The organism is Flavobacterium sp. UBA4854 (assembly GCF_002399805.1).
In the GTDB taxonomy this organism is placed as follows: Bacteria; Bacteroidota; Bacteroidia; order Flavobacteriales; family Flavobacteriaceae; genus Flavobacterium; species Flavobacterium ginsengisoli.
Genome location: NZ_DHEI01000133.1, coordinates 1 through 99,158, shown reverse-complemented (window position 1 = coordinate 99,158; position 99,158 = coordinate 1). Strand labels below are relative to the sequence as shown.

The 99,158-nt window shown below is 35.1% G+C and carries 81 protein-coding genes, 1 tRNA gene and 1 pseudogene; 34 read left to right on the top strand and 49 right to left on the bottom strand.

Annotated elements, in window-relative coordinates; genetic code table 11:
• From B3J44_RS19575 to B3J44_RS19565, 3 genes are all read left to right on the top strand, one after another.
• Window positions 1–864, top strand: an 864-nt coding sequence (locus tag B3J44_RS19575; RefSeq protein ID WP_286970895.1) for an acetyl-CoA C-acetyltransferase, incomplete at its 5' end; no start/stop codon positions are given.
• A gap of 203 nt (window positions 865–1,067) precedes the next feature.
• On the top strand, window positions 1,068–2,309 hold the full coding sequence (fabF, locus tag B3J44_RS19570) for a beta-ketoacyl-ACP synthase II (protein WP_131424576.1): 1,242 nt from the start codon (window positions 1,068–1,070) through the stop codon (window positions 2,307–2,309).
• A 210-nt stretch (window positions 2,310–2,519) separates the two neighbouring features.
• Window positions 2,520–4,802 (top strand): cation:proton antiporter, encoded by a 2,283-nt coding sequence (locus B3J44_RS19565; RefSeq protein WP_286970884.1) that lies wholly within the window; start codon window positions 2,520–2,522, stop codon window positions 4,800–4,802.
• A 205-nt stretch (window positions 4,803–5,007) separates the two neighbouring features.
• Here B3J44_RS19565 and B3J44_RS19560 read toward each other — a convergent pair whose 3' ends face one another.
• Window positions 5,008–5,586 (bottom strand): PhnA domain-containing protein, encoded by a 579-nt coding sequence (locus tag B3J44_RS19560; protein ID WP_286970898.1) that lies wholly within the window; start codon window positions 5,584–5,586, stop codon window positions 5,008–5,010.
• 1,172 nt (window positions 5,587–6,758) lie between these two features.
• Here B3J44_RS19560 and B3J44_RS19555 point away from each other — a divergent pair.
• Window positions 6,759–7,277 carry a DinB family protein gene (locus B3J44_RS19555; RefSeq protein ID WP_286970878.1) on the top strand — a complete coding sequence of 173 codons (519 nt, stop codon included), beginning with the start codon at window positions 6,759–6,761 and terminating at the stop codon, window positions 7,275–7,277.
• A gap of 171 nt (window positions 7,278–7,448) precedes the next feature.
• Here the strand turns inward: B3J44_RS19555 and B3J44_RS19550 are convergent, their stop codons facing one another.
• The 11 genes from B3J44_RS19550 to B3J44_RS19500 form a co-directional block, all read right to left on the bottom strand.
• Window positions 7,449–7,697, bottom strand: coding sequence for a hypothetical protein (locus tag B3J44_RS19550; protein WP_286970876.1), 249 nt, complete (start codon window positions 7,695–7,697; stop codon window positions 7,449–7,451).
• Window positions 7,698–8,293: 596 nt separating this feature from the next.
• On the bottom strand, window positions 8,294–8,983 hold the full coding sequence (locus tag B3J44_RS19545; protein WP_286970870.1) for a PP2C family protein-serine/threonine phosphatase: 690 nt from the start codon (window positions 8,981–8,983) through the stop codon (window positions 8,294–8,296).
• Window positions 8,983–14,364, bottom strand: coding sequence for a methylation-associated defense system ATP-binding protein MAD8 (gene mads8 / locus B3J44_RS19540; RefSeq protein WP_286970869.1), 5,382 nt, complete (start codon window positions 14,362–14,364; stop codon window positions 8,983–8,985). Before mads8 ends, B3J44_RS19545 begins: the two co-directional genes overlap by 1 nt.
• Before the next feature lie 10 nt (window positions 14,365–14,374).
• Window positions 14,375–15,931, bottom strand: a complete 1,557-nt coding sequence (gene mads7, locus B3J44_RS19535; RefSeq protein WP_286970868.1) for a methylation-associated defense system protein MAD7 — start codon at window positions 15,929–15,931, stop codon at window positions 14,375–14,377.
• Between the two features lie 2 nt (window positions 15,932–15,933).
• A complete protein-coding gene (gene mads6 / locus B3J44_RS19530; protein WP_286970865.1) occupies window positions 15,934–20,073 on the bottom strand; it encodes a methylation-associated defense system protein kinase MAD6 in 4,140 nt (1,379 codons plus the stop codon).
• Entirely contained in the window at window positions 20,058–21,425 is a 1,368-nt protein-coding gene (gene mads5, locus B3J44_RS19525; protein ID WP_286970862.1) for a methylation-associated defense system restriction endonuclease subunit S MAD5, read from the bottom strand. Before mads5 ends, mads6 begins: the two co-directional genes overlap by 16 nt.
• Before the next feature lie 5 nt (window positions 21,426–21,430).
• Window positions 21,431–23,443 carry a methylation-associated defense system DNA methyltransferase MAD2 gene (gene mads2, locus B3J44_RS19520; RefSeq protein ID WP_286970861.1) on the bottom strand — a complete coding sequence of 671 codons (2,013 nt, stop codon included), beginning with the start codon at window positions 23,441–23,443 and terminating at the stop codon, window positions 21,431–21,433.
• Window positions 23,443–24,285, bottom strand: coding sequence for a nucleotidyl transferase AbiEii/AbiGii toxin family protein (locus B3J44_RS19515; protein WP_286970860.1), 843 nt, complete (start codon window positions 24,283–24,285; stop codon window positions 23,443–23,445). Before B3J44_RS19515 ends, mads2 begins: the two co-directional genes overlap by 1 nt.
• Window positions 24,275–25,258 (bottom strand): type IV toxin-antitoxin system AbiEi family antitoxin, encoded by a 984-nt coding sequence (locus tag B3J44_RS19510; protein ID WP_286970857.1) that lies wholly within the window; start codon window positions 25,256–25,258, stop codon window positions 24,275–24,277. The genes B3J44_RS19515 and B3J44_RS19510 overlap by 11 nt, the downstream gene beginning before the upstream one ends.
• Window positions 25,259–25,584: 326 nt before the next feature.
• Window positions 25,585–29,349: a YecA family protein gene (locus tag B3J44_RS19505; protein ID WP_286970847.1), complete on the bottom strand. Its 3,765-nt coding sequence runs from the start codon at window positions 29,347–29,349 to the stop codon at window positions 25,585–25,587.
• Between the two features lie 281 nt (window positions 29,350–29,630).
• Window positions 29,631–30,413 (bottom strand): hypothetical protein, encoded by a 783-nt coding sequence (locus B3J44_RS19500; protein WP_286970844.1) that lies wholly within the window; start codon window positions 30,411–30,413, stop codon window positions 29,631–29,633.
• A gap of 858 nt (window positions 30,414–31,271) precedes the next feature.
• Here B3J44_RS19500 and B3J44_RS19495 point away from each other — a divergent pair.
• The 9 genes from B3J44_RS19495 to B3J44_RS19455 are packed head-to-tail and all read left to right on the top strand — an operon-like array spanning window position 31,272 to window position 36,802.
• On the top strand, window positions 31,272–31,649 hold the full coding sequence (locus B3J44_RS19495; RefSeq protein ID WP_286970897.1) for a single-stranded DNA-binding protein: 378 nt from the start codon (window positions 31,272–31,274) through the stop codon (window positions 31,647–31,649).
• Between the two features lie 44 nt (window positions 31,650–31,693).
• A complete protein-coding gene (locus B3J44_RS19490; RefSeq protein WP_286970843.1) occupies window positions 31,694–32,767 on the top strand; it encodes a DUF932 domain-containing protein in 1,074 nt (357 codons plus the stop codon).
• A gap of 54 nt (window positions 32,768–32,821) precedes the next feature.
• A complete protein-coding gene (locus tag B3J44_RS19485; RefSeq protein ID WP_286970842.1) occupies window positions 32,822–33,019 on the top strand; it encodes a DNA-binding protein in 198 nt (65 codons plus the stop codon).
• A 9-nt stretch (window positions 33,020–33,028) separates the two neighbouring features.
• On the top strand, window positions 33,029–33,226 hold the full coding sequence (locus B3J44_RS19480) for a hypothetical protein (RefSeq protein ID WP_286970841.1): 198 nt from the start codon (window positions 33,029–33,031) through the stop codon (window positions 33,224–33,226).
• A 12-nt stretch (window positions 33,227–33,238) separates the two neighbouring features.
• Window positions 33,239–33,838 carry a PRTRC system protein E gene (locus tag B3J44_RS19475; RefSeq protein ID WP_286970840.1) on the top strand — a complete coding sequence of 200 codons (600 nt, stop codon included), beginning with the start codon at window positions 33,239–33,241 and terminating at the stop codon, window positions 33,836–33,838.
• 25 nt (window positions 33,839–33,863) lie between these two features.
• Window positions 33,864–34,082: a PRTRC system protein C gene (locus B3J44_RS19470; protein WP_286970836.1), complete on the top strand. Its 219-nt coding sequence runs from the start codon at window positions 33,864–33,866 to the stop codon at window positions 34,080–34,082.
• A 16-nt stretch (window positions 34,083–34,098) separates the two neighbouring features.
• On the top strand, window positions 34,099–35,274 hold the full coding sequence (locus B3J44_RS19465) for a hypothetical protein (protein WP_286970834.1): 1,176 nt from the start codon (window positions 34,099–34,101) through the stop codon (window positions 35,272–35,274).
• On the top strand, window positions 35,271–35,996 hold the full coding sequence (locus tag B3J44_RS19460; RefSeq protein WP_286970833.1) for a PRTRC system protein B: 726 nt from the start codon (window positions 35,271–35,273) through the stop codon (window positions 35,994–35,996). Before B3J44_RS19465 ends, B3J44_RS19460 begins: the two co-directional genes overlap by 4 nt.
• Complete coding sequence (locus B3J44_RS19455) at window positions 35,996–36,802, top strand: PRTRC system ThiF family protein (RefSeq protein ID WP_286970829.1); 807 nt, start codon at window positions 35,996–35,998, stop codon at window positions 36,800–36,802. The genes B3J44_RS19460 and B3J44_RS19455 overlap by 1 nt, the downstream gene beginning before the upstream one ends.
• Window positions 36,803–37,051: 249 nt before the next feature.
• On the opposite strand, the gene B3J44_RS19450 is transcribed toward B3J44_RS19455, so the two are convergent.
• The 12 genes and pseudogenes from B3J44_RS19450 to B3J44_RS19395 form a co-directional block, all read right to left on the bottom strand.
• Window positions 37,052–37,558 (bottom strand): sigma factor-like helix-turn-helix DNA-binding protein, encoded by a 507-nt coding sequence (locus tag B3J44_RS19450; RefSeq protein WP_286970828.1) that lies wholly within the window; start codon window positions 37,556–37,558, stop codon window positions 37,052–37,054.
• A gap of 125 nt (window positions 37,559–37,683) precedes the next feature.
• A complete protein-coding gene (locus B3J44_RS19445) occupies window positions 37,684–38,136 on the bottom strand; it encodes a response regulator (protein WP_286970821.1) in 453 nt (150 codons plus the stop codon).
• Between the two features lie 526 nt (window positions 38,137–38,662).
• Window positions 38,663–39,103 carry a DUF3872 domain-containing protein gene (locus tag B3J44_RS19440; protein WP_286970817.1) on the bottom strand — a complete coding sequence of 147 codons (441 nt, stop codon included), beginning with the start codon at window positions 39,101–39,103 and terminating at the stop codon, window positions 38,663–38,665.
• A gap of 11 nt (window positions 39,104–39,114) precedes the next feature.
• The gene (locus B3J44_RS19435) at window positions 39,115–39,675 is read right to left on the bottom strand and encodes a conjugal transfer protein TraO (protein WP_286970815.1); all 561 of its coding nucleotides are present in this window, start codon (window positions 39,673–39,675) and stop codon (window positions 39,115–39,117) included.
• Between the two features lie 21 nt (window positions 39,676–39,696).
• Window positions 39,697–40,590 (bottom strand): conjugative transposon protein TraN, encoded by an 894-nt coding sequence (gene traN / locus B3J44_RS19430; protein ID WP_286970813.1) that lies wholly within the window; start codon window positions 40,588–40,590, stop codon window positions 39,697–39,699.
• Between the two features lie 23 nt (window positions 40,591–40,613).
• Window positions 40,614–41,936 (bottom strand): conjugative transposon protein TraM, encoded by a 1,323-nt coding sequence (traM, locus tag B3J44_RS19425; protein WP_286970809.1) that lies wholly within the window; start codon window positions 41,934–41,936, stop codon window positions 40,614–40,616.
• Window positions 41,923–42,207: a nitrogen regulatory IIA protein gene (locus B3J44_RS19420; protein ID WP_286970808.1), complete on the bottom strand. Its 285-nt coding sequence runs from the start codon at window positions 42,205–42,207 to the stop codon at window positions 41,923–41,925. Before B3J44_RS19420 ends, traM begins: the two co-directional genes overlap by 14 nt.
• A 20-nt stretch (window positions 42,208–42,227) precedes the next feature.
• Window positions 42,228–42,665 carry a hypothetical protein gene (locus B3J44_RS19415; protein ID WP_286970806.1) on the bottom strand — a complete coding sequence of 146 codons (438 nt, stop codon included), beginning with the start codon at window positions 42,663–42,665 and terminating at the stop codon, window positions 42,228–42,230.
• Between the two features lie 12 nt (window positions 42,666–42,677).
• Window positions 42,678–43,301 carry a conjugative transposon protein TraK gene (gene traK / locus B3J44_RS19410; RefSeq protein ID WP_286970803.1) on the bottom strand — a complete coding sequence of 208 codons (624 nt, stop codon included), beginning with the start codon at window positions 43,299–43,301 and terminating at the stop codon, window positions 42,678–42,680.
• Between the two features lie 11 nt (window positions 43,302–43,312).
• Window positions 43,313–44,317, bottom strand: a complete 1,005-nt coding sequence (gene traJ / locus B3J44_RS19405) for a conjugative transposon protein TraJ (RefSeq protein WP_035649973.1) — start codon at window positions 44,315–44,317, stop codon at window positions 43,313–43,315.
• Window positions 44,318–44,319: 2 nt separating this feature from the next.
• Entirely contained in the window at window positions 44,320–44,952 is a 633-nt protein-coding gene (locus B3J44_RS19400) for a DUF4141 domain-containing protein (RefSeq protein WP_286970800.1), read from the bottom strand.
• 30 nt (window positions 44,953–44,982) lie between these two features.
• A pseudogene (locus B3J44_RS19395) lies at window positions 44,983–45,441 on the bottom strand (TraG family conjugative transposon ATPase); the annotation flags it as partial.
• 2 nt (window positions 45,442–45,443) lie between these two features.
• Between B3J44_RS19395 and dinB the strand changes: the two are divergent.
• Together dinB and B3J44_RS19385 are read left to right on the top strand one after the other, a co-directional pair.
• Complete coding sequence (gene dinB, locus B3J44_RS19390) at window positions 45,444–46,604, top strand: DNA polymerase IV (protein ID WP_286970797.1); 1,161 nt, start codon at window positions 45,444–45,446, stop codon at window positions 46,602–46,604.
• A 3-nt stretch (window positions 46,605–46,607) separates the two neighbouring features.
• Window positions 46,608–49,667 carry a DNA polymerase III subunit alpha gene (locus B3J44_RS19385; RefSeq protein WP_286970795.1) on the top strand — a complete coding sequence of 1,020 codons (3,060 nt, stop codon included), beginning with the start codon at window positions 46,608–46,610 and terminating at the stop codon, window positions 49,665–49,667.
• A gap of 111 nt (window positions 49,668–49,778) precedes the next feature.
• Here B3J44_RS19385 and B3J44_RS19380 read toward each other — a convergent pair whose 3' ends face one another.
• A complete protein-coding gene (locus tag B3J44_RS19380; RefSeq protein WP_286970792.1) occupies window positions 49,779–50,000 on the bottom strand; it encodes a helix-turn-helix domain-containing protein in 222 nt (73 codons plus the stop codon).
• Window positions 50,001–50,062: 62 nt separating this feature from the next.
• On the opposite strand from B3J44_RS19380, the gene B3J44_RS19375 reads away from it, so the two are divergent.
• The 4 genes from B3J44_RS19375 (at window position 50,063) to B3J44_RS19360 (ending at window position 53,984) form a co-directional block, all read left to right on the top strand.
• Complete coding sequence (locus B3J44_RS19375) at window positions 50,063–51,439, top strand: hypothetical protein (RefSeq protein ID WP_286970791.1); 1,377 nt, start codon at window positions 50,063–50,065, stop codon at window positions 51,437–51,439.
• On the top strand, window positions 51,439–52,479 hold the full coding sequence (locus tag B3J44_RS19370; RefSeq protein ID WP_286970789.1) for a hypothetical protein: 1,041 nt from the start codon (window positions 51,439–51,441) through the stop codon (window positions 52,477–52,479). The genes B3J44_RS19375 and B3J44_RS19370 overlap by 1 nt, the downstream gene beginning before the upstream one ends.
• Before the next feature lie 189 nt (window positions 52,480–52,668).
• Window positions 52,669–53,559, top strand: coding sequence for a type IV secretion protein Rhs (locus B3J44_RS19365; RefSeq protein ID WP_286970785.1), 891 nt, complete (start codon window positions 52,669–52,671; stop codon window positions 53,557–53,559).
• Between the two features lie 11 nt (window positions 53,560–53,570).
• Window positions 53,571–53,984 carry a hypothetical protein gene (locus B3J44_RS19360; RefSeq protein ID WP_286970783.1) on the top strand — a complete coding sequence of 138 codons (414 nt, stop codon included), beginning with the start codon at window positions 53,571–53,573 and terminating at the stop codon, window positions 53,982–53,984.
• A 30-nt stretch (window positions 53,985–54,014) separates the two neighbouring features.
• Here the strand turns inward: B3J44_RS19360 and B3J44_RS19355 are convergent, their stop codons facing one another.
• The 3 genes from B3J44_RS19355 to B3J44_RS19345 all read right to left on the bottom strand — a co-directional run bounded on the left by B3J44_RS19355 (window position 54,015) and on the right by B3J44_RS19345 (window position 56,105).
• Complete coding sequence (locus B3J44_RS19355; RefSeq protein WP_286970780.1) at window positions 54,015–54,284, bottom strand: helix-turn-helix domain-containing protein; 270 nt, start codon at window positions 54,282–54,284, stop codon at window positions 54,015–54,017.
• Between the two features lie 213 nt (window positions 54,285–54,497).
• Window positions 54,498–55,733 (bottom strand): site-specific integrase, encoded by a 1,236-nt coding sequence (locus B3J44_RS19350; RefSeq protein WP_286970779.1) that lies wholly within the window; start codon window positions 55,731–55,733, stop codon window positions 54,498–54,500.
• Window positions 55,734–56,030: 297 nt separating this feature from the next.
• Window positions 56,031–56,105: transfer RNA gene (locus tag B3J44_RS19345), tRNA-Pro, on the bottom strand.
• A gap of 177 nt (window positions 56,106–56,282) precedes the next feature.
• Here B3J44_RS19345 and trxB point away from each other — a divergent pair.
• On the top strand, window positions 56,283–57,230 hold the full coding sequence (trxB, locus tag B3J44_RS19340; RefSeq protein ID WP_198858372.1) for a thioredoxin-disulfide reductase: 948 nt from the start codon (window positions 56,283–56,285) through the stop codon (window positions 57,228–57,230).
• Between the two features lie 150 nt (window positions 57,231–57,380).
• On the opposite strand, the gene B3J44_RS19335 is transcribed toward trxB, so the two are convergent.
• The 5 genes from B3J44_RS19335 to B3J44_RS19315 all read right to left on the bottom strand — a co-directional run bounded on the left by B3J44_RS19335 (window position 57,381) and on the right by B3J44_RS19315 (window position 61,711).
• Window positions 57,381–58,214 (bottom strand): GIN domain-containing protein, encoded by an 834-nt coding sequence (locus B3J44_RS19335; RefSeq protein ID WP_286970772.1) that lies wholly within the window; start codon window positions 58,212–58,214, stop codon window positions 57,381–57,383.
• An 83-nt stretch (window positions 58,215–58,297) separates the two neighbouring features.
• Window positions 58,298–59,032 carry a head GIN domain-containing protein gene (locus B3J44_RS19330; RefSeq protein ID WP_286970770.1) on the bottom strand — a complete coding sequence of 245 codons (735 nt, stop codon included), beginning with the start codon at window positions 59,030–59,032 and terminating at the stop codon, window positions 58,298–58,300.
• A gap of 3 nt (window positions 59,033–59,035) precedes the next feature.
• A complete protein-coding gene (locus tag B3J44_RS19325) occupies window positions 59,036–60,793 on the bottom strand; it encodes a PspC domain-containing protein (RefSeq protein ID WP_286970769.1) in 1,758 nt (585 codons plus the stop codon).
• 3 nt (window positions 60,794–60,796) lie between these two features.
• Window positions 60,797–61,129: a PadR family transcriptional regulator gene (locus tag B3J44_RS19320; RefSeq protein WP_008464689.1), complete on the bottom strand. Its 333-nt coding sequence runs from the start codon at window positions 61,127–61,129 to the stop codon at window positions 60,797–60,799.
• Between the two features lie 126 nt (window positions 61,130–61,255).
• Window positions 61,256–61,711, bottom strand: coding sequence for a DUF4870 domain-containing protein (locus B3J44_RS19315; protein ID WP_198858431.1), 456 nt, complete (start codon window positions 61,709–61,711; stop codon window positions 61,256–61,258).
• Between the two features lie 255 nt (window positions 61,712–61,966).
• Here B3J44_RS19315 and B3J44_RS19310 point away from each other — a divergent pair, with 255 nt between their 5' ends.
• Both B3J44_RS19310 and B3J44_RS19305 read left to right on the top strand, forming a co-directional pair.
• Window positions 61,967–62,419, top strand: coding sequence for a DUF4442 domain-containing protein (locus tag B3J44_RS19310; protein ID WP_286970763.1), 453 nt, complete (start codon window positions 61,967–61,969; stop codon window positions 62,417–62,419).
• Between the two features lie 294 nt (window positions 62,420–62,713).
• On the top strand, window positions 62,714–66,106 hold the full coding sequence (locus tag B3J44_RS19305) for a polysaccharide deacetylase family protein (protein WP_286970762.1): 3,393 nt from the start codon (window positions 62,714–62,716) through the stop codon (window positions 66,104–66,106).
• A gap of 147 nt (window positions 66,107–66,253) precedes the next feature.
• Here B3J44_RS19305 and B3J44_RS19300 read toward each other — a convergent pair whose 3' ends face one another.
• From B3J44_RS19300 to B3J44_RS19270, 7 genes are all read right to left on the bottom strand, one after another.
• Window positions 66,254–66,412, bottom strand: coding sequence for a hypothetical protein (locus B3J44_RS19300; RefSeq protein ID WP_286970761.1), 159 nt, complete (start codon window positions 66,410–66,412; stop codon window positions 66,254–66,256).
• A gap of 98 nt (window positions 66,413–66,510) precedes the next feature.
• Window positions 66,511–68,754, bottom strand: coding sequence for a multicopper oxidase family protein (locus tag B3J44_RS19295; RefSeq protein ID WP_286970759.1), 2,244 nt, complete (start codon window positions 68,752–68,754; stop codon window positions 66,511–66,513).
• A gap of 4 nt (window positions 68,755–68,758) precedes the next feature.
• Entirely contained in the window at window positions 68,759–71,293 is a 2,535-nt protein-coding gene (locus B3J44_RS19290; protein WP_286970756.1) for a heavy metal translocating P-type ATPase, read from the bottom strand.
• Window positions 71,294–71,619: 326 nt separating this feature from the next.
• Window positions 71,620–72,180, bottom strand: coding sequence for a helix-turn-helix domain-containing protein (locus B3J44_RS19285; protein WP_286970750.1), 561 nt, complete (start codon window positions 72,178–72,180; stop codon window positions 71,620–71,622).
• Between the two features lie 2 nt (window positions 72,181–72,182).
• Window positions 72,183–72,713: a DUF3347 domain-containing protein gene (locus tag B3J44_RS19280; protein ID WP_286970749.1), complete on the bottom strand. Its 531-nt coding sequence runs from the start codon at window positions 72,711–72,713 to the stop codon at window positions 72,183–72,185.
• Between the two features lie 97 nt (window positions 72,714–72,810).
• Entirely contained in the window at window positions 72,811–73,170 is a 360-nt protein-coding gene (locus B3J44_RS19275; RefSeq protein ID WP_286970745.1) for a hypothetical protein, read from the bottom strand.
• 69 nt (window positions 73,171–73,239) lie between these two features.
• The gene (locus B3J44_RS19270; protein ID WP_198858252.1) at window positions 73,240–74,073 is read right to left on the bottom strand and encodes an AraC family transcriptional regulator; all 834 of its coding nucleotides are present in this window, start codon (window positions 74,071–74,073) and stop codon (window positions 73,240–73,242) included.
• A gap of 103 nt (window positions 74,074–74,176) precedes the next feature.
• On the opposite strand from B3J44_RS19270, the gene B3J44_RS19265 reads away from it, so the two are divergent.
• The 4 genes from B3J44_RS19265 (at window position 74,177) to B3J44_RS19250 (ending at window position 82,627) form a co-directional block, all read left to right on the top strand.
• Window positions 74,177–75,343 carry an MFS transporter gene (locus B3J44_RS19265; RefSeq protein ID WP_286970744.1) on the top strand — a complete coding sequence of 389 codons (1,167 nt, stop codon included), beginning with the start codon at window positions 74,177–74,179 and terminating at the stop codon, window positions 75,341–75,343.
• 629 nt (window positions 75,344–75,972) lie between these two features.
• Window positions 75,973–79,200 (top strand): SusC/RagA family TonB-linked outer membrane protein, encoded by a 3,228-nt coding sequence (locus B3J44_RS19260; RefSeq protein WP_286970742.1) that lies wholly within the window; start codon window positions 75,973–75,975, stop codon window positions 79,198–79,200.
• A gap of 20 nt (window positions 79,201–79,220) precedes the next feature.
• Window positions 79,221–81,011 carry a RagB/SusD family nutrient uptake outer membrane protein gene (locus B3J44_RS19255; protein ID WP_286970740.1) on the top strand — a complete coding sequence of 597 codons (1,791 nt, stop codon included), beginning with the start codon at window positions 79,221–79,223 and terminating at the stop codon, window positions 81,009–81,011.
• 47 nt (window positions 81,012–81,058) lie between these two features.
• Complete coding sequence (locus B3J44_RS19250; RefSeq protein WP_286970733.1) at window positions 81,059–82,627, top strand: DUF4957 domain-containing protein; 1,569 nt, start codon at window positions 81,059–81,061, stop codon at window positions 82,625–82,627.
• A 100-nt stretch (window positions 82,628–82,727) separates the two neighbouring features.
• Here the strand turns inward: B3J44_RS19250 and B3J44_RS19245 are convergent, their stop codons facing one another.
• From B3J44_RS19245 to B3J44_RS19230, 4 genes are all read right to left on the bottom strand, one after another.
• On the bottom strand, window positions 82,728–83,300 hold the full coding sequence (locus B3J44_RS19245) for a pentapeptide repeat-containing protein (RefSeq protein ID WP_286970728.1): 573 nt from the start codon (window positions 83,298–83,300) through the stop codon (window positions 82,728–82,730).
• Between the two features lie 27 nt (window positions 83,301–83,327).
• On the bottom strand, window positions 83,328–83,528 hold the full coding sequence (locus B3J44_RS19240) for a hypothetical protein (protein WP_198858246.1): 201 nt from the start codon (window positions 83,526–83,528) through the stop codon (window positions 83,328–83,330).
• A 69-nt stretch (window positions 83,529–83,597) separates the two neighbouring features.
• Window positions 83,598–84,518, bottom strand: coding sequence for a helix-turn-helix domain-containing protein (locus B3J44_RS19235; protein ID WP_286970723.1), 921 nt, complete (start codon window positions 84,516–84,518; stop codon window positions 83,598–83,600).
• 3 nt (window positions 84,519–84,521) lie between these two features.
• Window positions 84,522–85,085 (bottom strand): DUF6642 family protein, encoded by a 564-nt coding sequence (locus tag B3J44_RS19230; protein ID WP_286970722.1) that lies wholly within the window; start codon window positions 85,083–85,085, stop codon window positions 84,522–84,524.
• Window positions 85,086–85,256: 171 nt separating this feature from the next.
• Here B3J44_RS19230 and B3J44_RS19225 point away from each other — a divergent pair, with 171 nt between their 5' ends.
• The 5 genes from B3J44_RS19225 to B3J44_RS19205 all read left to right on the top strand — a co-directional run bounded on the left by B3J44_RS19225 (window position 85,257) and on the right by B3J44_RS19205 (window position 90,138).
• Complete coding sequence (locus tag B3J44_RS19225; RefSeq protein ID WP_286970721.1) at window positions 85,257–85,856, top strand: nucleosidase; 600 nt, start codon at window positions 85,257–85,259, stop codon at window positions 85,854–85,856.
• Between the two features lie 21 nt (window positions 85,857–85,877).
• Window positions 85,878–86,618 (top strand): HNH endonuclease, encoded by a 741-nt coding sequence (locus B3J44_RS19220; protein WP_286970719.1) that lies wholly within the window; start codon window positions 85,878–85,880, stop codon window positions 86,616–86,618.
• A 408-nt stretch (window positions 86,619–87,026) separates the two neighbouring features.
• On the top strand, window positions 87,027–88,829 hold the full coding sequence (locus tag B3J44_RS19215; RefSeq protein WP_286970717.1) for a glycoside hydrolase family 2 protein: 1,803 nt from the start codon (window positions 87,027–87,029) through the stop codon (window positions 88,827–88,829).
• Between the two features lie 154 nt (window positions 88,830–88,983).
• Window positions 88,984–89,403, top strand: coding sequence for a helix-turn-helix domain-containing protein (locus B3J44_RS19210; RefSeq protein ID WP_286970716.1), 420 nt, complete (start codon window positions 88,984–88,986; stop codon window positions 89,401–89,403).
• 105 nt (window positions 89,404–89,508) lie between these two features.
• Complete coding sequence (locus B3J44_RS19205) at window positions 89,509–90,138, top strand: MgtC/SapB family protein (RefSeq protein ID WP_286970715.1); 630 nt, start codon at window positions 89,509–89,511, stop codon at window positions 90,136–90,138.
• A gap of 2 nt (window positions 90,139–90,140) precedes the next feature.
• Here the strand turns inward: B3J44_RS19205 and B3J44_RS19200 are convergent, their stop codons facing one another.
• Window positions 90,141–91,616 (bottom strand): PLP-dependent aminotransferase family protein, encoded by a 1,476-nt coding sequence (locus tag B3J44_RS19200; RefSeq protein ID WP_286970713.1) that lies wholly within the window; start codon window positions 91,614–91,616, stop codon window positions 90,141–90,143.
• A 70-nt stretch (window positions 91,617–91,686) separates the two neighbouring features.
• Between B3J44_RS19200 and B3J44_RS19195 the strand changes: the two genes are divergently transcribed.
• Together B3J44_RS19195 and B3J44_RS19190 are read left to right on the top strand one after the other, a co-directional pair.
• Window positions 91,687–92,151 carry a GNAT family N-acetyltransferase gene (locus tag B3J44_RS19195; protein ID WP_286970705.1) on the top strand — a complete coding sequence of 155 codons (465 nt, stop codon included), beginning with the start codon at window positions 91,687–91,689 and terminating at the stop codon, window positions 92,149–92,151.
• 35 nt (window positions 92,152–92,186) lie between these two features.
• Window positions 92,187–92,717 (top strand): GNAT family N-acetyltransferase, encoded by a 531-nt coding sequence (locus B3J44_RS19190; RefSeq protein WP_286970703.1) that lies wholly within the window; start codon window positions 92,187–92,189, stop codon window positions 92,715–92,717.
• A 4-nt stretch (window positions 92,718–92,721) separates the two neighbouring features.
• On the opposite strand, the gene B3J44_RS19185 is transcribed toward B3J44_RS19190, so the two are convergent.
• Window positions 92,722–93,522 carry an AraC family transcriptional regulator gene (locus B3J44_RS19185; RefSeq protein WP_286970701.1) on the bottom strand — a complete coding sequence of 267 codons (801 nt, stop codon included), beginning with the start codon at window positions 93,520–93,522 and terminating at the stop codon, window positions 92,722–92,724.
• 67 nt (window positions 93,523–93,589) lie between these two features.
• On the opposite strand from B3J44_RS19185, the gene B3J44_RS19180 reads away from it, so the two are divergent.
• Entirely contained in the window at window positions 93,590–94,729 is a 1,140-nt protein-coding gene (locus tag B3J44_RS19180) for an Atu1372/SO_1960 family protein (RefSeq protein ID WP_286970700.1), read from the top strand.
• A 57-nt stretch (window positions 94,730–94,786) separates the two neighbouring features.
• Here the strand turns inward: B3J44_RS19180 and B3J44_RS19175 are convergent, their stop codons facing one another.
• The 3 genes from B3J44_RS19175 to B3J44_RS19165 form a co-directional block, all read right to left on the bottom strand.
• On the bottom strand, window positions 94,787–95,626 hold the full coding sequence (locus B3J44_RS19175) for a DUF4249 domain-containing protein (protein ID WP_286970696.1): 840 nt from the start codon (window positions 95,624–95,626) through the stop codon (window positions 94,787–94,789).
• Window positions 95,627–95,630: 4 nt separating this feature from the next.
• Window positions 95,631–98,252: a TonB-dependent receptor gene (locus B3J44_RS19170; RefSeq protein ID WP_286970688.1), complete on the bottom strand. Its 2,622-nt coding sequence runs from the start codon at window positions 98,250–98,252 to the stop codon at window positions 95,631–95,633.
• A gap of 99 nt (window positions 98,253–98,351) precedes the next feature.
• A partial coding sequence (locus tag B3J44_RS19165; protein ID WP_286970684.1) for a FecR family protein occupies window positions 98,352–99,158 on the bottom strand: 807 nt, incomplete at its 5' end.

Sequence of the window (99,158 nt, the reverse complement as noted above, 5' to 3'; positions counted from 1 at the left end):
AATGTATCCCCTTCCTCTTTGAAGAGAAATAAAAATAAGTCAGAACACACTAATCTTACTGACAAGCTGCTCAATGACCAGCATATTAATACCTGCAATGATCCCGATATGGGACAGCTGACTGAATTATATACCAGGAAATATAATTTAACCTTAGAGGATCAGAACAAATTTGTACACTCTTGTTACGCAAAAGCAAGGGCTGCTTCTCAGGCTGGCAAATTCAATAAAGAAATTATTCCAATTAAAATTAAACAAAAAACAGGATTTGTTACCATTTCAGATGATGAAAATAGTAATCAAATAATTCCTGAAAAAATAGATAGATTTCAATCTGTTTTTGAGCAAAATAATATCGTCAGGGCTCCTGATATAAGTAATTTAAATGATGGGGCGGCCGCTTTAATTTTAGTATCAAAGAAAGCTTTAGAGCTGCATAATTTAGTCCCAATTGCAAAGATACTTAGTTATGCTGATACCTCGAAGGCTTCAGAATGGCTCACCACTACCCCCGATATTGTTATTCATAAAGTACTGCAGCAGGCAGGTCTCACTTTGGGGAAAATTGATTATTTTGAAATCAATGAACCCTATGCAGCGGGAGTACTTGCCAGACAAAAAAGATTAGGATTAAATCCTGAAAAAATTAACGCTTATGGAGGAAGTATCGCTGCTGGTCATTCTATTTGTACTTCAGGAGCAGGAATCATTACAACATTAATTTCTGTTTTGACACAAGAAGACGGCAAATATGGAGTAGCTGCAATCTGCAGCGCAGATGGTGATGCTTCAGTAATTGTTATAGAAAATCTAAAACGCAGATGGTGGAGCCTCTGCAATTATTTTAAAAAATCTAATTACTAAAGATAATCCAAAACAATTATACTTGAGAGTATTTAGCTTCCCAAGGCGTGATTATAAATAGAAAAACCAGCTATTCAAGAAAACAATCATGTTAGCTGAGCAAAACATATTTATGATAAGAAATACTGTTTTCTTGGCTAATTTAACTACTGTATGACTTTAAGAGAAATAACCTTTTAAATAAATTATTAAAAATTGCAAATATGAAAAGAGTAGCCATAACTGGCATGGGGGTTATCAGTCCTCTAGGAAATACAGTGGCAGAATTCTGGAGGAAAATAGTTCAGGGAGAAAGCGGCAGCGCGCCAATTACTAAATTTGATGCATCAAAATTTAAGACAAACTTCGCTTGTGAGGTAAAAGATTTCAATCCTGAGCTTTACATGGATAAAAAAGAAATTAAAAAGTTTGATTTGTTTACCCAATATGCCATCGCTGCCAGCGAGCAGGCTATAACGGATGCAAACTTGAATTTTTCAGTCATGGATGAAGAAACCCGCTCAGAAATTGGTGTTATCTGGGCATCGGGATATGGTGGAATAACTACTTTTGAAAAAGAATTAACGGAGTTTAATTCCGGGGATGGAACACCACACTTTAATCCTTATTTTATTCCTAAAATCATAGTAAACATTGCTGCTGGCGTTATATCCATAAAACATAAGCTTCATGGGCCAAATTATGCAACAGTTTCAGCATGTGCTTCATCAAGCACTGCAATAATCTGTGCTTTTGACACTATTCGTCTGGGGAAAGCAAAAATCATTATCACAGGAGGTTCCGAAGCCGCAATATCACCTTCTTCTATTGGCGGGTTCAACGCTTCTCATGCCCTTTCAAAAAATAATGCTAATCCAGAACAGGCTTCAAGACCATTTGATAAGGACAGAGATGGTTTTGTAGCAGCAGAAGGAGCCGGAGCCCTAATTTTAGAGGACTACGATCATGCTGTGAATCGCGGCGCAAAAATATACGGTGAAATGGTTGCAGGCGGAATGGCAGCTGATGCATACCATCTTACCGGTACTCACCCTGATGGCTATGGAGCATCAATAGGAATTAACAATGCACTGACAGAAGCCAATATTGACACATCGGATATCGACTATATTAATGCCCATGCTACTTCTACACCTCAGGGAGATCTTAGTGAACTTAAGGCCATACACACTATTTTTGGCGATTTACCGGTATCGATAAGTGCCACAAAATCAATGACAGGACATTTACTGGGTGCCGCAGGTGCAATCGAAAGTATCATTACTATTTTAGCTGTTAAAAATGATATTGTTCCCGGCACCATAAATGTTCAAAATCTGGATCCTTTAATCTCTGATGACTTAAATATTGTCATAGGAAAATCAATCAGTAAAAAAATTAAATATGGGCTCAATAATACATTTGGATTTGGGGGGCATATTGCAGCAATCATATTTAAAAAATAAAGAACTTTAAGTTATATAAAATCAATTAAAAATTGCTCTAAATTAGTAGAAAGGCCAATCATTTTTAAAGCCTGCCAACTCTAAAAGTATTGATTAATTTAAAAAAAATACGCTAAGTTTTGCAAAGTGTAATGCAATTATCTAATTTAATTTTATGAATCAGATTAAAAATTAAAGCTTAGCCAAATGACGATTAGACAAAAAAGTTAAATGAAAAAATTTAGAAACAGTATCTTTTACATTGGCATTATTGGTGTATTTTCTATTTTAATGTATTGGATTATTTTATTGGGTGTAAAACTTGAAACAGGAAGAAATATCACTATTCCGAAGTCAGAGAAAAGTCATTGGAGCGAATTTATGAGTTCACTTCTGGACAACCTGCAGCATCCTTTGGCGCTGCTGCTGGCACAAATTGTTACCATCATTTTTGCTGCCCGTATTTTCGGCTGGATCTGTATAAAAATAAAACAGCCCGCAGTAATAGGAGAAATGATTGCAGGGATTGTAATGGGGCCTTCCCTGATAGGGATGTATTTCCCGGGGTTTTCCACAATTTTATTCCCTTTGGAATCCTTAGGAAATCTTCAATTCTTGAGTCAAATTGGATTAATTCTCTTCATGTATATTGTAGGGATGGAAATTGACATGAAAATATTAAGAAATAAAGCCCATGATGCCGTAGTGATTAGTCATGCCAGTATCATCATTCCGTTTGTTTTAGGAATGGGACTTGCTTATTTTTTATATAATGAGTTTGCCCCTGTGAATGTTCAGTTTATTTCTTTTGGATTATTTACCGGTATTGCCATGAGTATAACCGCTTTTCCGGTCCTGGCAAGAATTGTGCAGGAACGAGGTATACACAAGACCAGATTGGGTACTATCGTTATTACTTGTGCGGCGGCTGATGATATTACTGCCTGGTGTATATTGGCAGTGGTTATTGCTGTCGTAAAGGCCGGTTCCTTTACAAGTGCTGTCTATACTATTATTTTGGCATTGGTATATGTTGTATTAATGATAAAGGTCGTTCGCCCATTTTTAAAACGAATAGGTGATCTATATACAAACCAAGAAAAATTAGGCAAACCAATTGTTGCTATATTTTTTCTGACTCTTGTCCTTTCCTCTTACTTAACAGAAATAATAGGGATTCATGCTTTATTTGGAGCTTTTATAGCTGGGGTAATCATGCCTGAGAACATCAAATTTAGAAATCTTTTTATAGAGAAAGTAGAAGATGTAGCCTTGGTTCTCCTGCTTCCATTATTTTTTGTGTTTACGGGACTTCGAACACAAATAGGTTTATTAAACGAGCCTTATTTATGGAAAATTGCCGGACTTATTTTTCTGGTTGCCGTGGCAGGCAAATTTGTCAGCAGTGCTTTGGCTGCAAAATTTGTAGGACAGAACTGGAAAGACAGCTTATCTATAGGAGCATTAATGAACACAAGGGGATTGACCGAATTGGTTGCGTTAAATATTGGGTACGATTTAGGGGTATTGAGTCCTGAATTATTTTCTATGATGGTAATAATGGCTCTGGCAACTACATTTATGACAGGACCAGCCTTAGATTTGATAAACTGGATTTTTAAATCCGATCAGGTCAAGGTCAAAAATGATGCGCAGCTGACCCATAAATATAGAATTTTATTATCATTTAATAAACCAGAATCTGCAAAAGCATTATTAAAATTAGCAGACAGCCTTACTCATAAACGACAAGATAATTCTGAAATTACGGCCATGCACCTGCTGCCTGTTGATGAACTGCATCATTACGATACTGAAGTTTATGAAACAGAAAGTTTTAAGGATGTTATTGAACAGTCAAGAATTCTAAAAAGGCATATCACTACTATGTTTAAAGCCTCTTCAGACATTGATAATGAAATTGTAAATGTAGCTAATAAAAGTAATTATGATTTACTTCTGATTGGTTTAGGCCAATCTATATACGAGGGCAGTTTATTGGGTAAAGTACTAGGATTTACAACCCGAATGATCAATCCTGAAAAACTGATCAATACCGTTACAGGAAAAGAAAATATAATTGACAGCTCACGTTTTGATGAAGGCACAAGACAAATAGTATCCAAATCGCAAATACCGGTAGGTATTTTTATCGATAAAAATTTTACAGATACTTCACGGATTTTTATTCCACTATTTGATACCAAAGACTGGGATCAGATTGTAATTTATATTCAGAAGTTTATTTATAATAGCCCTGCAGTAATAATAGTTCTAGATGTGGAAGGACAAATAATGGCAGATTTACCAGCCATGGAAAAAATACATTCGATTGAACAGAGTACTCCAAATCAATTTACATTTAAGAAGAAACAAACAATTGAGAAAGATTTTTTGGTTCAGCAAAGCCTTATGCTGATAGGCGCAGAAGGCTGGAGACATTTGGTTAATACAAAAAGTTCCTGGTTATCTGATATTCCGTCAACATTGATTATTGCAGACGAAAAAAGATAAAAACTTCCAAAATAAATTCATCCCTATATAATAAATATTCCTAATCAATACAGGGATGAATTCTTTAATCAAATCTTAAACCTTTTCCATTTCTATATATTAATTCTAATATCATCTTATGAAAAAGGGCTGATCTAGAACAATTTTAATATACAAGGGTTTATAATCATTTATGTTATAGCAAACCTATAAACATATAGTAATATTATTTCTTCACAAATTTAGTTAGAATTACTATTGCCTGCCCGTCTATTTTTCCTTCAATTTGCTCATGATTGTCATGAACTAAACGAATATTTCGCACCGCTGTACCAACTTTTGCATTTAAAGACGAGCCTTTTACATCCAAATCTTTGATAAGCGTTACCGTGTCGCCGTTTTGCAGGATATTACCATTGCTGTCTTTATGGAAATTAATAGATCCGTCACCAGTATGGTCTCCGGTTGCTTTTGCCCATTCCAGATTTTCATCCTCCAAATACATCATATCCAGCGCATCAGCAGCCCAGCTTTCATTACGAAAACGGTTAAGCAGACGCCATGAAACCACCTGTACGGCCGGTACTTCACTCCACATAGATGTCAATAGAAAATTTTTCCAGAAAGCATCATCCAGCTCCTCTTTCTTTTCAATTTGATTAAAGCATTTTTCATTGATTAAAATCCAGCTGTCCGCTCCTTTATTTTGAGCAGGCGGGACTTCATAAGCCATTAGATTTTCACTGCTGCCGCTTAATTCACATACATTTCCACTTCTCTTTTTTAGCAATTCTTCTAATTTCATCGGATCATTTTTATAAAGTGATAAAGATAAAAAAATGCTGGGAAATAGACGGGTATTTTGACCTGTTTCCTTTCTAAAGTGAGTAAATTGATCCTCATTATGATTTTCTTTTTGCCGAACTGCCTTTAAGAAAAAAAATTTTACTATTTTAGAGATAGATTTATGTTTGTTTAATTTTTTCAAAAATGCGAAAAAGTAGAATTTCATTTTTTTAGCAGCAATCATAAATTGTTTTTGATTGAATCAAATCTGTGAAATACAATTTAATCTTAGTTAATTAAAACCTGCATTGATTTAAATAATAATATTCAATAATATCAAAAATAAACATTTACAAAACCTGCACGAAACCTATAAAACGATGGAGCTGCCTGTTGCTGATTTTTCTGATAATGCTGATTTTTTTTAGAAGAGTTCCAAAAGAGACATTGCGAGAATAAACAGTTCTTGTCACGTTTTTTTAGACGTGCCCTCCGCCTGCCTCTATAACGCTTTAATAACATAAACTGAATTGATTTTGTATTTATTATCTAGTATTTTCTTAACTAACAAATAATCTACTATCAGCCCCATGAAGCCATTTCTAAATCTGGCATTTTATTTTTAATTACGATTTAAAATCTAATTTTCAATTCAAATAATTTATATCTCTTAAAACTCTATTTTTACTATAGTTGATATAGTTGCTGATTCAAAAAAAAATATACTAATGCTCATTTATCCTTTTTGCTTTAAATAACAAAAAAATAATAAATATAAAAAAGAAAATAGTTGATGTCTTTAGACTTCCAACCAAAAATTATCTAAATAAGCTGTTTAATCATTAAAGTATTATAGAAGTTTTTAAGACTTCGTTGATAAATAAAATTAAGTGATTATAAAAGAATGATTTTTACTATAACTGGAGCATCAACTATTACTTATAAACGTATATATTAATAACTTATAGGTTGATTTGTATGGGGAAAAGCCTAGTCGTCTGATTAACGCTAGGCTTTTGTTTTTTATTTAATTATGATCATTTTCTTTTGGTAATTGGGAGTTCTAAAATTTCGCCGCAATAAAACTTTTTTCATACCTTTTTATCTTTATTAGCTGACCGAGAAAAGAAATAAAAAAATTAAATTTCTAGAACTATCAGAATACAAATTAATCATCAATAAGAATTTAAAATGAAAAAATCTGAACTGAAAGATATTCCTGAATATTTTGATAGATACATAAATTTAGTAGATGACATCGAATTATTTAGCGCTTTTGAAAAAAGTTTTGATGAATTAAGCCAATTAGACTTTCAGAAAATGGAAAAAATTGGACTAAAGACTTACCTCCCAAATAAATGGACTGTAAATGAAATTTTCCAGCATATCTGTGATATTGAAAGACTATTAATTTCAGGAACATTAAGGTTTGTAAGAGGAGAGGAAGATTTTGTAATTTCCTTTGATGAGCAAAATATTGCAAAAAACTCAAAAGCTAACAATAGGAGTTTACCTCAAATAATCACTGAATTAAAATCTGTAAGGCTTTCTACAATTGAATTATATAAAACCTTTGATGAATATGATTTTCAAAAATCAGGAATTAATTGGAAACATAGAATTTCAGTAGAGGCAATGGGCTTTAATATAATTGGACATCAAATTCATCATCTGACTTTCATAAAAAACAATTATTATCAACTGGTATAATCACGAAGAAAAAATGGATATTCAAACAAAAAGGTGTGTAAAAATTAAGTTAGTTTTTCCCGACTCAATCTCCATTTTTTCTTAGTATATACTGTAGGCATTTTAAATTAGAATCTCACAATTTCCATATTATACAAATTTTGGTACAAACAATCCTTGTTAAAGCATACACTATCTAAAAAGTGTTATAATATTGGTTAGTTTCTCTTTGTTAATGAATGCATTTATAAATTCTTGAACCTCATTTGCGTTTTCAAGTGGAGTTTCGAAGGAGTTGATATGAAATTCATCATCTTGATCCAGAATATGTATAATTTCTGTATATCCCTTAGAAATTAAGCTGCCTTTTAATTTTATTATATTCAACTGTTGTTGACCATCTAGCTCCTTACGAACTTTAAGTTTTATAGCTTTTTTCATTGCAAATATTTTTAAATTATAGAGATCTGGTAATTTTATGCCAAATTTAAATAATAATAACTGGAAGGCATGCATATAAAAATAGTTGAAATTAAGTTTTTTCCTAAAATATTTCTATTCAACCTAAATATAATTTAATAGTATCAAACTTAAAGCAATTAAAAATTTGAATGGTATATCGAAGTATATAAGCATCTGAAATTTATTCTGAAATTAGAATAATCCAATAATTGATTTTAAACAGTTATAGCAGACCTGAATATTTTTTGTTTTTAGCAATATTGTTCCCATAATATTCGAGTTGTGTAAAGTGCCACAGCCCAAAAGGGTAAACGGGGTAGAACAGAAACCTATGGATGGTATAAGTCTGGTCTACACATTCAACAGGTAAAGATGGATTTTAAAGCAGCGGATAGATAAGGCAAGTTTAAACACAATGATTATCATCAAAATTAAGAGAAAAAAGAGTTTGTCGATACCGACGGTCCTCCAGATAATTAATGCCTAATTATTTAGCCAGTCCTTTATCTTTTGCAAATTGTTTTTGAGAAAGAAGATGACCGATTTTTATTCTATGTTTGTACGCTTTCTAAAAATTAAAGCGTTACAAAAATAATAGAATAATTGTCTTGCGCTTCTCTAAGAAATGTCTTTTCCAATTCTTGCAAACCGTCTATTTGTTTGTTGTATTCAATAAGCTGTTCTATTGAGATAATATTATGAACGCCATCAGAACATATAATGAACAAATCATCTTTGGATACCTTACCAGTTTGATAATCAATCTGCGATTCAGACGGTTTTCCCGATACCGATCTAGTTACAATATGCTTATATTTCTCCAATGACTTTTCTTCCTTTATGCTATTGGATTCTAACATGCTATTCACCAATGTGTGGCCTTTGGTCTGAAACAAAACTTTATCGTCTTTTGTTTGGTAAACCATTACGTCACCAACCCAAAAAATATGAAAAATATCTTTCTCTACAATAATGCCGCCAATTGTAGAGCCGGATTTAATGTTATTTTTTAAATTAAACTGTTTAATAGCCAAATTAGCTTTTTGAATAGCTTGCTGTATGTTTTGTTCATTTACACTTTTGACATTATTGAGAAATGTTAAAATATTTTCAGAAACAATCCTTGCCGCTTCATCTCCTTTTTCATAACCTCCCATACCATCGGCAATCAGAAAAAAGGAAGCCCCAGATTCTAATCTATCAATACAGATAAAATCCTGGTTTGCTTCCCTTTTTCCTTTTCCTGTTAACTGTTCTACTTTCATCAGTTTCCTGTGGCTTTTTTAGTTGCACCTCCGTGATTGGTAACCCTTGGTCTTGTGCTTATTTTTACAGGCTTTGTTGTTATACTTTGTTCAGATGCTTTGGAAGCCCAGAGAAAACCTTCACCAGGTTTCAAAACACTCATATCAGCAGCAGTCAAGCCATTTAATTGAGTCAAGGATTTTTGAATATGTTTTAGCCATTGAGGAGAGTTAAATTTATGAAGTAACACAATACTGCTCAATTCTATAATTTCGTTAGGTAAACTCGGCGGATCCTGACTGGCGATCATAATACTTACCCCTTTATGCCTCATTTCACGTATTGCAGTAACTATGTTGTTTGTCAAGTCCTTGTTATCCATGTATTTATGAGCTTCATCAAAAACAATAAACTTGTTAAAGTGTTTGTTGTTAAATGTTTTTACTCCTGAGAAAATATTAAGCATAATAACGAATAATCCTAGAGCTTCATCTTTAACAATAAACTCATCCCGTAAATCTACTATGACTAATCTTCCCGGTTTTAGAACTTCTTTAAGAAAGAAATTATCGTTAATATATTCTTGGGCGAAACTAAGTTTTTGTCTTGCTAAAGATTTTTGGCTGTTTGAAAGAAGTTCTGATGACTCAACACTTTCTCTTAGTCCTTCCAAGGTAATATTCCTGCGCTGATCTTTCATCATAAATTTCAGCTGCTTGATATATGATGAGTCGTTTCCAACTGCACCCAATAAAAACATCCAGTCCTGAACATTCAGTTCTTTAGAGTTAAAGGCTATAGCTTCAACCTGTATAGATGGAAATTCTTCCCTGCGTTCATCTAATTTATCCGCAGGAGTTAATATTATGACATCTTCAACGGCACCTGGTTCTGCGCCGTACAACTCCTTTAATTTCTCTAATTCAGTAATATTGGCATTAGCATCCGTCATCGAAGTAAATTCCGGTTCATAGTCCATACTTTCACTGTAATGAAATATTACTCCAGCCAAAGGTGAAGGAAGTTTATTGATATTTGAAAATTGTTTCAGGACCATTTCACTGATCGTGCCAATGGTATAACTTTTTCCTCCGCCTTGCACACCAAATAAACTTATTGTGTTGGTTTCGGACAAGTCTATTGCAATCCTTTTATTGTGTATTGAAGTTCCAATAATTCCAAACTGATCGGAAATACTATTCTTTCCCACAATAATATCAAAACCGGGGATTTGATAATTTAAGGTGCTGTTTTCAGTTTGGACTTGATAATTATCGTTTTCAATATGTGATTCTGTTATGTTTTCATTCTTAGGCTGTTCATCTTTAAACTCATCGGCAAAATCTTTTATATCTTCTTCATATAAGTCCTGAGTATTGTCAGTGCTGCTATTTTCCTTTTCTTCATCAGAAGATGCTTTAAGTTTTGATTTAAACTTATGGATAAATGGTTTCAGCTTATTATTTGACTCAAAAGCAGAAGCCAATTCTTTGTCCAGCTCTGCATCCTCTAATCGTTTGGTATTTAGATCGGAATTTGGATCCAGGATATCATGGATTAATTTGTGCCCAAAGGTGAAGATGGTTGTGTTATCATCGAAATTCTGCTTTTGATGTTTTTGTTCAAAAGAAAAATCAAAGATAAACCCTAATCTGATAAACTTGAGTTCAAATCCATTATTAAGCGTCTGAATGAAATCAATATAACTGTTGTAGGCATTCTCAGAGAGGTAATTATACCTGTATGCCCGCTCAATATAAAAGCTGAATAATGATTTTAGTTCCCTATTTTTTATCTCACGATCTAAACGATCATTGCTTTTGTAATCATTTGGGTCAAAATGATGCTTAATCGCTGCTATAGTATTATCAATCTGCTCGATCATTTTTACCTTTAATTCTTCTCGTTCTGATGTTCCTAAAGAACTTCTACACTTTATCTCCAGAATCGCTATTTTTATTTCTCTTTTTTCCTTATTGATAGAAATAAACAGGTTGTCAGCTCGGCTTTTAGAATTTAGACTCTCAAAAAGATTTTGGTGCAGGTCAATCGGGATAAGAAAAGCATTTTCTAATAATCCTTTTTTCTCTAAAACTCTTTTAGAAAAAGCTGTCCCAATAGCCTCAAATGCTTTATTTTTTGTAGAGTTAAGCTGTAATACCAGTGAACTGCTGATAGCCCGCAAGTCTTCAAGAATAGTCTGGATTTTGCTTCGGCTCTCAGGACTGTCGATATTCAATCCAAAAGACTCAAAATGAGGGCTTAATAAGCCGATTATTTCACTTGATGGCTTAGTTGTCAGATAAGAGGAAATACCAGAGATTTCTTCCCCAGGCACATAGTCCAATAGAAATGGTATTTTTCCATTTCCAGAAGGCTGGTCAAATACTTGAGGGCCCAAATTTCTATCAAAAGTAATCACCCAATCAGAATACTCGTGTAAATGGGTTAATAGTACCTGATCTCTGTCAGTCAAACTTAACTGCGCTGCAGGTACTGCCTCTGTCGCATGAGCAGCCAAAGAGCCAGAAGTAAATATCTGGTAGGAAGTATATAATTTATTGATCAGATTCTCCTTCGGGTTTTCAAGTTTAACATAATTATTCCACGTTATTTTTTCAGACTCTTTATTGATCTCAACATCTGTTGCAGGATCAATAATTAAACTATTTAAATGAGTAGATTTGTATGTTCTGTATGGTTTGTAAAGCGTAATCTTTGATGCAAATGGATTTATTAAAAAGCTGATGTGGGAATTAAAAACAATCGGATTTTTGACAAAATCTTTAATATTATTTATAGAAAACCTTAATTTTGGAAAGAGTCTATTTTTGGATTGTTGTGAAAACAATTCAGCTTCTTCACTTATATTTGTTTCCGGATTCAGTAAACCTTTTAACGCTAATCCATGCTCAATCAATGATTCCTGGCCAATAAAGATACGAACCTCAAATTTGGTATCCCGGTACTCTGAATGTTTACTTAAATCCACAAATGCATCAGCAAAAACTTCTGCATCACCGACATTAAATAAATTTATAATTAACGTATCGGTGTAAGGATGCTGTATTAAAAAGTTTTTTATATGTTTTACTACCAATGTTTTGCTGACATCATTATTCACTATATTTCCGGAATCAATATTCAGTAAATGTCTAAAGTAGTACTTTAATTGGTGCGAAATAGGAACAAGCGAATCATTTGGATTAGGGGTAGATGAGTTGATATAAATTCCCCAGCCAAAACTTAATTCCCCAAGATACTCATAATTTATAAACTGATTAGGATCAACCAGTACCAGTGGGCTGCTGCTTGGGTTCAACTCCGTTAAAAATAAATTTTCCAACTGCTGCCATTCACGAATATGGCTGTTATAATCAAGAGATTTATTAAACCATTCTTCAAATTGGTCAATAAGACTGATAAACCAAACCAGTCTGAGCGGATGAAGTGGAGACAATAAAAGGGCTGAAACAGAACCTCCTGTGGGTAGTTTCGTTTTAATTTTTACGGCATCCAGAAACTGTACTTCTGTGTAGAGAAGCTTTATGTTCTCTTTTTCCTCTTCTGAAACGTCAGATTTCTCAATCTTTTTGTTAAGATTGACTAACCAGTTATTATAATGTTCGATATAAGTTTTAATATCCTCCTTTATATCGTAGAGATTGGTAGTTTCTAATACTCCATTGCTGGAGTTGTTAGAGTTTTTTATTTTCTCAAAGACAGTTTTTCTCGATTCCAATAATTTTTTTGGGGCTATATCGGTCAGACTGCTGATTATGTATTCGATATTCTGCAGCCCCAATGTTACATTGTTGTCACTAATTAAAGCATTCACGAAACCAAAATGATTACTATTATCGAGAATTTCATTTTCAATAAATCGAAGTTTTGATGATAGAATAATTTGGTAATTATGCTTATTGGAATAGTTGATATGGAAGATAGATGATAATTTTATTTTATCATCGTTCAGCCATGTATTTGACAGATCACTTGGAGCTGGGGTTTCTAATGCTGCTTCTTGTCTTAAATTGTCAATATTGTATTTGAAAAATGCCTGAAGAACATTATTTAGTTTATCTTTTCGAATTGTTTCTTCCTTTCTAGTATTTATATCAATAAAATAGTCAAAATCTTCTGAATCGCATTTTAATTTATATTTTAATTCTTTTTTACTGTCTGTAGAGCATTCATTTTCCTGCCATATCCTCTGAATGTCATCGTGATAAAAATCATCATTTATATTTAAGATGGTTCCAAGTTCATCTTCAGCTAATACTTTAAAGAAATAGGAACCTTCTTCGATATTATTAGCATTCAATTCAATTCTGGCCTCTCTATAAGATTGTCTGGAGTTTGTGTTTTTCAGCTTTCTCAGAGTAGTTATTTCCTGTCCTGAAAATCCATCTACAGACATCAGAACAACTCTGAAATATTTTAACTCTTCAATGTCCTTTGGCTCAGGTGTAGTTTTAAATCTTATGGTAACTTTTGCATTGGATGATCCATCTGATAAAAGTACTTTATTGCCCTCATCATCAATAAAATCTGTTGATCGAATTTCGATAATCTCTAATTTGACTTCTTTAAAATTGAAGCTCGGAATATCCCATTTGTCAAACCATAATTCAGAATATTTATCTCCAACTATTTCTACAAGTTTATTTATTGATGTGATACCATCTTCATTCCTAAATAACTGAATAAAATCTTTTTGCAGAGAATCTTTTTTTATTTGGAGTTCATCCACTCTGTCATAGATAGGTTTGTTAAATGATGCAAGTATGTTGCAGCTTGTCATATTCAAGTTAAGTCGGGAGCGAATCAATTTTTCATCATATACCAAGCTGCGATCTGGGAACAAACCTAAATAGGGCAGATTTCTGCCAATACTGTCTTTTGTGAACGATTCTTCTTCCAGAGCTATAAGGTAACTCAATAAGCTTGTTTGATTGAGACTGTCTATATATGTGATTATAGTCCGGACAAAAGGAAATACCTCAGCCGGAATTTTTTCTTGTAGACTCTTGACTAAAATTGGCTCAATGCGTTCCAAAGAAATTTCTTTGAAAGTAGCATTTCCATATGAATCTTCAGCGGCAGTTCTGCTATTAGAAGGCACCAGTATTAATAAAGGTTTTTTTTGCTGATTACGCAATTCAATCAGCTTAGTGGCGGATATATAATACTTTCCTTGTTGCACTTCGTCAACAATAAATGTATCCAGATTTTCGAAATGATCTGTTATGACTTTCCAAAGTGATAATAATTGCTCAGCACCCAGCCCTGTAATTTTCATACAATGACCCGGTTTTGCATTTTCGAACTCTTTTTTATATGTCTCTACAATCAGTTCGATTATATATTGATAATAACGTGTTAAGATTTTTACGTTCATTATTTCTAAATTATGATAGTTCGTAACGAGGTCTTACTTTTTGCAGGATATAGGCATCACTTAAATCATTATAGAAACCGATCTGCCTCAATTTCATTTTAAAGGCTTCTACATTTTCTTTGAATGCAAGATGTGTATGAAGATCTATATTTTGAAAGCGTTCTTCATGCAGTCCATTTATAATTAACCCATATCGGTTTCGCAGATTATTCATCAGCTCCTCAACTGACAAGTTCCGGGTAATGAATTTATTTCCATCCAGATGGAGCACCTGAATTTGAACCAGGGATTCCAATAATCTGGTTCCAAGCACATATCTTCGGGGATGTTTTTTACTTCTTCCTTGGGCTAAAAATCCTCTTTCGCTATTCTTTTGTGATAAACTGTCTAGTAATTCTATATGAGATTTATGCTGATACTTTCCTCTCACTTTTAATAGCAATTCAACATATCTGTCGAAATAAGTAGTCTCATATTTTACCATTTCAGTTAATAGGTTTTTATACTCTTCATCCTGTTCCTGGTAGACAATGTCCCAGTAAGTCTCAAATTTTATCTCATATTTATTTATATCAGTTTTGAGAATATCCAATGCTTTTTCAATACTGTCGGAATTTGATTCATCTAGTTTCAATTTCTGAATAACACTGTTGATCTTAAAGGTACATTTGATATACTTATATAAAGAATTGTATGTTTTTTCCGCATCGGCTATTGCAATTGAAGAAATTTTGCTTTCAAAATTATCTGTTGTATCTAATACAATACTCCAATCATCAACAATTTCTTTGGTTCCAGCCTCAATCATTTGCGGCAGTAAATAAATCACTTTGTGAATGTATAAAGAAAGATGAAATGAGGTAATCGTTTTCAGGTAATCGATTAGGACATTTCGTGGAATTTTAGATTTATAAACCAGCAATCTTCGAACATCATCACAAAATAATTCTGCTTGTTCTTTTAAAAGCGGTTTTATCTTATTAAGAGTGGTATTACTCTCCAAAAAACCCGGACTAATATTTTTTATAAGATATAATATCCCTAAACTATCTACATCTAATTCTTTTGAATTGAGTAGTTTGTTTGTTGTTTTATCCCATCCTTCAGCTAAAAAATTCCGAAGATCTTCTTTTACGACAGGATTCTGTCCTAACATCAGATAAATCTGGTCGGCAGTAAAATAATCTCTAGTATTGGGAACGTTTCTTACGCGATAACTCTCAAGATGTATAGGCCGTAAAGATGATATTTTTTCTTTTTCAGAATTACCCCTATTTACCATATTAACCAGATTGGTACGCAGCCACAGTTCTACCGCATCGGGGTTTTCATTAAAGCCCTCCAACTCATTACTATCTTCCAATTTTTGAAAGATACTTTTCAGCCTATCGATTTCAATAAAAGCATTATCTCCTTTTCGTATTCTCTGTTTGGGACGAATGCCCTCGTGCTTTAAAAGCATAAAGAGGTTGACCAGGGTGTTATCTATCCTAATTGTTTTGGCATCAGCCGTAAAAAGCAGTTCATTTCTGAAGGTGCTTTCCTGTTTGTTTAGTTTGATTGCCATAGCTAATAGGTTAATTTTTTAATAGCGATTTTATTATTGTTTTTTTTAATTGAATAAAAAAGGCGATTGTCCGGCGTTACCACAATCTCATCATAGTTGAGGTTCTCCAATAAATTTTTAAACACAATCAATTCAATAAATTTGCCTCTCAAATCATTAAGTGACGGACTAAAACCTTTTTTAATAAAGTAAAGCATTTCATAAAGATCCAATGAAATGGCTAGCTCAATATGCTTAATTGTTTTGTGTCTAAAAATTAAGCTGTCAGGCTCATATTCTAGATATTTTATCAAATGATCAGTGCGGTTCACTATCAATTCAAAATCTTCTAAAGGGAACATTTTAAATGATTTACCTCTAATATCTTTTACATCCGTCGATGCTAGAATTAGGTTTTCTTTGTCTAATGACTCATTATCACAACCCTCATTTAAGGAAACAGCACGTGAAATAATCTGCTTTGTTTTTTTATCGATTGTTGATTGAGATAATATGGAAACAAAATCAAAAACTGATTTGTAGGGCAAACGCAATAAGTAAGATGGTTTTAAGCTCTTCTCTGCTGATTTTTCTGCATTTTCTTCAATAGAATTATCTTCCTTGAACCAGCTTGCTTTTCCTTCAAAATAATGATGTCGAACATAAGCTTTGTGTTTCTCTCTTATGCTGTGAATTAACTCGGGAGTTTGTTCATGCGCAGGAATAAATGATTTATAATCATTGAAACTATCAAGTAAGCTGCTTTCCCTTTCTGAAAATTCAAGAAAATCTTTTGGATTATGCCTGCTGAAATACAATTCTCTGTCCCAATGAGGTATAGTGACTTCTCCTATATCCGTTTCTCTTAACAGTTTGATTAACCGGTCTCTGTTGCCAGTGTCATCCAAATTAGGATTAGTGATATTGAAATAATGATACTGCCAATATTTTTCAGGATTTGAATCTTTTAATAACTCTATTTGCGGTAATTCCTCGCAAGAAATGTCGCGAGTGAGCATAAAAGAAATGAAAGAACGTATGTCGCGTATAGTAATATGTAATTCACGTTTTAAACTAACGGTTCTGATCAGCCATTCCAAGCGGTTAATTACCGCCTCACCAGCTGCTGTATCATTTAAGGTGTCGACATTGTATTTGATAAAACAGTCTTTAGCCAGCTCACATTTTTCGCATTTCGCCCAAAGGGATTTATGGGTAAGGGACTTTACCTGATTCTTAAACAAGCTGCCTTCTCCTGCATCATCAACCGCCACCGAACGAAGATTTAAATTAACAACCATTATTCCTTCAGGAAGTTCAGTATGTCCTTCCTTATAAAAATAATCTTCAATCAAAGAGGCTAATTTACCGTGCTTGCTTGAAGTAGTTAAAAACTCAACTAAACGGCCTTCGTTTATCGCAATGATGCGGCCTTCTGGTGCTTGCATGTAATTCTCTGCGTTCTCAAAAGGTTGAAAAAAACGTTCTAAAACATCGTTGTTTATGTTGTTTTCCTCATCTTGGGAACCGTCATAATTACTCTCGTAAGTAACACCATTTATTTTAAACCTTGCTCCGTTATGATGAGCAAAATGTTGAACTTCCTTAACCGATGAATGTTGCTCAATTTTCTTAATAAATGCCGTTTTGCCATCTCCTGCATTTCCAGTAATAATAAGTAATTTATATTGTCCATCAACAATGGCAGGAAGAAGACTTTTGTCCAGTTTGGTGGGGGTGTAAGTTAATGCATCCAGTTGATTACCATTATTATTTACTCTGGTTCCGAAATTACCATATTTAGACTGGCTGTAAAGTGAATTGATATATTGAATGATATCAAAATCAAAAACTGTGTTTTTTAACACTGGTGTTTTATTTTCGGAGGATGACTGCTCTAAGATTTTATCTTCCAGTATAACCAACGCATCAAACATTTCCTGAGCATTTTGAAAACGCTGCGAAGTATCTGCGGCAATGGATTTTAATAAAAAAGAACTAAATTCTTCTGAGATCCTAGGTTCAATTTCTTTTGGGTTATTCGGCTGTCTGCTGCTCATCGGCATTTTTGAAGGATGCCATGGATACTGCTTGCAAACTAACTCATATAAAGTTACTCCCATAGCAAAAGAATCTGCCGATAAATTCCAATTTACCTTATAATTGTCTGCTATTAAATCCGGCGCTAAATATGGATTGGTACCAACAAAATCTTTGTTAGTCTCATTTGAAGAAGCTACATTAAAATCGATTAACACGAAACGTTCGCCTTTATCCCAAATGATGTTTTGCGGTTTAATGTCTCTGTGTAAAATTGGTTTTTCTTTAGACTGCATCTCCACCAGTGCAGAGAGAATTTCTTTGCCTACTTGAAATACTTTATGAACAGGCAGTCTGGCATCTGTACGTGTATAGATGCTTAGATTCTCCCCATCCAGATATTCCATTACGGTAAAAAATTGCCCAGATACAGCTTCATCATTCCATTTAAACTTTACTATGTTTGGATGATCCAGTTTGATCAATGCATCGTATTCATCTTTTACTGAACTGAAGTTGACACTCTCATTGAATAGTTTCAGCGCATAATAAATGCCCTGTATACGATGTTTTACTTTAAAAACTTTCGAGTATCCGCCCTTGCCTAATACTTTGTGAATGGAATATGTTCCAATGGAATCACCTTCTTTTATTTCTTCAAATCCAGAAGATTTTACGGCAGGAATTACCAGTGGAGATACATCTATAACAGATTTGCTTTCAATAGCATTTAAAATAAAATCGTGCAAAGTTTCTACACTTTCTATGCGCTTTTGATCATCGGCTATAATAGTCTGGATACATATTTCGTCAATCCATTTGGGTAAATTTGAATTAATGTATGTTGGTAATGAATTACCTTTCAATTGCCCACCCATTTTGTCTAAATCGTAAGGTGTATTGAATGGTTCTTTGTCAGTGAATAACCAATAGATCAACACTCCTAATGAATATATGTCAGAAGAAGCACTTGCATCATTTACGGTTAGTTCTAAAGGATGATAGGCCGTTGCATTATTTTGATTTATTGTTGGCATGACGGTATATCCTTCTTCACTATGATCAATAAAGTACGATTTGCCAAAATTACCCAAATAAGCATAACCGCTGCTTAAATAGATATTATCGGGATTTATATCGCGATGGAAGATACTTTCTTTGTGGGCCTCTTTTAGAGCGACTATTATATTATTAATAATGTCAATTTTCTCCTTGAAAGTAAAAGTTTTAACACGGGCTTCAGAACGTAAAGAATTTTCTTCCAGGAAGTCAGAAATTTCATAGAATAGGTGGTTAATCTCATCAATTCGAAATTCCACATTTAATATAAAGGGTTTTGCCTTTAACTTGTTGAGTGCGTGATATTGGTTTTTAATTTTATCCTCACGCTTTTTCAGTTCATCTACTGACAATCCGCTTACTTGCAAAGCGTATTCCTTAATTCTGCGTCGAACAGATGTCACACCTTTTGGTTTTACAAGATATTCAGTAAAATTAGGTTCCTGCTGGATGATTTCTATAACTTCATAACCTTCAATTTCTCTTTTTTGCTCAGGAGATTTTTGCGACTGCTGACCGATCAGGAATTGTACAATTGCCTGCTGAATATCTGCTGCTTCATTTTCTAATTTACCAATACTATATGGATCAGCGATGAAGTCAGTCAATTTCTTACTCAATCTGAATGTTAGCTTTTGTGCTTCGTGAGAAATAACAGGAGGATAGGTATTATCAAAAGAAAGCGTAAGCATATTTTGAATCCATACTTTTCCCCAATTAAAGTTTGCTTCCTTAAGTTTAGATGCCAGTATCGCTGTTTTTTGGCGGCCTGTTTTAAGGGGGTTGGGCATCTGACGGTCATTAAGGTACCAATAATGATCGTCGCCTTCTATACGGCCCTTCCAGTCTTTGTTTTCAATATTGTAGATACCGTGTGGTGCAACGACAATTAAATCATACTCCCAATATTGCGTACGGTTGTTTTTTGGATTGGTAGAAGCAATCTCGACATTTGGTATTAAATAATAATTTTCCGGAAGATGTATTTCCAGATAATCCAACAATTTTTTTTCCCCGGCATTTACAACCGACTCGAAATAGGGTGGTTTTATGATGCTTGCCATAGGTCAATTTCTTTTTCTATTAATTCAATGGCTTGGTTTTCTTTCATTATGGCTTGATCAAACAATGCAGAAGATTTAATAACAAGATCAGTGATTAACTCTTTATTTTCTTCATCAAGTTCTGGCAATAAAAGTGTTTTGACATAATCTTCATTAATGGTTAATATCGCTGAACCAAAAATTCCAGCTCTTAAGTATTTTCTGCCAAATCTTGAAGATAGAAAAGCGTAAATATAAGGAGCTATATTTTCGTTAACTAATACTCTTAAAGCATGTTCGTTGACACCAATATTATTAAGTTGCTCGCCAATTAGATATGTCGACCCTAAAATTTCTTGGCCTGAGCGGGCAATCAAAACCCAATTTTTTCTAACCCTTAAAGTATCTACGCCAGCCATCTTTAGAGAAAGATACTTATTTATCCCTGTTGGATTAAATGAGGATAAGTCAGAAGTTGACAAATATTGAAGTCCTTCTTTAACATATATTCTTTTACCTCTATTAGGAATAAAAATTTTGTTTATGTGTTCGCCTAAATTTTTGTAGGGAATACCACTTTCTCGGATTATTGCGTCAAGTTCTTGCTTATAAATGTTATATGATGCATCAAACCGGTGTTGAAACAGCTTTAGATTTTTAGAGTTTTGTTTAAAGCTGATTATATTACAATGTTTTGCTTCAAATAAATCATCAAATTTCATTTGTGCAGTGTTCATTAATTCATTTGCTTCTTGTCTGAATTTCGACCCCTCAACAATAAATTGATGGATCTGAATCTGTTTTTGTTGTGATAATAACGGAATTGGTAACTTTGATAATGTTTTTGGTTCAATTCGAGGAACAACTGAGCCGTAAATATATGATTGCATATAATTGTAGGCTGTTTTCGAGGCTAAATAGGCATACAGATATCCATAAGGGATCTTTGAGTTGTTTGGATTTACACGAATAATATCCTGAGAACCTATTATTCCTTCTAAGTCCTTACTTATCAGTCTTACATTACCTATTGTACCAGCACAACTAACCAGAATTTGATTTTCTTTCAGGCTCATTTCCTCTTGTTTCGGCGTATATTTTTTTGATATTATTTTTGCAACATCAAGAGGATTTGTATTCATCATATGTTGTGCAGAGATATACGGATCTCCAAATTTAGAGTCATCGACAAACACTCTTTTAAATATACCTCCCGTAAAAACAGAAGTACAGACTTCTTCCAAAGTACTGAAAGGGAATTTATTATAAATTGCAGTTTCTATTCTTTTCTTACCATAATTCATATGATAACTTGGTTTAAGAATATGAGAACTGCTTATAATTGTTTTAGATTTTACCTGAGTGATTTCCATTTTTATTATTTTAAGAATTCTAAGTATGCCTTTGAAATTTTTGGTAGATCATCATCTAACATACGTTGCTTTTCAATTCTTGTTCTTACAATTGGTCTGCCGTCTTCCGGCCTGTAGGCTACATATTTATTCTCCACTGGAAAGATAATTTCAGCACCATCTTCATCTCGAAGGTAGATAGGATTTCCTCTTCGGTCTTTACCTAACTTTTCAGCTATTGCCATAAATACATCATAATCTTCTTCTCCGCCGTGGGCAATATTTCGCTGGTTTGGAGATTTCTTCTGTAGAAATAGTAATGATGCTTGTACACCAACTTGTGGTAGGAAAGCTTCTACAGCTAAATCTACCGAAGCTAGTATTTTAAATTTATCCAATATCCATTCTCTAACTGGCAACGTATTCGGATTACCTAATATTCCATCGGGTAGAACAATTGCCATCTTACCGTCTTCTTTTAAGAAATTGTAGCACGCCTCAATGAACAGTATTTCTGGAGCATTTGAATACTTAGATAGCTCAAAATGTACTGCTATATCTTCATCAACTTTAACTTTTGCTCCAAAAGGAGGATTGGTAAATATTATATCAAATTTTCCTCTTGCGCTGTCACCGTAAGGACCAGCATCATCAGCCATTGATTTCAAACTTCGATTGATTGCTTTTTCAATTTTTTCAATTTCAGAAGGATGTTCCCAGTTTGGATAGGCTAAAGAATTGACGTGAAAGATATTGGCATGTCCATCACCCGCCATTACCATATTCATTCTGGCAGCTTTCTTCAGGTCAGGATCGAAATCAAAGCCAAATATGCTGTTTTCAGCATATTCACGAACTCGTTCATTGACTTCATATGTGTTGTATTTTGCACTAAGCAATACTTCATCTTTGATTTCCGGATATAGTTTTTCCGCAATCTGCTTGCGAACATGATCCAGAACCATTACCAAAAAACCACCAGAACCGCAGGCTGGATCCAGTACTCGTGTACTTTCAGTTGGATTCATCATTTCCACCATCGCTTTGATAATATTTCGAGGTGTAAAAAACTGACCGGCTTCTTGTTTCAAGGTATTGCTTACAATTGTTTCATAAGCAAGTCCTTTTACATCAACAGTCGCATCAAGAAAGGAATACTTTGCTAATTCTCCTGCAATAAAAGAGATTCCTTTATCTGTAAGCTCTATGGATTCATAACCATCAAAAACATCAGAAAAAGTACCTTCTTTTTTTAAATCCTCAAAGATATCTTTAATTCTTTTTGCTACGGCTTTTCTGCCATCCTCACTATTCTGTTCTTTTACTCCCACCCAGAACTTACGTCGATAAGATATGCCATCAGGCATATCCATGAAACGTCTTTTCTCATCATACAATTTGCAAAAAATCAGATAGAGAAGCTGCCAGAACGCATCTTTTTTACGTCCTTCATTTCCATAGATATAATCGTGCGAACGCTTAAAAACTTTAATTAACGAATCATTTGCAGGCTTTCGGCTGTGAGAACGGTCTCCCCGGTTTAAATCATCTAAAGTCTCTCCAAAACCTGGAAAATCTGATAAATCCGCAAAGGTAAAATCAAAGCCAATTTGGTCATCTTCTTTCTGCAGATATTTGATGTCTGTCCCGTTTGTCCACAAGCCAAATTCACAATTGTCAGACGCAGCAAGTGCATTTTCTAGTGTAATAGTTACACCCTTTTTCTTGTCATTCTCTTTTATCTTTTCGTCCTGAACAATCGCAATTCGAACAATGTGATCTTGTTCGTGTGATTTACCTTTTTCAAAAATAACGAGTTCAATTTTTTGTTTTTTATTTTTTCCAGTGTCTGGATCAATATAGCTAATATTAAAATCACGTTCCATATCGATTAGATCAAAGACATACTCTTCGTTGAGCATACGGATAATAGACTGCAGGTTGTTTTCTTGCGATGTTGCTTTTCTCGGTTTCTCCGTAAGAATGCACATTACTTGATTATCTTCTAGTATTTGCTCTTTTGTATTATTAGTTCCCATTAATTTATATTTTGGTTGAGGATTTCAAAGCAATCCATTATATCATCAAATTTGATGTGATTTGTTTCTAGTATTTGGTTGAATAAAATGCTGTTTTCTCTATCATTTATTTCGTTCTCAATGATAGCTTTCAATTTTGTTTTGCTGACTGCATTATCAGATAATAATAAATTTATGTCAATACCTAAAAGAGCTGCGCCAGCTTTTGTAATAGTAAAATTTTCTATTTCATACACTTCTTCGTAATGCTCCATAGCGGCTCTTTCTTCATAAATATTCAGATAGTTCAAAAGAATAAATCCCATATCATCTGCATCTTTATTCCCTTTATGATGTCGGTCTTTCCATGCGGCTAATTTCAAAATGAAAATCCCTGCCAGTGAAACAATATCAATTTCCAGGGAATCATCGATCTTAACTTTGACCAAATCTTTTTCGGCTTCTTTAAAACCAAGTACAGTCATAGCAAAAGATTGGTCAGGCGGCCAAAAAATTTTATCATCTTCATTAGTAATTCCGCCATAAGGAACTATATCTAATTGAAAGTCATTTAAATACAAAAACCTTTGCTGCTGCTTGGCGTCTTTCGTAAAATTAGGCAGTTGTATTATTTCCTTTTCAATATTTGAAAATTCGTCCCATTTGTCTATCGCTAATGCAATATCTATATCTTTTGTTCTTCTGCCGGACTTTTCTCCATGAAGCTCCATTATTATGTCCCGGGCTGTTGCCCCGATGACGAAAAACTTGATCTCCAATTTTTGAAATACAGGAATCAGCTCACCCAAAAGCTTTTTTAATAATGGATGTTCCAGTTTTTCGCTTGATATGCTATAATCCATTGTCTAAAATAATTTTAGCTGTTTCTATATTTCTATTATTCCCAGTTCCTAATAAATCTGCATATACAACCAACGGAGGAGCAGTATTCTCATTTTTCAAATGAAGGTTGTCCGTCCAGAATTTACTGTACAATTCAATATTTCCTGTTTCGTCCGGTACAAGTTTCAGTTCTTTTGCAACTTTGCTTATTTCTTCATCCGTATATATGATATAATCTTTGGATTTTAGATATCTGGTTAAAAGCTCTCCGCCCGGTTCTCCTCCGAAATAGAGTTTTATACTGCTGTTATTTATAATGTTATTTGGACTTAATTCATTTCCTATCGCTCTCATTTTCTTTCTGAAAGAACGCGGTTTTAGCAGCTCATTGTATGCAATTACCCAGCGTTCAATGATTTCGTCCTGATTTTTTAGAACCCTTTTATTTCTTGTTTTTAGCAAGTAGTGGCTCTCTTCCAGTTCACTAAAGATATTGCTTACAGACCCCAAAGCAATTCCTGTTTTTTCGGCTAATTCTCTATATGAAAATTGCAGTGTTTCCGGATTAGAGATGAGCAATAACATTAATTTTAAACCTGCTTCTTGAAAAGCACGTGTTTGGTTTGTTTTTTTATTAATTTTTGCTTTTCTTCCTTCTACATATATATATAAGTTCTTAGTTCTGATAAAGGCATTTCCTGATGCATCTAGGTAATTGATATTATTGCTTTTAAGCTCATCTGCAGTGTTTTTAGTCAGATAATCGGCGATTACGATATTGTTTCTTGAATAATTGATCTCCTTTAAACTAGACATAATGATACCGTAATTTGCATTTTTTGCATTTTTTTTTGCAACACAATAAAAAGTCTCATTGTTGATTTGAAGGATCACATCGTATACTTCCCGAATACTGTCAATAGCAATGGGAACTCCTATTGTGTCTTCTAAAGAAGCAATAGCTTCATATACAAAATCATTGTCTCTATACATTTTTTTGTTCAATAAAATTAAATGTTCAGCAGGAATGAACATTCAAAAATAGTGAACAAAAATAGGATTTACAAATTTTTAAAAGAAAAAATTACTGTTTTTATCTTTCAAATCCAAAAGACCCTAACCATACATGTACCGGCTGGTATTCTTCGATTGTTGAACAGTTTAAAGAGAACTGCCTGAAAATATTTTGTTGGCATCAATAGAATTGAGGTCAGATAATTCTATCGTTTGCATTTTAGAGCGAAGTGGTTTTAAGCACAATACATCATGATAATTTGGGCTTGTTTTTAAAATTTCCGGTTTCTGAATGAATTATGGTGCTATTCCTCCAAATAAGATATTCCCTTTTTTCTAAGAAATACAAATGATTTTACAGGCAGCGGCAGGCTATCCTTTGATATGTATGAAAGAGGTATTTCGTCTGCGGTCAGTATTAAGGATTTAATATCATAGCTATCTATATCCGGCACAAACTTCACCAACGAAGATTTATTCTGCAGCAGCCAATTGTGGCGGTCATTATGCTTTCTCATCTTGGCTTTTTTGTCATTACCATCCCTTCCAAGATAATCGTCCATTTCAACTTTCATTTCATGAACATTTCTTCCTCCCGTTATATTCTTGCATTCTATAGGATATACGACTTTTCTTGTATGGTCAATTACCAGAAGGTCTATGTCTCCATAGGGTTTATCAGTTTTAAGATGAAGATCAGAGACATCTTTGTCCATTTTAATCTCATAGGAAACTACCTCAAATCTGGTCTCTTTTTCAAACCATTCCTTCACCTGCTTTCTGAAGGGACTTCCTTTTTCTCCTGAAATAGCAGCCAGCCATGATTTCATTAATGGAGTTTTTGGATTTGGAAGCTTGCTGGAATAAAGCAGGTAAAGCAGATTATCTGCAAACTGTACAAGATGGCGGTAGCCATAATAATAAAAGATTTCAATTTCTTCCCTTACTTTGACCAAGGGCCTTCTTAAATAAGAAATAGAACGGTTGTATCTCCATGGAAAAATATCCTGTCCGGTATATCCTATTGGAGGAGTACCAATACTATCTCTTTCCAACAGAGAAAGAAGGGCAAGCGCGGTGGCAATTTCGCCAGCGGTTATATTATCAATTTTTTCTAATATTTCAATGCATTGTCTTTCTTCCAGAATTACGCAGGGATCGCCTTTGGAAAAGCCTTCCTTTACTAATGCCCCTATAATTTTTGATAAGGTCGTAAGTGAAATTCCAAATTCCATGCTAAACGCAAGATCAAGCGACTTCGAATCTTCTGTTTCAATTGCAGGTCCGGGCTTCCTTTCATTTACATAATTTGTATCGAAATTTTCAATAAACCTGAATATCTCACTTTCATTCTTTGCAATTGCGTAAGGAGTGAAAGCTTCTCGTTCCATTGTTTTTTCTGAACCGATGCGTCCAGAAGGTAATAAACCCATTTTTGGATTGTCGATCTTGGTGCGTATTGCTTCACTAAGCGATCCCCATTGCGTGATTTGATTAGCCAGTGCTAATAATTCATCAGTGTCGTCCAAATTTGGCCATTTACTGCCGTGCGGAATTTTTAATGCCACAAATTCTATGAGTGTCCTGATTGCATGAGCTGTTGTTACTAGATTTTTTCCTTTGCTTCTCAACCTTCTTCCTTCATTTTCCTCATCGCTGAAGCAGGCAATTTTGGCAGGGAGCAAAATTTCTCTGAATTCTTTTATTTGGACACATCTTTCGTTAAAAGGGATAAGCCATCTCAGCAGGGCTTTTCCGTCAAATACAGCCAGCTTTGAAGTTATTTGGGCAATCAGTGCAGTAACTATATCGTCACAGAGCTTTATTTTTGCTGCAATGTCTGATATAGTTTCTGGAATCTCATATCCTTGAGGAAGATAACTCTTTAGGTTGTCCAATATATAAGAAATATCTGCCTCGTCCAGATAACGAAGTCTTGGAAGTCGTCGGTCATCCATTCTAACATTTAGCGACACATCACTGAACAGCAGCATTTTTGCCTGAGAAGGCCTCAAAGTTTCTTCAATGATTTGCTCAATTATTTCTGGGCTAAGGCGTGTACTTTTACCTGCAGCCTGTATATAAAGAACCATGCCATGTAAGACGGAGCGCATTAAAATTCTATCAGAGGTATTATCTGGCAATGTAAGGCTATACATGAATTCAAATGGTATTCCAATTTTTAAAACCGGAGGTACGATCTCATGAGTAAGTTTTATGCTTTCACTGCTTACAAGTTTGATTTCGAAATCTTGACCACTTGCTATTCTACTGTCTGCCACAATTTCAATTTCAAACTGTACAAGATTGAGATCGGATAAATACGGATCAAGCAGATTATGCATTTTATACAACCAAAAAGCCACAGCTTCGCAAGTATCAGTGGCCCAGCTTTCTTCATATGCCTTGGTTTGGGTATTGGTAATCCATATTGGCATTTTATAGCCTTCTATAACTATACGGAAATTTTTACTTATTTCCCTTTCTATGTAAATTGGCACATAGTCTCGGTATCTGGATACTTTTGCATAACCAAATTGACCGTTAACAAATATAGGAACTGCATGTACATTCTGCTGTTTCTCCACATCCATTGCAAAGTCGGCAGCCCCTCCGTTAACAATAGTCAGCATTCCTCCAAAAGGATTTATTTTATCAGAATCCAGTAAACTATTATTATTTGCTTTATATATTGCATAGATATCCAAAATTCCACCCAGCGTAACGATTTCCAATTGCTGGCTGGTCCAATTGTAGCATTTAGCAAACTTCCACAATGATAATACATTGGTATCTTTATCAGTTAAAATGGTATTAAGTTCGCTATAGCGAATTGCTAGAGATTGATAGTCAGATTGAGATTGACCTGATAAGAAACTGAATTCTTCTGAAGTTTCAGCCGTAACATAAAGGCAAAAGATATCAAAGTTCTGGTTAGTATTAAGTGATTTTAAATACGCAACTACCTCTTTGGCTCTTTTGTCAATGGAGATTAAATTGTACGCCTCTGAACGTTCAATGTAACAGACATATGCCAGTTTTTGATTGTCAAATTGAAATACAGCCTCCCTAATAGCAAGATTTGTTTCTTGTAAAGTAATATCCGTTGCTAGCCAGCCCGTCACTGATAAAGCTCTGCAGGTGATGTTAAATTGACGTACATATAACAAGTTTACTAGTTCTTCATAACAATCATGTTTTTTCGCAGTTGCAAATATGAACTGAACAAGTGTGTGCACAATCGCTGTTGGCATATACAAAAGAATAGAATCATCTGCCTCAATCAGAGGTTTAATATTCACAACATTATTGTCAGGATTGTCATCATTAAGTTCGGAACTTCCCGGAACTAAAATAAAGGCGTCGATGGTTTTTATATCATATTGATGAAGCTCACAAATTTTAGATATATATTCTTTAGAAAAATACATGGCTTGAATTAGTTCAGAAGCTTTATCATGTTGAGATAATCTGATATTTTTTTGTGCACTTTTTTCGTATTGATAAGGAATATGCCCAGCATCATTAGCTACGTTTTGGCTCATTAGCAATAGTAGGCCTACCGCATCCCTGATTTCCTTGATAAATTCTTTATCTAGTTCGTTCCTCTGAAGAAAAATGCACTCTGTGAGCTCATTCAGAATTCTGGTGTAGCCATCATATATTCCAGGATAGACAGTATAGTTTCCTTCTTCAAAGACTGCATTTTCAGTAAAAGCGCAATTTGGAGCATTTTCATTTGCTATTCCTTCTGTATAATTTTCTATAGCTACTTGCAAAGCGCCCCAAGTAGCGATAGGTCTAGTGTCATTTTCTTTCACTTGAAGAAGTATTTCCCTTGCCATCTGCTCAAACCTGTAATTTTTACCATGATTTTCGGGCTCTAGTTGCAATACAGCGAGTAGTCCTAAAATTTGCAGTGGATTTTTTTGTTGCACAAGTTCTGCGAAATCCATTTGTTTTGTTTCCTTTGTTGGTTGACCGAGATCTGATTTTTTGTTTAAATGACAGTACTTATATTTTTTACCACTTCCGCAATGGCAAAAGTCATTTCGTCCTATTTTACCCATTTGTTTTTCGAATTATAATAGTTTTTCCTTTCCATTCTTTCTATGGCTCTCAACACCGACCTGATCTAAGTTCCTCGCCTTGACTTTTATACCAACAACTTGAAATAGAAATGATTTTGATTTAATTCTTGAAATTGAACACGTTTAATTTCTTGATAAATAGGCAATCTTGAATATGTTTTTATGAAAAAAAGAGGCAAAGCCTCCTTTCAACATTCATTATGCCCTTATAGTACAAAACTCTAACCATTTGCTGTTAGATTAGAGCCTTTTGTGTGAAATTAATTGACGATTAAGCCGTCCTCATCAACTTCGGTGGCTAATTCAATAACTTTATGAATTAAGAAAGCCTCAACCAAAGAAAGTGCGTAGTCCCGATCGATGGGTAACATATCTGTCTTTATAACTTCTTCAATATATTGTTCAGGGTTCCATAATTTACGTACTAATTCAGGATGTTCATGTTCAATACTTTGCAGTGTATCCTCAAATTTCATGTTTGCTACCTCAATAAATTCCTTGTGATCTTTTCCTGCCAATGGCAGGGTGGTGATTTTAACTGCAGATTTCCTTTCCATGTGTTTAATTTTTTGATTTTCAATTGATGATTTCTCTATTTTAGCCAGACGGTAGTCGTAACCATAACTTTGATGGCCATCTACATCAGCAAAAACCGCTTTAAAAATATCCAGTTTAAACTCGTCATCAAATAAGAAACCTTTCTCATCTTCCTCGCCCGAGATATACATATCCCATTCTTCGATACTGATTTTATGCATGTTATCGAACAATAATTTCGATAATTCAAGTGCCTCTGGATTTGCTTTCAGAAGCACAGTCCATTTTTCAAATCCTCCCAGCCTGGCAATGATATGCTGTGCATTCATCAGTGTGAAATGGTTTTCATGGATCTCAAAGTCTGTGACCAACGCGTCAACATCGAAAAATTTTGGCGAATACTTAAAGAGATTATCGCCTAACGAAGAATCGAAATAAGGTTTTTGTGTTTTAAAATCTTTGTGCAGATTTTTTGCTTGGAGTTTGAAGTACTCAATAGTTTTCATAATACATTCCTTTAGTACCAACTTAATTATCCCGAATATTTGCGTTCGTAATCTTTATTTGGATAATAAGCAGGTAGGTTAGCATTATTAAACTATTGGCTGATGAAATCTTTGCACGAACGAGCAAGCTTGCCAACAAGCATATGCAATATTAAAAATAAAATTTTAATTGACCAAATTTATTGTACTGATTTATAGCTACATGGATATTAACTATGTGTTTGTATTTCAAAATTATACTTAATGATAATGGACAGTAAAACCGCATTATAGTATTCAATTTGATAAATATGTGTGAACTCCTTTTAACTCTCACCTTGCGATGAGAGTTTTTTTAGTAAAAGCAAAGTGATTACAAATGATCTTATTCAATCAGCTTCAAGACGTGTCATAACTTTCTTTTGGAGTTAAGAACCAAACTGCCAAGTTCATTAAAAAGATTTCATTTTTAAAAACTTCCGCATAGGGGCAGTTGTCCTGATCTTACATTCATTTCTTGTCTTTCATTACTTCCCCTTAATTTTTAAATTCAATATCCAGTATGCTTTTGTCTCATTTCAGCAGCAAAGGTAACTCCGTGTCCTTAACGCAATAACAAGGCCAGGCCTTTCAGGTTTGACAAAAAATCTCCACCCATCCGGGTTGTATTTTTTGTCAAAACCTTGCTATTGCTAAACACTAACCTTTTTATGCTCCCGAAACGAAACATAGCATACTCCGGCTCTTTAGACGAATAAAAAAAATGTCAGCAATGAAAAGTAAAATATTAAAAATGGATTTGATGAAACAAAACAGCACCTCCTCTCATTGCCGAATAAAATGTCAAAAAAAAATAAATCACTAAAAATCGTAGGAATTATGAACATCACAGGAAGAGTGACAGCGGATGCGCAGGTACGCAACGTGTCAAACAGCAAAACAGTAGTAAACTTTTCGGTAGCCATCAACGACAGCTACAAAAACAAAGCGGGCAAACGCATCGAGCAGACAACGTATTTCGACTGCGCCTATTGGCTTAGTCCAAAAGTAGCAAAGATACTCACTAAAGGTACGGTCGTAGAACTGACAGGGAAAGTGAGCGCAAGAGCGTGGACAGGCAGTGACGGACAACCGCATGCAGGACTGAACTTCAACACCTCGCAAATTAAACTGCACGGGGGAGGTAAAAAAGCCGAAGCGGTACAGGCTCCTACAGGAAACAATAATGACGATACAAAGGACGACCTACCATTTTAACAACGAGAACCTAAATACTTTAAACAATTTAAAATTTTAAAATCATGGCACATAATATCAATTTTAACAGCGAAACAGGACGTTATTCATTCTTTAGCGTAAAGGAAAAAGCGTGGCACGGACTAGGGCAAATTGTAGAGCAATACCCAACAAGCGAGGAAGCTATCAAATTTGCAGGGTTAGATTACGAAGTCGTTAAAAGCCCAATATTTACCAATGGTTCGGGTATTATCCAAACGGCTGACAGTATCGAGATAGGCAGTAACGAATTGGAAGTCCCTAACTATTTTGCCAATATACGCACCGATAACAATGCTGTATTGGGCGTGGTAGGCAAAGACTATCATATCGTGCAAAACCGTGAAGCATTTAATTTCTTTGATGCCATTGTAGGCGGTGGAGAGGGAATACTATATGAAACCGCAGGGGCGCTGGGTAATGGGGAACGCATATTTATCACAGCCAAACTGCCCGACTATATCCGAGTTGGAAATGGCGATGATGTAACCGAAAAATACATTTTCCTGACCACTTCGCACGATGGTAGCGGAAGTATCACAGCCGCTTTTACGCCTATTCGTATCGTATGCCAAAACACGCTTAACGCTTCCTTGCGCAGTATGACTAATGTAGTGCGTATCAAACACACTTCGGGAGCAAAACAGCGTATTGAGAATGCTCACAAGATTATGGGATTGGCGAACACCTTGAGCAGTCAATTAGAGAGTATTTTTAATGAATGGGCAAAAGTAAAGGTAACAGACAAGGAAGTGAGAAAGCTAATCCAATTGGCACTTTGTCCAAATAAAGAAACTTTCGATTTACTAAAAAAAGGTGCAGAGGATGAGGTTTCCACGCTGTTCAGAAATATGGTAGACGATGCCTTCGCATATGCCATGACAAGCGACACACAGCAGATGGACACAACTAAAGGCACATTGTTCGGAGCCTACAACGCTGTTACGGGCTACTATCAGAATGTACGCAATTACAAAGACGATGAAGCAAAGTTGCAGAGCATTGTTTTAGGCGGTACTGCTCAACTCAAATCACAAAAAGCGTTTGACTTGTGTACAGGCTTTGCATTAGACGGTACAGAAATCCTAAACTTCAATTAGAGAACAAAAGGCTACCGCCTTAATCGGTGGTAGCCTACTATAAAAATAACTGATATGAAAGAAAAATCAATAGACGAAGCTAAAAGTATGGCTCAATCACAAAGCCTTGAAACGAAATACAAAGACGAGGCTATATATATCATTTACTGCAATAGAACCGAATATTTCTATATAGATACCAATAGCCTTTTAAGGAATTGGGAACAGCTTACAGGCTATTATGAGAACGGAGTTTATAACGCTGAAAACTGAACAGATAAAATGATGAAGATAACAGATTTGAACGGTTGCCCTATTGAGGTGACCAACCTGAAAGAAGCCATTAGAATGGCAGGAGACTATAAGGAATATCGCCACAAGGACAAAAGTTTCTCCGAGTTTGATAAAAGGCAGAAAACCTATTGGGCAGATATGCACGAGAAACTCAGAGCCATTAAAAAACAATTACACGACAATTAAAATTTTAGAACGATGAACGCAAATTTTTTCCATCAGGTAGCACAGTTGCAGATTACAGGTGATTTGCAACTCACCATAGCAAAAGGAGCAGAAAACAACCTAATCGTATCGGTTATGCTCCAAAACGAACAATGCGGAGATAACGCAAAGCACATCATACCGCCCCTTAATCTTCGGGGAACAGCCGAAGAACTCGACAACGGTTTTTTCGAAAAGATAACCACACCCATACAAACCGCTTCGGGTTTGATGGTCGATATGGAAAGCTTTATGAAGCAGTTGGAAGAAACCAAAAAACAGTCCGCAATGGAGAAAGAAAAGGCTGATAAGCAGAAGAAAGACCAGGAAGCCAAAGACAAGAAATTCAAAGATGCAATAGCAAAGGCTGATGAACTAGAAAAAGAGGGCAAATTCCGTGAGGCGTGGGTTAAAGTACCCGAAATAACAGAGTTCCCTGAAAAGGCTGACGAAATACGCAAACGCAAAAGAGAACTATCCGACAAGTTTTCTGCGCCAAGTCTTTTTGGTGCTATAGAGGAAGAAAAACCCGAACCAGCAAAAGCGGAAGAAGTAACTGCGGATTACTCGGCAGAAACTACACAGGAAAACTAAATGTAATAACTTAAAACTCATCATCATGTTATTAGCAACGCAATTGGAAAGAGTGTTTATACTCAAAGATAAAGGTCAGGACATAAGGCTGACCGACCCTGAACCACGTTGGAGCGTGGAAGCAGTACTAAATTTTTACGCCAATACATATCCCATTTTGACCACCTCCAAAATATCCGCACCCACCATCAAGGATGATGCGGTTGAATACAAATTTGAAAGTGTTATGGGCACTAAAGGTTAAATCAAAATTTAAAGCGATGAATTATGAACAAACATATCATATCGGGAACAATCAACCTACCCGAACAAAAAAGACAAAGGCAGTTGTACCAACAGCTCAGCGAGTTCGCCCAATGGATGCAAAAACCAAAGGATGCGGGCGAGGTTCAAAAAGACAAACACAGGTCAGTACCTGTGGAAATGTTGCCAATGGTTTTCTAAGGACTTCATTCCTGCCTAAACTGCAAGAAACTGAAACGGTACAGGCTTGTATGGGAATAGCAAAAATGCAGAAGGATTTTTACAAGTCGCTGTCATTACTTGCAGAGCATTATAATGTTGAACCTATGCAAACCAACCAATTTGATTATCCTTACAATATGGCATTGGCTATAAAGGATATGGAAGAAAAGTTAAAACAAAGTGTTTTGAATTGGCAGGAACTACGTTTGGTACAGGACAGTAAGAAAACCTATTTCATCAGTGAGGAAAAATACAACACAGGCACAACTCTGTATTATTTACCGATTGAACCGCTGTATCAGATGCTACACGACCCCAAGTATAAAAGAAACGCCCAACTGCTTATTTCTGTCTGCTCTTACCTATATCACATTGCGGACATTCCTTATTTCAGACAGGAAAGCAGTTATCTGTATTGGATGTATGAAATGCACAAAGAATGGGTGGAGCAGGACTGTGAAACTGATGAAAATCAAGCGTATAAACTTGAGTTTGAAAAAGCGGAATTCATTGGGGATTGTATCGAGCAAAAGATTTTTAACCCTATGAGTTTACAGGTATTCAGTCAGCGTTTAAACACTTTTAAAAAAAGCGATTCATTCGACCACGAGTGTTGGCTGACAGCTTCTAATGCCTTTGCGCTGTTTACACAATATCCGAACGCAAGCATTTTCCGAAATGCGCCAATGACTGAACAAGACCCTCATAACGATGATGACGACAATGAAACGATTGGTATGGAAAAGTACATTTCCTTCATATCGCACACAAAAGGATGGCTGTACGAGAGCCTTGCCGAGAGCATCAACAACGAGTTTAACGAATACGCAGAAATGCAGGAACCGACCATCTGTAAACGTTTTGACAAAAAAGGGATAACGAAAAACACCCTTGATTTTGAGAACGGATTATTTGCGCTTTTGGACAATATGTGCAGTTTGCTTTATAATTACAAAACCACAAGAAAATGAAAAATACAACCGATATAACAGAAAGCTTTGGTACGCTATACCATCCTAAATCCGCACTTGTTTTCTATGAAACCAAAGGAGCGAACAGCGATGTATATGTGGAGCATTTCGACATGGACAAGAACGGCACTCCCATTAATGCGCACCCGCTTACAGAATGGGAAGCAAAAGTATTGGCAAGGGCGTTGGTAACAGAAAAGGACAAGGATAAAGCCTTTTTAAAATCCAATGGAATACTGCCGACAAACATACTGCATATTAATCATAATACAAATAAAGGTTCGGTATTGTGGTACACCAAAGCACAAAAACGACAAATGTATTTTGTGAACGGTTTGGCAATACCCAACGGAATGGCTTATGTACCGCCAATGATTTGGTATGCCAACAAAAATAGTCTTACGGTATTTGCATTGGCAAACGCCCGACGACCGACAGAAAAAACGCCTTTGTATTGCGCACCATTTTTCAACATCTATGAAGATGGGAAAGTATGTATGGGTTCTGTCAATATCAATATTAAAAACTCGGCTTCGGTTGAGGAATTTACCAACGGTTGGGAAGACTACTTTTTTAATTCCTATTTCAGCCATTTATTTGGAAGAAACAGCCCAATAAAAGGCAATTGTGTAAACCTTTGGAAAGACCTAATCAATTCAGATAAGTCCTTTCCTAAAGAGGTACTGAAAAAAAATAACAAAACCCTTAAAAATCTATTGTGATGAATACTGAGAAAACAAAAATACATTTTACGGATAACTACCTCATAAATCCGACTAACCCTATCACTGTGAACATAATCGGTGCAGGAGGCACGGGTTCAAAAGTACTGACCGCATTAATGGAAATGAACCACAGCTTAAATGAACTTGGACACGCAGGGTTATCCGTTCGCCTTTGGGATGACGATGTTATCACGACTGCCAATTTGGGCAGACAGCGTTTTGCAGAGTGCGAGGTTGGCTTATTTAAATCCGTTGCCCTTATTAATCGGGCAAATCGTTTTATGGGAACTTATTGGAAATCGGAAACGGTGAAATTTGAGAAAAATAGTTTGGGAAGACTGCCCCATAATGCAGAGGCAACTATCTATATTACTTGTGTGGACAATGTACAGGCGAGGTTTGGCGTTGCTGAAATACTTAAAGAATTATGCAACCGTAGAAATCATAGAGATACACCTAAATATTGGTTAGACTTTGGCAACAGCCAACATACAGGACAGGTCATATTATCCACTATTGGAGAAATTAAGCAACCCAACTCTGAAAAGTATGAAACGGTGGCAAGCCTGCCATTTGTTACCGAAGAATTTGGGGAATTGCTACTACAGTCCGAAGAACAGGACGACACACCAAGCTGTTCCTTAGCAGAAGCCTTGGAAAAACAGGAATTATTTATCAATTCTGCCTTGGCACAAATGGGATGTTCGCTGTTGTGGAGTTTGTTCCGTTATGGCATGACCGAGTACAGGGGATTTTTCCTTAATCTTGGAAATTTTCAGTCACAACCCCTAAAAGTCGCCTGATCCAAAATCGGGCGGCAAAAAGACACTCCCTCCCAAAAGGTCGGGAAAGTCTTTTTGCGTTTAAGCGGTGCAGTCATTTTAATAAAAATGCACAATGCGCCATTTTATCAAACAGACTGCGAAAATTTTATAAGGGATATGCAGTATCCCTTTTGTTATTTTAGGGGAATTCTTTTCTTTCCGTAAAAGCGGCCAAAGAAAAGAAGCAAAAGAACGCCGCAATTCGGACAGCTTTTTATAATTGTTATCCTATTTAACTGGGACTGTTTTCCAAACAGAAAAACCCTTAAAAAGATGTTCAATGTGTTCAAACTCAATAAAAGCGATCAGTTCATTTTTACACTTCCCTTTAAATCCCCTGAAACACTGAAAATCCTTGAGGGGGATATTTGCAAGTTCTCCTATAGTAGTAATCCCTAAAGCCTCGATTATAGTGAACATTCTCTTGCTGAAAGGAAAATGGGTATCATATAGCAATTTATTCAGGTCAGTTTCAGCTTTACTTCTTCTTTTTTTAATCCGCCCTGTTTCGTATTCAAAGTCCTCTTTTAACTGCTCTAATTTCTGTTTATAGTGGTCTATATCGTCAAGCAGTTCAGTAACACACTTCACTTTTTCAAATGTCCTTTCATATAATCTACGGACACTCTCGCCGGTGACTCCGTAATTGTCACCCACCTCCTTAAGTGTCATTTTATCTATCAAAAGTTTCTGGAGTATATCATATTCCTTTTCAGAAAGTATCTTTCTTGACATTTCGATATAAAATCTATTGGTACGGTCTATCAGTGTATTAGTTAACATCATTCGTAAGATTGTAGTTAAGTGTCGTCACAAAGTATATATAGTGCCTCACATTAAATTTGTAGCGTGCTCCTGAATTAAGCCAAATCGCTGTTTCCTGCTAAGTAGCTTAAGGCAGTTTTACTTATTGTCTCGCTGAAATAATACTCTCCCTGATCCAGCTTGATTACAGCTTTTTTTAGTTTTTCAGGAGATGAACCTTTCAGTACGTAGCCCCGAACGCCAAGCCTAAGCATTTCGATTATACTTTTCTTATTGTCAAGACTACTGAAAACCAATATCTTGATCTCTGGGTATCTTTCTGCCATCTGCTTGGCTGTCTGGTAACCATCCATAACAGGCATGCTGATATCAAGAATACAAATGTCCGGCAGTAGTTCCTGCAACTGCAAACCCTCGATTGCTTCCTGACCGTTAGCAGCCTGAAGCACCACTTTAAAATTACTATATTCCAAAAAATTTTGAAGAGATATTCTAAGCCCTTCATGGTCATCAATTAAGGCAATCGTAATCTGATTCTCTTTTTCCATTATTCCTAATTTAATGTTGAACAAATTATAGAAAATAATGACCCATAATTTGTTGTCATAGGATTTTCGTCCTATATGTAGTGATTAAAAACTTTATTAATACTTCAGAGTAATAATAAAATGTCTTTATAAATTACTTGTCGATAGTGCAAATATGTTCCTGCTTAGTTAAGTAGCCGTAATCGCAGTTCTATAAAAAATATGGCGCAGACCACTACACTTATCGGAACTGAGGCACTGGTATACCCGACCACGAATAAGCGAGCGCCCACGCCAATGGCATGAGCGTCCTTACTTATTTGTCTCGCGGTCTTTAAAAATTACCAGTTTTCAGTTACCGAGCCCTAAGCAAAAACACTAAATGAGTTTTCTATATTTTGTCCAAAGATAGTAACGTTTGTGAAGTTATCCAATGTTTCTTTAACAGAATCCGTTAATAACTGACAATAAAACAACCCGAAGATCATCTTCGGGTTGTGCTTAAAATGCGAAATATTACTGCTTGTAATAAACTGATGCGGTACTGCTAATCACTGCTGTTAAATTCAAAACTCAATTGCTTTTCGTTTCCAAAATTATCCGAAATCCATACTTCAAAAGACTGGGAAACGGTGGAGTTAGATGTGTAATACAGTCTGAACTGCTTTGTTGGTATTGAATATAAATCATTTGGCTGATAAGGCGGTTCATTGTAATAACGTAATGTGCCCTGTCCATCAAATTGAAAGTAGCGAATAAAATAGTGCGTGCCAATATAATGACCTGCAGGCTGTATTGTTAACCTTATTTCTACGGTATCTCCATTAGCAACGTCCTTGGGTACGGGCATGACATTTACCTCAAATGGAAACTTATGCTGTATTTCCAGTTCTTCCTTATCACATGATAATAGTGTAGCAGAACTTATCAGGACTGCCAGCAATACCGGCATTAATCCTATACTCAACTTATTAAAAAATGCTGTCATCGTTTTTCGTTTTAAAAATTAAATCTTAATCCCACACCTGCGGATGGGCGGAACTGTTTCAGGTCAGTACCCCACAAAACTTTTGTACGCCCTTGCAGGACTAATACAAAATGATCGGACAGGTATGTTTCAAAAGACAGCCGTCCGCCAGCACCGTAAATGAAATTGTCTTCACTTACAATTTTTGCCCCGTCAAATAAAAGCTCTTCGCCTCGATTGATACTTTCATACCCAACTACACCTGTTATGGCTGCATTGAATGTAATGTTCTTACGGGCATCACCCAGCAGGAAGAAACTGTAGCCGCCTTCTGCGGTATAGGTCTCCTGCGGAATTCGGAGGTCTTTATATTGATAATATTGGTGTGCATACTCTAAAGCCCAAAGCTGGTAATTCCCGTTTTTACCATTTAGGGTCATGGCCGCATTAATGTAATAATCATTGCCGATTTTGTCATTGGATAATACAGCTGCATTTACTTCGATTCCTTTTTGTTTAGGCAGCATACGTTGTGCCTGTACAAGTGTGATACTCATCAAAACGAGCATTACTGTATAGATATACTTTTTCATTTTCTATTGCTTAATGGATTACTAAAACTTAAGATGCATGTCGCGAATTAATCGGGCTTTTATCAAATCCGAATTTTCCACCTGAAGCGTCTGATGCCTTCCGCCGTTCTTCTCAAAAATCTCAATCAGCAATACCTTATCATCCGCAATGGTAAACTGGTCCAAAAGGAATACGTTTTGCTCGATTGCTGCTCCGCCAATTTCGCCTAGCGGCTTGTAACTGCGAAGCGGTATCATCGGTCTTTCCTGTATCACGGTTCGTTTGGCTATTTTCTTATCCACCACTTTGAAATTCATAAATTCAATCTGGAAAGGAACATTCGTGCGATTTTCCAGTTCCGTATGGAAATAGTATTTACCGTTGTGGATGTAAATTCCCTTGAGAATAAATTGAATACCGAAACTTTTCGCCCCAATATGTTTTACAAAACGTTTGTCCTTTTTATAGATTGTTTCCAGTATCAAACCTGCCAGAGATGGCGAGTTGTTCCCTAGCTCTTCAAATAGCATATCTTGTCCGGCGGATCTATCCACCGCCTTTTGCATTGCCAGAAGGTTGTAACTCAATGTAGATGGGCAGGCACTATAATAAGCGTCAAAGCTGTAAAAACGGCCGTCGTCGGTAATCACCGAAAAATTGGTTTCAGGCTCAAAGCCCTTTACCGACGCTTTTACGCGCAACACATTTTCTGCGTCTTCTGCTTTTCCTGCAATTAAGTACTCACTTCCCAGATCCACGTAACGTATTGCGCTTGGGAAAATCAGGTGGGAAGTCTTGTCGTAAGTAACCTGCATTTCGTAGGATTCTATCCTGCCCAAGGCAAGCGAAGTTTTTGCAGTTTCCTGCGCAAAAGAGTTAGCGGCAAAGCCGATCATAAGGGCAGCTGCCCAAAAGGTTTTTAAATAATTTTTCATTGTTAATTTATTTTAGTTTATTATTATTTTTTAGAGACAAGAAATACCTGACAGCCCGCTTTCAGGGTAACTTTTGGCGTTTTTACTTTTTTGGAGAAATAGCCTGAAATGCCCTGTACAACACCTCTGCTCAAATCTGCCGCAACCTGCTGTCCTGCTGATTGGGTCAGCATCAGGCTCGTTCCTGAAGTCTGGCTCATATTACCGGCCATCTCAGTAAGGGCATTCATTTCAGGAGAATACGGGACGTACAAACCCTGCTGGCCGTCAAGGTCATAAATGGTTATGTCTACCGGGATAATATTACCATCGAGTTCTATGGAAGTAATTTTCATCTGTAAACGGCCGCCCTGAAATTTAGCGATTGCCGTTAAGAGCGTTCCCTGCGGGATGGTGCGGTTAGGGGTTTGGGCAGGTTCCAATAAACGCAGGCGCACGCCGCTTTCACCAACAATGGTCTGCGTTTCCTGTATGCAGGCTTTCACACTGTTTTTGGGTTGTGCAATCTGCTGTACAGATCCCGGAGTATAAAAATTCCTGTTTTTGTTTGCGCTCCAATCCGCTAAAAAAGCACTATCTGAAGGCTCTCTGTACAAAGCCGAAACAGCTTTTTTTCCTGCAGGGGCGAATGCCACAAAATATTCCTTTTGCGTACTGGCAGAAGCTGTACTGCCTTTGTTGGGGGAAGCTTCACCATTATTTGTGCCTGTCGGAAGATATTTTGCAGCCATCTGATATGACTTTTCCATGAGTGCCAGCTGGTCATCTACTGTCACGCTTTTGGGAACGTCTTTATCAGCCAGCTTTTCTTTCAGCTCATCAAGCTGTCTGCGGAGTTCTTGCGTTTCATTATTGTCATCCTTATAAAAGGAGCCTAGCGCACTTTGAGAATTGCGGTAACTGTTTAATGCCGGATTACCTGATTTTCTCGAATTATTACCGTAACCCATGCTTTGATCTTCCTGGTCAGTGAGTGTATCCTGATTGTCTTTAGATGAACTGTCCTCATTCCAATAATCGGACAGCGTGGTCAGGGCATTACGTTTTTCCTGGTCTTTCTGTTCCAGCATTTCCTGTTCATATGCTTTCTGTTTGTCAGCCTGCATCCCGGCTTCGCTGGCCTGCGGGACGGCATCGTTAAGCCCGATATTGTCGATTTCCTTCTTGTCTGAAGACGGTTTAAATATCAGGTACATACATCCGAGAAAAACGATTCCCATAAGTATAAATATTACCGGTTTTTTAAGCTGTTCTTTGCCGCTCTTTTTATCATCGGGCAGATTGGATGCTCTGGATCGGTCAGCTTCTTCAACCAGAACGCTGACCCTTTTTTCATTTTCTTTCATAAATCTTTTCTTTTAATTTTGTTGATAATGTGTCCAATTGGGAGGCAGGACTTTCTTTTTTACGGACAGGGTTGTCAATATGCTCGATGACCATCCTGTTATCAGATTTTGCCGTGTCGTACCACACTTTTAAAATAACCACGGCGGTAAGCAGTAGGTACACTAAAAAAAGGCAGAGCGTATATCTTCGCTGTCTGTCTAAGGATAAGGCCCGCCAGCCTTTATCCTGCTTGTCGAACCACTTGTCTATATTTATTCTTATTGTTTTCATACTTTAAAGATTATGGGTTATCACATTCTAAACCCTTTTTTTCGCGGAGCAATCTCTTCTTTAGGTTTTTCTGACACTTGGGCAATAGCCTCCTTTATTGTCGGAACCGAACTTGCTGTAAGGTTTGTCAGTTTAGATTCCTTCATTAAATGCCCGTAGCGGTCTGTTCTTTTTAAATACATTTCTGTATCCCCTAAATCGAATTTCCCGTTTTCGTATCTTACCCGCATATTGCACTCAACCTTTGGCCTGTCTTCGCCATTCCATTCGAGGTAGGTAGATAAATGCAGATAATTCGTTGATGATCGAGCATTAATGCCTTTTTCCAAAGTCTGTAAAAATCCGATGATGCTATCCTTTAGTTTGCCTGGGCAACAGCTCTCAGTATGGAAATAACCGTCATACCCCTTATCAGTCAGGGTTTTTGCGAATGCGTCTAAATCAAGTAAATATTTCATCTCCCATAATTTTTAGCGTTCAATGACTTCTATGTCCTTATTTTCCACCACGGAAAATTTCTCGATATTGAAACCCTGCGGGTTATTGTCCGAGCGGACGGAGTTAACCAGAAAACAGGACGTAACAAGGTTACGTTTTGTCACATTGCTCGAACGGATGATAAACTGTTTGGCATAGGCGCGTACGGCATAAGGATACTTCTCAAAATTGCAGGCGACGCTGTCAATTTCGATACGCTGCTGTACATTGCCCGATATGATACGGTTGTAATATCCTTTTTCCGAGAGGTCTTTATAATAATCAAAGGCACTTTTATCGGCAAGATTAAATGCCCTTTTCATGTTGCTCTCAATAGCGTTTTTATCCGGAGCTAGCGTAAAGAACAGTTCATGGAAGCGCCTTACGTGTTCCCTTGCTTCAACCGGACGGTTGATGGATGCATCCTGCGCGAGTGCCAGCATCAGTGATTTTCCATTGTCCAGCACATATATTTTTTGTCTCTGCTGTTCGGCAAAACTGTAAGATCTCCATACGGCATATCCTGCAATGCCTGTGCAGAGCACAGCAAACACGATAGCATACAATCTTATCTGCCTGAAACTGTTTTCGATATTTCTTAGCGTTTTAAATTCCATTTTCTTTAGTATTAGTTATTTTGTTTGCTCATCAGCCTGCCACCGATATTTCCTGCTGCTGAACCGGCTCCCGCTCCGGTAACATTTCCTGCCTTCATCGCTGTCTGATTGACATTTCGGGTAAAGTTCCCGGCGCCGCCGGCTTGGATAATCCAGCCTGTCACTGTTGGAATAGTGAAGTAGCCTACGATTCCTATAATCATAAATATGATGTACACGGTATTGGATGTATCGGGAATGAATGTCGGATCAGAGAGCATTTCAATGTCACGCTCCAGTATCAGGGACTGAATCCTGGCGAGCATCGAGCTAAAGAGATCCGCTACAGGAAGCCAGAGGTAGACACTTATATATCGTGTGAACCACTGATTAAGCGTAGACTGAAAACCGTCCCACACGGAAATAGCAAAGGCAATCGGGCCAAGGATGGACAGGACTATCAGAAAGAATGTCCTAATAGTATCAATAACCAGTGCCGCTGCCTGAAAAAGTATTTCCAAAAGATTACGGAACCACTCCTTAATGGCTTTTTCTATCTTGTATTCCTGTCTGTCCATATACATTCCTGCCATTGTCCCAATGTCTGAGGGCGACCAGCCTAGTTCATCCAGCTTCTTGTCGAACTCCGCGTCCGACACCATATAGGCAGTTTCGGGATTTCGTACCATTGCTTCGTAATCGAGCTGGTCTTTCTGTTGCTGCAATTTATTCAGATCAAGCACCTGGTCTTCGAGTATGGTGTGGGTTCCTGTAACCACCGGGCTTAATATTGCATTAACGGTTCCAAGGACGATCGTGGGGAAAAACATGATGCACAATCCCAAAGCAAAAGGCCGTAGCAGTGGGAATACATCAATAGGTTCGGCTCGGCTAAGTGCCTGCCAAACCTTCAATGCCACATAAAAAAGAGCGCCCAGTCCTGCGAGCCCTTTGGCCACTGCAGCCATGTCACCGGCAAGCGGCATCATGTCGTCGTAAAGCGAGCGAAGGACTTCATGAAGATTATTCCATTCCATTTTTACCAGTATTTTTGATTGGAAGTACCATATAGTTCAAGTACGCGATTAGCATCATTTTTCTTTTTTGCTCTCAGGTAGCTGACAGAAATATTCTTGCTGGTATAGTAGCGGACAAGGCTGTGATATTCCTTGACTTCTTTATAAACGCGGTCGATTACGTCCATGCGTTCTTTGTCATTCAAAGAAAGATTCGTTGCTGATACAATCTGCTTGAGTTCCTTCAGAAGTTCGGTACTCTCATTGAGCAGTGCTGAATAACCGTTACCAATAGCCGCAAGTTCCTGCGGTGTAAAATTGGGATCGTTCATCATTTTACCGAAATTCGTAACATACATTTCCGATACGTCCCCGACTAAAAGCACGGTCTGCTGCACTTTACGCGCATCTTTCACAAGGTTGCTTACGGCTTTGAGTTTGTCGTAATACTCTTTTCCCTGATTGTACACTTTCTCCACCTCCTTGAAATTTTTAACAACATTGGATACCGTAGATGAAGTCTGTACGATTTCATTAGCGCTGTTGAGAATACCTGAGGCCAGGTTCGTAGGATCTGTAACCACCCACTGCGCTTTTACCGAGGGCGCTGCGGCAAGCATAATTGCTGCATACACCATGAACATTAGTTTTTTCATTTTTCTTTAATTTAAATTGTTAATTATCTATTACTGATTTGCTTTCTCGCGCCTCTGCATAGCAATATGCTTGATGGCGAGTTCCACATTGCCGTCCAATTCTGATGCGAGCTGCATCACTTCCATTTTTTCTGTTTCTTCCGTGGTATAGGCGAGATACTCCTCAAGGCTCACTTCTGTTGCATACACCGCTGAATCCGTACCACCGAGGCCTATCCATACTTCCTTGTAAAGGCGCGAAGCATCATTATTCATATTGATAGAAAGTACCTGTGCCTTTTCCTTATCGGTTAGACCGAGCATCGCCTGAATGTCATCGAACTTGTTCATGTACTTGCGCTGGTCCAACAGGATTTTGCAGTCGGAGTTGTTGATAATACTTTCTTTTACAATAGGAGATTGGATGATATCATCCACTTCCTGCGTAACGACTATTGCCTCGCCAAAGAATTTCCTAACCGTCTTAAAAAGATACTTTATGTATTCCGCCCATGGATCTGGATACATTTTTTGTGTCCTGTGAGAGGCTTACTGATTCAAGATTGAATGGTATTCCGCTGATTATTGGCGGAGGAGAAAGGGGTGTCGTTGCTTCATGCTCTTATGAAGCTAGAACTTTCGGCGTACGCTCAGCGATGCCAATTAAAATGGCGCTGCGTTTATGTCCGCAGGCAAAAGTGATGAAAGGTGACATGGAATTATATTCGCGATTATCACATGCAGTTACCGAGGTTATAGAAGAAAAAGCCCCGGTCATGGAGAAAGCCAGTATCGATGAATTTTATCTCGATATAACGGGTATGGATAAATTCTACGGTTCATACATTTGGACTAACGAGCTGGCTCAGTCCGTTACAAAAGAAACGGGCTTGCCGATTAGCTTTGCATTATCGGTCAATAAAACTGTATCCAAAATTGCAACCGGAGAAGGTAAGCCTAAAGGTAATCTTGAAATTCCTGAAGATATGGTAAAACCTTTTCTTAATCCATTATCTATTAGAAAAATACCGATGGTAGGTGATGCCACTTTTCAATTGTTATCACGCATAGGCGTCAGAAATATCCAGACACTTTCTGAAATGCCGGCTGAGGTACTACAGCAGATGATTGGTAAGAACGGAATCGAGTTATGGAAAAAAGCTAACGGTATCGACAACAATCCAGTTGAACCGTATACGGAGCGTAAATCAATTTCTACAGAGCATACTTTTTTGCAGGATACAATAGATCTCGACAAACTCAAAAGAGTACTTCAGGGTATGGTGGAAAAATTGGCTTTTCAGCTTCGTTCTGAAGGCTGGCTTACCTCAACGGTGGTCATTAAAATACGCTATGCAAATTTCGATACTGAAACCAAACAATGCAGAGTTCAGTACACTTCTGCAGATCATATACTGATGAAGAATGTAACAGACCTTTTCAACAAACTTTACCAACGCAGGATGCGCCTTCGACTTATTGGTATTCGTTTCAGCGGTCTGGTGAGAGGTACTTATCAGATCAATATGTTTGAAGACACCGAAGAAATGCTTTCGTTGTACCAGGCAATGGACAGAATGAAAACCCGATATGGTTTTGATGCAGTAATGCGTGGAGGCGGCGCAACATTCAAGCCCTATAATAAAAATGAAATATTAAAAAGAAAAAAATAAGCCATGTACCTCAATTGCCATTCATTTCATAGCCTTCGCTACGGCACTATACCGGTTGACGAATTGGTACAGCTGGGGGTTCTATGCAAAGCAGAATCTATGGCACTTACTGACATCAATACGGTAACAGGCATTTACGATTTTATTAAATTATGTCAAGCTGCATCTATAAAGCCCCTCATAGGAATTGAATTTCGCTGCCAGCATACATTACGATATATTGGTCTTGCCTTAAATCGCGAAGGTTTAGGAGAAATGAACCGATTTTTGACAAAGCATAATTTTGAAGATTTACCGCTTCCAGTCATTGCGCCGGCCTTCGAGAATGTTATCGTAATTTATCCTTTAAGCAATGCCCCGGCAAATCTACAACAAAACGAATACATCGGGATAATGCCTGATGAACTTCTTCTATTATATAAAGAAAAATGGAAAAACAGGTTAGATAAAATGATGATACTTCATCCTGTTACAATTAGGAATAAAAAAGAATATAACCTTCATAAAATATTACGTGCTGTCGATCTAAACGTGATAGGGTCAAAATTAACTACGGAGGATTATTGTAATGATTCAGAAACAATGCTGCCCCTCTCAGAATTATTGGAAAAATATACGCTCTATCCTACTATTATTCAGAATACCCAAAACATAATTGAAAGGTGCAATTTTGAATATGAATTCGGAATCCCGCGCAATAAAAAATATTTCACCAACAGCCACGATGAGGATATGCAACGGTTGAGAGAACTAGCCCAGGAAGGAATGATCAAAAAATATGGTACTAATAATATTATTGCAAAACAGCGTGTTGACAAAGAGCTAAAAGTCATTGAAGAATTGGAGTTCAGTGGTTATTTTCTCATAACATGGGATATTATTAGGTATAGTATCAGTATGGGCTTTTTACACATAGGAAGGGGCAGCGGAGCTAACAGCATTATCGCCTATTGTCTAGGCATTACTGATATCTGTCCTATCGAACTGGATTTGTATTTTGAGCGCTTTCTAAATGTAAACCGAAAAAGCCCGCCAGATTTCGACATTGACTGGTCATGGAAAGAACGTGATATAATATTAGAATATATCTTCAACCGTTACGGAGTCGAGCACGTTGCTTTCTGCGGCACCAATGTTGAGTTTAAATATCGGTCAATATTCAGAGAAGTTGGAAAAGTATTTGGACTGCCAAAAGAGGAACTTGATGCCCTTGCTAAAAACCCGCTGGAACTACACGATAATAATAAGGTGGTGAGGATGGTTCAGGAATACGGAATGATGCTTGAAAAGTATCCCAATCAGAGAAGTATGCATTCATGTGGGATATTGATTTCTGAAGAACCTATCACCAATTTTACAGTGCTGGAAATGCCACCAAAAGGATTTCCAATCGCACTGTTCGATATGCATGTGGCTGAAGATATTGGTTTTGAAAAATTCGATATTTTGAGCCAGCGCGGAATAGGACATATTGATGATAGTGTCAAACTGATACGCAAGAACCGTGGTATAAATGTTGATATTAGGGATACATCGCTTTCTAAAGATGAGGCTTTGTGCAATCAATATTTAGGTCGAGGTAAAACTATCGGTTGTTTTTATATCGAAAGTCCCGCAATGCGCGGGCTTCTCAGAAGACTACAATGTAATAACTACAAGATACTTGTGGCCGCATCGTCCATTATTCGTCCTGGTGTTGCCCAAAGTGGAATGATGAAGGAATATATTTTCAGACACAACAACCCGACACAATTTGAATACTTCCATGAAGTATTTAGGCAGCAGCTCGGTGAGACGTATGGCATAATGGTATATCAGGAAGACGTAATAAAGATAGCCCTGCATTATGGAGGACTTCCCGCTGCAGATGGGGATATATTACGCAGAGCAATGAGCGGAAAAGGAAGGTCAAAATCCGCCCTTCAGAAAGTAAAAGATAATTTTTTTGAATGCTGTGAGCGTCAAAGTCATCCTTTTGAACTTAGCCAGGAAATTTATCGCCAAATCGAATCGTTTGCTGGATATTCTTTCTGCAAAGCGCATTCAGCATCCTATGCAGTGGAAAGCTATCAGAGCCTATATCTTAAAGTACATTATCCAATTGAATTTATGGTTGCGGTTATTAATAACCAAGGAGGTTTTTACAGAACTGAAGTGTATGTGCATGAAGCCCGGATGTCAGGTGCAGCTATACATAATCCATGTGTAAATAAAAGCGAATATGAAACTACACTTTATGGTGTCGACGTTTACCTTGGGCTTATGCATCTTGAAGGATTGGAAACAAAAATAGCAGGGCACATAGTTACCGAGCGTCAGTTAAATGGAGAATATAAATCACTGGAAGATTTTATAAATAGAGTACCGATTGGTATCGAAGGAATCCAAATATTAATATTTATCGGAGCATTCCGTTTCACAGGAAAAACAAAGAACCAGTTATTAGTCATTGCAAGGCTAATACTGGTTAATTTCAAACCTGAAAATCGCAGCCTGATGCTTCTTCAGGAACCAGTCAAGGAATACAACCTCCCGGTTTTAGAACGTTCAAGATTTGAAGATGCTTTCGATGAAATTGAATTATTAAGCTTTCCTGTTTCGTGCACGCCGTTTGATCTGCTACAAACAAAATTCCGAGGCGATGTAATGGCAAAAGACTTATTGCAACATCACAAAAAAACGGTAAAAATGCTGGCTTATTTGATCTCTCGAAAGCACGTTCCTACAAAGATGGGTGCAATGTTTTTCGGAACATGGATAGATGTGGAGAGAGAACTGTTTGATACCGCACATTTTACTGGCAGTCTTAAAGAATATCCCTTTCAAGGAGGAGGATGTTATCTCCTGTTAGGAAATGTTGAGGTCGATTATCACTTTCCTACGATAACAGTAACCAAGATGGCTAAAATGCCTTTTATACCAGATCCAAGGTATTCTGAAAGTGATGAAAAACAATACGATGCACATAGAAATATACGCGAGGATATAAGCATGACCCACAGAGCGCCATACCCGCAGGAGCACGAGATAGGTTTGCCACGACATAAGATGGGAAATACCTGAAGATGAAGAGTAAAGAAACCAAGTAAAAATACTTATTTTTACTTTTTGAGGTTTTTCCGTAAGGATATAGTAAAAATATTTTGTATGTTCGCTTCGGAAAAGTCTTACCTATTAAAAGCCAATTAGCTGCTTCATATCCACGCCAAGCGCGTCAGCAAGATGCGTGAGATAGATTAGGGACGGACTGATCCTGCCGTTTTCAATACGGCTGATATAGGAGATATCCAAATCGCTGTCAATAGCAAGCTGGGCTTGAGTAAAGCCTTTGTCTTCGCGAATTTTCTTAAGGTTGGCTCCAAAATTTTGTAAATATTCTTTGTCTTTATCCCTCACAGGACAAAATTCAGAGTTCTAATAATAAATACTGTAGGACGTACGTCCAAGTTAAGAATAAAGTGAGAAATAATAATCTTTTCAAAATTTACAAGCTTATTAAGATAACCCTTTGCATTTTTCTTTATACAGCACAAGCTTCTGGGCAATCTGTACCCAAGACAGATTTGCCCGTAATTCAACCAACTCTTCCAACTCTTATTTCACCGAGTATGGATAATTTTATTATACCTACATCAAATTATTCAACATCATCTGGTAATACATATCAGCAACAGCAGAATAAGCGTATCATGAACGAAGTAGATCAGCATGAAAAGTTTCGTCAAGAGACTTTGTACAGTGTGAAATCTGACATAGATGAGCTACGACCTGAAATTCATTACGTTCTACCATCTAAATCAAACATAGAGGGTACATCAGCATATAAGATTCTTTTTGATAAGATGCTTACGTTAGACGTAAATAATTTTTCCGTAAAAGGTGTAAATTTTGATATTGAAAATGCCTATTTCAACAACAAAGCAGATAAGTCCCAATTTGACCAAATTATACATCATACTGGAGAATTTCTGACTGCTAAAATGAAAGAATTAAAATATGACCACAATAGCAATTCAGCAAAAAACTATATACTGTTTCAGTTTTTTTCGGAAGAAATGAAATTAGGGAAACAAACGCATTTGCCTTTCAAATACGATTTTGAAGATTATATGGGTGTTAAAGATTATTCAAAGATGTTTGTGTCCAAACTTCTTTCCACAGGTTCTGGACAGTGTCATTCATTGCCTCTATTATACCTTATTCTTGCAGAAGAAATTGGTGCGGAAGCTTATTTGTCTCTATCACCGAATCATTCATATATACGCTTTCCTGATGATCGCGGAAAATGGTATAATATTGAATTGACTAACGGAATGTTTTCAACAGAATCTTATATCTCTCAATCTGGTTATATCAAGTCAGAAGCCCTACAGAATAAGATTTATATGGAAAATTTATCAAAAAAAGAGCTGCTATCAAAACACTTTTCAGATTTAGCTGAAGGCTATATTCATAAATTCGGGTATGATGAATTTGCCCAAAGTGTTATCGACAAGGCACTGGAATTGTATCCTAATAGCATATCAGCAAATATGATTAATGCAAATCTTGCTACTGTGCGAGTGAAATATGTAGTGCAGCAATTAGGAATTGATATTTCTAATCGTAATGAACGTGAAAAGATTCTCAATTATCCTAAAGCAGTGGAACTTCTTAAAGAAATGCAAAAGCAATATGCTGTTATTGATAATTTAGGATATGAAAACATGCCACCGGAAGAATATCAGAAGTGGCTTCAATCCATGAAAGGCGAAAAACAAAGGGAAGAAACTAAGGTTATTGAAAAACAATTTAAGGGTGCAATAATTAAGTCAACAAAACAATTAAAGGATTAATGAAAAGATATTTACTACTATTTTTACATATTATATTCACGGGGTTTGCTGTAGCACAAAGCCAAGAAACGCTATACATGAACAGCTTCAACACACTTAACAGTATGCTGGCTGACGGTACTAAATATAATTTCAAACAGGCTGTGTTTTCAGTCGAAAATGCATATCTGCAAGGAAAACTGGACATTGCTGAAGTTGATAAAGAAATCCATATCCTCACCGCTGTGTGTAACTCACTTGTAGAAGGTAGGTTTTTAGCATATCTGGAAAATGATAAAAAGGATGTAAATAAGTGGGCAGCTGCATATCAGGTAATGTGCGACAGTATTCCAATTGTTATAAAAGACAAACAGTATAAATATATCCCTTTCCGTTATGACTTCGATGACGTATTTGGAAATCAAGACATAAGCAATATGTTTGTATCAAAACTGCTGTACACCCGCAAAGGGAACTGTCATTCATTACCTTATTTGTATAAGATTTTATGTGAGGAACAGGGAACTACAGCACATCTAGCCTTAGCGCCAAACCATGTTTATATTAAGCACCAAAATAAAAAGAACGGATGGTATAATACTGAATTAACCAGCGGAATATTTCCTAATGATTCATGGCTAATGGCCTCTGGTTTTGTCCACTTGGATGCCATTAAAAACGGTGTGTATATGAAAGCTCTAAATAATAATGAAAGTATAGCACTTTTACTGATAGATTTAGCAAACGCTTATCAAAAATCCTTTCCTGAAAATGACGGTCTCTTCCTTATAAGATGTGCTGATGCCGCGATTGGGGCATATCCAAATTTTGCAACAGCACTTATTTTAAGAGCAGAACTTCATAAGAAGCAAGTAGAAAATGAAGCAGACAGTAAAAAAGCAAATGCAGATTTTAAACTTTTGGAAAAAGAATATGCACATATCCATGAAATTGGTTATCGTTTCATGCCAGAAGAAATGTACCTTAATTGGCTCGTATCATTAAAAACTGAAAGAGAAAAGTACGAAAACAAAAAATTGAATACCTTTAACAAACAATAAAATAGATCAATGAAAAAAAATTATTTTTTAATACTATTTCTTCTTTTTGCGGGTTCTATGTCAGCGCAGGAAAAATTATCGCAGGAAGAAAAATCCCGTCGTGAAAAGAATATTGAAGCAGCAAATCCTTTTAAGCAGTTTGGCTATAAAGCAAAAGTGGCAACCTTAAGTAAAGGAAAATATCTTGAAGTGCACGACCTTGATAGTATTGTCACAATAGGGTCTGTAAAGTTTCATGTAGATAGGAAAGAAATCGTAGGAAATGTAGATAAGGATACTATAAATGGTATATATGCAAGACCTATAGGTGATATGCCGAGCAGATGGCTTTCTCCAGACCCACTAAGCGAAGAATTCTCAAGCTGGTCCCCATATTCATTTGTTTTTAATAATCCAGTAAGATACACCGACCCGACGGGCATGGCTCCTGATGATGTTATCATTACGGGTGCTCAGAGCCAGGCAGCTTTACAGGAACTACAAAGATCCGTGCAAGGACAACTAACTTTGGCAATGGATGCAGGAGGCAGAGTAAGTTATACGCAAAGTGGCACTGGTCCGCTTACTGCAGATGCTGCACAATTGATGAATGCTGTTGATGATCATTCGGTTACTGTTAACGTATCAGCAACAAGTAATACTACCACATCAACAGGAAATTTATATATAGGTGGTGCTTTCATGGGTAATACCGTTGCAGCAGGTGACCCTTTATTAGGAGGCGGTAATACAGTGAGTGCAAATCAAGAAATTAATCCTGGCGTACTATCAACTCTTAGTACAGCATATTCTAAACCAGGTGCAGATACTCTACATGAAGTCACCGAAGCTTATCAAGGGGCTACACTTTCGAAGGCAAGTGGAGTAAGCTCTGGTCCCGCAAGCCAAGCAGGTTCCGTCTATCAACAAGCGCATAATGCTGCTACACCTCAATCTGGATCAGTGGTGCAAGAAGTTTATGACGCAAATAACAATGTAGTCCCGCAAGCTGCAAATGGAGGATATCCAAATGGAGTTCGTGCAGAGTTTATAGCAAGATATGGAACACCTAATCCTGTTATTATACAAACATTACCTTAAACATTCATACTATGAAAAATTATATACTTGCAGTAAGTGCTATAATATTTATTGCCTTAAGTTGTAAATCTAGTCTTCCAAATAGAGTAAGTGAAAATTTATATAAAATCTATAAAATTGATTCTATTAATGATTACTACCTTATCTACGCTAAAAGAGGCGACTCCTTGTTTAAAATAGTTTCTAAAAAAGAACTTGTCGAAAAGCAGCAGGAAATAAAAGTGAATAAGTCTTATCCATTAAAATTACACTCTAGAAGGGAAAATTTGCCTACTATTGGTGGAGTAAAATTGGAGCCAATGAATTATCTAGATGTGGAATGTTTTGGGTATGATAAAAATACGACTATCTGTATTGAAAGAGATTCAATAAATGATCTTCATTATGCAGAAAACATCAAAGGAAAATATTTTATAAAACAGTAATAACCTAAGAAATAAGGTTGTCAATTGGAGTTAATTTGTACCATCCATTAATTTTTGGATATCCTCATAGCGATAGTACATTAACCCACCGATTTTGTTGTAGGGAATAGTACCGTTCACCCGCAGGTTTTGCAAGGTTCCAGCGGAAATATTTAGAAGTTTACGAACCTCATAGCTTTTAAGCCATACACGAGTTTCCTGACCTTGTTTCCGCGGATATTGCTGATATCTCCGAATTTCTTCTAACAGTTCTTTTTTAAATTTATCAAGGTCATCCCTGGTAATAAGATCTACATTCATAATTCTCACTTTTACATTGAACAATATCTAATTTAGATTTTAGTAGTTTTTATAAACCATTACAAAATAAACTCATCAGGGGATTGGGAGAGTAATGCTGTCCATGTTTGGCTGATTGTGGCTCTCTTTTACCGAAAAAAAGAAGTTGCTATATTATAGACAAAAGGTGGTCGATATCGACCACCTTTTAATTTTCTATTTTTTTTGATTGTCTTACCCTCTAGCAGACATGCGTTGTTTAAGATTATGCATATCTTCACTAAGCTTGCACTCTACAACCTTTGCATATATCTGAGTAGTTCGAATACTGGTATGGCCCAGCATTTTTGAGACGCTTTCAATTGGTACACCATTGCTCAGTGTAACAGTAGTTGCAAAAGTATGACGTGCTATATGAAATGTCAATGTCTTGGTTATCCCACAGATGTCAGCGACTTCTTTCAGGTAGCCATTCATTCGCTGATTTGAAATTACGGGGAAGACTGTACCGTTATTCAGAGCCCTCGGATCATCTCTATACTTCTCCATCAATTCTATTGCCTGTGGCAGAAGTGGTACACGTACACCTGTATCTGTTTTCGCCCTGCTTGTAGATATCCAAAGTCCTCCGTCTATACCTGTCACAATTTTGTCTGTGGTAAGTTCAGCGAGTTCAATATAGGAAAGACCTGTGTAGCAGCTATAGAGAAACATATCCCGAACATGCCTCAGCCGTTCAATAGTAAACTCTTTTTTTGCTAATGATATTAGCTCATTGCTGTTTAATGACTCCCGTTCCACTTTATCAAAATGCTTCTTGAAACTAGCGAAGGGATCTTTGGACAGCCAATCGAGTTTAACAGCCATATTTATCATTTTTCGGAGCCTTTCAATATGCTTCATGATTCCGTTATTATTCAGTGGCTTTTGGTGGTCCTTGGGAACATAATTAAAAAGGTAGCGTTCAAAGTCCAGAATAAATTTATACGTAAGCTGTGAAAGGATTAAGTCATTCCTGTAATATTTCTCTCTTAGGAATTTTTCGATATACCGCTGCGTTGTGTAGTAGTTTTTCATAGTTCCCGGAGCAAGTTTAATTTCCTGCTGCTCGTTATGATATTCTATCAGGGATAATAATGTTGGTGCCAAATGATCCGTACCCACTACCTTATCGCGGATTGCAGGTCCATCTATCGCTGAATCATTCAATAACATCTGCTGATATGTATTTATAATCTTTGCCTTGAATTGGTTAAGGAACATGTTAAGTTCAACAGTTTCTTTACGGCTGCCCTTTGCCATTCCTTTTCTTTCATCCCATTCATTTGCGTTTACCGAACGCTTTACGGAAATCTCGGTGCGTTTTCCATTTACTGTAACCCTGGCGCATATTGGCGCCTTGCCTTGCATAGATGTCTTTTGTGTCTTTAAATAAAAGAGCACACCAAATGTTGTAGTAGCTGTTTTCATATCTCAAAAATTTAATGTTCAGATCATTTGCACATTAAATGAGTCCCAAGAAAGCTGGATTTCTGCTGAAAACCGCCCTACCCAGAGATGCATCAAATGTTAAAATTTGAGTACAATAGACTGAAAACGATGGTGTTAAAATGATTTTTGGGACCTAAAGATAAAAAAAGAAAAGGGGTAGCCGAATAGGTCCCATTTTCTTTGATATAACTTGAATATTTTGGAGTCGAATAAAAAAGAAAACCCCTTAAATCCAATGATTTAAGGGGTTTTGACGGCCTTTGAAAGACTTTTGTGTCGGGGTGGCAGGATTCGAACCTGCGGCCTCCTGCTCCCAAAGCAGGCGCGATAACCGGGCTACGCTACACCCCGAAGATGTAATTTTTGTTGTAGTGCCCGAAAGCGGATGCAAAGATATAAATAAATTTGATTTGTAAAAGAAAAAAAGGAAAATAAATAAAACTTATTTTAAGATAGCTATTTCGGATTTATTTTCGAGGTTATTTTTTATAATAAAGTTTACATTTGCAACTCAAAAAAACTATTACTATGTCAAATACAATCGAAAAAATTAAATGCCTTATTATAGGTTCTGGTCCTGCAGGTTATACTGCAGCTATTTATGCGGCTAGAGCTAACATGAATCCAGTGTTATATCAAGGAATGCAGCCTGGTGGTCAGTTGACTACGACTAATGAGGTTGAGAACTTTCCAGGTTATGTTGATGGAGTAACAGGGCCTGAAATGATGATTCAGCTACAAGAACAAGCAAAACGTTTTGGTGCAGACATTCGTGACGGATGGGCAACAAAAGTTGATTTTTCTGGAGATATTCATAAAGTTTGGATTAATGATACAATCGAATTACACTGCGAAACTGTAATTATTTCTACAGGTGCTTCGGCTAAATATTTAGGATTGCCATCAGAACAACACTATTTAAATATGGGTGGTGGAGTTTCTGCTTGTGCGGTTTGCGACGGATTCTTCTACAGAAATCAAGATGTTGTTATTGTTGGAGCAGGAGATTCTGCTTGTGAAGAAGCACATTACTTATCTAAACTTTGTAAAAAAGTAACAATGTTGGTTAGAAGTGAGAAATTTAGAGCTTCTAAAATTATGGAAGAGCGTGTTCGTAAAACTGAAAACATTGAGATTTTAATGAACCATGATACAGTTGAAGTTCTTGGAGATAATAATGTAGTTCATGCTATTAAAGCATTAAATAAAACTACGGGAGAAACTATCGAAATTCCTGCAACTGGTTTCTTTGTAGCAATTGGTCACAAACCAAATACAGATATCTTTAAAGATTATATCACATTAGATGAAACAGGTTACATCGTAAATACTCCAGGAACATCTAAAACGAATGTTGATGGTGTTTTCGTAGCCGGTGATGCCGCTGATAATGTATACCGTCAAGCAATTACTGCTGCAGGTACAGGATGTATGGCTGCATTAGATGCAGAAAGATATTTAGCTTCTAAGGAATAATAAATTCAGGTTTTAGGTTTCTATTTGTTGAAACGCTTAAAACTTTGCTATAAAAAAATCCCAATCTAAATTTTAGATTGGGATTTTTTAGTTTTGTATTCAAATCTTTCTTTCAACTTGAAACCTGAAAGAAAGAAAATCCGAAATAAATTATTTTATCTTCTTAAGCAACTTCGCTTCTTCAGAAAAACGCGTAAGCTGTATTGCTGGATTTCCGTAAAGAGAAATTTCTGCTTTGTCACCTATTGCTAAAGAAACTGTAGTTTCTGCTAGAATACTTCCAACAGCAGAACTTTCAGCAGTTACATTTGCTTCTTTCAAAGTAAGTTTTGCTCCTGTAAAAACAGAATTATTGTCTAATCTAATAGTTGCTTTTTCAGCAATACCTTCTATCGCAGCATTTGCCTTTTGATATAAATCACATTTGAATTTTATAGCAGAAACTAAAGATTTAACAACTGCATTTTTGCTCAACTGTAAGATTCCGTCTTCTGCTTTTAAATTTAATTCTGTCCTTGTTTTATCATCTGCTATAAGAGTGAATTTTTTAGAATTTACATTCAAAAATAGTTTAGAAAAATCAAGACAATTCATTGTGATGTCATCTAGATGTAATTCTTGAATAGCATAAACAACTGCTTCATTTTTAGTAATTACTTTTTTCAACGATTTAGTATAAGTAACTTTTACAGATAATTTCTTGAAAATAGTAGATTCTTTATTAGTATATAATCGAAGCGTTTTTTCTCTTAAATCCATCCCTACAATATCGTGCAGGTTGTCATCGGCTTCAATTTTGATCGCATTTTTTTCTCCTTCTTCCAAGTAAACTTCTAAGTTGTCATCGACTTCAAGAGCGTCAAAACTTCCAATTTCTTGTAATGAAGTGGTAACGATTTTAGAACCTTTTATTTTTTCTCTTTTTTGTGCAAAAGTCAAGGTTGTAACAAATAATAATAAGAGCAGCGCTGTACTTTTTTTCATTAATTCTAGATTTGATTTTGACAAATATAAAAAAATCATCCACTTTTGATGAATGATTTCTTTTATATTTAACAGTTGCTTGTCTAGCTTTTGCTAACGCTTCCTCCAGAAGTTTCAGATTTTTCCACTTTTTTTGGATTACCGCTGTAGTTTACATTTCCACCGCTAGAAGCTTCCGCTTTTAGACTTAAGATTGGATGTACAGAAACTGTTCCTCCGCTGGAAGCATCTGCATGAATATCATTCGCCATTAATTCCTCAGCATCAATACTTCCACCGCTTGAAACAGAAGCGCTAAGGCTTAATGCTTTACCTTTAATTTCTATAGAACCAGCACTTCCTGTATCTATTGAAATTCTGTCCGATTCAATATTCATATCCATTGATGCGGCGCTAGAAAGTTCCAAAGTAATATCTTCACCATGAATAAGTCCGCTAGTTTCAACAGTTGATGCGCTAGACGCTTCAATTCTATTAATTGCAGGCATTTTTACTGTTACCTTTTTTGACGTAATGTTACGGAAAGAGCTGTATTTACATTCAATAATAAGAGTTCCGTTTTCTACTCGAGTAACAATTTCTTTTTGAAGATTATCGTCGGCTTCAACTGTAATTTCTGTTTGGTCAGATTGCTGAATAACTAGATCGATAGCATTGCTTACAGAGATATTTTTAAATTCTCCGTTAACGGTTCTTTTTTCTGTTGTAACATTTCCGCTCCCTTCAATTGCATTCATGTTAAAGTTGCATGAAGCAAATAATAAAGCCGTAATAGTTACAATTATAAATTTCGTAATATGAATGATTATTTTTATCATGGTTTAGTTAATTTTGATTATCACTCCGTTTTTATCAGTAGTTAGTCTTCCTTTAGTTTTTTTTCCGTTTAAAACTTCTTTTCCGTTAATTTTAACCGAAACTTCTTTTATAGTGTCAGCAGGATCAATTTTAGCATCATTAATGGCTTCATTAACATCTTCGTTGATACTATCGTAGTCAATTTCATCATTGTTTTCATCAGCAGGGCAGTTCAAACATTTTACTTTAGACCCGATAACTTTATAGTTGTAATCTCCTTTATAATTTAATTCGAAGAAATTGTCATCCGAATTGTAATAATCTCTAACAGAAGAATCTGGTTTAATTAGTTGTCCTTCTGGAAGATAAAGGTAAATATCAACTTCTTGACCTCTAAATTTATTTTTAACATCTGTCAGAAAATAGTTATCCAAAATTAAATGATTTCCGTTAACTTGAAACTTGTAATTAATTTTTTCTGCTCTTTTTTTAGCATTTGTAAAAGAGTTTCCTCTTGCACTTTTTTCGATCTGCATAAATGGAGTCGATTCGTCTGTATGCAATACATGTATACGTACATCATTAGAATAAATCAGTTCATTATTTGCAGAATCTTGTACAAATTCAAATTCTCTATAGTGGTTCAAGCTTTTTGTATAGTAATCATTATACTTGAATTTAATATATAAAGTATCAGTTGGTTTAATTGCTAGAACTTTTTTCTCTACTACTTTATTATCGTATGAAATTTCAGTAGCCTGTTTGATTCCAATACTAGTAAGAATTGCAATAGATATAATCCAAAGAGCTAAAAGCGTATATTTTGTAATATTCCCGATTGATTTTAAATTTGGAGATAACAATTTAAATCCTAAAAGTGTTAAGAAGAAAAATGGAATTCCAATTGCAAAGAACATTAATAATCCAAATGACCAAAGCGGATATTCTGTAAAGTTTCCCGCTTCAATAAAATTTTGCCAAGGGAAATCGATAAAAATGTTAGTTCCTAGAGTAAAAACCCCAATCAATAACATGATCAAAGTTGAAAGTCCTGCTATAATTAGAATCACACCTAAAAACTTAGCAAAAATTTTAAAAACTGTCATGACAAAGTCTCCAAATGAACTACTTATTCTCTCAGCTCCCGACTTTACTTGGTTTCCCATTTTATCATAATCTGCATTTTTGAATTTTTCAGAAAGCGTATCAATTTCTTCACGAACTTTTTTTTCGATGTTCGAAATCGTTACTGGCTCTCCTGTCATTTCTAATTTTTCAGAAGTTGTAACAGCTTCAGGAGTTACAATCCAAAGAACGAAATAAGCTAAGATTCCTGTTCCAAAACCTGCAAAAACGAAGATTAAGAATATGATTTTAATCCAAACAGCATCAATTCCAAAATAATGTCCTAAACCTGTTGCTACACCACCAATCATACCTTTTTCTTTATCGCGATATAATTTTTTGTGTTTTCTTGGGCCGTAATTATTGAAAGATTGGTTTGCGTTTTCTTCATCTTCAATTCGGTAATCTTCTGGCTGACCCATTACTGCAATCACTTCGTCAACATCTTTCAGTCCAACAACATGTTTTTCGCTTTTTTGTTTTTCTGTCAACAATTCAGAAACACGCATTTCGATATCTTTAATAATTTCATCTTGACCAGAAGAGTTGTTAAGTGATCGTTTTATAGCGTCAAAGTAGCGTGTCAATTTTAAGTATGCATCTTCATCGATGTGAAAAAACATCCCGCCTAAGTTAATATTTACTGTTTTGTTCATGACTTATTGATTTTGATTGGTGATTAGATTTACGGCGTCAGATAATTCTGTCCAAGTGCCGCTAAGTTCGTTTAAAAAAGTTTGTCCTATTTCGGTTAATCCGTAATATTTTCGTGGCGGCCCTGAGGTCGATTCTTCCCAGCGATAATTTAGTAAACCGTCATTTTTTAATCTAGTTAACAACGGGTAAACTGTTCCTTCTACAACTAGTAATTTTGCGTTTTTTAAAGTGTCTAATATTTCAGATGTATATGCGTCTTTTTCTTTTAGAACTGATAAGATGCAAAACTCAAGAACACCTTTGCGCATCTGTGCTTTTGTGTTTTCAATGTTCATAATTTCATTTTGTTTTTTTTTGATTGAACAATTCGTTTTTTGATTGATGATGATTTGATTGATGATTGATTTCGAAACGTATATGATTTGATTGATGTTTCGGCTATAACTTTTAATTTTTTCGTTTTACTTTACAAAAGGAATCGTAAGCGGATATTTGTATAATTCTCCGTTTGAAGCTTTTATTGAAGCATAAATCACTAAAAAGAATTCAACAAATTTCAAAACTGCAAAAAGAACGACAGCTGTAATTCCGACACTTAAAATTCCAATGTTTGCTTGAATGTTGAAATTTCTGATTACAAAATCGTCGTCATTAAAAACAGCTTCTATTGGAAGATTCTGCAAGAAAACTGTAATAAAAATTGGAATAGCAATAAGTGCTAAAATTAAAGAGTAAAGCAAAATGCTTAACTGAAAGTTCAAAGCCTGTTTTCCGTGATGATCTGCAAATTCAGATTTGTCTTTGTAACTAGTCCAAATTATTAGCGGAAAAATATAGTTCCCAAACGGAATTATATATTGGCTTAAAGTGCTCAAATGAGTAAATGCTGCTGTATTCTTTTCTGATGTTTTTTCCATGATTAGTGGTGTTGTTGTTTCCATGATTAAAAGTATATAGTAATTTCTTATGCAAATATATGGCTAAAAAACAGTATCTTGTTTTACATAGTACTAATTATTAACAAAAATTTAACAAATTTAAAACTGTGAAATTGACTTTAAATTGTTGAAAATCATTCGAAATGCTTATGTTTATTGGCTTCGTTTTGTTAATTTAATAATTTATTGTGCGTGCATAGTTTTTTTGTATTTTTACATAAAAAAATAAATCATATGGCACTTTCGGTATCAAAACTTAATAAATTCGTCTTATTCAAATTGCCTTCTGCATACTTTTGCGGAGTACGTGTAAAAGATATAAACAATAGCAGTTGTACAGTAACGGTAAAACACAGATGGATCAATCAGAATCCGTTTAATTCTATGTATTTTGCAGTTCAAGCGATGGCGGCAGAGTTAACAACTGGAGCTTTGGTAATTTCTCAGATTCAACAGAGCGGTAGAAAAATCTCTATGTTAGTTGCCAACAACAAAGGTAACTTTACAAAAAAAGCAACGGGAAGAATTACATTTGTTTGCAACGATGGCCATTTAATTGCCGATGCTATAAAAAGAACAATTGAAACCGGAGAAGGACAGACATTTTGGATGAAATCTATTGGAACAAATGAAGAAGGTGTTCAGGTTTCTGAAATGGATTTTGAATGGAGTGTTCGTTTGAAATAAAATAAAAACTTTAAAATATTAATAAAGGCCTGTTGAGAAACAGGCTTTTTTTGTGCGTAAAACGATTTTGTTTTTAACTATTTGAAATTCAGCGCATATTTGATTTTGTTAAATTTTCTTTTGTAAATTTATTTGAAAATTATTCAGCTAAAACTCTAATATTTTAGTGTTTTCATTCCGTCTTCATGTTGAGATACTACTTTTATATTCTAAATTGAGCTTTATATTTGTAGGAAAAATACACTGTTATTTTTGTGTGTGAAATAATTAATTCATTCAAAAAAAAAAGAATTTATGGAGGAAAAAAGACAAATATTTCAAACAGAGACAAAAAAACGTTGGAAAACATTTAAATGGTCTAGCCGACTTATTTTGTTTCTTCTTATTTTAATGGTTCCGATTTTTTTCATCACTTTAAAAAGAGGATTAAAACCAGAACTACCACTTTTAGCAAATAAATCAACTGCGGGAAAAACTCTCAATAATCCGATTGTTCCAAAAGAATTAAGCGCAAAAGAATTAAAAAAGTTTAAAGGATTCGATTATTTTTTAAGATCAAAATCAAGAGTTGAGAAACTCGCAAATCAACCTCGTGTAACTAAAACGGCTACCGAAGTTCGAGCAGCTTTCTTGGTAGACTGGGATCCGCAAAGTTTATTTTCACTTCAAAAAAATGTAGATAAACTGAATATGGTAGTTCCAGAATGGTTTTTTATTGATCCAAAAACAGATTTGCTGAAAACCGAAATTGATACCGCAGCGCTTAAAGTTATGAAAAAAGCGAAGGTAAAAATTCTTCCGTTAATTAATAATATCAATGAATCTTTGGGCGAAGGAGATTTTGATGGTGATTTGATTCATCGAATCCTTCACGATAAGTCAAAAAAAGAAAGACTTATAAATGATATTGTAAAAGTTTTGGATAAATACAAACTGCAGGGAATTAATATCGATTTTGAAGAATTTAAAGAGAATAGTGATGAGCCCATAATCGCTTTTCAGAAAGAATTATATGAAAAATTGCATCCGCTTGGCTATTTGGTTTCGCAAGATATAATGGCTGGCGATGAAGATTTTAATGTCAAAGAATTGTCAAAGTATAATGATTATATGTTTTTAATGGCCTATGATGAGCATTATGCGAGCAGTGTTCCAGGTGAAATAAGCAGTCAGAAATGGATTGAAAGAATTGTAGATAAAACAGCTAAGGAAATTCCGTCAGACAAAATTATTCTTTGTTTTGCCGGCTATGGTTATGATTGGGAAGAAAAAGAAGAGGGAGAAACCATTACTTATGATCAGGCAATTGCAATTGCAAAACAGCATAATTCCACTATAAAATTTGATAATAATACCTACAACAACTCTTTTAAGTATACAGATAGTAATGGCAAAAAACACGAAGTTGATTTTGAAGATGCGGCAACTAATTTTAATACTATCAGATTTAGTGATGAATATGGTTTGGCAGGAACGGCCTTATGGCGCTTAGGAAGCGAAGATCAGCGTTTATGGAGTTATTACCAACGTAGTCTGACAAACGAAAGTATCAGTAAAAAGCCTTTTGATTTTAATGTAATGAAACGTGTCAATACTAGAATCGAAAGTCCTGCATATATTGGCGATGGCGAAATATTGAATGTAATCGCCGATCCTGCACCAGGAAAAATTGACTTGGAAATTGATAAAGACGATAATATTATTACAGAACAAAAATATGTAGAATTGCCAACTAAATACGTAATAAGTAAGTTTGGAAATGTTCACAAACAAGTGATTCTGACTTTTGACGACGGCCCAGATCCTACTTATACACCACAAATATTAGATATTTTAAAAAGAGAAAAAGTACCTGCCGTATTTTTTGTTATTGGTATTCAAGCCGAAGACAATATTCCTTTGCTGCAAAGAATTTATAATGAAGGACATGAAATAGGTAATCATACTTTTACCCATCCAAATATTGCTTTGGTAAGTCCAGAAAGAGCTTCAGCCGAAATGGAAACGACAAGATTGTTGATTGAAGCTGTAACAAGACGAAGCACAGTACTTTTTAGAGCACCTTACAATGCAGATGCAGAACCTACAACCGAAGCAGAATTAAAACCAATTGCATTAAGTAAAGCTCAAAATTATTATTCTGTTGGAGAAAGTATTGATCCTAACGATTGGGAGAAAGGTGTTAGTGCCGATTCGGTTTATGTTAGAACCATAAAACAATACGAGGCAAATCCTGATAAAGGAATTATTTTACTTCATGATGCGGGCGGAAACAGACAAGCAACTGTTGAAGCTCTGCCTAGAATTATTAAATATTTTAAAGATAGAAATATTCAGTTTACGACAGTTTCGCATTTACTAGGCAAAACCAAAGATCAAATTATGCCTAAAGCAAAAGGCCAGTTTATAAGTTTAGATAATTTTATTTTTGATTTTGGATATTGGTTCGGGCATTTTATTACGGCTACATTTTGGGTTGCTATTTTTCTAGGCTTTTTGAGAATTGCGTTAATGGCAATTATGGCTTTTCTGAAAAAATGGCGTGATCATAAACATCCTCCAGTTTATAAGACAAATGATAAAAGTCCTAAAGTTAGCATAATTGTTCCGGCATATAATGAGGAAATAAATGCTGTAAAAACAATTGAAAATTTATTGGGACAAGATTACCCAGATTTTGATATTGTTTTTGTGGATGATGGATCTAAGGATAAAACTTTTGCCATGATTAATGAAGCTTTCGCGAATAATTCAAAAGTCAAAGTACACACAAAACCAAATGGTGGAAAAGCTTCGGCACTAAACTACGGAATTTCATTAACAGAAAATGAGTATGTCGTTTGTATTGATGCCGATACACAACTAAAAACCGATGCGATTTCACAATTAATGAAAGGTTTTACAATGCAATTAAAAGACAACCAAGAAATTGGGGCTATTGCTGGAAACGTAAAAGTTGGCAACGAAAACACGATGCTTACAAGATGGCAAAGCATAGAATACACCACTGCCCAAAATTTTGATAGAAGAGCTTTTGATTTGATTAACGGAATTACAGTTGTTCCTGGCGCAATTGGAGCCTTTAAAAAAAATGCAATAGAAAAAGCAGGAGGTTTTACAACTGATACACTTGCAGAAGATTGTGATTTGACCATACGTATTCTAAGAAACGATTATCATATTATAAATTGCATTGAAGCAGTTGCGGTGACAGAAGCTCCTGAAAGTTTGAAGGAATTTATGAAACAACGTTTTCGATGGAGTTATGGAATTATGCAGGCTTTTTGGAAAAACAGAGATGCGTGTTTTAATCCGAGATATAAAGGTTTGGGAATGGTTGCTTTGCCCAATATTTTGATTTTTCAAATCGTTTTACCCATTTTTGCGCCTTTGGCAGATTTAGTTCTTATTGTAAGTTTGATTTGGAATCACAACGATTCAGACAGTCTTCATAAAATCCTGATTTATTATATTGCTTTTATGCTAGTTGATATGTTAGTTAGTGTTGTGGCCTTTGTTTTTGAAAAAGAAAAACTCACAAAGCTAATTTGGTTGATTCCGCAACGATTTGTGTACAGACAATTAATGTATGTGATTTTATTTAAAGCGTTGAGAAAAGCTTTAAAAGGTGAAAGCCAAAGTTGGGGAGTATTAACAAGAACAGGAAATGTTGCGACTGTGAAATAGTTTTTTTTACCCACAAATTAAAAGGATGTAAAAGATTTCTCTATGAAGATTAAAAAAAAATCTTTTCTAATTCTTTTAATCCGTGGCAAATAAATACAAAAAAAGACCTCAAATAGTTGAGGTCTTTTTCTTGAAATAAATTTCAGTTTATTTTTTAACGCAACAAGATTTTTTATCTTTTTTATCTGTTGTTTTTTTGCAACAAGATTCTTTTTTTGTTTTGTCTTTTGTAGCTGGTTTTGTTTCTTGAGCAATTACTCCAATTGAGAATAAGGCAGCTGTCATTACAGTGATAACTTTTGTCATTTCGATTAAATGTTTTTTGTGTTAGAGATTATAATTGGTAGTCAAATATAGAAAGATTTCGTTGAGTTGATTCTTACAAAAAGTTAATGTTTTTATAATTAATAATTCAAATTAACTCCAAATCCAATACCCATGTCACTATCGTAATGTGTTGTGATTCCGAAGTTTCGGGCAACGATATATTTTAAACCAGCTATATATTCTTTGTCGGTATTCCACATTAGATTCATACGAAGACGTTTTGAAAGAGGAATATCTTTTCGTTCAAATTGCAGGCGGACATTTCCATCTGTATATACTTCGACTTGCGCTTTTATGAGCATTGGCAAAGTATATTCAAGACCAGCGCTAAAAACCGAACGATTGTCTTTGGTATTTTTCTGTCCAAAAAGATTTTGTTCCTGTTCGTCTATTCCCATTCTTCGGTAACGCCAGTCAAAACCAATAAAAGGCATCAGCCACTGATTTTTTCCAATATATCTTCCAATGTGAGTTTCAGTTTCGTAACCATGTTCATTATTATAACCCAATCTCCATTCGGTTCCAATACTCCATCTTGTGTTGCTGAACATTGCTTCACCGTCGTTTCCGTTAGATGCAAAATCATTTTCAGCCATAAAATGAAACATACGGTCATCCATTTTCAGCATTTTAAAAGCCATTTCTGGATGATGAATTAACGGATTTGGCGCTGAGTTTTCATAAGTAAAAATTCTTCCCATCCCAGCCATCATGTGGTATAAAATATGACAATGAAAAAACCAGTCGCCATCGGCATTTGCCTGAAATTCGATCGTATCGGTTTCCATTGGCATAATGTCAATCACATTTTTCAATGGAGAATAATCGCCATGTTCGTTTAGAATTCTAAAATCGTGACCGTGTAAATGCATTGGGTGGCGCATCATCGAGCCATTGTATAATACAATACGAACATTTTCTCCTTTTTTAATTAGAATTTTATCCGTTTCAGAAACCACTTTATTATCCAAACTCCAAACATAACGATTCATATTTCCAGAAAGCGTAAAACGTAATTCTTTGACAAGTGCATCTTTCGGAAGATTCGTTTTAAAAGGAGATTTCAGCATTCCGTAATTCAAAGTCACAATTTCTGAAGTTTCAGTGCTGTCACTTTCCATTTTCATGTCTTCCATATTATGATTAGAATGATCCATTTTAGGTTTTGAATTTTCATCTTCGCCCGAAATTTCTGGATACATTACGGCATTCATATCCATTTTATTCAAAGTCATATTCATGCCCATATCGTTCATTTCGCCGTTCATTTTCATCATATCGTTCATCATTTTCATGCCTTCAAAATATTTTAGTTTTGAAAGATGATGAATAGGCTGTTTTTCTCCATTTCCTAAAAACAAAGACGCAGATCCTGTTCTGTCTTCGGCTGTAGCCAAAAAGGCAAAAGATTTGTTGTCTTCAGGAATTGTAACCACAACATCATAAGTTTCAGAAACCGCAATAATCAAGCGATCGACTTCTACAGGTTCAACATCATTTCCGTCACTGGCAACAACGGTGATTTTCCCTCCGCCATAAGTCAGCCAAAAATAACTTGATGCGCCTCCGTTGGCAATTCGTAAGCGGACTTTTGAACCTGGTTTAAGGTCTGAAAACTGCTGTTCATTTTTACCATTGATTAGAAACTTTTCATAATAAACATCACTGACATCCATGGCGTTCATTCGTTTCCATTCGTTGGTTACTTTGGTCGAAAAATGTCCTTGTTTGATAGCCTCGGCATAACTTTGTGTTGTTCCTTTTTTAATCGCAAACCAATCATTTGCATTATGAAGCATTCGCTGAATATTCTCTGGTTTTAAATCTGACCATTCGCTTAAAATAACTGGAATAGTAGGTACATCGTCAATGCCTTTTCTAATAGTTGAATCGTCTTTTTTCTTGTTGATGATAAAAAGTCCGTATAAACCAATTTGTTCCTGCAAACCAGAATGGCTATGATACCAATAAGTTCCATTCTGAATAATCGGAAAAGTATATTTATGAGTTGTTCCAGGTTCAATAGGCATTTGAGTCAAGTACGGAACACCATCTTCCTTATTCGGCAGAAATAATCCGTGCCAATGCATTGAAGTCGTTTCTTTTTTGAGTTCGTTATGAACATAAATTTCTGCAATATCGCCTTCAGTAAAAGTTAGCGTCGGCATCGGAATTTGTCCGTTTACAGCTATCGCACGTTTTTCTTTGCCCGAAAAATTCACAATCGTATCGCGAACATGCAAATCATAACGCACTACTTTTTGCGCCTTTAGCTGAAAAGCGATTAAAAATAGTATAAGTATATATTTGATCTTAATCATTAGCTTATAATTTTAAATTTCTCAATCGCAACGCATTTACGATTACAGATACAGAACTCAAACTCATGGCAACTGCAGCCAACATCGGCGAAAGCAAGATTCCTAAAAATGGATATAAAATTCCTGCTGCAATTGGAACGCCCAAAGTGTTATATATAAAAGCAAAGAATAAATTCTGTTTGATATTTGACATTACAGCATGGCTGAGGTTTTTAGCTTTTACAATTCCGTTTAAATCGCCTTTAACCAAAGTAATTTTAGCGCTTTCGATTGCAACATCTGTTCCTGTTCCCATGGCAATTCCGATGTTAGATTGCGCTAAAGCCGGAGCATCATTGATTCCGTCTCCCGCCATGGCAACAATTTTTCCTTGAGCTTGAAGACGTTCAATTTCTTTTAATTTATCGTGTGGAAGACAATCTGCTTTAAACGAACTCAAATGCAAATGTTCGGCAACTGCTTTTGCAGTATTGTGGTTATCTCCCGTCATCATGATAACCTCAACGCCCTGATCGATTAATTCTTTGATCGCTATTGCACTGTTTTCTTTAATGGCATCAGTAATGGCAACATAACCTAAAACAACATTTTCAATTGCGATGTACGAAATAGTTTTTCCTAAATTTTGTTCGGCAGTTACTTTTTGTTCTAAATCAGAAGAAACAGAAGCACCGATTTCGTCCATTAATTTTTTATTTCCTAAGCCAACTTTCTTGTTTTCGATTGTTCCTAAAACACCTTTTCCTGCAATAGTTTCAAAACCTTGAACTTCTTTTAAAGTACTATTTTTTGCTTTCGCGAAATTAACTACGGCTCGCGCCAAAGGATGCTCGCTGTGCTGATTTAACGAAGCAATATTTTGAAGCAGAAAATCTTCCTCATTAGTAACCGAATAGACTTTTTCTACAGATGGTTTTCCTTCTGTAATGGTTCCTGTTTTGTCGGTAATTAAAACATCAATTTTATTCATGTTTTCTAGAGCTTCGGCATTCTTTATTAAAATTCCGTTTTGAGCGCCTTTTCCAACACCAACCATAACCGACATTGGAGTTGCCAACCCAAGCGCACAAGGACAAGCGATAATTAAAACAGCAATAGCATTAATTAATCCGTAGACATAAGCGGGTTCTGGACCAAATTTCGCCCAAGCAAAAAAGGTTAAAACCGAAATAATAACAACAGTTGGGACAAAATATTTAGAAACTCGATCGGCTAATTTTTGAATTGGAGCGCGAGATCTGCTAGCGTCATTTACCATTTGAATAATTTGAGCAAGCATCGTTTCTGAACCCACTTTTTCGGCAATCATTACAAATGATTTTGTTCCGTTTATTGTTCCAGAAATTACGGCATCTCCTGTTTTTTTATCAACTGGAATAGGTTCTCCAGTTATCATCGATTCATCTATACTGCTTTCGCCAGTAGTTATTTTTCCGTCAACCGGAATTTTTTCTCCTGGTTTTACACGAAGTAAATCGCCCTTTTTAATGTTATGAATAGAAATTACTTTGTCAATTCCGTTTTCAACTAAAGTCGCTTCAGTTGGCGCTAATTTTAATAATTCTTTAATTGCACCATTAGTTTGCCCGTGAGCTTTGGCTTCCAATAATTGTCCTAATAAAACTAAAGTGATAATTACGGTTGCGGCTTCAAAATACAAATGAATGGTTCCGTGATGAGATTTGAATTCGGAAGGAAAAATGTCAGGGAAAAACATTCCGACAATACTAAATAGAAAAGCAACACTTGTTCCAATTCCGATTAGTGTAAACATATTTAAGTTCCAAGTGACAATCGATTTGTAAGCGCGGACAAAAAACATCCAGCCAGCATAAAATAAAACAGGAAGTGAAAATAGAAACTGAACCCAATTCCATTTTTCGATAGACATTATATTGTAAAGCGGATTATTTGGAATCATTTCTGACATTGAAATGATGAAAATTGGAAGTGTAAACAAAATCGCGATTTTCATTTTTTTCAATAAATCAGAATAGGTTTTGTTTTCTTCGTTTTCAGAGGCTTGCATTGGAACTAAATCCATTCCACAAATTGGACAATCTCCTGGTTCGTTCGAAACGATTTCTGGATGCATCGGACACGTAAATTGTGTTGCTGTTATAGCAACTTGAGGTACTAAATCCATTCCGCAAACGGGACAGTCTCCGGGTTTGTTATACGTTTTGTCGCCTTCGCAGTGCATTGGACAGTAATAAACGCCGTTTGCACTATGCTGGTGTACTTTTTTAGTTTCTGTTTTATGATGATTATGATCGTGATTCTCTTTTTTATGGCCAGAGCAGCAAGATTTAGCTTCGCCGTGATTTTTAGGAGAATCCATTTCAATACTATAATTTCCGGCAGCAGCTAAAACTTCTTGAAATTTTTCTGTCGGAACATGTTTTTCCATTGTAATCGTAGCCATTGGCGGATTTAGAGTCACTTCTGCCTGAACGCCTTCAACTTCGTTTAGAGTTTTTTCGACTTTAGTTCGGCATCCGTTGCACGACATTCCTGAAATTATATATTGATGAGTCATTGTATTGGTTTTTTAAGTATTACAATGCAAATTTCCGAAGTATCTGTGAGTTCGGTTTGTAGAATTTTGGGAATGATTTGTAAGATTTACTAAATGCTGTCTTTTTAACGCAGAGAGCTCAAAGAATTTACGCAAAGAGCACTAAGTTTTGTTTGTTTAAAGATTAGAGAGTTCTCAAAGCTTTGCGCATAAAAAGTTAGCCACAGATTAAAAAGATTAACACAGATTTTTGAAATCCTTTTTAATCCTTTAATCTGTGGCTAAAAATCTTTGCTCCCAGTAGCTATCGGGATTGCGTAAACCTTAGCATCTTTGCGGTTAAAAAACTACAAATTCTCGATCTGAATACGCTTATTATCTTTCAATTGTTTAAATGAAGTAGGAGTGTAGCCAGTAATTTTTTTGAATTGATTGCTCAAATGCGCTACGTTGCTGTAATTGAGGATATCGGCAATTTCGCTTAACGAAAGCTCGTTGTAAATCAGTAATTCTTTTACTTTTTCGATTTTCTGATTGATAAAATACTTTTCGATTGTGGTGTTTTCAATTTCAGAAAATAAATTGCTTAACGAATTATAATCTTGATTTAAATTTTCTGCGAGATATTCTGATAGGTTGATTTTTAAATCATTGTTTTTATGATGAACCAAATCTACAATCAGGTTTTTTATTTTTTCGACTGTTTTCGTTTTTTTATCATCGAGTAGATCAAAACCCAAAGATTGCAGGTTTTCTAATAAAATTTCTTTTTGCAAATCGTTGATTTCTTCCTGTAGTTCAACTTCTCCTAATTCTACAGAAATAGGTTGAAGTCCGAGTTTTTCGAACTCAGACTTCACCACCATTTTGCATCGGCTGCACACCATATTTTTGATGTAAAGCTTCATATTTATTTGATTGTTTCTACCACATTTCCGCAAGTCAGCATCGAAGAACCATAATAAGGGTTTTTAACTGCTTTTTCTTTGCTTAACCAATCAGCGTCTGCCATTGGGCAATATTGTTTGTAGATTGGCTGTTCTGGATTAGAAACTTTTATTAAATCGTAAGTGCTTTTAGACAATGATTTAAAAGTCTCGCGTTGTTTTTTAAGATCTGTTGTAGCTGAAATACTTTTAGCGTCAGCAGTTAATTTCTTTACCACTTTCATCCAAACCGTATGTTCGTTGCTTTTTAATTTGTCCATTTTTACGGCAGTAATAGCAGTCAATAAAGTTGCAGCTTTTGCTGAAGTTAATTTGCTATCACTTTTTATAAGTGCATCTTTAACATCAAAATAAGCATCATAAACAGATTGAAGCTGATTTGCGTCAACGACTTCTGTAGTTCCTGATTCTAATTTTATTGTATTTGCTTGAATATTGTTTGCACTAAATAATGCGGTTAGTACTGTTGCTAAAGCTATGATTGATTTTTTCATTGTATATAATATTTGGTAAAGGATTTATTTTCCTTTAAAATTAATTAAAAATTTCGTTTTAAAAAAGACCCAATATGGGCTGTCATAAATGCGATAATTATATTTTCGGCTTCAGCCAAATAGAAGTAAATCCCGCAGAAATAGTAGAATTACTGTAAGATGAAATCGCATTTTTTAAAGAAAAATTGAAAACGTCATTTTGCAAATCAAGATCGGTTGAAGTTAAAATAACGAATTGTAACGCAGAAGTTGTGCAGCCAGAATGACGGCATTTTCCATCACAATTGTGTTTTTCTTGTTTTGAAGTTTTCTTTTCGCAGCATTTTTTAGAACAGCTGTTTTCTTCTTTAGAAACAATTTCTTTGTGATTCCCGATATTACATGCGTAGGTATAACTCGGATTCAAAAAGAAACTAAGTGTTATAAAAAGCAATATTATGTGGGTTTTCTGTTTCAAAGAAATTGTTTTTGAGGTACAAATTTAGATAAAAATGTGTGAGGAAATCACTTTTTAAGATTTCGCTAACTACAGTTTCTTAAAATCAGTCGGTTTCATGTTTTTGCGTTTTTTGAAATAATTCGTCAAATGACTTTCGTCTGTAAAGCCAAATTCGTACGCAATTTGTTTAATCGGCAATTGATTGTTATGAAATCTTTTTTCGATTAAAGTCGTTCTCAAATTATGAATGTATTCTCTATAACTTATGCTGAAAGTTCTTTTGAAATAAGCACTAAAGTAGGTTTGAGCAATATTAAAATGTTCCGCAATGACTTTTACTTGAACTAATTTTGGCTGATATATATTTTGATGAATATAATTGGCAATTTGCTCATTATCCAAATGTGTCGATTGCATCTGTAGATTCATACCGCGAATCGTTTCTTTAATTAAGCCAAAAATGGAAAGAATCTGATAGAAAACAATTGGAGAAGAAGTAACATCAATATAGCGATCGTATGTTACAATATTTTCAACCGTATTTTTCAAGATGGTTTTGCAAGGTTCGTCAAACTTTAAAACCGTTTCTTTTAAGATTTTATCTCGCATGAAACTTTCGGGAGTATTTACGAGAAATTCATCACAAGTTAGATTTTGTTTGGAATTGAAATAATTATCAGTGAATTTGATAAAAATGAATCGTGTACTTTTCTTTATATCGAAATAATGTTCGTCGTCTGGCGAAATCACAAATAAGTCTCCAGCTTTGTATGGAAGCAGGTTGTTATTCAAATGATGAATGCCACTCCCTTTCTTTATATAAATGATTTCATAATAGGTATGAGTATGTGGAGGAAGATGAAATTTCTCTTCTTCAAATTCATCAAGAACAAGTGTTTTAAACTGATTTAATTTAGGCATAACTTAAATGTACAATTTTATGTCGCAAATTTACAATTTTTTTAAAGGTTAACGGTGTTAATTTTGCATCGTAGAAATCTATTCCTTTCTACAATAAATCAAAATGAAAAAAAGTCTTATTGCACTCTCTTTAGGAGGGTTAACTATTGGTATTACAGAATTTGTAATGATGGGATTACTCCCAGATATTGCTTCAGATATGAAAGTCTCGATTCCGGTTGCTGGATATTTAATTTCGTCTTATGCACTTGGAGTTGTTATTGGAGCGCCTTTATTAGTAATCGCAGGAAGAAATTATGCGCCTAAAAAAATGCTTTTAATTTTGGCTTTAATGCTGGCAGTTTTTAATGCATTGTCAATTATAGCTCCTGATTATAATGTTCTATTTGCTTCTCGATTTTTATCTGGATTGCCGCACGGAGCATTCTTTGGAGTGGGAGCGGTAGTCGCAAGCCGTTTGGCAGACAAAGGAAAAGAAGCACAGGCAATTTCTATAATGTTTGCTGGTTTAACGATTGCTAATTTAATAGGTGTCCCAATTGGTACTTATATAGGTCACCACTTTATTTGGCGTTATACCTTTGTATTAATTGCGATTGTTGGTCTGTTGACCTTTTTGGCAATTTATTTATGGATGCCGAATCTTGAAAAAGGTGAAAGCGTGAATATGAAAACACAACTTCAGTTTTTTAAGAAAACAGAAGCATGGTTAATTATCGGAATTACGGCAATTGGTTTTGGAGGTCTTTTTGCTTGGATCAGTTACATTGCTCCTTTATTAATTAATGTATCAAAATTTTCACCAGAAGATGTTTCTACAATTTTAATCTTAGCAGGATTAGGAATGGTTGTCGGTAATTTTGTCGGAGGAAAATTGGCAGATAAATATTCGCCAGCACCAACCGTACTTGCGTTACTATTTGTAATGGTACTTGATTTGTTGATGGTCTACTTTTTCTCTTTCAATCAATATATTTCATTGTTTTTGACATTCTTAACAGGAGCAATTTCTTTCTCTGTTATTGCGCCAATTCAGATGCTTATGATTAAGACAGCCAAAGATGCAGAGATGATTGCATCAGCAGCGCTTCAAGGAAGTTTTAATATCGGGAATGCTTTAGGAGCTTTCTTAGGAGGACTGCCTTTAGCGGCTGGTTATAATTTTGCTTCACCTAATCTTATTGGTATTGCAATGGCTATGACCGGAATGGTGATTACATTTATATTGATGAGGTTACATCAAAAACAAATGCATGTGCAAGCTGCATAATTTTAAAATATATTCTTTTTAAGGCCCTTAACGTTTGTTTAAGGGCTTTTTTTATGTCTTCAATGAATCAATTAGCTTAAAAATGTCTTTTCGTTGGCTAATGATTTTACTTCTATAGTCAGAAAATACTCTTTAAAAGAAATCTCTTTTTTATTCTGTCTTTAAAATTTTTTAGGATCTTTTTAACTTTTTAAGTGTAAAACCAACACATAATAAGTTTCGCAATGTATGTTCATGTAATCGATTGTTTTTTTTGTAAAAATCGAATCAAATGAACGATTAATAATAATATTATTAATATTTTATATTGATATAAATTACATATGTTACATAAAAAAGCAATAAAATTTCTAATATGTAATTTTTTTTATGAAATTTTTGGGAAATTTTATTTTTCGTTTAAAAAAAATATCTATGTTTGTGTAATCGATTACAACTTTTTTTACATAGTTCGAAAACGATTAAGTAAAAGAGAAGTAAAATGAGGAAGAATAAAGATTTACTTCGGTGATAAATAAAATACTGTTAAAATAAAAACCACAAAAATTAACCATAAATGAATTGAAAGTAACCACAAAAAACCACTTAAACCACAAAGAAAAACCATTTAATAACTTAAACAATCAACCATGAACTTTAAAGAATTATTAAACAAAGGAGCAAACTTTTGCTTTAAACTTGTTTTCTTACTGTGCTTATTGATCGGTAGTCAAATACACGCGCAGGGCACAACGATAGAGGGAACCGTGAAGGATGCCGCGGGACTTTCTCTTCCTGGGGTAAACGTCTTAGAAAAAGGAACTAAGAACGGAACTTCTACCGATTTTGACGGGCATTATAAATTAAAGCTTACTAATCCGAAAGCAGTCTTAAGCTTTTCTTTCATAGGATTTAAAAGCATTGACATTTCTGCAGACGGAAAAACAAAAGTAAACGCAACAATGTCTGAAGATTCTAATAACTTAAATGAAGTTGTTGTAATTGGATATGGAACATCTAAGAAATCTGATTTGACTGGAGCAGTTGCTACATTTTCTGGAAGTGAAGTTCGTAAAATTCCAGTGCCAAACGTAGCTGAGGCATTAACAGGACGTATTGCCGGAGTATCGGTAAGTAGTTCTGAAGGTTCTCCAGATTCAAACGTTCAGATAAGAATTCGAGGAAATGGATCTTTAAGTCAAGATGCTTCTCCATTATATATCGTAGATGGATTTCCGGTAAATAATATTAATGATATTTCTTCTTCTGACATTGAAACGATGACAGTTTTGAAAGATGCATCATCTACTGCAATCTATGGTTCTAGAGGAGCTTATGGAGTTATTATTGTTACAACTAAAAAAGGTAAAGATGGTAAAATAGCAGTAAATTATAATATGTTCTACGGAATGAAAAAGCTGGCTAATACTATCGATGTTACATCTCCAGAAGATTACGTAAAATGGCAGTATGAGTATGCTTTACTAGATCAAAGCGATAAAACTATTTTGAGTAATCCAAGTTCTTATACTAAGTATTTTGGTAATTGGCAGGATTATGATATGTACAAAGGTATGAAAGGTAATAACTGGCAAAAGCAAGTTTTTGGACGTACTGGAGAAGTGCAGAGCCGTGATTTATCTATTCGTGGTGGAAGTGATAAAATGAACTATAACTTCAATTATGCACATTATGATGAAAAAGCAATTATGCTTGGATCAGATTTTAAAAGAAACAATTTATCTCTTGCTTTAAATAGTAAAGCTTCTGATAAAGTAGATTTAAGTTTTACAGTACGTTACTCTGATACTGAAATTAACGGTGCCGGTATGAATGAGCAAAATGAAGCTTCTTCTGCAGATTCTCGTTTAAAAAATATTGTGGGGTATGCACCAATTCCTATTCCAGGTTTAACGACAGACGATACAGACGAAGCGGTTTCTAACAATTTAACACATCCTTTTGTTGCTATTACAGACAACAACCGTCAGCAGTTTAGAAAGAACTTTAATACATTGGGAAGTTTTTCTTGGAAACTTACTTCAGATTTAATATTCAAAACAGAATTAGGTTTAGATAATTACAACTTCCAAGATTATCGTTTCTATGGTCGTACAACGTATTATGTAAAAAATAATCCTGCAGCCGAAAGACAAGGTATGCCTGCATTGATAATGTCTGATAGAAAAGATACTCGCTTTAGAAATGCAAATACTCTTAACTATGATTTGAAAAAAATAATGGGAGAAAACCATAGTTTAAAATTACTTTTAGGAGAAGAGTCTATTAATTATAATAGAAATGATTTGACAAGTACAATTCACGGATTTCCATTATCTTTTGAGTTAGATGAGGCAAAAAAATTAACTACACAAGGAACGCCAGTTTCAGTTGATAATTTCTATTTCCCAGATGATAAATTACTTTCTTTCTTCGGACGTGCAAATTATGATTACAAAGATCGTTATCTTTTAACAGCGACTTATCGTGCCGATGGTTCAAGTAAGTTCTTAGGAAGTAATAAATGGGGATTTTTCCCAGCAGCAGCAGCAGCTTGGAAAATTTCAGGAGAAGAATTTATGAAAAATGCTTCATGGGTTAATTTGCTTAAATTAAGAGTAAGTTATGGTGAAGCAGGAAACAATAATATTCCGACAGGACAAATGGTTCAAAGTTTTTCATCTACTACATCTACATGGATTAATGGAGTAGATAGCTATTGGGCAGCTTCAAAAACAATGGCTAATCCAGATTTGAAATGGGAAACTACTGTAACGCAAAATATTGGTTTAGATTACGATCTTTTCAAAAATAAGGTAACAGGATCTGTTGAGTTTTATAAAAACAAAACAAAAGACTTGCTAATGAATTTCCCAATTTCTGGAGGTTATGACTATCAGTATAGAAATATGGGTGAAATTCAAAACAGTGGTGTAGAGGCAACTTTAAACCTTAACTTAATTGAAAGACCTAAATATGGAGTGAGCGTATCATTTAATGCTGCATTCAATACTAACAGAATTAACTCTCTTGGTGTAATGAAAGATTTTACATGGTCAAGTGGATGGGCTTCTTCTTCAATCACAGCAGATTATCTTGTAAATGTAGGACAACCTCTAGGGATTATGTATGGATATAAAAGTGATGGACGTTATGAAGTTTCAGACTTTGATTATAATGCAGGAACTTATACTTTAAAAACAGGAGTTGCAGATGCTAAAACTGTCGTTGGCCCAATGAAGCCAGGTGCTATGAAATTAAAAGATATTAACGGTGACAATGTTGTAGATAGCAAAGATCTTACTGTTATAGGAAATGCGAACCCAAAAAGTACTGGAGGTATGGTGTTAAATGCTAATGCTTACGGATTTGATCTTTCTGCAGCTTTTAACTGGAGTATTGGAAACGATGTATACAACGGAAATAAAACAGAATTTTCTACTTCAGTTCCTAACGGACAATATAGAAATTTAGGTTCTGAAATGGCAGATGGAAAAAGATGGACAAATCTTGATCCTAATACAGGACAACTAGTAACCGATCCTGCTCAGTTAACTGCTTTAAATGCAAATACTACAATGTGGTCTCCATACATGCCTCGTTATGTTTTTACTGATTGGTCTGTTGAAGATGGGTCTTTCTTAAGACTTAACAATTTAAGTTTAGGTTACACTACGCCAGATGCGCTAACTTCTGCTTTAGGAATTTCTAAGTTGAGATTTTACTTGACAGCTAGTAATGTTTTTGTTTGGACTAAGTACTCAGGTCAAGATCCAGAAGCTTCAACTAGAAGAGCGACACCGTATACTCCAGGAGTTGATTATTCAGCTTATCCAAGAAGTAGACAGATGATATTTGGTTTAAACCTTAATTTCTAATTCAGTTAAATTTTCACAAGATGAAACATAAAATATTAATAGCAGGAATGTTTGTTGCAAGCTTTTTTACTTCTTGCTCAGATGATTACTTAGATGCCCCAGCAAAATCAACATTAGATGAGTCAGTTATTTTTTCTAATCCAGGACTGGCTGAAGGCGCAATTGATGGAATAAAAATTCCTTTTGCAGAAACGAATTCATATAGAGGCCGTTATCTTCCTTTTTATGGTTTGAATACAGATACAGAATGGTATAACTCTTCTCAAACTGTGAGTGATGCGTCAGATTTGTGTACTTATGATGCACAATCAATTAATTCTCAAATGAATACAACTAATAATGCTTGGGCAATGATGTACTCAGGTATTGAACGTGCTAATATTGCTATTAGAGGTTTGCGTACTTACGGAAATCCAACTCCTGGATCGGAGCTAGGATATTTACTAGGTGAGGCATTAACTCTAAGAGCTATTTATTATGCCGATTTAGTAAAAGCATGGGGAGATGTGCCAGCAAGATTTGAACCTTTGAATAACGAAACTTTATATGTATCGAAATCAAGCCGTGATGTGATTTACAAGCAGATTATTGCCGATTTAGGAGAAGCTGCAACATTAGTGCCTTGGCCAGGTGGAAGCGCAGCAACAAGTAATGTAGAAAGAATTAATAAAGCGTTCGTAAAAGGATTTCGCGCTCGTTTGGCATTGGCTGCCAGCGGTTACCAGCAATATCCTGACGGTATTAGAAGAAGTACAGATCCTGAATTGTCTGTTGCAAATATGTATGCTCTAGCATTGGCAGAATCTCGTTCTGTTATTGCAAGCGGTTCAGCACATTTAGAGTCTTCATTTGAAACATTCTGGAAAAAATACAATCAAGAGTATATCGTTGCAGGCGGAGAATCTCTATGGGAAATACCTTTTTCAGATGGTAGAGGGCGTATGTTGTTTACTTTTGCTGTAAAACATACTACAAACGACCAGTTTCATGCAAATGGAGCGAATCGTGGAGGAACTGCAGGACCACTTCCTACTGTTTTTTATGATTATGATCAAGAAGATACAAGAAGAGATGTAACATGTGTTCCTTATAAATATGGCACAGCGGTAAATAATGTTGCTAAGCAAGAATTAGGGGCATTAAATACTTGGTATTTTGGAAAATATAGATACGAATGGATGACTCGCTTTGTGACATCAACAAATGATGATGGAGTGAATAAAATTTATATGCGATACGCCGAAGTTCTTTTAATAGCAGCAGAAGCAGCAAATGAGTTAGAAGGTCCAGCAGCAGCAGCTCCATACTTAAAAGAAATTAGAAGAAGAGCGTTTCCAGCAGCATCTCAGAATGAAAAGGTTGATAACTATGTGAATTTACTAACTAGTAAAGTAGCCATGTTTAATGCTCTTGTTGATGAAAATAAGTATGAGTTTACAGGAGAAATGGAGCGTAAACAAGCACTGATCCGTTGGAATTTACTTAAGACAAAAATGGATGAAGCTAAAGCTGATATGAGAGATTTGTCTAATCGTTCAGGAAATTATCAAGATGTTCCTACTACATTGTATTATAAATACAAAGCAGATAATGTTAGTCTTGATATTTATGGTTTGAACCGTGGAGAAACTACAAACCCGGGAGCAGATTATTCGCAATTTACATGGACTTGGACAGGTGCAACAGCAGATACTAAAATCAATACTTTATACAAACCTGGAGTAGATCCAAACAATAGACAATTCTGGCCAATTTGGAAAGTGTTTATTGAGAGTAGTAATGGAATGCTAACAAATGATTACGGTTATTAATAACAAGTGATTATAGTTAGTAACGTGAAAATTAATAAAGTATAATTATGAAAACAAAATATAAAGTAAAAGGATTTATTGCTGTAATGTTGCTGGCTCTGGCTGTTTCAAGCTGTGAGAGTTACAATGAAGCGGTTATTGACAGTTTAGATGTAAATAGGGCTTTTTCGCCAGTAGGCATCTCGGCCATAGTAAGAAATAAAACGACAGTCGAATTAAATTGGACAGCTAAAGATGATGCAGATCATTACGTAGTAGAAATTAGTGCCGATGATGCTAATTTCGGTACAATTTATAAAACTTTAAATGTTGCTCCAACAGAACTTCCTGTGCAAATTGCATTAGAAGGAGAAACAGTTTATTCGTTTAGAGTAAAGGCAATTAGCGCTACAGGTCTAGAAGATTCTAAGTGGTCTCTTGCTACTGCCACTACTTTGGCAGAAGATATTTATCTTGCTACGGTAGATGGAGATATTGATGCTAAACAGGTTACTTTAAGATGGCCTGCAAATAGCACTGTGACACAAATTGTAGTTAACCCAGGAGCAATAACACATGTTATTACGCCAGCAGAAAAAGTTAGTGGTGTTGCAATAGTAACAGGATTAACAGGAGAAACTTCTTATACAGCAGATTTGTATAACGGAACTAAAAAGAGAGGATCTAAAGCTTTTACAACTGGAATTGATATTGGAGATGGTATTTTGGTTAAATCAACAGATGATTTAATGCAGAAAATTGCTGATGCAGAATCTGGAGGAATACTTGTTCTTGAACCAGGAGATTATACTGCTGATAACCAAATAGGAGCAATTACCTTAAACAAATCAATAACACTAAGAGGTTTACGTAGTTTTAATAAACCAAAGCTTCATGTTAATTTTGTAATGACAAACGGAGCGGCTAATTTGAGCTTAATAGATCTAGACTTGAAAGGAGATAGTTTTGCTAGCGGTAGCAATATTTCTGTTGTCAAATACAACGATAATAATACAACTTATGGTGCACTTTTAATAAGTGGTTGTAATATACATGATTACGCAGTTTCATTAATAAGTGCTGGTTTATCAGCTTCTAAGATGACTTCAGCAATAATCGAAAACACAATTGTAACCAATATCTTGACTACTGGAGGAGAATTTATTGACTTTAGAGGATCAAACTTAGGACAGCTTACTCTTAAAAACAGTACGTTTAACAACTGCGCAACAGCAAGATATTTCATTCGTATGGATGCCGGACTTACCGGAAGTTCAAATGTGTTAATAGATGCGTGTACGATTTCTAATCCAAATATGCTTGCAGCAACAGGAAATGCAATTTTGTATACACGTTTTGCTACTACATCAATAATTGTACGTAATACATTGTTTGCAAATACACCAGCACCATATACAAGAGAAACGGCAACTCCAAATCCGACATTTACAAATAATAATTATTTCAATTCACCAAACTTAATTGGTAATCCTAATTCGCTTGCTAATAATAGACCAGATGCATCTGGAACTTCATTAGATCCTCAATTTGGAACTACTTCCGGTGACTTTACGATTAAAGATCAAACCTTAATCGATCGAAAAGTTGGAGATCCACTTTGGTACGGTGGCAGATAAAAAATCGTGGTTGATTAAATAGAGAAAAGCGGGATGCAATTGAATTTGCAATCCCGCTTTTTATCTTTAGATGGAATTGAATAAAACTAAAAACTAAAAATTACTCAATAGATAAATCAAATTTTTGAAGTAAACCTGCAAGTGCCGCGTGTGAAACCTTTGTTCCTTTAATCTTATTTTCTGACGGATCAAAAGCATAATTTCGAGAACTTCTGAAATCTGTTTTTTCTAGAATACTTTCCACGAAAGTGGAGCCAGAAAGATCGCAATTCTTAAAAACTGCTAGAGACAAATCGGTATTAGAAAAATCAGTTTCTTTTAAAAAACAATCTGCAAAAGTAGTTTTCTTTAGCTTTTTGTAAATGAAAGTAGAATAGTCTAAAATACAATCTTCAAAATTCATTGAAAACAAAAAACTATTGCAAGCACTAAAGTCCAATCCCATTAATTTACAGCCGATAAACTTGATGTTTTTCAATCCGGTATTTCTTAAAGTTGCCAAAGAAAGGTTGCAATTTTTAAAAGTACAATCTAAAAAGTCGTTATGGCTTAAATCGCTTTTAGAGAAATTACAGTTAATGAATTCGCAGTTTACAAATTCAGTATGTGCTAAACTTTGTTCCGAATAATCGATCGTTTCAAAAGTGCGGTTTTGATATAATTTTGATTCCATTATAATTTTTAGAAGGCGTATAAAGTTTTATTCTAATTCGATGCATTCAAAAACAGTATTGTTTTGAAGGAGTTCTACAGCATTTAATTCGCTATCAATTCGTAAAATATTATCACAATCTTCGAGGTCGAAATTCCACTGAGATTCTGGTAATAATTGATTTAGTAATGCAGAAGCCGATTCGAATTTGGTCTGATTATCAACGGAAGTTTTAAAAACATAAATCATAATTTGCATTTTGAGGTAGCAAATTTCTGAAAAACACCCGCATATTTGTTAGGATTCTATAATCAATAATTAGGACTTATCAATCATTTTTCGGTATCGTATAGGAGAGATTCCTTCTGTTTTTTTAAAAAATCGGCTAAAGTAAGATTGATCTTCAAAGCCTACTTGCGTTGCAATTTCGCCCACAGAAAGTGTAGTTTGAAATAGTAAATATTTGGCCTCTAGTAATATGTTTTCGTCAATCCATTTAACAGCAGATTTTCCTGTTACGGTTTTAACGCATTTGTTTAAATGGTTTGGAGTAACATTTAATAAAGAAGAATAGTAATTAACTTGGTGCTGCGTTTTAATGTGGTCATGAATCATTTCTTTGAACTTTGCTGTAATTGCTTCTGCTGCCGAAATGTTTTTAGAAGTTTTTACCGCATTTTTATTCATTTCATAAAACAGCGTAATCAAGTACGATTGCACAATATTCAAATCTGTAACAGTTGTTTCAGAATATTCCTTTTTCAATCGTTCTAAAATATTGGTTATTGGAGCAATATCTTCAGGAGCAAGTTTTATTTTTGGATTTCCCGAAATTTTTAAAAAATCAAAATCATTAAGAAGCTCGCGGCTTCCATATTTTCGAATCAAAATATCAGGATGAAACTGGCAGATGTAACCTTTATGAATATTGTTAACATTATCAAGCGAAAAAATTTGACCGGCCGGAACCATAATCATTTCGTTATCGGTTGTAATGTATTCTTGATAACCCAATTTCATAACATGCTGGCCAGAAGAAATAAAAATCAAAGTATGGCAAGAATGTTTAGAAGGTGGAACTGGATGCTGCATTTGCATCATTTCTTCTATTTCAAGACAGAAAAAATGATCAGAATTCGACTTGAAAAGCAAATGAATAGGATTATCTTCTCCTAAAAACTTCTCTCGAAATCCTTTTGGGCCATAGGTTTTTATTTTCTCTGCTTGCTTCTTTTTCATTTTTTAATAATATAATCTAAAATCAAGCAGTTTACACAGATTATAATGTTTGGTATAAAGATCCTCGACAACTTCAATCAAATTATCGTTTTCCTGATACAAACTAAAAAAAGCTTTGTCGATCGTGCTGCAACTTGCAATTTTATTGTAAGTCGAACCATATCCAGAAATAGCTCTAGCGCCAGTAATATCTAAAAAATATTGGGCTTCTTCTTCGTTTAAATCCAAAACCTTAAGATTGGCAAAATGAATGATTTTACCTTTCATTTTACCTTCAAACAATTCGGCAATTTCTTCAATGCTGTAATAATAATCGTGAAGACAGATATTGTTTTCCTGACCAGGCATTGCCAAATAAATAATTTCATAATCTTTGAAATTATGATCTTCATAAAGCAAAATATTCAGACTTTCTTCTAAACCTTCGATTGTGTCGCAAGTTTTATGAATGCTCGAAATACCTTGGTCAATAGCCAATTCTTCCAGACATTTTACCACATTGGTCGGCGTATGATCGTCTATATCTTTTACGCCTTCAAGGCAGAAAATAAATTTTTCATTATCCATGCAGTTATTCTTTCTGGTTTTAAACTTTTTTACTGGTTTTAGCAAATGTATTTTTTATATCATAAAATCCAATAGAGAAAACAGACTTTAACGTGTTTTTTTGATTTTAAATTTAGGTTACAGCTGCGTAAATTTTTAAGCGTATTTTTGTAAACCAAAAATAAATTACGCATGATACAAATTAACCAAACGGCATCTTTTGCCGTTGAAGATATATTATTCTGTTTTGCTCTTGAATCTGAAGCAGCAGAAGTTTTTAAAGGGCATAATATTTTATTTACAGGAATTGGTAAAGTAAATGCAGCTTACGAATTGACAAAAGCCATTCAAAAGAAAAGGCCTTCTATCATTATAAATCTAGGATCGGCAGGAAGTGGCTGCTTTCAAAAAGGCGAAGTAATTTGCTGTACCAAATTTGTACAAAGAGATATGGATGTTCGCGGTTTAGGTTTTGCATTATACGAAACGCCACTTTCTGGTTTACCGCCAGTTTTAGAATATGGTTTATTAATGGATAATCTTCAAGAAGGAATTTGCGGAACTGGAGATAATTTCGAAATGGAACATTGTTCAGATGTCTACAATATAGTTGATATGGAAGCCTACGCTTTGGCGATGATTGCCATGAAAGAGAATATTCCGTTTTTAAGTCTAAAATATATTTCTGATGGAGCTGATGATAATGCTGCTGAAGATTGGACGGTTCAAGTTCATAAAGCAGCAATTGCTTACGGCAAAATTTTGGGATTGATTGAAGAGAAAGTTTTTTAATAATAAATTTAAGAGTTTTAGATGCAAAGAGTTGACCAAGAAATGGAAGATTTAATAACTAGTGTTGGTGCCGAAACATTTATTAAATATTACAAGATTTATCAAGCACACAAGGATTTAAAAGATAATAGTTCAATTCGAATTGCTTTTAAGGAAAATGGAGAAAAATGGTCGCCTTCAACAATAAATACAAAAGCATCTGGAGGAAAAAGAATATTCGTGAAAGGATATGAACAAGACGTATTGCATAGAATAATTAATAATTCGATAAAACTCAATGAAGATATTATCAATCAAGCTAAAGATTATTTAATATTGTGTATAGAGGATGAAGTAATAAAATCTTTGCCAATAGATATTGAAACTGAAAAAATCCGATTAATCAAGTTAAGAATTCAGCAATCTTTGTTTAGAAAAATGGTTGTTAAACATTGGGAGAAATGCGCAATTACAAAATGTGAAAATCAATCAATTCTTATTGCTTCTCACATAAAACCATGGAAGGATAGTGATAATTTAGAAAAGCTAGATCCTTTTAATGGGATTTTACTTTCTCCTATTTACGACAAACTGTTTGATAAGTATTTAATTTCATTCGATGATAATGGCAATATTTTAATTTCTGATGAACTTACAAATAATGATTTAGTTGCACTGAATGTAAAGAAAACTGACAAATTAAATTTTCATAAATTAGAAAAAAGACATCTTGACTATTTAATTCATCATAGAAATATATTTTTTTTAAAAAATGAAATATAATATTATTTCACAAATAAAGATCAAATGAAATATAACTTAAGGTGAAAAATTTTGTTTGTGAACTTTTTTGCATAACGCAAGCTATTTCTTAATTGAAATGGCTTTTTTGATTTTTAAGAGATTGCTCCAGCGGAGCACAATATTTATAGCATAATTTAAATCCTCAAAAACAAAAAGCTCCAACGGAGCGGCACATTAATTTTTATCGAGACATATAGTTTTCATGAAAATACAACCCACAATCAGCAAGAATGCTTGTTCTAACACAAAACTGATAAGTATTTGATGGGTTATTTTGGCCAATCAAAAGACAGTAGTTTACCGCTGTATTAGAGAAACTTTTTAACTTTATAGTTTTCATTTTTTAATGAAAAACGAATTAACTATTGAAACCAAAATGATTTTATTATGAAGAAAATTGCAATGCTGTGCTGTACTTTTTTGTTGATGGGAAAAACAATAGCTCAGGAAATTCCATTAGTAACTAATATTTCAGCTAGAAACTATATTACTTTAAACGGAAAATGGAGATATATTGTAGATCCTTTAGAAAACGGATATTTTAATTACCGTTTAGAACCTTTTAAAGATAACGGATTTTTCGAAAATAAAAAATGGAACACCACAGAATTAAGCGAATATAATTTTGCAACCTCAGCAGTTATGGATATTCCGTCTGATTGGAATTCGAAAGATCAAAGACTGTTTTTTTACGAAGGAACGGTTTGGTTTCAGAAAGACTTTAATTATAAGAAAGATGCAAAATCGAAAGGAATTCTTCATTTCGGGGCAGTCAATTATGACGCAAAAGTTTACGTGAACGGAAAAATGGCAGGAACTCATATTGGAGGTTATACACCTTTTAATTTTGATGTAACCGATTTGTTAGTTGACGGAAACAATTTCGTAGTAGTAAAAGTCGATAACAAACGCCATAAAGACAACGTGCCAACGGTAAATATGGATTGGTGGAATTACGGCGGAATCACAAGAGATGTAACTTTAGCTCAAGTTCCGAATACGTATATTGAAGATTATTTGGTTCAATTGGATAAAAAAGAAAAAGGGAAAATTTCTGGTTGGATAAAACTCAATAATGAAAGCGGAAATCAATCTGTTTCAGTTTCAATTCCAGAATTAAAAATCAAAAAGAGCATTACAACAGATGCTAAAGGAATGGCCTATTTCGAAATAAAAGCCAATCCTGTTTTATGGACGCCCGAACAACCAAAATTGTACGACGTAACTATAAGTAAAGCAGATGAAAATATTGCTGATAAAATTGGGTTTAGAACTATCGAAACCAAAGGCAAAGAAATTCTATTAAACGGAAAAAAAGTCTTTTTACGCGGAATCAGCATTCACGAAGAAGCACCTTTTAGATCCGGAAGAGCATGGTCTCAAAATGATGCGATTACGTTATTGACTTGGGCAAAAGAATTAGGCTGTAATTATGTTCGTTTGGCGCATTATCCGCACAACGAAAATATGGTAAGAGAAGCTGAAAAAATGGGATTAATGATTTGGTTTGAAGTTCCTGTTTATTGGACTATTTCGTGGACAAATCCCGAAACTTATGCCAATGCAGAACATCAATTGCATGACATGATTTACCGTGATAAAAATCGTTGCGGCATTGTAATTTGGTCAATTGCCAACGAAACGCCACATGGAAATGACCGAGATGTCTTTTTAAGCAAATTAGCAAAATATGCTCGCACACAAGATAATTCTCGTTTAATAAGTATGGCAATGGAAGTTACTTCGAGTTCGAATAACATCAATACACTTCATGATAATATGAATGAATATGTAGATATCGTAAGTTTTAATCAATACTTAGGTTGGTACAGAGGAACTAACGAATCTTGTAAAGACATGCAATGGGTAATTCCGTATAACAAACCCGTTATTATAAGTGAATTTGGAGGCGAAGCGTTACAAGGTCTTCATGGCGATAAAAAAGAACGTTGGAACGAAGAATATCAAGAAGAATTGTACATTCAAAACACACAAATGTTCAACAGAATTGAAGGCCTAGCAGGAGTTTCGCCTTGGATTTTAGTCGATTTTAGATCGCCAAGAAGACAGTTGCCGAATATTCAGGATTTCTTCAATCGAAAAGGTTTAATTTCTGATCAGGGAATTAAAAAGAAAGCTTTTTATATCATGAAAAATTGGTATGAACAAAAAGAAAAAGAATATAAGTAAACAAGATTTTTAAAATTTATTTTTGTCTGAAAAGTTGTATTTTTGGCATCATATAAAAATAAGTTTCTATTTGCCGTTTTTTGGTATCATACAGAACAAATTATGTAATCTACATATTTCTTATTTTTAAAGTCGTAATTATTATCTTTGAACTATGAGTACATTAACCAGACCAAATCACATCGGGAGAAAAATTAGCCGCATTCGTGAGCTAAAAGACATGAAACAAGAAGCATTGGCAATTGCTTTGGGAATAAGCCAGCAAGCAGTTTCAAATATCGAAAATAGTGAAACTGTTGATGAACAAAAATTAATCGAAATTGCAAAAGCTTTAGATGTAACTGTTGAAGCTATCAAGAATTTTTCGGAGGAAGCTGTATTCAATTATTTCAATAATTTTTACGATAATAGTCAAGGAAGTGTCGGAAATCATGATGGAAACCATCACTGCACATTTAATCCATTAGATAAATTAATAGAATCAGTTGAAGAAAATAAAAAGCTTTACGAACGCCTTTTGCAAGCTGAAAAAGATAAAATCGAATATTTAGAAAAACTATTGAAAAGAAAATAGTTTTTGTATAAAAACTTAAATAGAGAGAACCTTCAAAGTCATTTTGATTTTGAAGGTTTTTTTGTGTTTTTTATGTAATTTTATTTGAAAAAATAGAAGACTTTAATGGAACTAGAAATTATCATAAGATTGCTTTTAGCAGCATTTTGGGGAGCATTAATTGGTGCCGAAAGAGAATATAGAGGAAAAGCAGCTGGTCTGCGTACCACAATAATGATTTCTGTTGGAGCTTGTTTTTTTACCCTAATGTCACAATGGATCGGCGGATCTGGGAATCCAGACCGTATAGCTTCTAATATTGTAACAGGATTAGGTTTTCTTTGCGCGGGAGTAATTTTTAGATCAGACAACCACGTTTCGGGTATTACGACCGCGGCGACAATTTGGTCGGTTGCGGCTGTAAGTATGGGAGTTGGCGCGGGTTATTACTTTGCTTCGGCTTGCGCGGCACTTATGATTCTTATAATTTTAACGATGCTTACCATTCTTCAAGATAAAATTGACCTCATCAACGAACATAAAACGCTCAGAATAACCTTTAAACGTTCAGACGCAGGACACGCAAGATGCAAAGAACTTTTTTCGACTTATGGTATAAAATCTAAATTGTTAATGCAACACCGTAATATAGACCATATTATTTTAGAATGGCAAATACATGGTTCTAAACATGCCATAGAATCTTTGTATGCTTCGCTTTTGCAAGATCCTATTTTTGAAGAATTGGTATTGTGATTTTAAATTAATCTTTTTAATATTTCGACCCCTTTTTCTAATTCTTCTTTGGAAGAAGAAGCAAAACCAAGTCTTGTTCCGTTTTCGTTATAATTGGGGTATTGGTGTGCTTTTCCATCAGAGAAATATAACCCTTTTTTATAAGCTTCTTTTGCCAATTGTTCTACATTGATGGATTTATCAAATTTTGTCCAAACCGTCATGCCACCTTGGGGGATAGAAAAATAGACAGCATTGCGTAATTCACTATTTAATAAATTACAGAAATGATTTCGTTTGTCTTCATAAATAGTAAGAGACTTTCGAAGATATCGTTGTACTGTTCCATCATTTATAATTTCTGCCATAGCATTGTCTAGAATATGATCGCCTTGCCGGTCTAAAAGTACGCGAACCTTGGTTAAATGCTCAATTACATTTTCTGAAGCGGCCAAATAACCCATTCTAAAAGCAGGAGAAAAACTTTTGCTAAAAGAGCCACAGTAAATAACCATTCCGTTTTCATCAGCACTGGCTAGCGGCAATAATGGACGATTACTGTAATGAAAATCAAAATCATAGTCGTCTTCAAAAATGATAAAACCATATTCATTCGCAAGCTCTAATAATTCCAATCGACGGTCAATGCGAAGCGCAACAGTTGTCGGATAATGATGATGTGGCGTAATGTAAACCATTCGGACTTTATTCTTTTGGCAGATCTTTTTCAGTTCTTCTATAACCAACCCATTTTCATCAACTGGAATTCCGATATGTTTGGCTTTTGCATGAAGAAAATTGTTTTCGGCGCGACGCCAACCAGGAATTCCAGAAACAATTATATCACTAGGTTGTACAAGTGCATTGCAAACTAGATTGACGCCCATTACGGTTCCTCGTACTGATAATATATTTTTGGAAGTCGTTTTTAAACCACGCGTTTCATTTAAATGTTTAGAAATAGCATTTTTATAATAATCTGAACCATCAGGATTGCCATAACTTCCAAATTTATCGTAAAGTCCGCTTCGGGTCAATTGGCTACGATAAGCTCTGTAAAGTTCTTTTAGAGGAGCTAGTTTTGGATCTGGAAAACCATCATCAAAATGAAGCGATGTTGTAGGCACGAAAAAAGAGTTTTCTAAATATTGAGGTTTGTCAATCTTAAAGCCTGCTGCCTTTTGTGCTTTATTGGATTTGTCTTCAAGTTTTTCGGGTTTTATTTCAGGAATATGTGCAGAAACAAATGTGCCGCGTCCAGTAAAACCTTCAAGCCAGCCCTGATTTTGTAATTCTTCAAATGCTTTGGAAACTGTAATCCTATTGATTCCAAGAAAAACAGCAATATCTCGTGAAGAAGGCAGCTTTTGCCCAGTCTGAAGTTTTCCGTGTTTTATGGAGAGCAATAAAACCTCAGCTAACTGAAGATATATCGGTTTGTCTTCATTTGAATTCAGATGAAAATCATTAAAAATTATTTTTAAAATTGGACTACTCATTTTGAATAAATTGGATTACAAATATAATCCAATATAGATTTACTTTTGAATCTTAAAAAGATAAAATAGTATGAATGAAGTAAATGTAGTGATCAGAAAAGCATTGAAAAAAGATGCTGATAAAATTTGGATTTTGATGCGAGATCTTGCAGTATTTGAAAAATATAGTGATGTTTTTGCAATTACGCCTAAGATCGTTCGCGAAAGCGGATTCGAAAAAAGTCCGCCTGATTTTTATTGTATCGTTGCCGAAGATGCAGAACAAATTGCAGGAATGTTGGTGTATTATTTTCTGCCTTACACTGCTGTAAATAAACCAGCAATTTATTTAAAAGAATTATATGTTGACGAAAAATACAGAGGACAGAAGATTGGCGAACAATTAATGAATATGCTACACGAAGAAGCCAAACAAAATAATTGCAGTCAAATTAAATGGACAGTCGCTCCTTGGAATGATGCAGGAAAAAAGTTTTATGAAAGGCTAGGAGCAAACGAAAACAAAGATTGGTTAAACTACGAATGGAATCTTTAAATATTGCTTAATTTTAAAATTGAAAAACTTAGACAATGAATTTTAATTTACAACCCGTTTTAGAAAACGATCTTTGCATTCTATCTTCTTTAGAAGAAAACGATTTTGATGCATTATACCAAGTAGCTTCTGATCCTAAAATTTGGGAACAACATCCAAACAAAGATCGATGGAAAAAAGAAGTCTTTCAAAATTTTTTTGAAGGTGCTATTAAAAGTAAAGGAGCTTTTAAAATTATAAACAAAGCAACTGGCGAAGTTGTTGGAAGTACACGATTTTACGATTTCAATCAAGAAGAAGATTGCATTTTTATTGGTTATACTTTTTATGCTGTTTCCTGTTGGGGAAAAGGTTTTAATCTAAGTGTAAAAAAGACAATGCTAGATTATCTTTTTGAATATGTTTCTAAAGTTAGATTTCATATTGGAGCAGAGAATATTCGTTCGCAAATTGCAATTTCGAGAGTAGGAGCAAAAAAAATAGCTGAAGAAGAAGTAGCTTATTTTGGAGAAAAACCAAAGTTGAATTTTGTGTATGAAATTGATAAAGAAGAATGGAGTCGCTAAAATATCATTTCCTAAGTTTTGGTTTTTCTTGAATTATATTAAAATAAGAAGCACTAAAAGCAGATAGACTTTTATAACCAACCAAATGAGCAATCTGACTTAAAGTATATTGCTTGGCATCTAGAAGTTCAATGCTTTTTAGAATACGAATTAGCTGCAAATATTTTTGAAGCGTAATATTTGTTTTCTGTTTAAAAATCCTTTGCAAACTGCGAACCGACATTTGGGCTAGATTGGCCAATTCGTCAATTTCAAAAGCATATTGATAATTTTTGTTGATGTAATTGCAAACAGGAATCAAACGGTCATCTGCAGGAACTGGAATTTGTAATGCATTGTTTTCTTTGCAAAAGTTAGGAAGACTCGTTAAAATCGCTTTTAAGAAATTGGCTTGTTCTTCATTTTCTGTTAAAAGTTTATCCCATTTTTGAGCATAAAGAATCATTTCTTTTAAAACATTGGGAGCCGAGAAAACATGCACATTTTGAAAAAAATCTTGCGTGGGAACAGATTTGAATAAAGCAATTATCAAGTTTACGGTTTTAGATTCTGAAGAAATGCGATGTTCTTTTTTGGTCGGAATCCAGATAACATGGTTTTGCGGAACGAGATAAGTCTTTTCTTCAATATGAAAATATTGATAACCCTCTTCTACATAAGTTAATTGGTAACGTTCGTGCGTGTGCAGATATTCGTCATGCTGCCAGTTTTGGTCATACCAAACATAAGCGTTTGTTGATATATTGTCTAGAAATTGACCTTCTGTGGGTTCGGATAAACCACATTTTGAATTGGCGTTTTGCATGTACTTTTTGGCAAAGTTAATAAAAACGTCATTGCTAATTTTGTAAATGAATATAATTTACAATAACATGAATAAACTACATCTCTTTTGGATCGGTATTTTGACACTATTAGTGATCCATATAAGTGAAGCGCAGAATAAAAAAACGAACATATTGGTACTTATACATTCTGACAATGGTGGAACTTACGAATTGGCAAAAGAAATTGCTAAAGGAATCGAGAGTGACCAAAATGCTACAGCAATTATAAAACAAGTAAAAACGGCAACTAATTCAAAATTAAAAGAAATTCCAGTTGCAACGGTTGAGGAGTTGCCATCGTATGACGGAATCGCGTTTGGTTCTCCTGTTTACTTTGGAAATATTAGTACTGCCATGAGTGAGTTTCTTTCTAAAACAGTCAATTTATGGACGAATCATGCTTTAGAAGGAATGCCTGCAATGGTTTTCATGTCGGCAGGAAGTGGCGCTGGGAAAGAATTGGCTTTACAGTCTTTTTGGAATAGCTTGGCTGTGCATGGAATGGTTTTGGCTTCAAACGGAATTAGAGGTAATGAAAAAATCGACAAGAAAATTCCGCAGGGAAATTCTGTTTTAGGAACCACAAGTTTGGCTTCCTTAAAAGATGTTGAAAGACCAACAAAAGATGAACGTTACTTAGCAGAATTGCAAGGAAAAAATTTTGCTAAAGTTGCTTCTGCTTTAAAAGGAACTTTTGCTAAGAAAGAAATAACAGTAAAACAAGAATCTTCAATTAATGCTATTTTAAACTCGAAGAATATTGTATTGCCGCAAGTGCCTAAACCAGCAGGAAATTATCAGCCATATGTTCGTACAGGAAATTTGATATTTATTAATCAAGTGGCTTTAAAAGATGGAAAAATCCTGAATCCAGGAAAATTAGGAGTGAATGTTGATGAACAACAAGTTAAAGAGGCAACCGAACAGACAATGCTAAACGTAATTTCGGTTTTGAATGAAGCAGTTGACGGAGATTTAAACCGTGTAAAACGTTGCGTGCAATTGACAGGAATTTTCAATACCAAAGACGATTACACCAAACACGCCGATTTAATGAACGTTGCTTCAAATCTTACTGTTGAAATTTTTGGAGAAAAAGGAAAACATGCTAGAGCAACTTTCGGAGCTTCATCAATTCCTGTAAATTCTTCGGTAGAAATACAAGCTGTTTTTGAGGTAGAATGATATGGTTAAAAAAATAAACCCCTTAGAAAATAAGGGGTTTATTTTTTGAGTTAAATTTTATTTCATTGTATATGAAACCGTTTCTCCTTCACAAAGTCTAAAATAACCTAAAGCATAATCATTGCTATCATTTATATTTATAACATTTCCTCTAATGTTTCCTGGCGTTGTGCCAAATGGATTTGCACTTGATGCCTCAAAAATTAAATTCATGTAATTATAGAAGTTTTTAGAAATTCCGCGATGTACTATTTTAACTGTTTTTCCTGGTTTTAAATCGGTATCAGAAAATTCATTAACGACTTCATTTCCGTTGTACAAATCATCATTTGACATTATAGTATATGGAATTTTAAGAAAGTCAGTTGTAAAATAGTCCAGATAATAATTTTGTTCTTCTACAGGATCATCAAAATACACAGAAATTACCAATAAATCTGGGCCAGAAATGTCTGGCATATAGCGTTGGTCAATTTTTTTAATTGGCGCAACAGAAGTCATCTTTTCTACCGCTGTAAAAGTTTTTCCTTCAACTTCAACAAAAAGGGTATATTCCATATTAAGTACCGGAACAAAATCAGAACAAACATATGAACCAGCTTCTGTTTCTGTAAAAATAAAAGTATCGCCATCACTATTCCTAACGCGCACCACTGCTCCTGAAACTTTTGGAGTAGTGTTGTTGTAATAAGGAGCCATTTTACTAATTTTTATTGTTTGTACTTTTCCGTCAGTATTTTTATTCCAAAGGATTTCTGCGTCAATAACTATTTTAGCTTCTCCCGTTTCAAGATCAAGATTTACAACCTCTTCACAAGAGGATAATAATAAAATAAAAAGTAGACTAGTCACAGCCAATACTTTACTTATGAAATTATTTTTTGCGATTTTGTTCATATTGTTAAAATTTAAAATTGTAAGAAATACCAGGAACTAATCCGTAAATCGATAGTTTTTTGGTCTCGTTTAGTCCAGTATCCTCATTTGTTGAGAATGTGATAGAGGCCGCATTTTTTCTATTGTAAATATTATAAAGGCTAAATACCCAATAGCTTTGCCATCCTTTCTTTTTATCAGGTTTCGGAGTGTATGTAGCGGCTAAATCTAAGTGATGATAAAGAGGAAGACGGTTTTCATTTCGTAACGAAAAATTAGGCACATTAAATCCTCCAAATTCATAATATCCATTTGCGTATGTCACAGGTCTTCCTGATTGCAGAGTAAAATTAGCATTAAATGACCATTTAGGATTGTAATCATAAGTTCCCACAATATTTAAATTATGTAATTTATCATATGCTGTTGAGTACCATTGACCATTTGCAATACCAGGCTCCTCAGGTGTTCTTCCTGGAGTTTTTTGCTCAGCTTTAGATAACGTATATGCGATCCAACCGTTAAATCGTCCTGCATTTTTTCTAAATAACAATTCCATACCATATGATCTTGCTTGACCACTCAAAATCACTTGTTCAATATTGTTGTTTGCAATTAAATTTGCTCCGTCTACATAATCAATACGATTTTGGATCTTTTTATAAAAAAGTTCTCCTTCAAAAGAATAATCACGATCTCTTATATTTTGAAAATATCCTAATGCATATTGATCCAGTAATTGTGGTTTCATAAAAGGACCACTGGGCGTCCAAAGATTCATTGGCAAAGGAGATTGTGTATTAGAAAGCATATGAATATATTGTGCCATTCTGTTATAACTGGCTTTAACAGATGCATCTTCGTTGAACGTGTAAGATAATGCTGCACGAGGTTCAAAATTGTCAAATTTGCTGATTACTTCACCACTTTTATAATTGATGCTTCCTGTCGGAGTTCCTTCCTGATAAATATTATAAAGAGGATTATATACAACAGCATTTCCGTTATCATAAGTGCTTATTTCTTCGCTTCCCAAACGGTAGAATAAACTATAACGAAGTCCATAGCGAAGATTCAATTTTTCGGTTATCTGATGTTCGAAATCAATGTATGCAGAAGATTCGAATGCATATTTTTTATCTAATTGCTGGTAATTATATTGTGAGGTTGAACTTGTTGGTTGTACAGTTCCTGGATTGAAATTGTAATAAATGCCATCAACACCGTAATTCAATTTAAAGTTTTGAGTTATCGATTGTGCCCAGTTGTATTTTAAACCATAAGTTTGAACGGTATTCTTCCATTTTAATTCTTGGGTATCTAAGTGAAGGTTAAATTTATAGTCGCTATAAAAAACAGATAAATTGGTATTTAAGTCATCAGTAAATTTATGTTTCCAATTAAAAATTCCCATAGTATTTCCGAAATTAATATCTATCAGATTGTTTAATCGGATAGCATCATTTCCTAAATAACCTGAAAAACTCACCGTGTTATTGGTGTCAAGACGATAATTTAATTTTGTATTAAGATCATAAAAACCAATTCCGGCATTGACATCACTTAGTTTCAAAAACAAATTTGCATAAGAAGTACGCCCGCCAATAATAAAAGAGCCTTTGCCTTTTTTTAGAGGTCCCTGTACCAAAAGACGACTTGTAATCAAACCAATTCCTCCGTTGACTTTATAGTTTTCTAAATCTCCCGTTTGCTGATTTACATCAAGTACAGAAGAAACTCTTCCTCCAAATTTAGACGGAATGCCTCCTTTATACAAATCTAAACTATTAACCATATCAGCATTAAAAACGGAGAAAAAACCAAACATATGAGAATCTCCAAAAACTGGAGCACCATCAAGTAAGATTAGATTCTGATCTGCTGCGCCACCACGAACGTTAAACCCCGAAGAAGCTTCTCCTGCATTGGTAACCCCAGGCAATGCCAGTAGCGATTTTAAAGGATCTGGTTCGCCCATAGCAGCAGGAATCTTCTTAATATCCTCCATAGTAAGTTTATTGACACTCATTTGTGTATTTCTTACATCTACAGCTTTACTGCTTGTTACAATAACTTCTCCCAATTGCTGGCTATCAGAATCGATGTTGAAATTAACCTTAGTGTCATCAGAAACAGAAACTCGTTTTTCTTCATTTTTAAATCCAACATAACTTACTTGAACCGTATAACTTCCGTTTGGAACATCAATGCTGTATTTTCCGTTAGGATCTGTTACAACACCTGTTTCCAGTTCTTTAATATAGATATTGGCACCAATAACGGGTTGTCTTTCGTCATCAAGAACGTGGCCGGTTAGCTTGCTTTTTTTTTTGACAGGCTTCTGAGTTTGTTGCACTTTCTGTTTAACAAAAATATTGTTGCCAACTACAGAAAATTGTACAGACGAAATTTTATTCAATTCCGTAATAAGATTGCTGATTTCAATATTCTTAAAAGTATTTTTCTGAGTAAAATACTTTTTATTGGTATCAATTTGATCAGTAAAAGCAAATTTAAGATCGGTTTGATTTTCGATCTGTTTAAAGAATTCTTTTAAAGTTACATTTTGGTCAACAGTTACGGTAACGCTTTGAGCAGACATACACAAACTGAATAAAAAAAAGCATGCTGAAATTATATGCTTCATGAAATTTTGTATTTTTGAATATTATTAAATGGATAACTTGATGTTATCCTGAACATTAAGGAGGATGTGGAGTTTCGCGGCTTACATCCTTTTTTGTCTTCATTGAAAAGTGATCTGCTTTAAATCTTCATTTATTTCAAAGTTTAGGTTATACATTTCTGATAGCAATTGTAAAATCGTTTTTAAATCTTCTTTTCTATTAATTCGAATTGTGATTTTCTGATTTTGGTTTTCTTTCGGAAGAACCACTTTATAGCCATAATTCTCTTCGATGTAATGGCTTATCGCAGAAAGATTTTCATTATCAAAATCTACAAAACGGCTAAATTCTGACACCGAAGCAGTTTGGTTTCCGTAGGTAAATTTCTCTCCCGGTTTCAAAATCCATTTTTGATTTTGACCTTTTACATTCATCTGAACGCTTCCTTCAAATAACTCAACAGTAATTTCTTCGTTTTTAGATTCTTTCACTGTAAAGGAGGTTCCTAAGACGGTAGTTGTTGTTTCATCGCAAAAAACCTGAAAAGGATGTTGTTTGTCTTTTTTAACTTTAAAATAAGCTTCGCCATCAATTTCAATTTTTCTGTTTAAAGCAAAATCGTTTCCATAAATAATTTTAGAATTTGGAGCCAATTCTACTTTTGAGCTATCTGGCAAAACCACATATTTTATTGTTGAGGTTTTATTTTCGATTACATTTTCGGCAAGAACTGCATTTTCAACAGAAGCTGATGTTTCGGTAAAATAAATTCCAGTTCCAATAAGAGCAAAAAGTAAAATCGAAGCCGCAGCATAAATATGCCAAGGCCTAAACTTTCTTTTCTTCTCAGAAAATGTTTTGGCATGAAATTGCTCCCACGAAGCCTCTTTTTCATCTTGGGAATGAGAAAGGGGAGACTCTTTCCA

Bases quoted from the DNA above. Each gene is read 5' to 3' on its own strand.
- B3J44_RS19455 (WP_286970829.1), top strand. From the start codon at position 35,996: ATGAATACTGAGAAAACAAAAATACATTTTACGGATAACTACCTCATA.
- B3J44_RS19245 (WP_286970728.1), bottom strand. From the start codon at position 83,300: ATGGAATCAAAATTATATCAAAACCGCACTTTTGAAACGATCGATTAT.
- B3J44_RS19460 (WP_286970833.1), top strand. From the start codon at position 35,271: ATGAAAAATACAACCGATATAACAGAAAGCTTTGGTACGCTATACCAT.
- mads5 (WP_286970862.1), bottom strand. From the start codon at position 21,425: ATGGAAATCACTCAGGTAAAATCTAAAACAATTATAAGCAGTTCTCAT.
- B3J44_RS19500 (WP_286970844.1), bottom strand. From the start codon at position 30,413: ATGAAAACTATTGAGTACTTCAAACTCCAAGCAAAAAATCTGCACAAA.
- B3J44_RS19335 (WP_286970772.1), bottom strand. From the start codon at position 58,214: ATGAAAAAAAGTACAGCGCTGCTCTTATTATTATTTGTTACAACCTTG.
- B3J44_RS19280 (WP_286970749.1), bottom strand. From the start codon at position 72,713: ATGAAAAAATCAATCATAGCTTTAGCAACAGTACTAACCGCATTATTT.
- B3J44_RS19180 (WP_286970700.1), top strand. From the start codon at position 93,590: ATGAATAAACTACATCTCTTTTGGATCGGTATTTTGACACTATTAGTG.
- B3J44_RS19195 (WP_286970705.1), top strand. From the start codon at position 91,687: ATGAATGAAGTAAATGTAGTGATCAGAAAAGCATTGAAAAAAGATGCT.
- B3J44_RS19235 (WP_286970723.1), bottom strand. From the start codon at position 84,518: ATGAAAAAGAAGCAAGCAGAGAAAATAAAAACCTATGGCCCAAAAGGA.
- mads6 (WP_286970865.1), bottom strand. From the start codon at position 20,073: ATGGCAAGCATCATAAAACCACCCTATTTCGAGTCGGTTGTAAATGCC.
- B3J44_RS19330 (WP_286970770.1), bottom strand. From the start codon at position 59,032: ATGATAAAAATAATCATTCATATTACGAAATTTATAATTGTAACTATT.
- B3J44_RS19560 (WP_286970898.1), bottom strand. From the start codon at position 5,586: ATGAAATTAGAAGAATTGCTAAAAAAGAGAAGTGGAAATGTATGTGAA.
- B3J44_RS19485 (WP_286970842.1), top strand. From the start codon at position 32,822: ATGAAAGAAAAATCAATAGACGAAGCTAAAAGTATGGCTCAATCACAA.
- B3J44_RS19415 (WP_286970806.1), bottom strand. From the start codon at position 42,665: ATGAAATATTTACTTGATTTAGACGCATTCGCAAAAACCCTGACTGAT.
- dinB (WP_286970797.1), top strand. From the start codon at position 45,444: ATGGATCTGGATACATTTTTTGTGTCCTGTGAGAGGCTTACTGATTCA.
- B3J44_RS19285 (WP_286970750.1), bottom strand. From the start codon at position 72,180: ATGAAGCTTTACATCAAAAATATGGTGTGCAGCCGATGCAAAATGGTG.
- B3J44_RS19320 (WP_008464689.1), bottom strand. From the start codon at position 61,129: ATGAACATTGAAAACACAAAAGCACAGATGCGCAAAGGTGTTCTTGAG.
- B3J44_RS19265 (WP_286970744.1), top strand. From the start codon at position 74,177: ATGAAAAAAAGTCTTATTGCACTCTCTTTAGGAGGGTTAACTATTGGT.
- traJ (WP_035649973.1), bottom strand. From the start codon at position 44,317: ATGGAATGGAATAATCTTCATGAAGTCCTTCGCTCGCTTTACGACGAC.
- B3J44_RS19270 (WP_198858252.1), bottom strand. From the start codon at position 74,073: ATGCCTAAATTAAATCAGTTTAAAACACTTGTTCTTGATGAATTTGAA.
- B3J44_RS19315 (WP_198858431.1), bottom strand. From the start codon at position 61,711: ATGGAAAAAACATCAGAAAAGAATACAGCAGCATTTACTCATTTGAGC.
- B3J44_RS19260 (WP_286970742.1), top strand. From the start codon at position 75,973: ATGAACTTTAAAGAATTATTAAACAAAGGAGCAAACTTTTGCTTTAAA.
- B3J44_RS19445 (WP_286970821.1), bottom strand. From the start codon at position 38,136: ATGGAAAAAGAGAATCAGATTACGATTGCCTTAATTGATGACCATGAA.
- B3J44_RS19420 (WP_286970808.1), bottom strand. From the start codon at position 42,207: ATGAAAACAATAAGAATAAATATAGACAAGTGGTTCGACAAGCAGGAT.
- B3J44_RS19480 (WP_286970841.1), top strand. From the start codon at position 33,029: ATGATGAAGATAACAGATTTGAACGGTTGCCCTATTGAGGTGACCAAC.
- B3J44_RS19210 (WP_286970716.1), top strand. From the start codon at position 88,984: ATGAGTACATTAACCAGACCAAATCACATCGGGAGAAAAATTAGCCGC.
- B3J44_RS19505 (WP_286970847.1), bottom strand. From the start codon at position 29,349: ATGGGTAAAATAGGACGAAATGACTTTTGCCATTGCGGAAGTGGTAAA.
- B3J44_RS19490 (WP_286970843.1), top strand. From the start codon at position 31,694: ATGGCACATAATATCAATTTTAACAGCGAAACAGGACGTTATTCATTC.
- B3J44_RS19565 (WP_286970884.1), top strand. From the start codon at position 2,520: ATGAAAAAATTTAGAAACAGTATCTTTTACATTGGCATTATTGGTGTA.
- B3J44_RS19255 (WP_286970740.1), top strand. From the start codon at position 79,221: ATGAAACATAAAATATTAATAGCAGGAATGTTTGTTGCAAGCTTTTTT.
- B3J44_RS19385 (WP_286970795.1), top strand. From the start codon at position 46,608: ATGTACCTCAATTGCCATTCATTTCATAGCCTTCGCTACGGCACTATA.
- B3J44_RS19225 (WP_286970721.1), top strand. From the start codon at position 85,257: ATGATACAAATTAACCAAACGGCATCTTTTGCCGTTGAAGATATATTA.
- B3J44_RS19190 (WP_286970703.1), top strand. From the start codon at position 92,187: ATGAATTTTAATTTACAACCCGTTTTAGAAAACGATCTTTGCATTCTA.
- B3J44_RS19400 (WP_286970800.1), bottom strand. From the start codon at position 44,952: ATGAAAAAACTAATGTTCATGGTGTATGCAGCAATTATGCTTGCCGCA.
- B3J44_RS19515 (WP_286970860.1), bottom strand. From the start codon at position 24,285: ATGGATTATAGCATATCAAGCGAAAAACTGGAACATCCATTATTAAAA.
- B3J44_RS19360 (WP_286970783.1), top strand. From the start codon at position 53,571: ATGAAAAATTATATACTTGCAGTAAGTGCTATAATATTTATTGCCTTA.
- B3J44_RS19310 (WP_286970763.1), top strand. From the start codon at position 61,967: ATGGCACTTTCGGTATCAAAACTTAATAAATTCGTCTTATTCAAATTG.
- B3J44_RS19545 (WP_286970870.1), bottom strand. From the start codon at position 8,983: ATGAAAGTAGAACAGTTAACAGGAAAAGGAAAAAGGGAAGCAAACCAG.
- mads7 (WP_286970868.1), bottom strand. From the start codon at position 15,931: ATGGCAATCAAACTAAACAAACAGGAAAGCACCTTCAGAAATGAACTG.
- B3J44_RS19290 (WP_286970756.1), bottom strand. From the start codon at position 71,293: ATGACTCATCAATATATAATTTCAGGAATGTCGTGCAACGGATGCCGA.
- B3J44_RS19470 (WP_286970836.1), top strand. From the start codon at position 33,864: ATGTTATTAGCAACGCAATTGGAAAGAGTGTTTATACTCAAAGATAAA.
- B3J44_RS19435 (WP_286970815.1), bottom strand. From the start codon at position 39,675: ATGAAAAAGTATATCTATACAGTAATGCTCGTTTTGATGAGTATCACA.
- B3J44_RS19440 (WP_286970817.1), bottom strand. From the start codon at position 39,103: ATGACAGCATTTTTTAATAAGTTGAGTATAGGATTAATGCCGGTATTG.
- B3J44_RS19475 (WP_286970840.1), top strand. From the start codon at position 33,239: ATGAACGCAAATTTTTTCCATCAGGTAGCACAGTTGCAGATTACAGGT.
- B3J44_RS19450 (WP_286970828.1), bottom strand. From the start codon at position 37,558: ATGTCAAGAAAGATACTTTCTGAAAAGGAATATGATATACTCCAGAAA.
- B3J44_RS19200 (WP_286970713.1), bottom strand. From the start codon at position 91,616: ATGAGTAGTCCAATTTTAAAAATAATTTTTAATGATTTTCATCTGAAT.
- B3J44_RS19300 (WP_286970761.1), bottom strand. From the start codon at position 66,412: ATGACAAAAGTTATCACTGTAATGACAGCTGCCTTATTCTCAATTGGA.
- B3J44_RS19350 (WP_286970779.1), bottom strand. From the start codon at position 55,733: ATGAAAACAGCTACTACAACATTTGGTGTGCTCTTTTATTTAAAGACA.
- fabF (WP_131424576.1), top strand. From the start codon at position 1,068: ATGAAAAGAGTAGCCATAACTGGCATGGGGGTTATCAGTCCTCTAGGA.
- B3J44_RS19355 (WP_286970780.1), bottom strand. From the start codon at position 54,284: ATGAATGTAGATCTTATTACCAGGGATGACCTTGATAAATTTAAAAAA.
- traM (WP_286970809.1), bottom strand. From the start codon at position 41,936: ATGAAAGAAAATGAAAAAAGGGTCAGCGTTCTGGTTGAAGAAGCTGAC.
- B3J44_RS19555 (WP_286970878.1), top strand. From the start codon at position 6,759: ATGAAAAAATCTGAACTGAAAGATATTCCTGAATATTTTGATAGATAC.
- B3J44_RS19205 (WP_286970715.1), top strand. From the start codon at position 89,509: ATGGAACTAGAAATTATCATAAGATTGCTTTTAGCAGCATTTTGGGGA.
- B3J44_RS19220 (WP_286970719.1), top strand. From the start codon at position 85,878: ATGCAAAGAGTTGACCAAGAAATGGAAGATTTAATAACTAGTGTTGGT.
- mads2 (WP_286970861.1), bottom strand. From the start codon at position 23,443: ATGGGAACTAATAATACAAAAGAGCAAATACTAGAAGATAATCAAGTA.
- B3J44_RS19185 (WP_286970701.1), bottom strand. From the start codon at position 93,522: ATGCAAAACGCCAATTCAAAATGTGGTTTATCCGAACCCACAGAAGGT.
- B3J44_RS19465 (WP_286970834.1), top strand. From the start codon at position 34,099: ATGAATTATGAACAAACATATCATATCGGGAACAATCAACCTACCCGA.
- B3J44_RS19305 (WP_286970762.1), top strand. From the start codon at position 62,714: ATGGAGGAAAAAAGACAAATATTTCAAACAGAGACAAAAAAACGTTGG.
- B3J44_RS19510 (WP_286970857.1), bottom strand. From the start codon at position 25,258: ATGTATAGAGACAATGATTTTGTATATGAAGCTATTGCTTCTTTAGAA.
- B3J44_RS19250 (WP_286970733.1), top strand. From the start codon at position 81,059: ATGAAAACAAAATATAAAGTAAAAGGATTTATTGCTGTAATGTTGCTG.
- B3J44_RS19230 (WP_286970722.1), bottom strand. From the start codon at position 85,085: ATGGATAATGAAAAATTTATTTTCTGCCTTGAAGGCGTAAAAGATATA.
- B3J44_RS19325 (WP_286970769.1), bottom strand. From the start codon at position 60,793: ATGAACAAAACAGTAAATATTAACTTAGGCGGGATGTTTTTTCACATC.
- B3J44_RS19215 (WP_286970717.1), top strand. From the start codon at position 87,027: ATGAAGAAAATTGCAATGCTGTGCTGTACTTTTTTGTTGATGGGAAAA.
- B3J44_RS19295 (WP_286970759.1), bottom strand. From the start codon at position 68,754: ATGATTAAGATCAAATATATACTTATACTATTTTTAATCGCTTTTCAG.
- mads8 (WP_286970869.1), bottom strand. From the start codon at position 14,364: ATGAACGTAAAAATCTTAACACGTTATTATCAATATATAATCGAACTG.
- B3J44_RS19495 (WP_286970897.1), top strand. From the start codon at position 31,272: ATGAACATCACAGGAAGAGTGACAGCGGATGCGCAGGTACGCAACGTG.
- traN (WP_286970813.1), bottom strand. From the start codon at position 40,590: ATGAAAAATTATTTAAAAACCTTTTGGGCAGCTGCCCTTATGATCGGC.
- traK (WP_286970803.1), bottom strand. From the start codon at position 43,301: ATGGAATTTAAAACGCTAAGAAATATCGAAAACAGTTTCAGGCAGATA.
- B3J44_RS19550 (WP_286970876.1), bottom strand. From the start codon at position 7,697: ATGAAAAAAGCTATAAAACTTAAAGTTCGTAAGGAGCTAGATGGTCAA.
- B3J44_RS19370 (WP_286970789.1), top strand. From the start codon at position 51,439: ATGAAAAGATATTTACTACTATTTTTACATATTATATTCACGGGGTTT.
- B3J44_RS19240 (WP_198858246.1), bottom strand. From the start codon at position 83,528: ATGATTTATGTTTTTAAAACTTCCGTTGATAATCAGACCAAATTCGAA.
- trxB (WP_198858372.1), top strand. From the start codon at position 56,283: ATGTCAAATACAATCGAAAAAATTAAATGCCTTATTATAGGTTCTGGT.
- B3J44_RS19170 (WP_286970688.1), bottom strand. From the start codon at position 98,252: ATGAAGCATATAATTTCAGCATGCTTTTTTTTATTCAGTTTGTGTATG.
- B3J44_RS19175 (WP_286970696.1), bottom strand. From the start codon at position 95,626: ATGAACAAAATCGCAAAAAATAATTTCATAAGTAAAGTATTGGCTGTG.